The following is a 115343-nucleotide window of genomic DNA, read 5'->3' as shown; positions in this document are numbered from 1 at the left end:
CGCGCCGATCGGTGCCAGGCGCATGACCATGTTGACGATCCTGAACATGCCCTGCATCAGGCTGTCCAGGGTATCGACGAACGGTTTGGCGCGCGGGCCGACGTGAGCCAGCGCCACGCCCAGCAGAATCGAGAACAGCAGGATCTGCAGGATGTTGCCCTTGGCGAACGCATCCACGATGGTGTCGGGGATGATCCCCATCAGGAAGTCCATGAAGGACGCGTGTTTGGCCGCGTTGGTGTAGGTTCCCAGGCTCGACGAGTCCAGGGTCGCGACATCGATGTTCATGCCGGCACCGGGCTTGAACACATCCACGACGACCAGGCCGATGATCAGCGCCAGCGTCGAGACCACTTCGAAATAGATCAGCGCACGAAAGCCGACACGGCCCAGTTCCTTCATGTTCTCCATGCGCGCGATGCCGGTAACGACGGTGAGAAAGATCACCGGTGCCAGCAGCATCTTGATCAGCTTGATGAAGGCGTCGCCGATGGGCTTGAGCGCCGCGCCGGTTTCCGGCACCGCGACACCTACGATGGCGCCGAGAATGACCGCCAGTAAAACCTGTACATACAACTTGCCTAGAATGCGTTTCATGATCGGGTCCTGAATTTTTATTGTTGTCAGGAGAGCCCCGGAGCCGGCGCGTGACCGGGCTACGGGGCGTTGTACCGCGATAGTGCGTCGGTCAGGCCCGACTCAGCGCTTGATCAGCTTGAGCACCGCGTCGGTGATCTGCCGGGTGGTGGCCGTGCCGCCCAGGTCCGGTGTGTGCAGGCCGCTTTCGGTGACTGCTTCGATGGCCGACATCAGGGTCCTGGCCGCAGCCGGTTCACCCAGATGGTCGAGCATCATCGCGGCGGTCCAGAACGTCGCCACGGGGTTGGCGATGCCTTTGCCGGTGATGTCGAACGCCGAACCGTGGATCGGCTCGAACATCGATGGAAACTGGCGGCTCGGGTTGAGGTTGGCGGTAGGGGCGATGCCCAGGCTGCCGGACAACGCGGCCGCCAGGTCGGACAAGATGTCGGCGTGCAGGTTGGTCGCCACGATCACGTCCAGCGTCGACGGCTTGAGCACCATGCGCGTGGTCACGGCGTCCACCAGCTCTTTGTCGATCTTCACGTCCGGGAAATCCTTGGCGACCTCATAGAAGATCTCGTCCCACAGCACCATGCCGTGGCGCTGGGCATTGGACTTGGTGACCAGCGTCAGGTGCTTGCGCGGCCGGCTGCGCGCCAGCTCGAAGGCGAAGCGGTGGATGCGTTCGACGCCGGTCCGGGTGAAGATCGACACCTCGGTGGCAACCTCTTCGGGCAGCCCGCGGTGTACGCGTCCACCATTGCCGGAATACTCGCCTTCGGAGTTCTCGCGCACCACCACCCAGTCGATTTCATGGCCGTTGTGCAGCGGGCTTTTCACGCCGGGCAACACTCGCGCAGGGCGCACGTTGGCGTATTGGTCGAAGCCCTGGCAGATCGGCAGGCGCAGGCCCCACAGGGAAATATGATCGGCAACATTCAGCGCGCCCACCGCGCCGAAGAAAATCGCATCGAAGGTCTTGAGTTCGGCCAGGCCGCCTTCGGGAATGTAGTGGCCGTGCTTGAGGTAGTTGTCCGAGTTCCAGTCGAAATGTTTGAAGTCCAGGCCGAAGCCGGACTGGGCCGACAGCGCCTGGAGAATTTCCACGCCAGCGGCGATCACTTCGACACCGATGCCGTCACCAGGTACTGCTGCGATTTTGTAGGTAGTCATGATTCACTCCGTGCATTGCTTTTTGTTGTGCCTGCGAACCGGGCTGTTCGACAGGATGTGTCCGGAGTATATGTAGTGACTTGAAGTGAATAAGTGATTCGAAAGAACTACATCATTAACTCAAGGTTACGAATGAATAAGACCCAGGATCTTGTGTTTTTTCATCTGCTGGCCAAGCACGGCAGCCTGACTGCTGCGGCGCGGGAGCTGGGGGTCACGCCACCGGCGGTGAGCAAGCGGCTGAGTCAACTGGAGGCGCGGCTCGGGACGCGGCTGGTCCACCGCACCACCCGGTCGATGAGCCTGACCGCCGAAGGCGAGTTGTACTTCAGCCATGCGGCGCGAATCATCACCCAGATCGATGAAGTGGAGCAGTTGATCAACAGCACCAGCGCCAACCCCAAAGGGCTGATCAGGGTCAACGCTTCGCTGGGCTTCGGACGGCGCCATATCGGCCCGGCGCTGGCAGCGTTCTTTGCCCGTTACCCCGAAGTCCAGATCCAGCTGGAGATCAGCGATCACCCGCTGGATCTGGCGGCCCATGGCTTTGACCTGGGCATTCGCTTCGGCACGCTTCCGGACGCCGCTTTTCACGCTCGCAAGATCGCCTCCAATCGGCGCCTGCTGTGCGCATCGCCGCTGTACCTGGAAAAGTTCGGCACCCCGGAACGGCTGGCCGATCTGCCGCAGCACAACTGCATTTTCCTGCGCCAGAACGAAACGCCTTATGGCGTCTGGAGCTTTACCCACGGCGAGCGCACGCAGAATGTGAAGGTTCATGGCGCTCTGGGCTGCAACGACGGCGAAGTGGCGCTCAACTGGGCACTGGAGGGCTACGGAATACTGCTGCGGGCCGAGTGGGACATCGCCCGCTATGTGCGCAGCGGTCGCCTGCGCCTGGTGCTCGAGGATCAGACACCCACCCGCGCCGATGTCTACGCGGTCTATCCCCAGCAGTTGCATCTGTCGGCGCGGGTCCGCTGCCTGATCGATTTTCTGGTGGAACGGTTTGCCCATCTGGATCAGGTCGCCGCGCCGACAAACTGAACTGCGACTGAACAATGCGCGCCTGCGGCGGAAAACCGTTGGGATACCTGAACTTATCGGGGTTTTGTGCCTCTCATGCCGGTAGCCATTGATCGCGGCAGCCTGATAAGCTCGCGGCTTTACTCGTTTGCCCTATTGGCGCATGAACAAGGAATTAGCATGAAACAGCATCGGTTGGCAGCGGCGATTGCCCTGGTCGGTCTGGTACTCGCAGGTTGTGACAAGCAAGCCAGCACCGTTGAGCTGAAGAGTCCTGCACAGAAAGCCTCCTACGGCATCGGCCTGAACATGGGCAAGAGCCTGGCACAGGAAGGCATGGACGACCTCGACTCCAAGGCCGTGGCCCTGGGTATCGAAGATGCCGTCGGCAAGAAAGAGCAGAAGCTCAAGGATGAAGAACTGGTCGAGGCCTTCGCCGCGCTGCAGAAGCGTGCCGAAGAGCGCATGGCCAAGCTGAGCGAAGAGTCGGCAGCGGCCGGCAAGAAATTCCTCGAAGAGAACGGCAAGAAGGAGGGTGTGGTCACCACCGCTTCCGGTCTGCAGTATCAAATCGTCAAGAAGGCCGACGGCGCTCAGCCCAAGGCGACCGATGTGGTGACCGTTCACTACGAAGGCAAACTGACCGACGGCAAGGTGTTCGACAGCTCCGTCGAGCGCGGCAGCCCGATCGATCTGCCGGTTGGCGGCGTGATTCCGGGTTGGGTCGAGGGCCTGCAACTGATGCACGTCGGCGAGAAGATCAAGCTGTTCATTCCAGCTGATCTGGCCTACGGCGCGCAGAGCCCAAGCCCGATGATTCCTGCCAACTCGGTTCTGGTCTTTGACCTGGAACTGCTGGGCATCAAGGATCCAGCCGCGGCTCCAGCTCCGGAAGCTGAAGAATCGGCACCCGCCAAGCAGTAACTGTCGCCTGGCTGCATCGACGCCCTGTCCTGGACAGGGCGTTTTTGTATCCGCAGGATTTGGCGAACGCTTGGCATGATGCATAGTCAACCTATAGGCACAGCCATCAGGCTGCTTGCCTCGGGCGCCGCCAAGGTGCGGATTGTCGGACAGTCCGGCCGGATGCGCGGATTAGGGCTAAAACGCCGCTAAGTCAACGATTTCGTAGGATTTTTTATGTGAGTAAAAAACGCCCGATTTGACATCGAGCCCCGTAAAACGGGCGGTTCAGAGGCAAAAGCGGGTGCTGTTCACAAGGTTATCCACAATTAATGTGGATAACCTTGGCGTAAGCCGACACGGCCTGACAGGGCCATGATCCGGCCTGGAACCAACTTACTGGATGGGAGTGAACATGAAAGCACCATGGAATCTTATTCGTTACCTTCCGGGCGCCAGGCGTGTGCTGGCTGCGGGCCGACTGCCCGCACTGCTGTTCGCCGTGGCCCGCAAGGGAGCCAGCGAAGGCAGCCGTCTGGGGCGCATCAAGGATGATTTGCGGCTGTTGCAGGCCTTGTGCCTGGCGTACTGGCGCGGCGAGTATCGGGACATCAGCGCCAAGTCGCTGCTGTCGATTGTGGCGGGCCTGATGTACTTCCTCAGCCCGCTGGACGCCATACCCGACTGGATTCCGGGCCTGGGCATGTTCGATGACATCGCAGTGCTGGCCTGGATCATGAAACACCTGACCGATGAACTCGATGCGTTCCGCGCCTGGCGTGAGCGCCAGCCGCCGGAGAAACTGGTGGTGGTCGAACGGCTGCCCGATAATCCGGCACTTCTGGAGCAGGAAAAAGGCCGGCATTGAGCCCGTGTGTCAAAAGGGCGCGGGGCGCTGCAAGCTGGTTGTGCCCCCTGCGACGTCGATCCACTGTTAAGATGCCAGCATCTGGAGCAGACCTATCTGGAACAAGCTAGTGACCAGCAAGGGGGAGTGTATGGATCTACAAGTGATCTCGCGTGATGGAGAGCCGGAATACGCTGTGCTGCCATGGGCTCACTATCAGGCGCTCTTGCGGGCCGCGGGTCAGGGCGAACCGGCGTCGTCCGGCCCCACCGCAACGGCTCGTCCGTCGGACGAAGCACCAAGGCCCGGATTGGACCAACTCAGCGCACTGCGCACTGCCAAAGGGCTGGAACTGGCCCAACTGGCGCGCACCGTGGGGATCAGCCCGTCGTATCTTGAACTGATCGAAAACGGCACCCGTGACCCGGACGCTGCGATCAAGCGCAGCCTGGCCTGGGAATTGGGTGTTCCCGGCTGGCGAGGTGAGGCATGAGCGTGCGTATCAGTCGCCAGCACTGGGACGGATTGCTCGCCGAGTTGGATCATGCACGCCGTCAGCGCCATCTGGTGACGTACCGGGCCTTGCTGGAACGCCTGCAGTTGCCGTCACCCGCCATGCAGACGCTCACCGCCGCCCTGGAACACCTGGCAGCCATCGACGCGCGTGCCGAGCAGCCGCTGCGCAGTTCGTTGGTCATCAGCCAGGGCGCCAGCCGCCTGCCGCGCACCGGCTTTTTCGAATGTGTTGAACGTCTGGGTCGGTTCTCCGGGCCGTCGGATGGCATCGCCGCTGCCTCCTGGCATGCCTCGGAAGTGGTGCGGGTGTTCGAGTACAGCTATCCGGAAGCCGCAGACCAGCAAGGGTCCGCCACGCCACCTGAGGAGTAAGCGCGTCAGGCGCCGACCAGCAGGTCCAGTCGCCCGGCGTCGATCATATGAATGCTGGCGCCGGGCACGTCCTTGGCAAAATGCTTGGCCTGCGAGGCCAGGTCCGCCAACTGCCCGGCATCGACCTGCTTGCAGCTGTGCTGTTGCAGGTGCACCACACCAATCGACAGCGACAGCAGCGGGAATTCCTGACGCTGGCCCTGGCGGTTAAGGGCGGTGAAGCAGCCTGATTCCAGATGCTCTGCGCGATAGAAGCGCCGGCATTGATTCTGGAAGTCCTCCAGCAAGTGATGCAGGCGTTTCTCCCAGTCTTCGAAGCCAAGCACCATCAGAAAATCATCGCCGCCGATATGCCCGACGAAGTCGCGGCTCGGATCGATGCGGTCGCTCAGGCACTGCGCCAGACACAACAGCACTTCGTCGCCGCGAGCGTAGCCGTAGATGTCATTGAAAGGCTTGAAGCTGTCGATGTCCACGTAACAGATCATCGACTCGCGCTCCTGTTGCAACAGACGTGTCAGGCACTGCTGGATGGGCACATTGCCGGGCAGCAGGGTGAGCGGGTTGGCGTAGCGGGCCTGCTGGATCTTGAGCTCGGTGATCAGCTTCAACACATCGATGACCCGACCCAGACCCAGATACGCGCCGCCCTGGGTAATGATGAAGTCTTCTTCGATCCGCTGCCGCGCACGGCTGGTCAGCAGGCGGCTGACCTGCTGCAGCGACTGGCTCAATTCAACGGCCAGGAAATCCTCGCTCATCAGTCGGCTGATCGGTTTACGGGCAAACAGCTCGGTGCCGAATGGCTTGAGCAACGCTTCGGACAGGGAATGGCGGTGCACGATGCCGCAGGGCCGGTCGTCTTCGCCCAGCACGGCCAGGGAATTGAGGTTGGCCTGCTTGCGAAATGCCTCCAACACCTGGGCGGTGGGTGTGTTCCGGCTTACCGAAGGCTGGGGGTTGAGCAGGGCGCCTAAGTCCGCCGCTTCCTCGTTCAGCGGGGCACTGGCCACTTCGATCTTGGGCAGAATGGCATTTGCCTCGCGGGGCGGCCGCTCCTGGGGTCTGGCAAGCAGGTAGCCCTGCACCAGATCGACGCCCATTTCAGTCAGCACCGCCAGTTCTTCCGCCAGCTCGATGCCTTCGGCGATCACGGTGGCTCGCGAGGCCCTGGCCATTTGCAGCATGGAACCGACGAACTCGCGCTTGACCGCGTCCTGATGGATACCGTCGATGAAGTGCCGGTCGATCTTCACATAGTCCGGACGCAGCTCCGACCACAAGCGCAGGCTGGAATAGCCGGCTCCCAGATCATCCAGCGCGATGGAAAACCCCATGTCGCGATAGTGGTGCAAGGCGTTGTAGAGCAGCTCGACGTCGTCGGTCGGCATCTGTTCGGTCAGTTCGATGACCACGTTCTTTGGCGCAATGCCGTAGCGGCGCAGCATCTCCAGGGTGCGCCCCGGCGGGTGAGCGATTTCCAGCAGCGATTCAGGAGAGACGTTGAGAAACAGTTTGCCGGGCAGTTTCTGCTGGCTGAAACGCCGGCAGGCACTTTCCCGGCAGGTCAGTTCCAGTTCGCTCAGACGGCCGGCCTGGCGGGCGGCGGCGAACAGGTTGAGGGGCGAATGCAACGGGCTGTTGGATGGGCCGCGCGTCAGTGCTTCATAGCCCAGGATGCGTCGCTCCGAGATCGACACAATCGGTTGGAACAGGCTGTGCAAATCACTGCGGACCAGGATAGAACTCAGTGTGCTCAACTGCTCAGTCAGGGGCATGGTGATCTCGATGCGTAAAAAAAAGGGCTGCGCGCCTGGCGCCAGCCCCTCTATTTCACGACAGATTCATGACTGTTTAATGACGTTTGCCATTAATTAGCCATTAGTCTTGCTGCCTTACTTCTTTGCTACCGAAGCGCTCAGGCCCAGATAGTCGATCAGAATGCGCCCGGTCTCGGCCAGGTAGGCGTCGTCCTCGGGCTTGGTCTTTTCGTCTTCCACCGGCAGGGCGTCTTCGTCTTCTTTCTTCAGTTCCTTGAGCGGCTCTTCACCCTTGGCCTTGCGGCGAGTGTTTTCCAGCGCCAGCTGCTTGCCTTCGATGGAAGCGTGCTCGGCACGGCGATCCGCTTCGTTGAGGCTGACCGTCTTCTCGTTCATCAACTGCTTGGCCAGCGCCAGACGATCTTCGATGAACACGAACTCGGCGTTCTTGGCCGTGCGCGTGTCATGGCGGGTTTGCAGCTGGGCCAGGAACGGCTTGAACGGGTCGACCGCTGGACGGATCGCCGGGCGGATGCTGTCCCACGGCATGGCTTCGGGCAAGGCGCTTTCACCGATCTCCTTGGTGTCGATCAACGACGGATAAGTGATATCCGGCACCACGCCCTGATGCTGGGTGCTCTGGCCGGAAACCCGGTAGAACTTGGCCAGGGTCAGCTTCAGTTCGCCGTGGTTGAGCGGCTGGATGGTCTGCACCGTGCCCTTGCCGAAGGTCTGGCCACCGATGACCAGCGCGCGATGGTAGTCCTGCATGGCGCCGGCGAAAATCTCCGACGCCGAGGCGGACAGGCGGTTGACCAGCAACGCCATCGGCCCCTTGTAGAACGCGCCCTGGGCTTCATCCTCGAGTACGTCGACCTTGCCGTCCGCATTGCGCACCAGCACGGTCGGGCCTTTGTCGATGAACAGGCTGGTCAGCTCGGTGGCTTCCTGCAGCGAGCCGCCACCGTTGTTGCGCAGATCCAGCACCACGCCGTCGACCTTCTCGGCCTGCAGCTCGGTCAGCAGTTTCTTCACGTCACGGGTCGTGCTCTTGTACTCCGGATCACCGGCGCGATAGGCCTTGAAGTCCAGATAGAAGGCCGGGATATCGATGACCCCCAGCTTGTAGTCGCGCCCGTCCTGATTGATATGCAGGATGGATTTCTTGGCCGCCTGCTCTTCGAGCTTGACCGCTTCGCGAGTGATCGCCACCACTTTGGTGGTCTGATCATTCGGCGCATTGCTGGCCGGGATGATTTCCAGGCGTACCACCGAGCCTTTCGGGCCGCGGATCAGCTTGACCACTTCGTCCAGGCGCCAGCCGATGACATCGACCATTTCCTTGTCGCCCTGGGCGACGGCGACGATCTTGTCGGCCGGGGCGACCTGCTTGGTCTTGGCCGCGGGACCTGCCGGCACCAGCCGGACGATCTTCACGTTGTCGTTATCGCTCTGCAACACCGCGCCAATGCCTTCCAGCGACAGGCTCATGTTGATGTCGAAGTTCTCCGCACTGTCCGGGGACAGGTAATTGGTGTGCGGATCGTAGGACATGGCGAACGTGTTGATATACGCCTGGAAGATATCTTCGGCGCGGGTCTGGTTCAGACGCGCCATCTGATTCTTGTAGCGCTTGGTCAGGGTTTCCTGGATCTTGGCCGGATCTTTGCCGGCAATCTTCAGGCGCAGGACTTCATCCTTGACGCGCTTGCGCCACAGGTCGTCCAGTTCGGCGGTGCTCTTGGCCCAGGCAGCGTCCTTGCGATCCACCAGCAAGGTTTCCTTGGCAGTGAAATCGAGCTTGTCGACACCTTTGTTCAATTCGGCCAGGGCGAAATCCAGACGCGCCTTGATGCGGTCCAGGTAACGCTTGTAGATGGTGAAGCCCGGGTTCAGGTCGCCGCTCTTGAGGAAGTCGTCGAACTGGGTCTGCCACTTGTCGAACTCGGCGATGTCGCTGGCCAGGAAGTAGCTGCGCGCCGGGTCCAGCAGCTTGAGGTAGCTCTGGTAGATGATGGCCGAGCGTTTGTCGTCCAGCGGGGGCTTGCTGTAGTGATGGCGCTTGAGCAGCTCGACCACATTGAGGCTGGCGACCACTTCGTCGCGGTCAGGCTGAAGCTTGTCCCAGCTGTTGGCGGCAAAGGTGCTCGACGACATCGGCAGCAGGCCGAGGCCGACGACCAGCGCAAGGGCGGTACTTGGGATCAGGTGCTTCATACTGGTTCGACGCGGTGCTGATTGAAAACGCATATTAGGCCGTCTTTGAAGTCGCCGGTTCCATCGGTCCCGGCCGCATAATGCAAAAGCCCGGGCAAACAGCCACGGGCTCGGTCTTTCCTCACTATGGAGGCACCTCGCAGGCATTGCAAGGCGTGGAAGGCGATGTGCGAGGCCTGAAAGCGTCAGGTCTGACGCATGACCCGGATCGGGTTCAGTTTCCAGATAGCGGCGACGCGATGCTACCGGCGATCCGGCGCGGCGTGCCGAGGTGTGGCGGTCGTCCTCGGCATCGCCGCCAGTTGAGGTTGATTCAGCCGGCATTCAGCTTGACAGGGCCTTGGCGCTGTCTCAGGCGGCGCCCTTGCGGCTCAGGCGACCTGGCTTTGAGAAGCGCCACACACTGCGTGACCTGCCCTCTCTGTTTTTACCCGGACCCGCCACCGCTACAGGGCTGCTACCGTGCATTTTCACCGCTGCCTGGGGTTTCGCCGAGCTGGACGTCCCAGGCTTTCCAGCTGAGATTGTCCAGCAGTACGTCAGTGGAGTTCCTGGCCAACTCGAACCGGCAGGCAACGCAAGGTTGGTCGAGATCGTAATTCCCCTCACTCGTATGATCGGCGCTGGACTGGAGGCTTGCGGTCCTGATCACCGCGCCTGAGGCGTTGAGGAACGTCAGGTGATTGCTGTCCGAACCCGCCATGGCGTAGATGAAGGACAGGTGCCTGACAGGCTCACTGAAAGTGAGTGTCATGGTCGCGTTGCCTGAAACCTCAAGCGTGCGTTCGTAGAAGTAGGCGTATTTTTCGCTGACATCCACGATCGAAGCCTGGCCTGCCTTGACTTCAAGCGTCATGCCGTTCGCGCACGGCACAGGCGTGTCAAACGGTAATGACTGAAGGGAAAACGTCTCCCAGTCTTCTCTGCCGGTTACCGGATACGAGAATGTGACCGTCAGTTCGCGGATCGGGAATGCGGTCCGGCTCAGCCCGTCATCGAACGACACTTCCATGATCACCTTGAGGGATGAGCCTTCCTTGAGTTTTTGCAGCTCGGTCAGTGCCACATAGGTGCGCTGACCGGCATCGGTGGTGATGGCGAAATCCTGCCAGTGCGCGTGATACCAGTTATTGGCTGTGCCGTCGGCCCGGGTTCCTTCGAAGCGCAGCCAGACTCGCTGACCTGCCGTGATGAACGGCCATGCCGCGACGGTGAGGTCGGCATCATCGCTCAGGCTGGCTACATGCAGGACATTGTCGTCCAGGGCCTGTTCGATTCGCGGGACCGGCAAGGAAGAGGAAGGCAGGGCCAGGACCTCAAGCTCCAGCGCCTGCGATTCCATCGAGGCGCCGTTTCGCGTGAGCACATACCGGACTTCCAGGCCGTGGCCCAGAACGGGGGCGATTGCATCGGGATTCACGGTGAAGTCGACACTTCCCGTCGTGTTTCCGGGCTGCGAAAGGGGAATGGTCACATCCTCGCGCCCGTTCCAGCGCACGTGGATCTCATCGGTCTGGCGCATGTCGGGATACGCCACCACGATGGTTGCACCTGCCAAGGCCTGCAAAGGGTTGAGTACGCCGTCGGGCGCTTCAGTGACGGTTGCAGCGTTTAGCGTCGGGATGTTCGCCTGAGTGAACGCGGCAAGCGAATACCGCGACCAGTTGTTCACCCGGTCGCGGATGTCGTAATTGACGGTCAGGCTCTTGGCGCTGCCCGCAGCCTGCTGCAGTGCAGCCGTCACGATGACCGTTTGCGGTTTGCCTTCCTGGCCCGGCGGCAGCGGTGGATTCTCGGCGACGAAATCACTGCTGCTCCAGAGCAACCGCACTACATCGCCCTCCTGCATGTTGGGCCAGGGGGAAACGGTCAATGGCAGGTCCGCCGCCATCTCGATGTTCGGCGGCAGGTTTTGCACCGCTGCAAGGTTTTCATTTATGAAGGGGGTGTAGTGGTCCGGATCAGGGCCGCCGGGCACGCTGCGTTTGATTCGTACCTGGCGAATGGGCGAGTCGTCAGGTGGGCTGCCGTCCGCCGGCGTGATTCGGTAGAAGACCTCGGCAATGTCCGGTTCATCGAGGATGTCCTGAGGCAGCACTGAAAAATCAATGGAAGGGCGATCAGGATCGGCGAGTAATTTCTGTATCGGCTGACCGTTGCAGAACAACTCGACGTAATCGCCTGCAACCGTGCCGGTCGGCGTGACCGCGAACATCGCCACGCCTTTAAGCGGGTCCTTGAGGTCTTCCCACCCCAGCCCGCCGTTGCCGGTGAGGTCGATGGCGGGGATGTGTATGGCAGTCAATTGCCTGCTGTTCATGAATGGCTCCTTGCTCTGTCATGACTTCCTTGTAAGCGGGGTGCAGCGTGGAGACTTCCTTTGCGCTGCGACAAAGTATTTAACGGGTGAATCACATTGTCACTGTCGGAAATGACAGCAGACAGTCTGCGGCCCTCATACAGGAAGACGCAGACCGTGTGCTAACGGACTAAGCGTGTTCCCAGACCAGCGCGTCGATTAGAGTGTTGGCATTGTTGGCGATGAACGTCACATCGAGATAAGTGCAGAAAGGATCAATCTCCACAAGCGTGATCCTGGTCGGTTGTTCCGGTGACTCCAGCGAGACACTTTTGACGAGGTTGTCCTGAGTGTCGTAAAACCGGAACAAGTTGTGATGCGGGCTCGCACCACTGTGCAGGATGTAGCATTTGTTGATGCTACCGCCGAAATCGAATCTCAGACGACAGTTCTCTGCGGGCTTGAGCGCATGATCTTCGGACTCAGGCACGCCATTACGCGTGATGCTCGCTCCTTCCCCGGTGATAAGCAGCTTCATGCCATAACCGCAATCAATGTCTTGGTCTACAGGCAGCGGGCCGAACGGGAAGGTGTCCCACTGCACGATGCCGACGACCGGTTCTGCCTGATTCCCGGTGATTGTCAGTGCCCACGGAGTGGACGCCAGTGTCCCATCCACGTTCCGAGCCGTGAATGCATGTTTACCTGAGGCGATTGCGTCGAGCTTGAGTGTCCAGCATCCGTCGGCGTTCACCGGCACCCGCGGTGCAAGCGATACGTCCCCATCGCACAGGCTGACGGTCGAGAGTGCTTTTGCCGTGCCCTCGAATGTCAAGCCACTGGACGGCGTAGAACCGTTGTATGGAACCAGATTGTCTTCATTGTCTTTGACGCTGTCGATGACGGGTTCAGTTGAATGAGTGTTCATGATGGTATCGGCTTCCGTGCTGAGATCAATTTATGACGTTGGAAGAGCATGAGTGGCGTAGTTGTCTCTTGCCTTATGCAGAGAGGGGGAATTATCCGCCTGCTGGAAAAACTCCGACACTGTCATAAATGACAGCCGGCTTAGTGTCATGAAATGAGGTTTGTGGCGATCAGGAGAAGAAGCTGGAAGTCCGGCAACCCGGAGACGCTTCGAGTCAGCGTGTGCAGGCCCGAGTGGAGCGGGTCGTGTGACCCGCAAGATAGGTAGCACAACGCTTCACCGAGCTGTTGCAGCGTGAAGCCGGCCCTGTGCTCGACCGGAAAAACGAGGTGAATGATGACTCACCGCCAGTTGTGCACCGGCCATCCCGCCTTTTGCGCATGCTCGAGCAACACCGGATCAGGATTGACCACGTGCGGGTGGTCAACCTTGAGCAGCAGCGCCAGGTCATTGCGTGAATCCGAGTAGAAGCTGGCGCCTTCGAGGTTTTCGCCTTCGGCATCCAGCCAGTCCAGCAGCCGGGTGACTTTGCCTTCGCGGTAGGTCAGCACGCCACGCGTGGCACCGCTGTACACGCCGTGCTGGATATCCAGATCGATGGCCAGTACTTCATCGACGCCGACCCGCTCGGCAATGGGCTTGACCAGATGCACGCCCGACGCAGAGATGATCAGAATGCGGTCGCCGCGGGCGCGGTGCTCAGCGATGCATTTGCAGGCGTCGCTGTAGATGATCGGCTCGATGACGTCCTCGACCCACGGCCCGACCAGATGCTCGATTTCCTCCGGCGTGCGGCCGGCCATGGGTTCCAGACTGAACGCCATGTAGTCTTCCATCGCCAGTGTCCCGGCGTTGTAGGCGGCCATCAGTTCCGCATCGCGGCGCATGAACCATTCAGGATCGACCCAGCCCAGCCGTGCCATCTGCTCGTTCCAGAGGCTGGCGCAGTCGCCGCCGATCAGGGTTTCGTCCAGGTCGAAAATTGCCAGGGGCATGCACGCCTCCTTGAGTCATGGTGATCAGATAAATGGATGTGCAGCTCGCGCTCAACCCACCTCCCGCAGCGCCGAGTCTTCGATACTCAACGTCACTCGGCGGCCGTCGGGGTGCAGATCATCCGCTGAGCGATTCAGTACGTCGACCACCAATTCCACGCCGCGAGCCTGGACCCGGTAGCGAATCACGTTGCCCAGCAGGCTGTGGCTCAGCACTTGTGCGTCGAGGGCGCCGGTCAGGCTCAGGCCGATGGCTTCCGGGCGGATCGCGATGCGGCTGTCGAACGGGCGCTGCATCAGCCGTGAGGCGGTTTCGGGGTCCAGCAGGTTGTAGTTGCCGATGAAGCCGGCGGCAAAGGCATCCACTGGCGCGGTATACAGGGTTTCGGCATCGCCGCTCTGTACGATCCGACCCTGGTTCATCAGGAAAATGCGATCGGACATGGTCAGCGCTTCTTCCTGATCGTGGGTGACGAAGATCGTGGTCAGGTTCAGTTCGCGCTGGATCGCCCGGATCTGCTCGCGCAGGTGCTTGCGAATGCGGGCGTCCAGTGCCGACAGCGGTTCGTCGAGCAGCAACAGGCGCGGCCGGGTGACCAGCGAGCGGGCCAATGCGACGCGCTGGCACTGGCCGCCGGACATCTGGTGCGGATAACGGCTGGCGAACTCATGCAGCTCGACCAGTTTGAGAATCTCTTCGACCCGCTGACGGCTCTGGTCAGCGCTGACTTTCTGCATGCGCAGGCCGAAAGCCACGTTCTGCGCGACGGTCATGTTGGGAAACAGCGCGTAGCTCTGGAACACCATGCCAATGTCGCGTTTTTGCGGGGTCAGCGGCACCAGGTCCTGGCCGTCCAGCAGAATGCGCCCGCTGTTGACCGGCGTGAGGCCCGCGATGCAGCGCAGCAGGGTGGATTTGCCGCAGCCGGACGGGCCGAGCAGGGTAACGAACTCGCCTTTTTCCACGCGGCAGTTGATGTCGCTGAACACGGCCGTGCTGGCATAGCTTTTCTGCAGGTTCTTGATACTGACGAAACTCATCTCAGTTCTTGTCCTTGTTCAGTCGGTTGGCGGCCCAGGTCAGCACCAGCACGAAGAAGAAATAGGAGATCACCAGCGCACTGTTGAAGTGGCCGCTGCTGTTGCGCATGTTGTTGAGGTAGACCTGCAGCGTCTCGTAGCGGGTGCCCACCAGCAGGTTGGCGAACACGAACTCGCCGAACAGAAACGAGAAGGACAGCAGCAGCGCGACCATCAAGCCTTTGCGCAGATTGGGCAGCACCACCAGAAACGCCGCCTGCCAGGTACTGGCGCCGAGCAACTGGGCGGCGTCCATCAGGTCGGTGAGGTTGATGGCCTGCAAGTTATTGGTGATGGCCCGGTACATGAAGGGCAGGGCAACGGTGAAATAACAGCCGATCAGAATCCACGGCGTGCCGACCATCGCCAGCGGCCCCGAGCCGTAGAGCTGCAGTAGCCCGACGGACGACACCACCGGCGGCACCGCGAACGGCAGCAGGATCAGGATGTTCATCAGGCCGTCCAGGCGCGGGAAGTGGTAATGCACCACGAACAGCAGCGGCAGGATCAGCACCACCGACAACACCAGCGCGGCAACGCAAACCAGCAGCGACTGCCCGAATGCGGCCAGGAAACGCGGGTCGCTCCACAGCGCCACATACCACTTGAAGGTCAGGCCGCTGGGCAGGATGGTCGCCGACCAACTGCTGGAAATCGAATACAGCAGGGTGCCCAGCAACGGCAGCAGCAGGATCAGGAACACCGTGTACACCACCAGCCGGTGGTAGAGGCTCGAAGGCCGTCGTTCAGCGCGTGACATGGTAGCTCCTGCGCAGCAGCCATTGATGGATCACCGTCACCAGGGTCATCAGCCCGACCAGAATCATCGCCAGGGCGCTGGCCATGTTCGGGTCCAGGGTGATATCCCCGGCCACCAGCGCCGCAATGCGAATCGGCAGCACGTTGAAATTGCCGGTAGTCAGCGCGTAGACCGTGGCATACGCACCCAGGGCATTGGCCAACAGGATCACGAAAGTGCCGAGCAGCGCAGGGGTCAGGACCGGCAGGCCGATGTGCCGCCAGAACGCAAAGCTGCTGGCGCCGAGCAAGGCGGCCGACTCGCGCCAGTCCTCGCGCACGGCGTCGAACGCCGGGTACAGCAGCAGGATGCCGAGCGGGATCTGGAAGTAGGTGTAGAGGATGATCAGGCCGGTCTTGGAGTACAGGTTGAAGTCGTCGATGATCCCCGATTGCTTGAGGATCAGCGTCACCGCGCCGTTGAAGCCCAGCAGGATGATGAAGGCAAAGGCCAGTGGCACGCCGGAGAAATTGCTGGTCATATTGGCGAACGAATTGACGAAATCCCGCAGCCGCGAGTCCACCTGACGCAACGAGTAAGCGGCGAGGATCGCGATCAGAATCCCGAACAGGCTCGACCAGAAGCTGATCTCCAGGCTGAACTGCATCGCCTGGCGATAGAACCGCGAGTTGAACGCCTTGGCGAAATTTTCCCAGCCCCAACCAGTGTCGCTTTGCAGGCTGTGAATGGCGACCCAGGCCAGCGGTGCGATCTGGAACATGATAAAAAACAGTGCGAACGGCACCAGGCACAACAGGCCCAGCCATTTGCCGCGGGTCAGGGAATTCACGTGTGTATCTCCCGGGGGACGGGCGTTGGCAGTCCGCCACGGGCGAGGTGTGCTCGCCCGTGGGGTATGACATTGACCGCAAGACTCAAGGCGATCAGTTCATCTCGATGATGACTTGCTCGTTCCACTTCTGCGGCAGGGCTTTGGAGGTCTTCTCCCAGGCATCAGGGTTCTTGATCGGCGTGACGTTCTTGTACTGCTCGTTGGGCAGCAGCTTGGCCTGCACTTCCTCAGGCAGCTTGATGTGCTCGGCGCGGATTGGCCGTGCATTGCCCTTGGCCAGGTTGATCTGGCCGGCATCGCTGAAGATGTACTCGCGGGTCAGCTTGGCAGCGTTGGGGTGTCTGGCGTATTTGTTGATGATGGTGGTGTAGCCGGAGATCACCGAGCCGTCGGACGGAATGAGCACCACGTAATCGTCAGGCTTGGCCATCTTGGCCTTGTAGCTCAGACCGTTGAAATCCCAGACCACACCGACTTCGACTTCTCCTTTCTCGATGGTCTGGATGGTCGGGTTGGCCAGCGACAGGCGTTTCTGCTGGGCCAGTTCGGTGAACAGCTGCAAGCCCGGCTCGATATTGGTTTCATCGCCCTTCATGGCGAAGGCGGCGGCCAGGACACCGTTGGCGGCCTGGGCTGCGGTGCTCACGTCACCGATGGAAACCTTGTACTTGCCGGTTTTCAGGTCCGCCCAGCTTTTCGGAATGTCCGAACCGTGCAGCAGGTTCTTGTTGACGATAAAGGCGATGGTGCCGGTATAGGCCAGCGCCCAATGGCCTTCAGTGTCCTTGGCCCAGGTCGGGATCTGTTCCCAGGTGCTTGGCTTGTAGGCCTGGGTCACGCCCTTGGCCGCCGCGATCGGGCCGAAGGCGGCGCCGACGTCACCGATGTCGGCGCTGGCGTTGTCTTTTTCCGCTTCGAACTTGGCCACTTCCTGGGCCGAACTCATGTCCGTGTCCATGTGCTTGAGGCCGTATTTGGCTTGCAGATCGGTCCAGGTGCCTTTCCAGTTCGCCCAGTCATCCGGCATGCCGACACTGTTGACCGCGCCTTCGGTCCGGGCTGCGGCTTCCAGTGTCTTGAGGTCTGTTTCCGCAGCCATGGCCGCCGAGCTCACGGCGATGGCTGAACCGAGGAGAGATGCCAACAAAAGATGTTTCATTCAAAGCTCCTTGTGCACTTCGATCAACGAATGGTCGTTGCGGATGAATTGGTCTAGGTCAGCAATACCTGAGCCAAGTTAGGCGTGTTCAATGACACTTTAATGTCCGCGTGTCTTGCCCCTGGGTGTTCGGCCTGGCGTGGGCCAGGCCGTGCAGCAAGCGTAGACCATCGCTAAACAGCTGATCTGCAAGGCGTTGCGCGGCGCAGGCATGATGGCTGGCACGAAATGTGGAAGCCCATGTCACGCGACAGTCATCTGCGCTGCCTAGGCTGTGCAGCAGACGAACCTGTGCACCTTGGGCGATCCGTGCACGAAAATGGTACTGGTCTAGTCCAGATAGGTAACCCGATGCGCAAAGAAGTGCCACGTGCAGTGACGATCATCTGCAAGGCGTTGCAGGAACAGATCGAGCATGGCTTGTTGCTGCCGGGGGCAAAGCTGCCCGCCGAGCGCAGGCTCAGCGAGGTGTTCGGCACCACGCGGATCACCCTGCGCGAAGCCTTGGTGCAGCTGGAAGCCCAGGGCCTGATCTATCGCGAAGAGCGGCGCGGCTGGTTCATTTCGCCGCCGCGCCTGGCCTACGACCTGATGCGCCGCAGTCATTTCCATGCCATGGTCCAGACCCAGGGGCGGCGGGCGCAGACTCAGGTCATCAGCGCACGGTTGCAACCGGCCTCGGCGAAAATCTGCGAAAAGCTGGAGCTGCCGGCGCTCTCCAGCGTGATCCAGATCTGCCGGGCGCGGCGCATCGATGGGCGCCTGGTGCTGTACGTCGAGCATTACCTGAACCCGGCATACTTCCCTGGCATTCTCGATGGCGACCTCGATCAGTCGCTGACGGAGCTGTACGCCAGTCGTTATGGATTACGTTATGGAAAGGTGCATTTCGAGATGCTGCCTACGGCCCTGCACGCTGATGCCTGCGCTGCGCTGAAAGTTTCACTCGGCAGTCCCGGCCTGTGTATCTCCAGAGTCAACTACGACCAACGCGGACGCCTGATCGATTGCGATCTTGAATATTGGCGACATGACGCCATTCGGGTCAGCGCAATAACGGGTGATCCATAAGAATAACAACCCGCCTGCAGAGCAACTCCGATCTGCAGACGAGTCATTACATTCACAGGACGTTGATCACCAGGTGTCAGCTCTGAAGTTTACAACTTGCCGTTCAAGCCACGACATCAACCGTCACCGCCTCCGACTCGCCGACATTCTTGATGTAATACCAGACCTTTAATTTTTTCCACTTATCGTGCACGTCCAGAGACGGAATGAGATAAGTCCTGGGCTCGATATCGCTGGTGACGGTGTGGATCGCCGCGAAGCCGATTTCAGGATGGGCAGGGGTTCCTTCCCACGGTACCGTCACCTGGTCGCCAGCTTTCATGCCCGGGTAAACGGGGATCGTCACTTCCACACCCCCGCGAATGCTGGCAATGCTCAGCGTGCCGTCTTCATTCAATTGAGGCAAGGATGGCGCCGGGAAAACCAGTGGTTGGATTTTTTCTTGCATGGTTGATCTCCTTATTCATCAACTGTTCATCCGTTCAACATCAAGTTCCGGTTGTCGAACCCACAGCCGCGTACTTCAACCTCAAAAGGTTGTCAGGCAAGCAGTGGATATCCGAAGCGGATTTGATACTTGATGTTGGAAACGAGCGAACACGATGTTTAAAGACGTGTCAACACTGTTTGGAGAAGTTTAAAAAAGCGAGCTTGAGGTAGCATCGCGCCGTGTAGAGACACGGCGCGATGCAGTGGGTGTGATTACGGCAACTCGTGGCTGGCGTAGAACGCGCCTAGCACTTTCACCAGATGCGCCAGGTCATGGCTGCCGGCCAGCTCGCGGATCGAGTGCATGGCGAAGGTCGGCAGGCCGATGTCTACGGTGCGAATCCCCAGATGGCTGGCCGTGATCGGACCGATGGTCGAGCCGCAAGCCATGTCGCTGCGCACCACGAAGCTTTGCACCGGTACTTCTTCGGCCATGCACAGATGGCGGAAGAAGCCTGCGGTTTCGCTGTTGGTGGCGTAGCGCTGGTTGTTGTTGACCTTGATGACCGGTCCGGCGTTGAGCTTGGGGCCGTGGTTGGCATCATGTTTGTCGGCGTAGTTGGGGTGCACGCCATGGGCGTTGTCGGCCGAGATCAGCAACGACTTCTGGATAGTGCGCACGTAGTCTTCGCTACTCGGCAGCAGGCGCTGGACGATCTGTTCCAGCATCGGGCCGTCGGCACCGCAGGCCGACGATGAACCCACTTCCTCATGGTCGGTGCAGACCAGCAGCGCGGTTTCATCGGTATCGCTGTTGAGCAATGCTTGCAGGCCGGCGTAGCAGGACAGCAGGTTGTCGAGGCGGGCGCCGGCGATGAAGTCGCCATTGAGACCGACCACCGCCGCGCTCTGGGTGTCGTAGAAGCTCAGCTCGTAATCGAGCACCACGTCGGCGTTCAGGTCGTGCTCGCGGGCCAGTTGATCGGTGAGCAGCGCTCGGAAGTCGGCGCGCTCGTCACCGGCCACCTGGGCCAGGATCGGCGGCAATTCGAGCTGCGGGTTGATCGGCCAGCCTTCGTTGGCAGTGCGGTTGAGGTGGATGGCCAGGTTGGGAATGATGGCTATCGGCAGCTTGAAATCGATCAGTTGGCTTTCGACCTTGCCGTCGCGGCGGAAAGTGACACGCCCGGCCAGGGACAGGTCGCGGTCGAACCACGGGGCGAGCAGGGCGCCGCCATACACTTCCACACCCAGTTGCCAGAAACCCTGACGTTGCAGCTCAGGCTGCGGCTTGACCCGCAGGCACGGGCTGTCGGTGTGGGCGCCGACCATGCGGATGCCGCCGGTCAACGGCGACTGCCGCCCCATGCGGAACGCGACGATGGAAGAGTCGTTGCGGGTGACGTAATAGCGCCCGCCGGTTTCGACGGCCCAGGTGTCACGCTCATCCAGACGCTGGAAACCAGCGGCTTCCAGATGCTGGACGAGGGTTGCAGTGGCATGGAAAGGGGTTGGAGAAGCCTTGAGAAAGTCGATCAGGCCTTGGTTCAGCTCTTCGCGCATAGATAACTCCAGACAGCAATGGCGCCAGTCTACAGGATCGCGGCGTACCTGGGACCGTAGGAGCGGACTTGTCCGCGAAGGGGCCAGTGCATCCGCAGCCTTCCCCACCGGATCTGCGCAAAACCTGTGGGAGGGAGCTTGCTTGGAACGAGGCTGGTACGAACACAGAGAGGTATTGACCGGTCCAAAGGCGTCGCCAGCAAGACGGATCGCCGCCCGCTGCCTCCCAAAGAGTCAGCGTTGTCCGCCCAGGCAGAATTCAAAACGGCGCAGGGCACTCGAACTTCAACCGCTCGCCGCTCACCGGGTGGGTGAAGCTCAGCATGCTGGCGTGCAGGCACAGGCGCGGATAGGCAGCCAGCGCCTCGGGATGAGCGTACAAGCCGTCGCCCAGCAACGGATGACCGATGGACAACATGTGCACACGCAACTGATGGGAACGCCCGGTGATCGGCGTCAGCTCGACACGGCAATGGGTGTCGTAGCGCTCCAGCACCTTCCAGAACGTCAGCGCATGCTTGCCCGCTTCGTGGTCCACCACGTGGCGAGGCTTGGTGGGCGGGTCGTAGCGCAACGGCAGGTCAATGCTGCCGCTGTCCAGCGTCGGCTGGCCCCAGCACAAGGCGGTGTAGGCTTTTTCGGTTTCGCGGTCATGAAACTGGCGCGACAGTTCGCGGTGGGTGTCCGGATCGCGGGCCAACAGGATGATCCCCGACGTTTCCCAGTCCAGGCGATGGACAATCCGGGCCTCGGGAAAACCGTTTTCCTGCAATCGGGTAATCAGGCAATCCTTGTTGTCCTCAGCGCGGCCGGGAACGGAAAGCAGCAGGGTAGGCTTATCGATCACCAGGATGGCGGCGTCCTGATGAATGATGCGGATGTTCGACAACGGCATGCAACGGCCTCGAAACGCTGAAAACGACCACGGCGGTATCAGTGACACTCTGCAAGAGTGCCACCGATACCGCCGCGAGCGACTGCCGGATCAGCGATCAGGCAGGGTGATATTGAGTTCCAGGATCGAACAGCTGCCCTGATTCTCCAGGGCGACCTGTACCTGGTCGGACTCGATGTTGACGTACTTGCGGATCACTTCGACCAGTTCTTTCTGCAAGGCAGGAAGATAGTCCGGAGTGCTGCGCTGACCGCGTTCGTGCGCCACGATGATCTGTAGACGCTCTTTCGCGACCGAAGCCGTGCTTTCTTTTTTGCGGTCTCGAAAGAAGTCAAAAATGTTCATTAATTACCCCCGAACAGGCGTTCAAAGAATCCTTTCTTTTGCACATCCAGGAACCGATGTTCCCGGTCTTTGCCCAGCAGGCGGTCAACGGCGTCGCTGTAGGCCTGGCCGGCATCGCTCTGGTCGTCAAGGATCACCGGGACGCCCTGATTGGAAGCCTTGAGGACCGCCTGGGACTCCGGAATCACGCCCAGCAGGGTCACCGCGAGGATCTCCTTGACGTCTTCGACGCCCAGCATCTCGCCCTTGCTGACGCGCTCAGGGTTGTAGCGGGTCAGCAGCAGGTGTTCCTTGATCGGATCCTCGCCGTTTTCGGCGCGACGCGATTTGCTGGCCAGCAGGCCCAGCATGCGGTCCGAGTCACGGACCGAGGACACTTCCGGGTTGGTCACGACGATGGCTTCGTCGGCGAAGTACATCGCCAGATGAGCACCGGTTTCGATACCCGCCGGCGAATCGCAGACGATGTATTCGAACGTTTCCTTGAGTTCCATGAGGACTTTTTCGACGCCCTCCTTGGTCAGCGCTTCCTTGTCACGCGTCTGGCTGGCCGCCAGCACGTACAGGCCTTCGATCTTCTTGTCCTTGATCAGCGCTTGCTGCAGGTTGGCTTCGCCGTTGACGACGTTGACGAAGTCGTAAACGACGCGGCGCTCGCAACCCATGATCAGGTCCAGGTTACGCAGGCCGACGTCGAAGTCGACGATGACTGTCCTGTGCCCGCGCAATGCGAGGCCGGTACCGATGGCGGCGCTGGTGGTGGTTTTACCCACACCACCCTTGCCGGATGTAACCACGAGAATCTTGGCCAAGGTGAATCACCCCTAGAGAAAAGGACATTGAGTCCCTGAAGAGCATCCTTGACGCGGCGTTCAGCGAAGAGTGAAGGAAATCGAAAGCTCGACCGGAATATAAAGCCCTTGGCTTCTACTTTCGGTTGATGAATCAAAAGAGAAACAGTGTTTCTCGAATTTCCTGCAGCCAATACAACGTTTTCGCGACGAATCAGAGATGCTTTGAAAATTGCGGCAGTATCCGTTAAAGCCGGATGATGTTCAACACATCGCCGGACAGGCTGACTTGTACCGGCGAGCCCCACAGCGGGTCGCGGCGCAGGTCTTCCGACACCTTGTATTGCCCGGCGATGGAGATCAGTTCAGCGCTCAATTGCTGACAGAAGATCCGGGCCTTGGTGTCGCCCTTGATGCCGGCAAGTGCTCTGCCGCGCATCGGGCCGTAAACATGGATGTTTCCATCGGCCAGAAGTTCCGCGCCGGGGCTCACGGGCGCCACGACCACCAGATCGCCACCCTGGGCATAAATCTGCTGTCCGCCGCGCACCGGCGCGGTAATGACGCGGGTCGGCTTGACCGTCGGCTCAGGCGGCTTTTCCGGCACCGGCTTGGGCGCCGGCGCTTCGACCGGGTCCAGTACCCGCTCACGGGCGCCGGACGGCGGCAGTACCGGAAGGTCGACGGCAATGGCGGCGGCGATGTCTTCGATGCGGTTGGCGCGGATCGCCAGGGTCCGCAGGCCATGCTGGCGGCAGATGCGCACCAGGCCCGGCAGGTCCACCGAGCCTTCATGGGCGGCGAGCTTGTCCAGCGCCAGGATCAACGGCGTGTTGCTGAAGAAGTTGGGGGCCTGCGCCACTTTCGCCGCCAGTTGCCGGTCGAGCGCTTCCAGGTCGGAACGGGCCAGCTCCATCACGGTGATGGCGAGCATGCTGCCCTTGAGCTGAAATACGGGTTCCGGGTGTTGCGATTCGTTCTGGCTCATGGTCGGGATACACAACAGCTTGTCGCTAAAAGTGCCGAGACTTATAACGAGAACGCCCGCGCCCCGCAAGCCGGGTCGAACCGTTGTAGAATGCGCGGCCCTTGTTCTGACGGAAGCCCAAATGGATCGCCCGCGTTTTCAAGCCCGTTTTCTGCACCCCCGTTTCTGGCTGCTATGGCTGGGGCTGGGGCTGCTCTGGCTGATCGTCCAGCTGCCGTTTCGCGTTTTGCTGTTCATCGGTCGTGCATTGGGGCGGGTCATGTACTGGCTGGCCGCTGATCGAAAATATATTGCCGCGCGCAATCTGGAGCTGTGCTTCCCGCATCTGAGCCAGGCGCAGCGCACCGCACTGCTCAAGGAAAACTTCGCCTCAACCGGCATCGCGTTCTTCGAAATGGCCATGAGCTGGTGGTGGTCGCGACAGCGGCTGGCCCGGCTTGCGCACATCGAAGGGCTGGAGCATTTACAGAGCGCGCAGCACAAGGGCGAGGGCGTGATTCTGATGGCCATTCACTTCACCACGCTGGAGATCGGCGCCGCGTTGCTCGGCCAGCAGCACACCATCGATGGCATGTACCGGGAGCACCGCAACCCGCTGTTCGACTTCATCCAGCGCCGTGGTCGCGAGCGACATAACCTCGATTCGCTGGCCGTGGAACGTGAGGACGTGCGCGGCATGCTCAAGCTGCTGCGCGCCGGTCGGGCGATCTGGTACGCACCGGATCAGGACTACGGCGCCAAGCAGAGTATCTTCGTGCCGCTGTTCGGCATTCAGGCTGCCACCGTCACCGCCACCAGCAAGTTCGCCAGGCTGGGTCGGGCCAGGGTCGTACCGTTCACCCAGCAGCGGCTGGCGGACGGCAGCGGTTATCGGCTGGTCATTCACCCGGCGCTGGAAGATTTTCCGGGAGAAAGTGACGAAGTCGATTGCTTGCGGATCAACCAATGGGTAGAAAGAGCCATCACCGAATGCCCGTCGCAGTACCTGTGGGCGCACCGGCGTTTCAAGAGTCGTCCGCCCGGTGAACCCAAGCTGTACCGGAAGGCCTGAACGAGCACTGAGGTCCAGTTGTAGATGGCAGAACCCGCAGTAGTGACCAACCTCAGGCCCGGTGCGGAACCGGTCACCGGCCTGATCCTGTCCGGAGGCGGCGCCCGTGCCGCCTATCAGGTCGGCGTGCTGGCCGGCATCGCCGACCTGCTGGCGCCGGGTTCGCCCAATCCGTTTCCGGTCATCGTCGGCACCTCGGCCGGCGCCATCAATGCCGTCAAGCTCGCCAGCGGTGCGTTGCATTTTCGAATTGCGATTCACCAGCTGACCGAGTTCTGGCAAGGCTTTCGCAGCCATCAGGTGTTGCGCAGCGACTGGCCGGGCGTTATTCGTCAGGCGGCGCGTTTCTTCGGTCGCAGCCTGACCGGGCTGGGTCGGGACGTGCCGGTGGCCTTGCTCAACAGCTCGCCCTTGCGGGACCTGCTCACCGAGCGGCTGGATCTCTCCGGTATCGACGCCGCGATCCAGGCGCGTCATCTGCGTGCCGTGGCGGTGACTGCCTTTGGCTATGAGTCGGGCCAGGCGGTGACGTTCTATCAAGGCAAGGAAGCCATCGAACCCTGGCTACGCCACCGGCGCATCGGCAGGCCGACGCAGTTGTCGGTCGATCATCTGCTGGCCAGCTCAGCCATTCCGCTGCTATTCGCACCGGTGAAGCTGGAGCAAGAGTACTTCGGGGACGGCGCGGTTCGCCAGTCGGCACCGATCAGCCCGGCGTTGCACCTGGGCGCCAATCGGGTGCTGGTGATCGGCGTGAGCGGCAACCCGCGCGGGCCGCACAAGCAGGTGCAGCGCGCCACCACCGGTGTGCAACCGACATTGGCCCAGATCAGCGGGCACATGCTCAACAGCACCTTCATCGACAATCTGGAAAGCGATATCGAGCTGCTGGAACGCCTCAACTCGGTCGGCTCGCTGCTGCCCGATCAACAGGCCAGATGCCAGCCAGGCATGGCGCCGGTAGAGGTGCTGGTGATTTCGCCCAGCCAGCCGCTGGATGAAATCGCCGCCCGTCACCGCCGTGAACTTCCGCCGGCCTTGCGCACCTTCCTGCGCGGCCCGGGCGCCACCAAGACCAGCGGCGCCAGTGTGCTCAGCTATCTGCTGTTTGAGGCAGGCTACTGCAGCGAACTGATCGAACTGGGCCGTCACGACGCCAAGGCGCAGGGCGCCGAGTTGAAGCGGTTTTTGCAGGTGGTTTGAAACAGACCATGTGTGAGCGGACCGGGCGGTTGTGGTGCACCACGATCACTGTAGGAGCGACCTTGGTCGCGATCTGCCGCGCAGCGGCAGCAAAATCGGCACAACCACAGTAACGCCGCTGCATGCACACCGCCTTCGCCAGCAAGCTGGCTCCTACCAGAACTTGTGACGCCACGATCATTGTAGGAGCGACCTTGGTCGCGATCTGGCGCGCAGCGACAGCAAAATCGGAACGTCCACGATAACGCCGCATGCACACCGCCGTCGCCAGCAAGCAATCTCATACAGATGAATGATCGCCTCACGCCGTCAATCGATCATCCCGGAAATCGCGTAGCGCCTGCTCGATCTCTTCGCGGGTGTTCATCACGAACGGGCCGTATTGCACGATGGGCTCGCGCAGCGGCTTGCCGGCTATCAACAACACGCGGGCACCTGTAGCACTGCTGATCTGCAATTCACCCTCATCACCCAACCGCGCCAGACGGCTTGCGCTCACAGACTGCGGGCAGCCCTCGATCTCCAGAGAACCTTCGTACACATACAGCAGCGCGCGATGCCCTTCAGGCAATTGCGGGCTGACACGTGCGCCGGCCGGGATATGGAAGTCGAAATACTGTGGCTCGGTATCGGGGCGTTGTACGGCGCCTGCCTGACGGATCTGACCGTCATTGAACTCACCGGCAATCACCACCACGTCCACACCTTGGGCCGTCGTCAGGCGCGGAATGTTTTCCGGCTGAATATCCTGATAACTGGCATCGGCAAGCTTGTTCTTGCCCGGCAGGTTGAGCCACAGCTGGAAGCCGCGCATCACGCCTTCTTCCTGTTCCGGCATTTCGCTGTGAATGATGCCGCGTGCCGCGGTCATCCACTGCACGCCGCCGCCCTGCAGCAGACCGACATTGCCCATGTGGTCTTCATGACGCATACGGCCTTCGAGCATGTAGGTCACGGTCTCGAAGCCGCGGTGCGGATGGGGTGGAAAACCGGCGATATAGTCGTCGGGCTTGTCCGAACCGAATTCATCGAGCATCAGGAATGGATCGAACTGTTCAACGCCCGGCCCGCCGAAGACACGGGTCAGACGCACGCCGGCGCCGTCGGAAGTCGGCTGGCCGGCCTGGATCGACAGGACTTTACGAAGTGAGGTCATGAAAAGGGGCTCTCCTGGTCAGGTGGCAATGCCGCCATGATAGGCGCAAGCGTTCGAACGATGGGTTCGAAATCCTCAGGTAATTGATCAGATTTATGAATGTATCAATAGGGCGTCAGCGACACCGGTTTTCAAAGGCGCTGATCTGTAGGCGAGCTTGCTCGCGAAAAACGCTGGTCCGGCCGCAGCGGTTGCGTCGCGGGAAGCATCCAGGCAAGCGCCGCAACGCCTATAAAAAAAGGCCAGCCGTTTTACGGGCTGGCCTTCTTGTGCAGGCGATCAACCTATTCGGCAATCTGCAACTTGCGCGATTCGGTGTACACGTAACGCACTTTCTCGTACTCGAACGGCGAGTTCAGCTGGCCATAACGGAAGCTGGTCACGTAGCGGCGGTCGATGGCGCGCAGCAGGGTGATTTCCGGATGATCGTTGCTGACCTCGGCCACATTGAGGAAGTTGACCTGCTGTTCGGCGGCGTAGTCGAACAGCAGCCCGCCGGTGTCGCGCAGGTTCGAAGGGCCGAACAGCGGCAGCACCAGGTAAGGACCGGCCGGTACGCCGTAGAAGCCCAGGGTCTGGCCGAAGTCTTCGCTCTGGCGCGGCAGGCCCATCATGGTGGCCGGGTCCCATAGGCCGGCAACGCCGATGGTGGTGTTGAGCAGCAGGCGACCGGTGGTCTGCATCGAGCGCTGGCCCTTGAACTGGAACAGGCTGTTGAGCAGGTTCGGCACGTCGCCCAGGTTGCTGAAGAAGTTGCTCACGCCGCTGCGCACGAAACCGGGAGTGACGTAGCGATAGCCGTTGACAACTGGCAGGAACACCCACTCATCGAAACGATAGTTGAAGTGGTAGACCCGGCGGTTCCACGACTCCAGCGGATCGTAGACTTCCAGGGCGTTGATCGAGGCGCGCTCGAACTCGCGCTGGTCCAGCCCAGGGTTGAACTGCAGGGACTTGAGCGGCTGGGTGAAGCCGTCGGCATCGAGCTGACGGGTCACGGTTGCCGGATGTTCAGCCCGGTTGTCATTTTCGTCGGCCTGCACAGCGCCCGCGCAAAGCAGGGCAGCGAGAAGTAAAAGACGTTTAGCCACGGAAGAACTCCAGCATGGCGTCGCTGTTGACGCTGTAGTTGATGTTGCCGCAATGGCCGCCGTACGGATAAACGGTCAGGCGATCGCCGAAAGTCTTGCGCAGGAAGCCCAGGTCGCCGGAGCCCAGGATCACGTCGTCGGCGTTATGCATGACGGCGATCTTGCTGCTGCTGTGCAGGTAATCCTTGAGCGCATACAGGCTGACCTGATCCACCAGCTGCAACAGGCTGCCGCCGTCGGTGCGGGCGCGCCAGCTCGGAATGACCTGCTCGGTCAGGTAGCAGTCGAAGTCGCACTGCAATGCCCGCTTGAGAAACGGCGACAGGCTGGTGCCTTCGGTGATCGGGAATTTCGGCGGAGTAATCAGGCCGCGACGGTTGACCAGGTCGGAGGTGAATGCGATGTCCGCCGACGAGAATCGGAACGAGGTGCCGATCAGCATGGCCATCTGTTCGTTGGTCAAATGCTGCTTGGACTGCTGGAAGTCGTAGAGCAGAGCGTCGTTGAGGTCGATGTAGCCTTTCTGGCGGAAGTAACGGGTCAGCTTGGCCAGCACCAGTTCATAGAACGTGGTGGTGTTGTTGATGCCTTTGACGTTGGTCTGCACCAGCTTGTCGAGGTTGCTGATAGACGTGTAGAGGTTCACCGGCGGGTTGAGCAGCAGCACTTTCTTGAAGTTGAAGCTGCGGCGGGTTTCGTCCAGATGCGCGACGAAAGCTGCGTTCAACGCACCCAGGCTGTAGCCGGTCAGGTAGAACTCGGTAATCGGCAGGTCGGCCTGCTGGGCGCGAACCGCTTGCATGACCCGATACAGATCTTCGGCATCATCCTTGGAAATCCCCGGCGTCGCGTAACGCGAAGCGGAGCTCATGAAGTCGTAGCTGGTCGGCGAGGACAGTTGCACGACGTGGTAGCCGGCGCCGTAGTACAACTTCTTGAGGAATTCGTTGAGCGTGCTGTTGTACGGCGCGCCGGTGCCGGCGATCAGGAAGATCAAAGGCGCGGCATGATCCTGGCGTGCCAGGCGGTAGTGCAGTTTCTTGACTGCCCAGAAGTTGTCCGGCAGCGTGAACTCGCGCTCGGGGCGCAGGTTGAGCGAGTAGACTTCCTGGTCGATGTCGTCATCGGCCGGTACTTGCGGACGCAGGTCCGGCGGGGTTGTAGCAATGGTCGCTTCGAACGGATTAGTCAGCGGGTAGCCATAAGTGGCGGGGTCGACGTTGGTCGCCAGAGCGGACGCACTCAAACAGAGGCCACCTATCACGGTAGCGAAGCGCAGAAAACGGAGCATGACTAAATCCCTTGGGAAAGAAGTGCTGGTGAAGTACGCAGCCTATGACCATCGGTGTAGTGCCAAAGTGCCGCATGAACAGGCAAACCTTTGTAAACAGGCTGAGACGATACACGTTCTGGTGAATTTGCAATGCAGGTCTGTGCTTTTTTTGTGCGGGAAAGGGCTGGGACGCCGGGGCAGGGCGGGCGGGGCGGGAGAATCCGGATCGCCGGAAAGCACAAAGGAGAGCCTGGGCTCTCCTCCAATTGTGGTTTCACGTGCTCTTTTTATTCTTATAGGGCGGCCTGTTCTTGTTTTTGGCGGCACGCCCTTTACTGCGTTCTTGTGCGACCCCCATGCGGGGTCAAGAGCAAACGTATTTTTTTGAGCGCTGAGTCACTTCAATCACTAGTCTGCACAACATCATGATCCAGCCGGTCCGGGAGCTACCTGAAGGTAGTTTTATTGTTCTCTGTCCGGTTGCGGGCTTCTGTACCAGCACGCCCTGTAAAGCTATCCACTCCAAAAAAATCTGTTAGCTGCGCCTCTGTCCGTGTTGTTCTTGTTATGTCAGAGCCGTACGTCTTGTTCTTATTAGGTTGCTGCGCATTTATTGTTTTTGTTGTGCCAGAGAGATAGCAGAAGCTGTGCCAACTTTTGAAAATCGTTGTGAATCAAGGTGTTGGGGATTTGCGAGGTGGCCGGCAGCGGATCTGTGTAGTGAAAATGTTCCCGTGCTACCCGTTTGCGCGCTACGCCGGACAAACGCGGTAACACATGCCGTTCCCACCTTGGGTCAGGCGCCATTGCGGGGCGTCACCTGTCGCTTGATGCACGCCCTGACAGGCCTGTCGGCCTGGCTGCACTGCCGCGGCAGACTTCCGGCATGCAAGATTCGGACGGACGTGCCCCGATTTTTTCGGCCCAATGTCGTTGATGGCGACGTGATGTCGTTTCCCACTGCCTCAATGTCGCAGTCAGAGCATGCCGCATTGCGGCCCAGGTTGATGATCGAAGCGCTGCGGGTCTGCCCCGCAGTGCAGGCTGCAACGATCGAAACGTGAAGGCCGCCGGTTGCCCCAAAGCCGGGCATTGCGGGCGTCCTTGAGAACAACGTTAACCAGCCCCGACTTTCGTCGGCGCACGACTTGTGGGGAAGTGATGATGAAGATGCGAAATATTCTGGGGGCGGGTGCCGCTCTGATCCTGGCCGCCAGTTCCACGCTGGCCATTGCTCAAACCAAGACCGTAACCATTGGCTATGTCGAAGGCTGGTCCGACAGTGTCGCCACCACCTTTGTCGCCTCTGAAGTGCTCAAGCAGAAGCTTGGCTATGACGTGAAGTTGCAGTCGGTTGCGGCGGGGATCATGTGGCAGGCGGTAGCCACCGACAAGCTGGATATGATCCTGTCGGCCTGGCTGCCGGTCACCCATGGCGAGTACTACACCAAATACAAGGATCAAGTGGTCAATTACGGCCCCAACTTCAAGGATGCCAAGATCGGCCTGATCGTGCCGGAGTACGTCAAGGCCAAGTCCATCGAAGACCTCAAGACCGATGAGTCCTTCAAGAGCAAGATCACCGGCATCGATGCCGGCTCGGGGGTGATGATCAAGACCGACCAGGCCATCAAGGACTATGGTCTGACCGGCTACAAGCTGCAGGCCAGTTCGGGCGCGGGGATGATTGCCGAGCTGACTCGTGCCGAGAAGCGCAACGAATCCATCGCGGTGACCGGCTGGGTGCCGCACTGGATGTTCGCCAAATGGAAGCTGCGCTTTCTGGAAGACCCAAAAGGCGTGTACGGCGCGGCGGAAACCGTCGATAACGTGGCCAGCCTGAATCTGGAGAAAAAGGCGCCGGAAGTGGTCGCATTCCTGAAAAAATTCCAGTGGGAGTCCAAGGATGAGATCGGCGAAGTGATGCTGGCCATTCAGGATGGCGCCAAACCGGAAGCTGCCGCCAAGGACTGGGTGGCCAGGCATCCTGAACGTGTGGCCGCCTGGACCGCCCGGTGAACCGTTGAAGCACTCAGCCTGAGTTCAGGTTGATACCTTTACAGGACCGTCCGGTGTTACCGCCGGACGGTCTTTTTTGTCTATTCGATACCGCTTTTCTCACTGTCGATGTAACCGGATTGCCTGGGTGCACAATCCGTCGCGCAGGATTAATGTCGTTCTAATACTAAGGTCGTCTGGAGTGCGCTCCGGAGCCGACTAAAGTGGATTGCGTGACATCTCATCTGTGCTGCGAGGACAAAAACAATGAACGACAGCATTTACCTCTCGATTCAAAACAGCCCGCGCTTCAAGGAGCTGGTCTCAAAAAGAGAGCGCTTCGCCTGGATTCTCTCGGCGATCATGCTCGGCCTGTATGCGGCCTTTATCCTTTTGATCGCTTATGGCCCTCATATTCTGGGAGCCAAGCTCAGCCCCGAATCCACCATCACCTGGGGCATGCCCATTGGTGTCGGCTTGATTCTGTCCGCCTTCGTGCTGACGGCCATTTACGTTCGTCGTGCAAACGGCGAATTCGATGACCTGAACAACGCCATCCTGAAGGAGGCACAGCAATGATCCGCCGCCTATCAGCAGCCGTCGGCCTGGCAGCCTTCGCACCCACCCTCTGGGCGGCAGATGCGTTGACCGGAGCCGTGCAGAAACAGCCCCTGAACATTTCAGCGATCGTCATGTTCGTGGCATTTGTAGCCTTTACGCTGTACATCACCTACTGGGCCTCGAAAAAGAACAAGACCGCATCGGACTACTATTCGGCGGGTGGTAAGATCACCGGTTTTCAGAACGGCCTGGCTATCGCCGGCGACTACATGTCGGCGGCGTCATTCCTGGGTATTTCCGCGCTGGTGTACACCTCAGGCTACGACGGCCTGATCTACTCCATCGGCTTCCTGGTGGGCTGGCCGATCATTCTGTTCCTGATCGCCGAGCGTCTGCGTAACCTGGGCAAGTACACTTTTGCCGACGTGGCGTCCTATCGCCTCAAGCAAAAGGAAATTCGCACACTGTCTGCCTGCGGTTCGCTGGTGGTAGTGGCGTTCTATCTGATTGCCCAGATGGTCGGCGCCGGCAAGCTGATCCAGCTGCTGTTCGGCCTGGACTACACCGTGGCAGTCATTCTGGTCGGCATCCTGATGTGCCTGTACGTACTGTTCGGCGGCATGCTCGCGACGACCTGGGTGCAGATCATCAAGGCGGTGATGTTGCTGTCCGGTGCATCGTTCATGGCGCTGATGGTCATGAAGCACGTCAACTTCGACTTCAACATGCTGTTCTCCGAGGCGGTCAAGGTTCACCCCAAAGGTGAAGCGATCATGAGCCCTGGCGGCCTGGTGAAAGATCCGATCTCGGCGTTCTCTCTGGGTCTGGCGCTGATGTTCGGTACTGCCGGCCTGCCGCACATCCTGATGCGCTTCTTCACCGTGAGCGACGCCAAGGAAGCCCGCAAGTCGGTGCTGTATGCCACCGGTTTCATCGGCTACTTCTACATCCTGACCTTCATCATCGGTTTCGGCGCGATCCTGCTGGTCAGCACCAACCCGGCGTTCAAGGACGCAGCCGGTGCGCTGTTGGGTGGTAACAACATGGCGGCGGTGCATCTGGCTGACGCGGTAGGCGGCAGTCTGTTCCTGGGCTTCATTTCGGCGGTAGCCTTCGCGACCATCCTGGCTGTGGTGGCCGGCTTGACGCTGGCCGGTGCTTCGGCGGTGTCCCACGACCTGTATGCCAGCGTCATCAAGGCAGGCAAAGCCAACGAGAAGGATGAGATTCGCATCTCGAAGATGACCACCATCGCCCTGGCGGTCGTGGCCATTCTTCTGGGCATCGCCTTCGAAAGCCAGAACATCGCGTTCATGGTCGGCCTGGCGTTCTCGGTTGCGGCCAGCTGCAACTTCCCGATCCTGCTGCTTTCCATGTACTGGAAGAACCTGACTACCCGCGGCGCCATGATCGGCGGCTGGATGGGCCTGGTCAGCGCGGTGGTGCTGATGGTGCTGGGTCCGACCATCTGGGTGCAGATCTTGCACAACCCTAAACCGATCTTCCCGTATGAATACCCGGCGCTGTTCTCGATCATCATCGCCTTCGTCGGCATCTGGATCTTCTCCATCACCGACAAGTCGAAAGCAGCGGAAGGCGAGCGCGCCTTGTTCTTCCCGCAGTTCGTCCGGTCGCAGACGGGGTTGGGTGCCAGTGGGGCGGTTTCGCACTAAGGATTCAACCAGGTTCCACACGTAATGAAAGAGCAGCCTTCGGGCTGCTTTTTCGTTGACAGGATACGCCGGGCAAAAAAAAGCCCCGCTGGTGAGCGGGGCTTTGCGTCAGCAGGTCATATCCTGCCGAGCAGTACCAGGATCAGCAGAATGATCAGGATGGTACCGATGATGCCCGACGGGCCGTAACCCCAGCTGCGCGAGTGCGGGAAGACCGGCAAACCGCCGATCAGCAGCAGGATGAGGACGATGATGAGAATTGTGCCGATACCCATGATGAGTTCCTTCTTTTGAGTTCTATTAAGGGCAACTGCAAGTAAAGCCTTCACCGATTGGTATAAAGTTTTGCCTGCTTGAAACATCCGACTGCGACCGCTCGGCAAAGGTTCGAAGTGGAACGAATAATTTTTTACAAATTTAATATTAGTCTTTTATTTCAATGGGTTGAGCGACTTAGTGCGGCACTTTAGTGCACCGCCTACAGCAGTATTAAGGTTGTGAAAACGGTAAAAAGAAATGGAACCTGTAGAGTGCCGAAAAGTCTCCCGGGCATTCAGTACAGACCTCGGCTTTCAGGGGAATGACCAAGCATGCTTTATCGTCTGGCCGCGGATGCGGTGGTTATCCTTCACCTGCTTTTCATCCTCTTCGTCCTCTGCGGCGGCCTGTTGGTGCTGCTGCGGCTCTGGGTCGCGGCGCTGCACCTGCCGGCGATGGCATGGGGCGCGGCGGTGGAATTCTTTCACCTGTATTGCCCTCTGACGCCGCTGGAAAACAGCCTGCGCCTCAAGGCGGGCGAACAGGGTTATGCCGGCGGGTTCATCGAGCACTACGTGGTGGCGATCATTTATCCCGGCGGGCTGACGCCGCAGATCCAGCTGTGGCTCGGCGCCGTGGTGCTGGTGATCAATGCGCTGGTCTACGGCGTGCTGCTGGTCAGGCTCATGCGGCCCGCACGACATCGATGACCGGGCCACGCGCCGCGGTTTGCCCGAGGCATTCAGCGAGTTGATGGTGGCGTGCGTGGCAGGGTGCAGTGTTTACACTCCAGCCACCTACCGGCAAACCACAAGGCATTCGACATGCAAAATCGCATCATGATTACCGGCGCAGGCTCCGGTCTGGGCCGTGAAATCGCCCTGCGCTGGGCACGGGAAGGCTGGCGCCTGGCGTTGTCCGACGTCAACGATGCCGGTTTGCTGGAAACCCTCATGCTGGTGCGTCAGGCCGGCGGCGACGGCTTCACCCAACGCTGCGACGTGCGTGACTACAGCCAGCTCACCGCGCTGGCGCAGGCCTGCCAGGAACGGTTTGCCGGCATTGACGTCATCGTCAACAACGCAGGCGTAGCGTCGGGAGGCTTTTTCAGCGAATTGTCCCTGGAAGACTGGGACTGGCAAATCGCGATCAACCTGATGGGCGTGGTCAAGGGCTGCAAGGCGTTCCTGCCGCTGCTCGAAGCCAGCAAAGGCAGGATCATTAACGTCGCGTCCATGGCGGCCTTGATGCAAGGCCCGGCGATGAGCAACTACAACGTCGCCAAGGCCGGTGTGGTGGCCCTGTCGGAGAGCCTGCTGGTGGAACTGCGCGGGCAGCAGATCGATGTGCATGTGGTGTGCCCGTCGTTCTTTCGCACCAACCTGCTCGATTCCTTCCGCGGCCCGACCCCAGCCATGAAAGCCGAGGTAGGCAAGTTGCTGGAAGGCTCGCCGATCACTGCCAGCGAGATTGCCGAATACATCTACGAGCAGGTCGGCCTGGGCGAATTCATGATCCTGCCCCATGCCGACGGACGCCAGGCCTGGGAGCTCAAGCGCAAGCACCCGCAGGCGCTTTACGACGAAATGAGCACGCTGTGCGCGAAAATGCGGGCCAAGGCCAGGCGAAGCTCATCCAGCCTGTGACGGCAGCCGGAACCCGGCATTTCTGATAGGGTTGCGCGCATCTTTCGCCGTCTGACGAGGAGCGTCGTGCTCAATTACCTGTGGTTCTTTCTGGCGGCACTGTTCGAGATCTTCGGCTGCTACGCCTTCTGGCTGTGGTTGCGTCAAGGCCAGAGTGCGCTGTGGGTTATCCCGGCGCTGGTCAGCCTGACCCTGTTCGCCTTGCTGCTGACCCGTGTCGAAGCCGCCTACGCCGGTCGGGCCTACGCGGCTTACGGTGGCATCTATATCGTGGCGTCGATTGCCTGGCTGGGTCTGGTCGAACGGGTCAGGCCGCTCAATTCCGACTGGCTGGGCGTTGCCCTGTGTGTCGCCGGCGCGACGGTCATCCTGTTGGGGCCGCGTTGGTCAACGCCTTGAACAGGCGTTTTTCAGCTAGAAGTAGGATGTTTCTTTCAGGTCGCTCCGAGCGGCTTGAAGGGCATTACTGATTTGCCTGCGCCTCATTGAAGCCGCAGTCAGCGCCATGCAACCTGTGTTCTTTTGATAACAAGAGAGCAGGAAGATGCTGGTACTGACACGGGATGTGAGCGAGACATTTGCCATCGGTGAAGAAATCACCGTGCAGATTCTGGGGGTGAACGGCAACCAGGTACGGCTCGGCATCGACGCGCCCAAGAGCATCAAGATCCACCGTGCCGAAGTGTTCAAGCGCATCGCCAGCAAGCGGACGCCGCCACAACCCCGGCCTACCCTGCCGCCGGCCCAGGCTTGATCAGTCGAAATATTCCTTGGGCACGTCATGCTTGAGCATCAGCTGGCACTGCTGGCTTTCCAGGTCGAAGAAAATCACCGCCTGGCCTTTGGTCAAGGCATGACGTACACGCAACACCCGGGTTTGCAACGGGGTATCGTCGCCATTGTCCGTACCATCGCGCGTCACGAAATCTTCGATCAGGCGGGTGAGGGTGTCCGGTTCAAGTTGGTCGTAGGGAATCAGCATGGCAGCTCTCGGTTCGGTAGCGGGCGATGATAATCCAGTTCCGCAGGCGCCTCACATCTTCCTGCAGGAACACCCGCCATGTGGGAGCGGCCCGGCGGCGCTCCGCTTGTCCGCGAAGGACCGGGCGATGGCGTGGTGTCAGATCCATATTGCATCAGGTTCTGCTGCCGCTGCGCGCCAGATCGCGAGCAAGCTCGCTCCTACAGGGATCGCGGCAGACGCTGGAGCTGCGCAAACGAGGAACCTGATCCAGCTTGCACTCATGTTCTGCTGCCGCTGTGCGTCAAATCGCGAGCAAGCTCGCTCCTACAGGGATCAGGGATCGCGGCAGACGCTGGAGCTGCGGCAAACAATGAACCTGTGGGAGCCAGCTTGCTGGCGAAAGTGCTGATCCAGCTTGCACTCATGTTCTGCTGCCGCTGTGCGCCAGATCGCGTGCAAGCTCGCTCCTAAGCGGATCGCGCAGGCGGCGATCCGTGTCGTCCCTCAACTGTCTTCGCGATGCTGCCCGATCAGGCTGTCCACCGGCGGCACCCGTGTGTCGGATTCCATCTGCGCATCGTGCTCCAATTGATGGCTGAACCGCTCCAGCGAACTTTGCGCCGGTTTGGCATCGCTGGCAAAGACCGGCGGGCTGAGCATGTAGGCACCGAGCAGTTTGCTCAGGGCCGCGAGGCTGTCGATATGGGTGCGCTCATAACCATGCGTCGCATCGCAACCGAAGGCCAGCAAAGCGGTGCGGATATCGTGGCCTGACGTGACCGCCGAATGCGCATCGCTGTAGTAGTAACGGAACAGGTCCCGTCGTACCGGCAACTCGTTCTCCACGCCAAGGCGCAGCAAATGTCGCGACAGGTGATAGTCGTAAGGCCCGCCGGAATCCTGCATCGCCACGCTCACCGCATGCTCGCTGGAATGCTGGCCGGGCGCGACCGGTGCGATGTCGATGCCGACGAACTCACTCACATCCCAAGGCAACACCCCCGCCGCGCCGGTGCCGGTTTCTTCGGTGATGGTGAACAGCGGGTGGCAATCGATCAACGGCTCCGCGCCGCTGTCGACAATGGCCTTGAGCGCGGCCAGCAGGGCAGCGACCCCGGCCTTGTCGTCCAGGTGACGGGCGCTGATGTGGCCGCTTTCGGTGAATTCCGGAAGCGGGTCGAAGGCCACGAAGTCGCCAATGCCGATGCCCAGCGACTCGCAGTCGGCGCGGGTGGTGCAATACGCGTCCAGACGCAACTCAATGTGATCCCAGCTGATCGGCATCTCATCGACCGCAGTGTTGAACGCATGCCCCGAGGCCATCAACGGCAGCACGCTGCCGCGAATGATCCCGGTGTCGGTGAACACGCTGACGCGACTGCCTTCGGCGAAGCGGCTCGACCAGCAGCCCACGGCCGCCAGGGCCAGACGGCCGTTGTCCTTGACCTCGCGAACGCTGGCGCCAATGGTGTCCAGGTGCGCGGAAACCGCACGGTCCGGGCTGTTCTGCTTGCCCTTGAGCGTGGCGCGAATGGTGCCTCGCCGGGTCAGTTCGAACGGAATGCCGATTTCTTCCAGGCGCTCGGCAACGTAGCGCACGATGGTGTCGGTGAAGCCGGTAGGGCTGGGGATCGCGAGCATTTCCAACAGAACTTTCTGCAGGTAATTCAGATCCGGATCGGGGATTTTTGCAGTAGGCATGGAAGGCTCCTTACGAAGCAGCTACACGCTGGAAGCTCAAAGCTGCAAGCGGGATGACTCCCGGCTTGCGGCTTGAAGCTTTTGCGGCGTGAAAGCTGCGGTTAAATATGCACCGGCAAGCTGTGCGGAAACAGCAGATCGACGAAGCGTTCAGCGACAGGTTGTGGTTCGTGGTTGGCCAGGCCGACACGCTCGTTGGCTTCGATGAAGACATACTCGGGCTGATCGGCGGCGGGCACCATCAGGTCCAGGCCGACGACCGGAATATCCAGCGCGCGGGCGGCACGTACGGCAGCATCGTGCAGCACCGGATGCAGGATTGCGGTGACGTCCTCCAGACAGCCGCCGGTGTGCAGGTTGGCGGTGCGGCGCACGGCCAGGCGTTCGTCCAGTGGCAGCACCGTGGAGTAGTCGTAGCCGGCATCGCGTACCGTGCGTTCGGTCTCTTCATCCATGGGGATCTTGCTTTCGCCGTCCGTCGCCGCCGCGCGCCGACGGCTCTGGGCTTCGATCAACTGCTGGATAGTGTGACGGCCGTCACCGATGATTTCGGCCGGGCGGCGGATGGCCGCTGCGACCACTTCAAAACCGATGACCACAATGCGCAAATCCAGGCCTTCGTGGAAGCTTTCCAGGATGACTCGGGTATCGAATTGCCGGGCACGTTCGATGGCGCTCTGGACTTCTTCGATGGTGGTCAGGTTCACTGCCACGCCCTGGCCCTGTTCACCATCCAGCGGCTTGACCACCACCCGGCCGTGTTCGTCGAGGAACGCCAGGTTGTCGTCGGCGTTGCCGCTGCGCTGCTGGGCCGGAAGCTTCAAACCCGCCGCCTTGAGGGTGCGATGGGTCAGGCTCTTGTCCTGGCACAGGGTCATGCTCACTGCGCTGGTCAGGTCACTGAGCGACTCGCGGCAACGGATGCGCCGTCCGCCGTAGCTCAAGGTGAACATCCCGGCATCGGCGTCGTCGACGTGCACATCGATGCCACGCCGATGGGCTTCCTCGACGATGATTCGCGCATACGGATTGAATTCCGCCTGTGGGCCGGGACCGAGGAACAGCGCTTCGTTGATGCCGTTCTTGCGCTTGATGGCGAAGGTCGGCAGGTTGCGAAAGCCCAGCTTGGCATACAGCGCCTTGGCCTGGTGATTGTCGTGCAGCACCGACAGGTCCAGATAACTGAGGCCGCGACTCATGAAATGTTCGATCAGATGCCTGACCAGCACTTCGCCGACGCCCGGCCGGGTGCATTGCGGGTCCACCGCCAGACACCACAGGCTGCTGCCTTTCTCCGGGTCGTTGAAGGCTTTCTGGTGGTTGAGCCCCATGACGCTGCCGATCACCGCGTTGTCGCTTTCATCTTCGGCCAGCCAGTACACCGGACCGCCCTGATGGCGCGGAGTCAGCAAGGTGTGGTCGATGGGCAGCATGCCCCGCGCCAGATACAGGTTGTTGATCGCCTGCCAGTCTGCCTCGCTCTGCGCACGGCGGATACGAAAGCCACGGAACACGCGATGGGCCTGGCGATAGTCGCTGAACCACAGGCGCAGCGTGTCCGAAGGGTCGAGGAACAACTGTTGCGGCGCTTGCGCCAGCACCTGCTGGGGTGCCGCGACGTAGAGCGCGATGTCACGCTCGCCGGGCTTTTCATTGAGCAGTTCTTCGGCCAGGGCCGCAGGGTCGGGATAGGTATGGCCGACCAGCAGCCGGCCCCAGCCGCAGTGCAGGGCCAGCGGAACGGCATCGGGCTGGCAACCGTCTTCGGCGAAGCGCGCCTGCAACCGCTCGTAAGAGGGCGACTGGCCCCGCAGCAAGCGCTGATTGTAGTTGGTCGCGTTCTGTTTCATTGATCAGAGTCCTTGTTCGCTGAGCCAGAGGTTCAGCGCTGCCAATTGCCACAGCTTGGAGCCGCGTAACGGCGTGAGTTGGCCCTGAGGGTTGGTGAGCAGTTTGTCGATCATGGTCGGGTTGAACAGGCCGCGATCCTGGCTCGGGTCGACGAGCAGGTCGCGTACCCAGTTCAGGGTTTCACCCTCCAGGTGCTTGAGGCCGGGCACCGGGAAATAGCCTTTCTTGCGGTCGATGACTTCCGACGGGATGACCATGCGCGCCGCTTCCTTGAGCACATGCTTGCCACCGTCCGGCAGCTTGAATTTGCCCGGAATCCGCGCCGACAGTTCGACCAGACGGTAATCGAGAAACGGCGTGCGCGCTTCCAGGCCCCAGGCCATGGTCATGTTGTCCACGCGTTTGACCGGGTCGTCCACCAGCATCACGGTGCTGTCCAGACGCAGCGCCTTGTCGACGGCGGCGTCTGCGCCGGGCTGGGCGAAATGGTCACGCACGAAGTCACCGGCCGCGTCGTTGGCCGTCAGCCATTTCGGCTGCACGGTGTCGGCATATTCGGCGTAGCTGCGGTCCACGAAGGCATCACGATAAGCTGCGACCGGGTCGGCAGCACCGTCGACCTGCGGATACCAGTGATAACCGGCGAACAATTCATCGGCGCCCTGGCCGCTCTGCACCACTTTGCAATGCTTGGCGACTTCACGGGACAGCAGGTAGAACGCGATGCAGTCGTGGCTGACCATCGGCTCGCTCATGGCGCGGAACGCCGCCGGCAGCTGCTCGATGATTTCGCTTTCCTGAATCCGCAACTGATGATGACGGGTGCCGTAGTGGCGGGCGATCAGGTCCGAATACTGGAACTCGTCGCCCCGTTCGCCACCGGCGTCCTGAAAACCGATGGAGAAGGTCGACAGGTCTTCGACGCCGACTTCTCGTAACAGGCCGACCAACATGCTCGAATCGACACCGCCGGAGAGCAGCACGCCGACATCCACTGCCGCACGCTGCCGAATCGCCACCGCTTCGCGAGTGCTGTCCAGCACCCGGTCGCGCCAGTCTTCAAGGGTAAGATTCTTCTCGTCTTCGTGTGGGCCGTAAGGCAGCGTCCACCAGACTTTCTGCTCGGTCTTGCCATTGGCGTCGATGCGCATCCAGCTGGCCGGCGGCAGTTTCTCCACACCGGCCAGCAAGGTGCGCGGCGCCGGTACCACGGCATGGAAGTTCAGGTAGTGGTTCAGGGCAACCGGGTCCAGCATGCCGCTGATGTCGCCGCCCTTGAGCAGCGCCGGCAGCGAGGACGCAAAGCGCAGCCGCTTGTCGGTCCTGGACAGGTACAGCGGCTTGACGCCCAGACGGTCGCGGGCGATGAACAGCTGACGGCTGTCGCGTTCCCAGATGGCGAACGCGAACATGCCGTTGAGCTTGGGCAGCATGTCGGCGCCCCAGGCGTGATAGCCCTTGAGCAACACTTCGGTGTCGCCACCGGAATGGAAGGCGTAGCCCAGGCTTTCCAGCTCGGCACGCAGTTCCGGGAAGTTGTAGATCGCACCGTTGAACGCCAGGGACAGGCCCAAGTGGCTGTCGATCATCGGCTGCGCCGAACCGTCGGACAGGTCCATGATTTTCAGACGGCGATGGCCCAGGGCAACCGGCCCTTGGCTATGAAAACCCCACGCATCCGGGCCGCGAGGCGCCAGCTCATGGGTAATGCGTTCAACAGCGGCGAGGTCCGCTGGTTGATGGTCGAAACGTAGTTCACCTGCTAATCCGCACATAAGTCCTTACCGGGTTTCCGTTGGGGAGGTAACTGGCAGAAAGCACAGTCACCCAGAAACTGACCCGCACGAAACTCAGGAGTTTTAGAACAACTGGTTATAAGCGAGCCTGTTCGATAAGGCGGTACACCTGGCCGGTCGTCGTTCCTAGCAACTTTGACAGTAGTTCGCGCCGGTCGCCGGGCGCAGCTTTTTCCTGACAGGGATGCACCTTGCACCCTGATGGCAAGGCAGGAGACGCTATGAGCACTCAAACCGAATGGATCTCGGTGGGCCGGATCAGCTCGGACCGCGGCCTGGCCCCTGGCGAGCAGCTCCAGATTGTGTTGCTTGCGCCAGACGGCAGCGTCGTCGAATGGATAAGCTTCGCGCCGCTCCCCGAGGATCTGACTCAGTATCGTTGGCCCTTCGCGCTGGCAAGCCATGTCAATGCCAAGGCCAGACAGCTACGCGCCGGGATCAAGCAAGCCGATGGCTCGTTCAAGCCCGAGTTCAGTGGTTACCTGAATAAAATCTGGACAACAGACGCTACCCGGACGGTACTGAACACTGCATCTGACCTGAGTCAATGGGCGGATCTGGGCGCGCTTGATTCAACCGGCTCTCTACCTGGTGGCTCGTCCATCACCTGCCAACTGCTGGATCCTGGCAAGGGGCATCTCTATCAGACGGTCGATTTTCCGGTGCCCGATGGCAAGGGCGGCCGTTTTACCTGGCCTGCCTATCTGAGCCGATTCATCAATGAGAGGGGCGGCTTGCTGCGTGGCGGCGAAAAGGACGACGTGAGCAAAACCTTCGTGCCCATCAGCAGTGCCTATCGCAATCATTTGTGGGCACCTGTCGGGATGCCTCTGATCGTTGAAAGGCGGGTCACGATTTCTGCCAGTGCTCGCGCGAACGCACAGCTGTCATACGAGGCGTTGTGCGCGCAGGTTGTCAAAACGCCTCCGCCGGTCGAGACCATTGACGCCTGGCTGACCGGCTTCGAGGGCGGTCGCTTCAAGGACCTGACTTATCCTGCGGCGGGCGTCCCGGTGACCGACGTTACTGCGCTGACCGCCCACCTGGACCGCACTGCGAAAATCGCCAGCTACCTCTACAAACAAACCGTCCCGGACCCCGACGTCTATCTGCTCAAGGCCGCCGAAGCGCTGAATTTCTATGCTTCACAGGATTATCCCGTCAACTGGTGGTACAGAAGTATCGGCCTGGCCAAGGCTGCGGGAATCGCCGGCTTGTTGTTGGCCCGGCATTTGAGTCCGCAAGCACTGATGGCCGTCTACATCCCCTACGCGATGCGGGTCACCACGACCTTCGCCCACACTCAGACCGGCGCCAATCTGGCTGACTTTGCTTCGATTCAGGTGCTCTGGAGTCTCTGCGCCTGGAAGAATTCCAAGGACGACAACTACCTGTTGTTCCTGCGAGGCGCTGCGGATGTGCTGTCCGAATTGTGCCTGCCGGTGGCGCGCAGCGGCAAAGAGAATGGAGAGGGGATCAGCGTCGATTACTCGATCAGTCAGCACAATTCACTTTTCGACGGCCGCCGTTACAACCAACTGTATTCGGGCTCTTATGGCGTCGAATTACTGGGCAGAATCTTCGAAAGCCTCACAGCCCTGAAAGGGGAGTTCGCGTTATTGCCCGGCTCTCGGCACCACCTCGGCAGGGTGTTGTTGGAGGGCATGGGTTGGATGGGGTACGCACAGCATATGGACTTTCATGTGTACGGCCGAGGGATCAGTCGCGGTTCGATGCGCACCACAGTGTTCGGCAGATGGGCCGCGATTTTGCTGCCTGAGGCCGACGATGCCACCCGTCCCGTATTGGAGGAACTGATTCGGCGCACAGATGGCGATGAAACGAGCAATCAGTATTACAAGGGCGCCCGCGTGTTCTGGGTCAACGAGTACATGGCCTACGTGGGGGCCAGGTTTTGCCTGTGGGCCAGGGTGGTCTCTACTCGCACCATCGGCACGGAGAGTTCCGGCGGCGAGAACCCCAAGGCGTTGTACATGGGCGCAGGCACTTACCTGCTGAGTCGGCACGGTCTGGAATACGAAAACATCCAGCCGGTCTGGAACTGGCAGCGGTTGCCCGGCTCGACGGTTGAGCAGGTTCCCGACTTCGTCTGGCCGGATATCTATGGAGGACGCAATACCTGGGGCAGCCATGACTTCGCGGGCGGAACCTGCCGAGGCAACAGAGGGATTCTGTCCATGGAGCTGTCTCGACAGAATGTGACCCACGCATACAAGACCGTGATGGCCATCGATGACAGGATCCTGTGCGTCGGCACCAGCATCGACAGTCCCGGAGTCGTTCACCCCGTGGTGACCACCGTCAACCAGTGCATTGCGCGCGGGCCGGTTCGCTATCGGGATTTCCAGGGTAACGAGTTCGATTTGGCCCTCGGGCAGTCCGTCACTTCATCGAACATTCGTGAGGTCTATCACGACGGGTTCGTCTACACCTTTGGCGTCCTGTGGGCTCATCCCAATGTCACCGTCGAGCTCAAGACCCAGACCGGCGCATGGTCGGATATCAACGTCGGTGGCTCTCCCGCCATCGTCGAGCACCCGGTCTTTACGTTGTGGGTCAATCATCTGCAACGCGAAGGTGCCGGTTACTTCTATGAAATGAAACCCGCTGACGGTTTTCTGCCAACCGCCTCGGTGCTCAGGGCGGATCACATCACCACCGATACGCACCTCTGGAGCGACGGCGCCACATTCGCCATGGGCACGGTGTTCAAGGCATCGCCGGCTGTGCGACAGAACCAGTCCCCGATCTGGCCCGAACAACCCTGCACATTCATCTATGAACTGGACGACAACCAGTTCCGCCTGACTTGCGCCGATCCGATCCAGATCCGTGAATCACTGTCGTTCATCGTGAGCACGGACGAGCAAGCTGCATCGCCACGCAGAATTACCGTAGCGCTGCCCCAGGGTGACGAACGAGGGCGGACGGTCAGTGGGACTTACCCCCTGAAGAGTGATTGAGCGTGAGACGGGATCAATACCCGGTCATCTCCAGATAGCCCACTCCGCCCTGACTGCCGCTCAGGTTCACCGGGCCTTCCCAGTAGGGAATATTCACGCCCATCCAGGCGTTGGGGTTGAGGGCGTCGACGGTGATGGCCAGGTGCTTGTCGGGAATCTTCACTGACCAGCGGGTGGGGATTTTCCGCCCGGCGACTTCGGTTTCGTTCAGCGGGGCGAGCTGGATGTCGTCGGCGTTCAGCAAACGGGTGCGGCCATCGGCGCCGATCCAGGTGCCGGTCAGGTACGGCGCGCCGGTGCGGTGGCGCATACGGTAAAGCATGACGTGCTCGCCATCGGCCAGGTGCAGCGAGAACCAGTCCCAGCCGGTCTGGTTGGCGGTCAGTGGCTGACTGCTCCATTCCCGGTCCAGCCAGGCATGGCCTTTGACTTTATGCAGTTTGCCGTTGATCTGCACCTGACCCTGGGCTTCGAAAAATGGCTGGCTGTAATAGTACGAGGCCTGGCCGACTTCGGATTTCTGGCTGAAACCCTGCTCGCCCTGCAACACCAGTGGCTTGTCGGATGTGAGGTGCAAGTCGTAGCTGAATCCCTCGCCACTGGCCTTGAGCTGCATCTGCGCCAGCGGATCGTGGGCGGCGCCGGTGCTGGCGAACGACCAGTCATCGATCCATGCGTCGAATGGCCCAAGCCGCACGCCGGCCTGTTCGACGCCGCCACGGCCGTAGCGCTGGGCAACCTTGTGCTCGGTGGCCGAGGTCGCGGCCGCGTGCCCCATCCAGATCGTGCCGTCGTTCCAGCCGCTGTCCGGTTGCGGGGCGGGACGCAAGGCGCTGCGAAACAACGTCCACTGCACACCGAAGCGCTGGCCCTGTTGGTCTTCCAGCGTCGCCGTGACGTACCACCATTCGATGCGAAACCCCGGATGCTGGCCGTGGTCTTCGGGAAAACTGAACACCCGGCCCGCTGTCACGCGGGTGTAGTCGTCTGCCTGACCACCCAGGCCGGCAAAGCCGGCATCCGGCTGCGCGGGCTGATCGCAGGCGCTGAGCAGCAGGGCGGTGGCCAAGGTCGCCAGCCATTTAGTTTTCATTGGCGAACGTCCTGATCAGATCGGCGGGGCGAGTGCGGGACAGCTTCAGCAACGGCCAGGCCGAAGCCAGCAGCGTGGCAAGCATCGCCAGCCCCAGTAATTGCAGCAGCTGCAGCGGGAAGATCTGCAACGGCAGGCGCCAGCCGAACGCCTGCACATTGATGACCACGTTCAGACACCAGGCCAGCAACACCCCCAGCGGCAGGGCGAACACCAGCGTCAGCAGCGCCAGCAGCCAGGTCTGGCCGAGATTGAGCAGCATCAACTGGCGTCGGGTCACGCCCAGTGCCCAAAGCGGCGCCAGTTGCCCGAGCCGGCTTTGACTCTGGGTCAGCAGGCTGATGAACAGCGCCACGCCCGCGACCCCAAGGGTCAGGCTGTTGAGCGCCGCCGTGGCCGCAAAGGTGCGTTCGAAGACCTGATTGGACCAGCGCTTGAGCCGGCTCTGGTCGATGATGTGGTTGTCGTCCAGCCCGAAGCGGGTGCGCAATTGCGGCACCACTTGGTCGATCGCGTCACGCTCGATGCGCAGATTGAAGCGATTCGGCGTCAGTTGCGGCCAGTGGGCGAGCAGGCGCGTGGCGTTGACCAGCAAATGGCCCTTGGGGTTGCCGTAGTCGGCGTAGATGCCCACCACACGGGTTGCCCATCGGCCGCTCGGCACCGGAATCTCCAGACGGTCGCCCAGCCCGGCTTTCAGGCGCCGGGCCAATTGTTCGCTGAGCATCACGGCATCATCGCCCGCCAGTTGCGACCACGGGTCTGCGCCGCTGGATTCCAGCAACTGCCAATGCTGGCGGTAGTGCGGGTGATCGATCACCCCGAACAGGTCGGCAGGCCAACCCTGCAATTGCACCGGCACCTGCCAATTGGGCAGCACGGCGCGGATCTGCGGTTGCCCGTCCAGCCAGGTGTGCAGCTCGCGTGCCTGCTGTGGATCGAGCGGGCTGACGTACAGCTCGGCGCTCAAGCGTTGTTCCAGCCAGCTGCCGAAGGTTTCGCGGAAGCCGGAGGTCATGGTTCCGGCGCCGATATTGGCCGCCATGGCCAACAGCAGCGCCATCAAGGCCAGGCTCAATGCGGGTAACTGTTGTCGGCAATCGGCGACGAACCACTGGCCCAGCACCGAATGACTGCGCGTTCCGGCACCGGCCAGCAGCGCGTCCAGCAGGGCCGGAAGGCCCAGGGCGGCGCAGAGTAGCAGCGCGGAAATCAGCACGAAGCCCATCACCAGAGTGTCGCCCAGCAGCCAGGCGGCGGCCGCCACCAGCGCACATATCCCGGAGATCAAAGCCTGGCGGCGCAACCAGCGCGCGTGGGCCTGCTGCCAGGCTTGCGCGTCGGCCAGCGCCAGCAACGGCAGCCGCGCCGCCCGCAACAGGCTGTTGGCTCCGGCCAGCAAAGCGCCGAGTAAACTCAGGCCGATGCCGCTGAGCCACCAGCCCAGGTTCAGATTCAACTGCCCGGCGACCTCGGCGCCATACAGCCCGCGCAGGCTGGCGGCGACATCCGGCAGCAGCAGGCCGGCCAGCAGGTAGCCGCTGACTACGCCGAACAGACCACCGATCAATGCCAGTGCGCCCAGTTCCAGCGCCAGTGCCCCGATCAGGCCGCGTGCGCTGACGCCGGATGCCCGCAGGTTGCGCAACAGCCCGCGCCGTTGTTCCAGGGCCAGACCGATGGCGGCATGCACGATGAACAGCCCGACGATGAACGACAACACGCCCAGGGCACTGAGATTCAGGTGGAAGCTTTCCGTCAGCCGTTCCAGGTTGTTCTCTTCGCCGCTTTCACGGATCACCAGCCGACCATTCAATTGCGCCGGCAGCACCGGTTTGCTCGCAGCGAATGCCTTGGGCAGCAGCAGGCTCGACAACTGGCCTGGCAGGGCTAGCAGGGGCTGGGCGAAGCCGATGTCCATCAGCAATACGCCGGGCGCCATGTCCGGTTGCACGCGCAGCGGCGGCAGGGCGCGGCCGTCTGCGCTTTGCGGCTGTTCGCCTTCGCGATAGCCGAGCGATTCCAGAGTCTGCGGCGCGATCCAGGTGACGCCCGGCGGGGTCAGAAACTCGACGATCTGCTCCGAATCAAGAGTTTGCCCGGCAACGGCAGAACCGGGCGGCAGCGTCACCGGCTCAATGCCGATCAGTTGTACCCGTTGCGATTCCCGGCCCTTGAGCAGGATGCGGCCTTGCAGCGTGGGCGAAACCGGCCAGCCCGCGCGGCGTAACTGAATGTACAGCGCCTGGGGAAACACGGCGCCGTCCGCCGAGGCCAGCCGGGACTGTGGTTCGCCGCCGATCATCTGGCTGGCGCGCTGATAGCTTTCCCGCGCCTGACTGTTGAGGGCCTGCACACCGGTCAACAGGCTGGTTGCCAGCCACAGGCCGGTCAGGATGCTGAAGAACTGCACCGGGTGCCGCCGCCAGTGGCTGAGGAGGGTAAGCAGCGTCCAGTAGAACACCCGCATCTCAGGACGCGCCTTGCGGGGCGAGTCGACCGAAATGCAGCACGACTTTGCGCGACAGGCGTTCTGCAACCCGCGCACTGTGAGTCACCATCAACAAGCTGGTGGGGCTGTCGTCGAGCAAGTCCAGCAGTAGCTGTAAAACTTCGTCACTGGTGTTTTCGTCGAGGTTGCCGGTGGGCTCGTCGGCCAGCAACAGGCCGGGACGCGAGGCCAGGGCGCGGCCGATGGCGACCCGCTGCTGTTGGCCGCCGGAAAGTTGCTCGGGGTAACGCTTGAGTAAATCGCCAAGGCCCAGGCGTTCGGTCAACTGCGCCTGCCAGACCGGATCGTAGCGCCCGGCCAGGCGTGCCTGGAACGCCAGATTGTCTTCGACCTTGAGGCTGCCGATCAGGTTGAACTGCTGGAATACCAGGCCGATTTCGGTGCGCCGCCAGTTGGCCAGCTGGCTTTCGCTCATCCGGTCCAGACGCTGACCGTTGACGTCGATACGGCCGTCATCGACCTTGTCCAGACCGGCCACCAGATGCAGCAAGGTGCTTTTGCCGCTGCCCGATTCCCCCATCAGCGCCAGGCTCTCGCCCTGCGCCAGCTGCAGATCGACCCCACGCAAGACCGCCAGCGGGCCTTGCGCGGTGGTGTAGCTCTTGAACACGTTTTGCACCTGCAGCATGAGGACTCAACCGGATAGATGTGAGCGACAAGCATAGCCGGTGCAGGCAGTGCCTATGTGTCGTCTGGGAATCAGTCTTCGCGAACAAGCGGAGCGCGGCCCGGTTCGCACCTACGGCTTGTTACCCGATTGCCGCTTTACCCCGTATCAACCCCCGCAAGGCAAACCGGTTCGGCAGGCAGGCTTCGGCGACGCTTCTTGGCAGCGGCAGGGGTTCTTCGTCCAGCCAGGCGGCAATCAGCTCGCCAGACAGCGGAGCGGTGATCAGGCCGCGGGAGCCATGGCCGCTGTTGATGTACAGGCCATCCAGCCACGGGCAAGGAATAGCCGGCACCTGTCGCGCATCCTTGGCCAGCGCAGCGTAGGCCTCGACGAACGCAGCCTGATCGGCCAGCGGCCCGACAATCGGCAGGTAATCCGGGCTGGTACAGCGAAACGCGGCCCGGCCTTGCAACTGTTCGGCCGGGAGCGAATCGGCGTCGAGGCGTTGCGCCAGATCGGCGGAGATCTCACGCAGCAGCTCAAGGTTGCCCAGATGATCCGCCGCATTGGGTGTCAGGTCTTCGCTATGAAAGTCAAAACTGGCCCCTAGCGTGTGTTCGCCCAATCGCGCCGGCGCCACATAGCCTTCGGCGCAGACCACCGTTCCCAGTACCCGGCTGGCCTCGGTCTGCGGCAAACGGGTGATCTGCCCGCGAATGCGCTTGAGCGGCAGCCCGGCACTCTGCGCAAACCCCTTGATATCCGCCGCACCGGCCAGCACGACAATCGGCGCGCTGTCGATGACCTCGCCGTGATCCAGCGCCTGCCACTGACCGTCAACACGGCGCAGTTCCAGGGCTTGGCGATGGGCGATCAGGCGAATGTCCGGATGCGCCAGCTGTGCGTTGCACAAGGCGGGCGGATGCACCCAGCCACCTTCGGGGAAAAACAGCCCGCCGGATTTGAGCGCCACGCCACTGCGTGCCTCGGCGCCCGGATGGTCCAGCAGGTGCAGCAGATCGTCGGGAAATGCCTGGGCCAGTTGCGCCTGACGCCTGGCTTCCTTGTCGTCGAAAGCCAGCTGCAGCACCCCGCAGTTATCCCAGTCGACACCCCGTTGCAGCCGCTGCAGCGCACGCCGCGTGTGGCCGAAACCGCTGAGGATCAACTGCGACAGCGCAGTGCCGTGGGCGGACAATTTCAGATACAGCACGCCTTGCGGATTTCCCGACGCTTCCTGGGCCGCTTGCCCGTGGCGCTCCAGCACGCTGACCTGCCAGCCGCGCCGGGCCAGACTGTGTGCCGTGGCGCAGCCGGCCAGCCCGGCGCCGATCACCAAAGCCTTGCGCTCGCCCTGAACCGCAGCGGGGCGGGCGAACCACGGCGCGGCCCGCGGCGGCGCCGGCACCTCCTGCGGCCAGGCGATGAAGGTGCCGCGCAGCACCTCCCACTTGTGGCCGATGCCCGGCACGCGCTTCATCTTGAAACCTGCCGCATTCAGGGCGCGACGCACCCAGCCGGTGCTGGTAAAGGTGCCGATGCTCGTTGCCGGGGTGGACAGCCGCGCCAATTCGGCGAACAGCTCCGGCGTCCACATCTCCGGGTTTTTGGCCGGCGCGAAGCCATCGAGAAACCACGCGTCGATCTTGCCGTCCAGCTGCGGCAGCATGTCCAGTGCATCGCCGATCAACAGCGTCAGCGTGACCCGGCCATCGTCGAACACCAGTCGCTGGAAGCCTTCATGAATGGCGACGTACTGATCGAGCAGTTGCCCGGCAAACACCGACAGCTCGGGCCACAAGGCCAGCGCGCGTTGCAGGTCGGCGCGATCGAGCGGGAATTTCTCGACGCTGACGAAATGCAGGCGCGCTCCGGCAGGCGCGCAGGCGTCGAACAGCTGCCAGGCGCAGAGAAAATTGAGACCGGTGCCGAAACCGGTCTCGCCGATCACCAGCCGGCCGCCTGCCGACAAGGCTGAGAAGCGGTTGCGCAGGTCGTTCTGCACCAGAAACACGTGGCGCGTCTCGGCCAGCCCCGACTCGGTGGAAAAATACACATCGGAAAAAACGCGGGAACGAGGGTTGCCCTGTTCGTCCCAGTCGATTTGAGCGTGGGCGATCTGGGCATGGCGGGTCGTGGTCATGGTGGGCTCAGCGGTGGCAGTGGCGGCATTTTAGACCGCTGCGACAAGAAAAGCGGCACTGCGGGAAGATCCAATTGACCCATGACAAGGAATGACGGTCTGAAACTCCATGTTGCGATCACATCGGGTAGGCTCACCCGCTCGGAAAAGGGAGTTGTTCATGTTCGAATCCGCTGAAATCGGTCATGCCATCGACGATGACACCTACGAGGCCCAGGTTCCCGCTTTACGCGAGGCGTTGCTGGAAGCTCAGTACGACCTGCATGAACAGGCCGGGCGGCAGATCATCGTGCTGATCAACGGCATAGAAGGGGCGGGCAAGGGCGAGACCGTCAAACTGCTCAACGAGTGGATGGACCCGCGCCTGATCGAAGTGCGCACTTTCGACCAGCAGACCGACGAAGAACTGGCGCATCCACCGGCCTGGCGCTACTGGCGGCAACTGCCGGCCAAGGGCCGCATGGGAATTTTCTTCGGCAACTGGTACAGCCAGATGATTCAGGATCGTGTCCACGGCCGCTTCAAGGATGCCGTGCTGGACCAGGCCATCGGCGGCGCGGAACGTCTGGAAAAGATGCTCTGCGACGAAGGCGCGCTGATCTTCAAGTTCTGGTTTCACCTGTCACGCAAGCAGATGAAGCGTCGCCTCAAGTCCCTCAAGGACGACCCGCTGCACAGTTGGCGCATCAGCCCGCTGGACTGGCAGCAGTCGCGCACCTACGACAAATTCGTGCGCTTCGGCGAGCGGGTGCTGCGCCGCACCAGCCGCGAGTACGCGCCCTGGCACGTGATCGAAGGTGCTGATGCCAATTACCGCAGCCTGACGGTCGGTCGCCTGTTGCTCGAAGGCATGCAGGCGGCGTTGAGCAATGGCAAGACCCGACCTCAAGCCTTGAGCATCGGCCCGTTGGGCACCAGTCAGGATGAGCTGACCCTGCTTGACAGTCTCGACCTGAGCCAGCGGCTGGAGAAGGACGACTACGAGCAGGCGCTGATCGCTGAACAGGCGCGGCTGTCGGGCAACATGCGCGACAAGCGGATGAAGCGGCATGCGCTGGTGGCGGTATTCGAGGGCAACGACGCGGCCGGCAAGGGCGGGGCGATTCGCCGGGTCGCGGCGGCGCTGGACCCGCGCCACTACAATATCGTGCCGATTGCCGCGCCCACTCAGGACGAGCGCGCCCAGCCGTACCTGTGGCGTTTCTGGCGGCAGATTCCACCGCGTGGCAAATTCACCATCTTCGACCGTTCCTGGTACGGCCGGGTGCTGGTCGAGCGGGTCGAGGGCTTTTGCAGTGAATCCGACTGGCTGCGGGCCTATGGTGAGATCAACGATTTCGAGGAACAGCTCACTGACGCCGGCATCGTGCTGGTGAAGTTCTGGCTGGCCATCGATGAGCAGACTCAATTGCAGCGCTTCGAAGAACGCCAGGAAATCCCGTTCAAGCGCTACAAGATCACCGACGACGACTGGCGCAACCGCGACAAGTGGCCGCTTTACCGCCAGGCCGTGGGCGATATGGTCGACCGCACCAGCTCGCAGATCGCCCCTTGGACGCTGGTGGAGGCCAATGACAAACGCTGGGCCAGGGTCAAGGTCTTGCGGACATTGAACGAGGCACTGGAAGCGGCTTTCGCCAGGGACAAGAAAAAGTAACGCGGCATTCATTTGGGTTGGTCCTGAGACTGCTGCGCAGGACCGATCCCAATCCTTCGCCTGAAATTTCCGAGAGCCGCTTGGCGCCTTGCGTCCAGGGGTTCGGCTCAATACTCTGCGCCGCATCGCCCGTTGCCACCTCCGGCAGGGCGATGCCCATTGGAGTTCCATCGGAGATGACTCGCATGCCCAACCAGCCCATCGCTTCAACCAGCCTGTTTTCAATCAACGACACCGTTGGCCCGCAGGACGCGCTCAACCACGCTTCGGACCTGCTGCGTTGCATCATCGCGACGGCGGAAGAGTCCACTGAATCCAACCACGGCGCGAGCCGCGATCTGAACCTGTCGGTCGTGCACCTGGCGCAGATGGCCAAGGCCATGGTCGACCGCTCGCTGGACTGCATGGCCGCCCATTGATCGCATCACCCGGCTCAGCCTGTCAGCCAGCCGACCCCTGCACTGGCGGCGACCACTTGCCAGGGCGCACGCTTTGCGTAAGTCAGGGCGAGAAAAGCCAGAAGCGTCCACAAGACGTCCTGCCAGGTATGGACAGCGCTGCTCCACACTGGCTGAAAGAACGCCGCGAGCAATAGCCCGACCACCGTTGCATTGACCCCGACCAGGGCGGCCTGCATGCGGGGCATTTGTCGGAGCCCGGCCCAGAACGGCAAGACACCGGCGAGCAGCAGGAAGGACGGTGCGAAGATGGCCAGCAGGCAGAGCAGCGCAGCGGCCCAGCCGCCAGCCCCACCCTGCAGTGCCGCACCGATAAAGGCTGCGAACGTGAACAAAGGCCCGGGCATCGCCTGGGCTGCGCCATACCCGGCGACGAACGTTTCGGGTGCGATCCAGCCGCTGCTCACGACTTCGCTCTGCAACAACGGCAAGACCACGTGGCCGCCGCCGAACACCAGGGCGCCGACGCGGTAAAAAGCTTCCACCAGTGCCAGCGCCGGGCTGGCATACAGGGCATTGAGGATCGGCAGGCCAGACAGCAGCAACAGGAAAGCTGCCAACCACAGCGCACCTGCACTGCGGCCCAACGGGACCGGCCACGCATCTGCGCGCTGGGGCGTGGCGGGCCTGAACAGCGAAGCGCCGACCAGTGCCGCCGCCGTGATGACCAGCAACTGTGTCCAGGCATAAGGCATCAGCAGGGCCGCAACGCAGCCCAGGCCCATGAAGCACGCCCGCAGCGGGCTTGCACAATGCTGGCGCGCCATTGCGCAGACCGCCTGGGCCACCACCGCCACCGCCGCGATCTTCAGGCCGCGCAGCACGCCGTCCGCGATCGGGCTTTCGGCCTGGACCAGGCTCAGCCCCAGCCATGTCATGAGCAGCGCCGACGGTAAGGTGAAACCCGCCCAGGCCGCCAGCGCGCCGCGATAACCGGCCCGCGACAGGCCCAGCGCCATGCCCACCTGACTGCTGGCCGGGCCTGGCAGAAACTGGCACAGCGCAACCAGCTCCAGATAACTGCGCTCGCTCAGCCAGCGCCGGCGCGTGACGAACTCGGCGTGGAAAAATGCCAGGTGCGCCACCGGACCGCCGAAGCTGGTGAGCCCCAGGCGCAGGAAAATCAGGAAAATGGTGCCGCAATGACGCGTTTCGGTGGGCAGCATGGTGATGTCTTGGCAGGCCGAGCGGGCAGAGTAGAAGCTGTCACGCGGATCGGCAAGGCACGCTCGCCCGCTTCAACGTTCGCGCAAGGCTTCTGCCCTGGCCTTGAGCACCGGTTTGAGCAGGTAATCCATCACGCTTTTCTCGCCGGTAATGATATCGACCGTGGCGACCATGCCGGGAATGATCTGCAGCGGCCTGGCGTCGTTGCCCAGGTGATTCTTCTCGGTGCGCACCTGGATCAGATAGAAGCTTTCGCCCTTGTCGTCGCTGACCGTATCGGCGCCGATCAACTCCAGGCGCGCCGTCAGTCCGCCATACAGCGTGTAGTCATAGGCACTGAACTTGACCATGGCTTTCTGGCCGGGATGCAGGAAAGCCACGTCCTGAGGCCGCACCCTGGCTTCGATCAGCAGATTGTCTTCCAGCGGCACGATTTCCAGCAGGTCGCTGCCCGGCTGTACCACGCCGCCGATGGTATTGACCTTGAGCGTCTTGATGATGCCGCGCACCGGGGACACCACGGTAGTGCGGCTCATCCGGTCATCGATGGCGATCCGCGTGGCGCTGAGCCTGGCCAGTTCACTGCGCTTTTCGTTGAGTTCACGAGACGCCTCGGCGCGAAAACCGTCCTGGGCTTCCTGCGCCCGGCTGCGGATTTCATTGATGGCCGCTTCGGCGCGAGGGATCGCCAGGGTGTTGGCCTGCATGGAACCGCGAGTCTCCACGGCGCTGCGTTTGAGGCGCAGGATTTCTACCGGCGACACGGCGCCCGAGCCCACCAGCGGCGCGGACATGTCCAGTTCCTGCTGGACCAGCGCCAGGCTGTTGCGAAACTGGTCCTGCTTGGCGCGATATTCCGCCAGCTCCTGGGTCTTCTGACGCAATTGTTCGTTAAGAGTACGTTGCTCGCTGCTCAGGCGGCGCTGTCGTGAGTCGTACAACGCCAGTTCATCGGCGGCCACCTGCGGCGCATTCTGGGTGACTTCGTCGGGCAGCAGCAACGGACGGCCTTCGGCTTCGGCCGCCAGGCGTTCCACCTGCGCGCTGAGGGTCAGGCGGTCCACTTCGCTTTCGCCGCGATTGGACAGAAAACGTGTGTCGTCCAGGCGCAGCAGCGTATCGCCCTTGTTCACCGTCTGGCCTTCCCGGACGAAGATTTCGGTGACGATCCCGCCTTCCAGGTTCTGGATCACCTGTACCTTGCTCGACGGAATGGCCTTGCCTTCTCCGGTGGTCACTTCCTGGAGGATCGCCAGGCTGGCCCACGCCAGCGCGCTCGACAGCAGCGCGGCGGCCAGCCACACCGTCACGCGCAACCCGCGCGGCGATTCATGGCTCATGGCGCCGGCGCGGTACGGCATGAACTCGCCGTCGTCGCGCAGGCGAGGGTTGAAACGTCGACGCAGACCGCGAGTCGCTGACATGGCTGTGCTCCTTGATTAGCGATAGCCCGCTGCGGGGCGCTCGACGGGAAATGGCCCGGCCTGGCCCTTGCGCAATGCGTCGATCACCGCGTCCTTGGGGCCGTCGGCAACCAGGCGACCGTCGTCCAGGACCAGCAGCCGATCGACCAGCGACAGCATCGACAGCCGGTGGGTGATCAACAGCAACGTCTTGCCCGGCACCAGGCGATGCAGGTGGTGACGCAGGGTGTCCTCACTGGCGTTGTCCATGTGGCTGGTCGGCTCGTCCAGCAACAGGATCGGCGGGGCGAGCAACAGCGCCCGGGCCAGCAGCACTGCCTGACGCTGGCCGCCGGACAGCAACTGGCCGCGCTCGCCCACCGGCCGGTCGAAGCCGCGCGGATGACGCAACGCCAGCTCGTCGACCCCGGTGATGCGCGCCACTTCCAGCATTCGCGAATCACTGACCTGCCGCGCGCCCAGCGTGAGGTTGTCGCGCAGGCTGCCGGCCAGCAGCGGCAGGTCATGGGCGACATAACCCAGCTGGCGGCGCACTTCGGCCAGTTCCAGTTGGCGCTGGTCGAGGCCGTCGAACAGCAACTGGCCCTCATCGGGGCTGTGAAACCCCATCAACAGTCGTGCGAGGGTGCTCTTGCCCGAGCCGCTGCGGCCGATGATCCCCACCCGTTCCCCGGGTTCGAGGCTGAAACTCAGGCTGTCGAGTGCCGCTGCGCCCTTGGGCTCGTAGCGGAAACTCACGCCGCTGACACTGATGGCCCCGGCCAGCGGCGCCGCCTGCAGGGGACGTTGTTCGGTGTCTCGTTCCTGGGGCAAGGCCATCAGCGCGTCGGTGCCGGTCATGGTCAGGCGCGCCTGCTGATAGCGGGTGATCAGCCCGACGATTTGCCCCAGCGGCGCCAGCACCCGGCTGCCGAGCATATAAGTGGCGACCAGCGCGCCAACGCTCAGGTGACCGGCGATGATGGCGTAGACACCGGCGACCAGGGTCACCATGCCGCACAGTTGCTGGATGAACAGCGTGCCGTTGCCGGCCAGCGCCGCCAGACGACGGGCGTGATTGTCCAGGCGTGTCACCGCGCCGTGGGTGCTTTCCCATTGATGCTGGCGCTCGCCCTCGGCGTTGCACGCCTTGAGGGTTTCCAGCCCGCCCAGGGTTTCGATCAGCAGCGCCTGGCGTGCCGCGCCCAGGCTCAGGCTCTTGTGCACCGTGTCGCGCAGGCGAGTCTGGATCAGCCAGGCAAACAGCACTGTGATCGGGAACGCCAGCAGTGGAATCAACACCAGCCAGCCGCCCAGCAGGCCGATCACTGCCAGCATCAATACGGCGAACGGCAGGTCGATCAGGCTGGTCAGGGTTACGGAGGTCAGGAATTCGCGCAGACCCTGGAAATCATGAATGCTTTGCGCAAAACCGCCCACGGTGGCCGGGCGCGACTTGAGCTGCATGCCGAGGATGCGTTCGAACAGTGTCGCCGACAGGATCAGGTCGGTCTTGCTGCCCGCTTGATCCAGCAGGCGGGCGCGGATCAGGCGTAGCGCAAGCTCGAACAGCGTGCCGATCAACAACCCGACCGCCAGCACCCACAAGGTAGACGTCGCCTGATTGGGCACCACCCGGTCGTAGGTCTGCATGACGAACAGCGGCACCATCAGGCCCAGCAGGTTGATCAGCAGGCTGGCGAGAATCGCGTCGCCGTACAGCCCGCGGGAGCGTTGCACGGTATCGCGAAACCATGCCTTGACGCGTGGCATCAGCGGCGTGATCGCCTGTTCCAGTTCATGAAGCGGGCGGGCGTACAGGGCCTGGCCGGTGTAGCGACCAGACAGCTCTTCGCGGCCGACCCATTGTTCGCCGCCCTGGCTTTCCGAAGGCAGGATCAGCGCCCGGCCATCATCGCCCCAGCGCGCCAATACCGCGCAGCCTCCATCGTTCAGCGCCAGCAATACCGGCAGCTTCAGGGCGTCGATGTCGCTCAGGTCTCGGCGCAGCCAGCGCGCCTGCAACCCGGCCCGCGCCGCTGCCCTGGGCAGCAGCGCTGCGCTCAGGCGCTGGTCGGCAAGCGGCAGGCCGGCGATCAGGCTGGCGCGGCTGGGCGTGCGGCCGTGAAGGGTGCAGAGCATCATCAGCCCATCCAGCAGCGGATCGTCGACACCGGTTGCGGGGTCGAGGGCATCGGTCAGTTTCAGACTGTTCATGGCGATCCTCCCTGAACGGAGTTATTTCAGGGCGGGCAGACGGGCTTCGTTCTCGACTTCGCTCAACGCCACCGCTTCGGCCGGCAACACCACGCGCTGTTTGCGCAGCAGTTCACCTTCACTGGCCAGCACGCGGTACATCGCCAGCTCTTCGGTGTAGCGCACCTCGGTGTAGCGGCGCCCGGCGTTGTACAGCTCGTTCTCGCTGTCCAGCAGATCCAGCAGCGTGCGCTGGCCCAACCCGAACTGGTCCTGATACGCCGCGCGCACTCGGGTGGTGGTTTCCATGTATTCGCGGGCCACCGGCGTCTGCTGGCGGGCGTTGGCCATGGCGTTCCAGGCCAGCGACAGGTTTTCGTTGAGCATGCGCAGTGCGTTGTTGCGAATGTCCAGCGCCTGGCCGGTCTTGTAGGCGTTGGAGCGCATGCGCGACTTGTCGCGGTTGCCGTTGAACAGGTTGTAGTTCATCACCACCGCGGCCCGCCATTGGTTGTCGTGGCCTTCTTCGCCTTGAATGTTGTCGTTGGCGCCCACCGCCAGCTCGGCATCGAAACGCGGGTAGAAGGGCGCCTTGGCGATCTCGTACTGCCGCTCGGCGGCCTGGACATCGGCCTGGGCGGACTTCAGATACGGGTTGTTGAGCAACATGCTCTGCTGCGCGTCGCTCAAGGTGAGCGGCACCTCGCCCTTGATCGACGGTGGGGTTTCCAGTTCGTCCGGCAGGCGACCGACCGCGCTGGCAAAGTTGGCCTCGGCATCGGCCAGGTTCACCTGCGCGGTCTGGAAGTTGTTCTGCGCCAGCGCCCGGCGTGCGAGGGACTGGTCGCGGTCGGCAGTGCTACCCACGCCGCGCTCACTGCGCAGGCCGATCTGATCGTTGATGCGCATATGCGCCTGCAGGTTGTTGCGCGCCAGGGTCAGCAGCTCGCGGCACTTGAGCACTTCCAGATAGACCTCGATGGCGCGCAACGCCAGGCTCTGGGACGTGCCCTGCACGTAGTAGGCGCGCGAGTTGACCACCGCGCTGGTGCGCCCGACTTCATTGGGCGTGTTGAAACCGTCGAACAGCAACTGGCGCAGGCGCAGTTCGGACTGGGTGTAATTCAGGGTTCTGTTCTCGTGGCCGTAGAGGGCGCGGGTGCTGGGGTTGTCCGACCGTTGCCGGCCGTAAGCGGCCACCAGATCCACGGCTGGCAGGTAGCCGCCCTTGGCGATATTGAGTTCTTCACCGGCGGACAGACGCTGGTTCTTGTCGGCCTGCAACTCGGGGTGGTGGTCGATGGTGTGCTGGATCGCCTCGGTCAACGATATGGCCTGCGCCTGGGCACAAGCGACAGCCAGCACCACAGCACTGTAAAGCGGAGTCAGATCGCGCATAAGTACTTTTCCTGAAGTGTGTTCTAGGTCGCCAAAAAATCGACTTTTTTACACTGCTGGCCGTTTCAGGCTCGTAACAACACAGCTAAGAACAACTTTTGAGAAAGCTCAGACGTTTTTTTCATATGCCTTATGCCGAAAAAAACTTATGCGCTTTTCCGAATTCGGGCGATGTTGGGTACAGGATGTTCACGTTAAATCAACGCTTTAGACGCCCTGTATAGCTGGTGGCGGATTTATGACTCGTCCAGGTGTAACGCCGGTCAGCGCTGTTTTGCATGTAAAAACAATGAATTGATTCGCTGTCGATATTTTGTCGCTGTCAGGTTTTTGCAAATTGTCGTCGCGACCATGAAACGGCTATCGACCGTTTCGAGAGACGTGGAGGACAACGATGGCTAAGGTGATCGGCACGGTTCGACAGGTGGCAGGCGATGTATTTGCAGTGTCTGCGAACGGGGAGCAGCGGCTGTTGCAGGCTGGGGATCGGTTATACGCCGGCCAGTACCTGCAAACCGGCACGGCCGGCGCGATTGCCGTGCGCCTGGCAAACGGCGGCGAGCTGACCCTTGGCCGTTACAGCCGGGTGTTGCTGGACGACTCGATCCTCTCGGGCCACGCCGCCCATGTGGAAACCCTCGATCCCGTGACACCGACCCTCAGTCTGACCCAGGCTCAGGAGCCGGTTCCGGAGCCGGCGCGCAACGAGCCGGCCGCCCTCAGTGAGGGCGGCGGCGGGCACAGCGTGGTCATGCTCACTGAAACCGGCGGCGAGGTCACACCGGTCATCGGCTTTCCTACCGAAGGGCTGACCATGAACCCGATCTTCCCTGAAGGACCCGACGCGTTTTTCGAGGGACGGCCCGACGCAACGCCGCCGGTGGTGGTGATCCCGCCAGTGCCGCCTGAGGTTGAACCCCCGGTGGTCGAACCGCCCGTCATCACCCCCGAGCCGCCGGTGATCGAGCCACCGGTCATCGATCCGCCTGTCATCGAGCCACCTGAGCCGGAACCGCCCTGTGAACCGCCGTGCGAGCCGCCGGTGGACCATGGCGTCACCGTCTCCGGGTCGGGGCTGACGCTGAATGAGGCAAACCTGCCGGGCGGGACGGCTCCCGACTCCGCCCGGCTGACTCAGCACGGCACCTTCACCGTTGACGCCCCGGATGGCCTGCAAAGCCTGACCGTGGGCGGTATCGAAGTGATCAGAAACGGCGTGCTCGCGGACTTTCCGCAGAGCATTTCCACGCCTTTGGGTAACAGCCTGAGCGTGACCGGCTTCGATCCGGTCACCGGCCAGGTCAGTTACAGCTACACCCTGCGCGAGCCGCTGACCCATCCGGCGGGTGAGGGGGCCAACAGCCTGGGCGAGCAGATCGAAGTGGTCGCCGTGGATCGGCAGGGTGACAGCGACTCGGCCCAGCTGGAGATCGTGATCGTCGATGACGTGCCGCTGGCCGGCGATATCGATACCGGCGTACCGTCGGTGCCGGCCAACACCAATCTGCTGCTGATCATCGACAACTCCGAAAGCATGAAATTGCCATCGGGGGTCGATGGCCTGTCCCGCCTGGACCTGGCCAAGCAGGCGCTCAATCGGTTATTGAGCCAGTACGAGGCGATGGGTGACGTACGGGTGCAGATTGTCACGTTCAATGTCCAGGCCGCGATCATGACCCCGGTCTGGGTTGATGTCGCCACCGCCAGAAGCATTATCGATGCCTTGGGTGCAGGCAACGGCACCGATTACGACGCTGCGCTGGCTGCCGCCCGGCAAGCGTTCGAACAGGACGGCCGGCTGACTGACGGGCAGAATCTTGCGTACTTCCTGTCCGACGGTAATCCGACGCTGTCTCCGGAGCATTCCGACCCCAACCCGCAACCTGATCCTGCCCAGGGCGATGGCATCGATCCAGCCGAAGAAGCGGTGTGGAAAGCCTTTCTCGACAGCCACGGCATCAAATCCATCGCGGTCGGGCTGGGCGGCGATGTCGATTCCCTGTACCTGAACCCGATTGCCTATGACGGTGCGCAAGGGCGCGATACCCAGGCGTTGATCGTCACCGACCTGGGCGAGCTGAAAGCCGTGCTCAGCGGCACCGTGCAAGGCGCCATCAGCGGCAGCCTGCTGGCAGGCGGCGCCTTCGGGGCGGATGGCGGCTTCGTCCAGTCCATCAGCGTGGACGGAGTGACTTACCGCTACGATCCCGAAGCCGGTCAGCCCATCAGCGGAGGAAACGGCAGCGAGCGCTACGACAGCGCCAGCCACACACTGACCCTGAGCACCGTCCAGGGCGGCACGCTGGTGGTCAACCTCAGCACAGGCGCGTTCAGCTACACGCCGGGCAGGGTGGATACGGCGCTGACCGAGCGCATCGGTTTCGTGCTCAGCGACAACGACGGCGACCGGGCCGGCGCCACGCTGACGATCGACGTGCCGCCGAACGTCACGGTGCCGGAGCCGACGCCGGAACCCACGCCCGAGCCGTGCGTCAGCGCCGGTGACGATCACATCATCACCAACGTGCTGGCGCCGCTGATCGAGCTGCCGGCTGCCGCATTGCTGGCCAATGATCACACCACCGACAGCACCGCATTGACGGCGACACCCACGCGCTTCGAGACCGGCTGGACGGATGCGGGCCGGGATTTCGTCGCGCCTGCCGTGTGCCCGATAGCGTTCAATGGACACCGCGACACTGCCGCCAATCAGTTCAAGGATCTGCAGCGCGCCGACTTCCACATCAGCGGCGCGGCGACCGCCATGCTGGTGATCAACGGCTACCTGGGCGCCTGGCATGGCGACACCTATAACCATCAGGATCTGTACAGCGTCGAGCTCAAGGCCGGCGAGACCTTGAAGATCGACACCAGCCAGCTGTCGGATCAGGTCGGCTTGGCCTGGCAGATGAACGACGGCGAGTTTCATGCGCTGGGCGCTGATGCCGCCTTCACCGCGACCGAAGACAACGTTTACCGCTTGCTGCTGGTTCACCAGCCGGATCCGGACGTGGTGAACAAAGGTCTGGATTACCGGATCGGTCTGAGCATCGACTACAGCGCGGTCGACAGCACACCGACCGTTGAAGCGTCCTACACGGCGCAGGACGCCCACGGCGTGAGTGACACCGCTCAGGTCACCATTGATTATCGACATGGCCCGACTTTGCTTGGCAGTGAAGGCGATGACGTGCTGCTGGGCGGGAACGGCACCGACTGTCTGTATGGCAATGGCGGCAATGACGTCCTGATCGGCGGTCAGGGCAACGACACACTAACCGGCGGCGAAGGCCATGACCGGTTCATGTGGCTGGCGGGTGACACCGGGCATGACCGGATCACTGATTTTGCAGTGGGCGTCGACACGCTGGACCTTTCACAGTTGCTGCAGGACACCGGCGGCGAGACGCTGGATGATGTGCTGCGCTTCCGGGTCTGCGGCACGGGCGAGGCAGTCGTCTCGACCATTGCCGTCGGCCATGACGCAGGGCAGACCATCGACCTGGCTGGCGTCGACCTCGCCGCCCGGTTTCACGTCACCCCCGGCGCCAACGGCTGGATCGCCGGCGGCACCGACACCGCCACCATCATCAACGGCATGCTCGGGGATCACTCGCTCAAGACGGATGTGGTGTGAGGCCCTGTATGTTTCGCGGATGTAATGCCCTTTTCGCGGGCAAGCGTGCTCCTACCGGCGTCGGTAAGTTTTTTGCCTGAGGATATAAAGCGTCACCAGCACCGCGCAGATCAGCATGAGCGCCCGTGCCCACGCGATCGGCACCAGATAGCAGGACAGGCTGATGCTGGCCCACATCAGGCCGATGGCGTAGACCTTGGCCTTGACCGGCATGCCGTTGCCTTGCAGATAATCGCCGATCCATGGGCCGAGCCGTTTGTTGTTGACCAGCCAGTTGTAGAAGCGCGGAGAGCTGCGGGCAAAGCAGGCGGCGGCCAGCAGCAGGAAAGGCGTGGTGGGCAGGATCGGCAGGAAGATTCCGATCACGCCCAGCGCCACGCTCAACCAGCCGATGCCCAGCAGGATATAGCGCACCGATCGATGACGACTGGTGCGCGGCAAGTCGTGCGCCATAGGCGCCGACTCAGTGGTGGCGGGGCTTGAGGATGGCCGGCTTTTCGTCCGGAGCCTGGCACAGCAGGTACAGCGCGGTCAGCGCTTCGGGGATCTGTACGATCATGTCGTCCATCAGGTTGGCATCCTGGGCGATGTCGGCGAACTCGGGCTGCTCGTCGAACAGACCCGAGCCGACCATGATCGGCAGCAGCATTTCGCTGACTTCTTCCTCGGCGCTCTCGAACCAGGCGTTTTCGCGCAGGAACACCCCTTCCATGAAGCCGATGCACCAGCCGCGCAGGTCCGAATCATCCGGATCGTCGCCCAGGTCCAGGTCGCACGGCAGCTCGAACTCTTCGTCCGAAGCCAGTTGACGGGCGATATGCGCCTGCAACAGCACCAGCGTGGTTTCGATCTCTTCGCGCTGGGCGTCGCTGGCGTAATGCGGCGGCTCGGAGAACAGGGCATCGATCCACTCGCGCTCCGGCACAGGCTCGGAGCAGATCGACAAGGCGGTCAGGTAGCCGTGGGCGGCCACGTAGTCCAGAGCTTCTTCGTGCAGTTCATCTGCATCGAGGAAGACTTGCAGGCGGGTAAGTTGCTCAGCGAAGGACATGGACGGACTACCTTGGACAATAAACGATGCTGAATTCTAGGCGCTGAGCGACCGGGGCGCCAGCGTGGATGCCGATTGCGCTAAATTTCGACCGCTCGTGTCGCCGCTGTCCATCGGCTTTGACGGCTCGGGTATACTGCCGCGCTTTGCAGTGCAGCAGGGCAGTGCAGCAGGACAATCTGGGGTTTCTATGCTCGAACAGGCACAACGCGTACTTAAAGACATCTTCGGCTACGACAGTTTCCGTGGTCGCCAGGGTGCCATTATTGAGCGTGTGGCCAACGGCGGCGATGCACTGGTGCTGATGCCGACCGGCGGCGGCAAATCGCTGTGTTTCCAGGTCCCCGGCCTGTTGCGCGACGGCCTGTGCGTGGTGGTTTCGCCGTTGATCGCCCTGATGGACGATCAGGTCGCGACCCTCGACGAACTGGGCGTCGCAGCGGCAGCGCTGAATTCCACGCTCAGCGCCGAGCAGCAGCGCGATCTGGCCAACCGCATCCGGCAGGGCGAGATCAAGATGCTGTACCTGGCGCCAGAACGCCTGGTGCAGCCGCGCATGCTGGCATTCCTGCAGAATCTCAAGATCGCCCTGTTCGCCATCGATGAAGCCCACTGCGTCTCGCAGTGGGGCCATGACTTCCGTCCCGAGTACCTGCAACTGGGGCAACTGGCGGAGATGTTTCCCGATGTGCCGCGCATTGCCCTGACCGCCACCGCCGACAAGCGGACCAGGGAAGAAATCGTCACGCGCCTGCATCTGCAGAATGCCGAACGCTTTCTGTCCAGTTTCGACCGTCCCAACATCTTCTATCGCATCGTGCCCAAGGAACAGCCGCGCAAACAGCTGCTGGCATTCCTGTCCGAGCGGCGCAGTGACGCCGGCATCGTGTACTGCCTGTCACGCAAGAAAGTCGACGAAGTGGCGGTATTTCTCAGCGAAAACGGCTACCCGGCGCTGCCGTACCACGCCGGGCTGCCCTCCGAAACCCGCGCTGCCAACCAGAAACGCTTTCTCAATGAAGAAGGCCTGATCATGGTGGCCACCATCGCGTTCGGCATGGGTATCGACAAGCCCAACGTGCGTTTCGTCGCCCACATGGACCTGCCCAAATCCCTGGAAGCGTATTACCAGGAAACCGGCCGGGCAGGACGCGACGGCCTGCCCGCCGATGCCTGGATGGCCTACGGTCTGCAGGACGTGCTGATGCTCAAGCAGATGCTGCAGAACTCCGAAGGCGACGAGCGGCACAAGCGCCTGGAACACCACAAACTCGATGCCATGCTGGCGCTGTGCGAAGAGACCCGCTGCCGCCGCCAGACGCTGCTGGCCTATTTCGATGAAGACATGCCCCAACCCTGCGGCCATTGCGACAACTGTGTCGACGGCGTGCAGACCTGGGATGCCACCGAGCCTGCGCGCCAGGCATTGTCGGCCATTTACCGCACCGGCCAGCGCTATGGCGTCGGCCATCTGGTAGACGTGTTGTTGGGCAAATCCAACGACAAGGTGGAAAGCTTCGGTCACCAGCACCTGTCGGTGTTCGGTGTCGGCAAGGGGCGCTCGGAAGGTGAGTGGCGCTCGCTGTTTCGCCAACTGGTGGCGCGCGGTCTGGCCGATATCGACCTGGAGGGCTACGGCGGCCTGCGCCTGAGCGACACTTGCCGGCCATTGCTGCGCGGCGAAGTCACGCTGGAACTGCGCCGCGACCTCAAACCCCAGACCACGGCGAAAAGCAGTTCCGGCAGCCCGGCCAGCCAGCTGGTGCGTGGCGAAGAACGCGAACAGTGGGAAGCCCTGCGCGCCCTGCGGCGCAAGCTGGCCGAAGAGCATGCCGTTCCGCCTTATGTCATCTTCCCGGACTCCACGCTGCTGGAAATGCTGCGCAGCAAGCCCGGTTCCATGGCCGAAATGGGCCGGGTCAGTGGCGTCGGCGCGCGCAAGCTGGAGCGTTACGGCGAGGCGTTCCTCGAAGTGCTCAGCGGCAAGGCCGAAGCGCCGCGGGTGGTCGCCGATGTGCGCCATGAATTGATCAGTCTGGCGCGGGCGGGCATGACGCCTGCGCAGATCGCCGGCCAGTTACAGTGCTCCGAGAAGAACGTCTACACCCTGCTGGCCGAAGCCATCGGCAAGCAGCAGCTGTCGGTGGAGCAGGCGCTGGATCTGCCCGAAGACCTGTTGGGTGAAATCCAGGACGCGTTCCTCGACGGCGAAGGCGAGCTGCCGTCGGTGGCCGCAATTGCCGAGCAGTTCACCGGCCGCGTTCCCGAAGGCGTGCTGTATTGCGTGCGCGCCGCGTTGCAGTCCGAGTTCGAAGTCTAGTGGCGACACGTGACGAATCGTCACGTTGTCGACCTTGCCTGAAAGCAGGGAGCATGCTTAGCTCGCTAACTATCAGATTCAACTCATGAGTTTCCTATGCCATTGACCGATGAACATCGTTTCGGTATGCAGCTTGCGCATATCTCCCGAGGCTGGAGAGCCGAACTGGATCGGCGCCTGGCTGACCTTGGCCTGTCCCAGGCGCGCTGGCTGGTGTTGCTGCATCTGGCACGTTTCGAAGAGGCGCCCACCCAGCGCGAGCTGGCACAGAGCGTCGGCGTGGAAGGCCCGACGCTGGCTCGCCTGCTCGACAGCCTGGAAAGCCAGGGGCTGGTCCAGCGTCAGGCTGTGCTGGAAGATCGCCGGGCCAAGAAAATCCTGCTTGGCGATACCGCGCTGCCTTTGATCGAAAAGATCGAGACCATCGCCAATGCGCTGCGCACCGAGTTGTTCGAAGGGGTGGATGAAGCTGAGTTGAAGGTCTGCATGCGGGTCCATGCCCGGATCCTGGCCAATCTGGAAAGATCCTGAGACGGCCCGACGCGTTCTCGCCCATACTCCTGAAACCGACTTCAACTTGATTACGTGAGAAGCCTGCTGTGGTTTCCATAAGGGTTCGCATGCTGAACAGTTCCCAGGCCGCTTTCCAGCGCAGCGCTCTCCGGGCGCGCAGTGCCAGTCACCGTTTTTGCACACGCCTGTTTGCGGCCTCGCTGGCCGTATCCGCCCTGGCCTGGTCAAGCTGGGCGTCGGCCCTGGGACTGGGCGAGATCACCCTGCATTCAGCCCTGAACCAGCCGCTGAATGCCGAGATCCAGCTGGTGGAAACCGCAGGCCTTGATGCCGACGACATCGTCGTGCGGCTGGCGTCTGCCGAGGCTTTCACCAAGGCCGGTATCGAACGCGGATTTTTCCTCAATGACCTGCGCTTCACCGCCGAGGTGCGTGGCAACCGGGGCCTGGTGCGCGTGGTGTCGAGCAAGGCCGTCACCGAACCCTATCTGAATTTTCTCGTGCAGCTGACGCAACCCAACGGCGACCAGTTTCACGAATACACCCTGTTGCTTGACCCGCCGACCTCGCCCGAAGGCCTGGCCGCGACCCGCAGCAGGCAGCAGCCAAGCGCGTCCGACGCCCAGTCGCGCATGCCGGTCGCACCGCCGCCTGCCGTGCAGGGCAAGCGTTATACCGTCGCCGGCGGCGACACGCTCAATGGCATTGCCCGGCGGGTACTGGGTCGCGGCAGCGATCAGTCGACCAGCCAGATGGCGGACGCTATCCGCGCGCTCAACCCGCAGGCGTTTCCCGGTGGTGCGGCGGTCGGGTTGAAGGCCGGTCAGGGTCTGTTGCTCCCTGACACGGCGGTGGTCCCGACTCAGGCGGCACCTGCCGCGGCAGCGGCGGCGACCGGCGAAGCGGATGAAATGCGCAAAGCTTCGGAACAACTGGCGGCCTCGACTCTGGAGAGCCAGCAGCTGGCCAGGGCGGTCGAAGAACTGACGGCCCGTGCCCAGGCCCTTCAGGAGGAGATGGCAAGCAAGGACAAGGAAATCACCAGCCTGCGCGCCGACCTTGCGCAGGCGCAGGCGCCCGCACCTGCGCCGGTTCCGGCAGCGCCGCCGGCAGCGGCTCCCGTCGCCGCAGCGCCTGCGGTCCAGAGCCAGCCGGACTCGTTCCTGAGTCTGCCATTGCTGTTGGGTATCCTGGCGCTGCTCCTGCTGCTGGTGGCTTACGCGCTCAGCAAACGCCGTCAACAGCGCCAGGCCGGTACGGCGCCGGTCGTGTCCCAGGACGATCTGCTGATCAAGCCTGCGCAGACGTCGGTGATGCCTGTCCATGAAGTGCCGGCGGTGGCCCCGCAGCCTCTGGCGACCGCAGCCCCCGCGCAGGCCCCGGTCAAGCCTGCCGCCACGCCACGCCACGCCGGTGGCGCGCCGGACGCGCTGGATGGCGTGAGCATCTATATCGCTTACGGGCGTTTCAGCGAAGCCATGGGTATTCTGCGCAATGCGCTGGAGACTCAGCCGGAGCGCGAGGACATCCGCATCCGCATTCTTGAACTGCTGGCCGAGCAGGGGGATGTGACCGGGTTCCTTCGCGAGGAGCAGAGCGCGCTGGAGCAAGGTGTCGAGCAACACAAGATCGACGAGATCCGCGCACGTTACCCGCAACTCAAAGCCAGCCAGCCGCCAGCGCCTGCGGTCGCGCCAATGCCGCTGCCGGTGCCGGTGCCTGTCGCGCCTACGCCGGTCGTGCCGGAGATGGATCTGCAGCTGGACGAAACCACCGCCGCCGCGCTCAACCCTGAACCGATCGATGAATTCCAGCTGAACCTGGATGATCTGTCGATGGATGCCGACTGGGACCTGGTCGACCCATTCGACGCACCGCCGGTTCGCCCTCGACCGCCCGCCGCGCAACCCAGTCCGGAAGTGGATCCGGGTTTCTCGTCGAATCTGACCGAATTGCCGGAAGTGTTCGAGCTGTCCGACGAGCAGTTTCTGAGCGACTTCGAAGAGCCTGAACCGATCCTGGTCGAGGATGACAACCTGGACGCTTCGGTGCCCGCCGGTGGCGACGCGCTGAGCGATGAGTTCCTCGACAGTTTCATGGGCGATGATTCGGAATTCGACCTGCTGGACCTCGATGAAGCACCGCTGACCCAGATCAATCAGGCGCAGATGCTGATCGACGATGGCGACTTCGACGCAGCGCGGGACATCCTGCATCGGGTGATCGAGGAGTCCGACGAGCAGCATCGGCAGATGGCGCGGGAAATGTTGGCGGGGATCAGTTAAGAATCAACTCCTGGGCACGGACGGCCTTTGTGGGGAGGAGGCTTGCCCGTGACCTGGCTGGTCCAGACGCGACATTTGTGACATCTGTAAAGATGTCGTCGCGAGCAAGCTCTCTCCCACAGGTCCGGCGCCGATCCGGTGGGCGCGAAGCAGGTATCAGTGCTTGCTACCCTGTGCCGCCATCGCCAACAGCTGCTTTTCCTGGTGCCAGTCGAACGGTTCGTCGTTCTGTTCGGCCTCGTAGCGACGTTCTTCCAGCGCCTGGTACAGCTCGATTTCATCATCGGGCATGAAGTGCAGGCAATCGCCGGCGAAGAACCACAGCAGGTCGCGCGGCACCAGATGGGCGATCTGCGGGTAGCGCTGGATGATCTGGCAAATGATGTCCTGGCCCAGGTACTGGCTTTCAATCGGGTCCTGCGGCAATTGCTCCATCAGCTCGTCGAACCGCTCCATGAACAGGGCATGGCTTTGCTCGGGAACCTGGTCGGCCTCGCCCAGCGCGACCAGAATGCTGCGCAGGTGCGCCAGCAGGCTGAGATGGTGGTCGAGAGTGGCGTCGGCCATGGTGTGATCCTCAAATACGAAAACAGGCGCGAGAGTATAAAGCTCTGCGCGCCTGCTGTGGGGACGAGCTGACGGTTATCGGATCTTGCCGGGCACTGCGATCAGCTCCTGCGGATCGAAGTCATCCACGTCGATGACCTTGCGTCGCGCCCCTTCAGCGGCCTCCAGCGCCTGTGCCTCGCCCGGCTGCAATATACCCTCGCGCAACGCGGCCTCGATCGCCGGCTCAGCGGCAGACGGTTTCAACTGGCCGCTCTTGAGCGCTGCGGACAGCTTCTTGCGGATCGGCAGCGACGCAGTCAGCAGGTCGCTGGCATGTTGCAGCGCGCCCACGGCATCGTCTGGCGACTGCGGGCGGTAGCAACCGCTCAACAACTCTTCCAGCGCCGGATCGCCCTTGGCGCGCCCCAGTACTTGCGCCACTTGCGCGTCAAGCTTGTCCGACGGCCCTTTGTGGCGTCGGCCGAGGGGAAACACGATGACCCGCAGCAGTGCGCCCAGCACCCGATTGGGGAAGTTGGTCAGCAACTCGTCCAGTGCCCGTTCGGATTCGCCAAGACTTTCTTCCATTGCCCACTGGAACAGCGGGCGCACGTGCTCCGGCTGGTCCAGGTCGTGATAGCGCTTGAGCGCCGCCGACGCCAGGTACAAATGACTGAGCACATCGCCCAGGCGTGCCGACAATCGCTCGCGCCGCTTCAGTTCGCCGCCCAGCAACATCATGCTCAGGTCAGCCAGCATGGCGAACGCCGCCGCCTGACGGTCCAGCGCCCGGAAGTAACCCTGGCTCAGGGCATCGCCCGGTGCGCGTTCGAAGTGACCCAGGCCCAGGTTGAGAACTAGCGTACTCGCCGCATTGCTGACCGCAAAACCAATGTGCTTGAGCAGCAAGGTGTCGAATTCGGCCAGGGCGTTGTCCTGATCCTCACGCCCGGCCAAGGCCATTTCCCGCAAGACGAACGGATGGCAGCGAATCGCGCCCTGGCCGAAGATCATCAGGTTGCGCGACAGGATGTTCGCGCCTTCCACCGTGATGAAGATCGGCGCGCCCTGCCAGTTGCGGGCCAGGTAGTTATTCGGCCCCATGATGATGCCCTTGCCGCCATGCACGTCCATGGCGTGGCCGATACATTCGCGGCCACGCTCGGTGAGGTGGTACTTGAGGATTGCCGACAGCACCGAGGGCTTCTCGCCCAGGTCCACGGCGTTGGCGGTCAGCATGCGCGCGCTGTCCATCAGCCAGGCATTGCCGCCGATCCGCGCCAGGGCTTCCTGAATGCCTTCGAAGGCCGACAGCGGCACGTTGAACTGCTCACGAACCTGCGCGTACTGGCCGGTCACCAGGCTGGTGTACTTCGCAGCGCCGGTGCCCACCGCCGGCAGGGAAATCGAACGGCCCACCGACAGGCAATTCATCAGCATCATCCAGCCTTTGCCGAGCATGTCCTGGCCGCCGATCAGGTAGCTCAGGGGAATGAACACATCCTTGCCGGAGTTGGGACCATTCATGAACGCTGCACCCAGCGGCAAGTGGCGGCGACCGATGTTCACGCCCGGCGTGTCGGTCGGGATCAACGCCAGGCTGATGCCCAGGTCTTGTTCGTCACCCAGCAGATGCTCAGGGTCATAGGCCTTGAACGCCAGCCCCAGCAAGGTCGCCACCGGGCCTAAGGTGATGTAGCGTTTTTCCCAGTTCAGGCGCAGGCCGATGACTTCCTCGCCTTGCCACTGGCCTTTGCAGATGATGCCGGTGTCGGGCATCGCACCGGCGTCCGACCCGGCCAGCGGACCGGTCAGGGCAAAACAGGGAATGTCTTCGCCGCGGGCCAGCCGCGGCAGATAGTGGTGGCGTTGCTCTTCGGTGCCGTAGTGCAGCAACAGTTCGGCCGGCCCGAGGGAGTTGGGAACCATCACGGTGGACGCCAGGTCGCCGCTGCGGGTCGCCAGCTTCATGGCCACCTGTGAGTGAGCGAAGGCAGAGAAACCTTTACCGCCAAATTCCTTGGGGATGATGAGGGCGAAAAAGCCATGCGTTTTCATGTGCGCCCAGGCTTGCGGTGGCAGGTCCATGGCCTGGCCGATCTCCCAGTCGCTGACCATGGCGCAGAGTTCTTCGGTCGGCCCGTCGATGAAAGCCTGTTCCTCGGCCGTCAGCTGAACCTTCGGATAGGCCAGCAGCTTGTCCCAGTCCGGACGCCCGCTGAACAGTTCGCCGTCCCACCAGACCGTGCCCGCATCGATGGCATCGCGCTCGGTCTCGGACATCGGCGGCAGGACTTTCTTGAACCAGGTGAACATCGGTGCGGTGAAATGCTTGCGGCGCAGGTCCGGCAGTGCCAGCGGCAGCAGCACGGCCAGCCACAGCACCCAGAAAATCGTCAGCAGCCAGCCCGGCGCATGGCTGAACACGCCCATCGCCAGCAGATAGACCGCGACGATTCCCAGTGCGGGCAACGGGTCGGTGCGCCGATGAGCCAGCCAGGCAATGCCGATGACCAGCACCACAATCCACAACAACAGCATAAGCAATCCTCCGTGATGAACGCGGGACGGGCCGCGCTGAAACCCCATGGAGGGTGACTGGACGCAGCGACTTGATAGTGACCCTGCGTGACCGAGGAAGTTGCGAACGTATCGGAGTAGACTGTGCAGCGAATAATCTTCACGACCACTGCGAGGGGAACGCAATGCTCAGAATCTGGGGCCGCAAGAATTCCAGCAACGTGCGCAAGGCGCTATGGATAGCCGAGGAAGTCGGAGTGCCTTATGAAACGCGGGACGCCGGCGGCGCGTTCGGGCTGATCGACGAACCGGAGTACCGGGCGAAAAATCCCAATGGCCGGATTCCGATGATTGAAGACGGCGACCTGGTGCTGTGGGAATCCAACGCCATCGTCCGTTACCTGGCTGCGCAGTATGCCGCCGGTACCGAGCTGTATCCGGCGGATGCCAGGGTTCGGGCCCAGGCCGACAAGTGGATGGACTGGACCACCTCGACCATCGCCGCGCCGTTCATCCCGGTTTTCTGGGGCGTGCTGCGCACTCCGGCCGCCGAGCAGGACTGGACCGCGATCAACGAAGGCGTAGTGAAACTGCACGGGCTGCTGGCGGTGGCCGATGAGGCACTGTCGCGTCAGCCGTGGCTGTCCGGCGAGGCATTCGGCATGGGCGATATCCCGTTGGGGTGTTTTGCCTACGCCTGGTTCGAAATGCCGATTGAACGTCCGCCGCTGCCTCACCTCCAAGCCTGGTACGAACGTCTCAAGGCGCGCCCGGCTTATCGCAAGGTGGTCATGACGACCCTGAGCTGAGCCGGTCGCCGGTCACGTGTCGACCTTTCGTCCCGACGCTTGATAATTACTATTAATAGATGTGTCTGTACTTGGGCGGGCAGGGCTTGCACCATTGTGGTCCTGACCGTTCATGCAAGTCGCCGCGGGCGGCTCGATCGATCTTCCTTTCTCCTGATGGGTACTTTTTCCGATATGTCTTCTGCTCTGTCCATCCGGCAGCTCACCAAAACCTACGGCAACGGTTTCCAGGCCCTCAACGGCATTGATCTGGACGTCGCCGAAGGTGACTTCTTCGCCTTGCTCGGGCCTAACGGCGCCGGTAAATCCACCACCATCGGCATCATCTCGACCCTGGTCAACAAGACCAGCGGCACGGTGAACATCTTTGGCCACGACCTGGACCGCGAGCCGGCGGCGCTCAAGCGCTGCATCGGTGTCGTGCCCCAGGAATTCAACTTCAACCAGTTCGAGAAAACCTTCGATATCGTCGTGACTCAGGCCGGCTATTACGGCATTCCGATGAAGGTCGCCAAGGAACGCGCCGAAAAATACCTGACCCAGCTGGGCTTGTGGGACAAGCGCGATGTGCCTTCCCGTTCGCTGTCGGGCGGCATGAAGCGTCGCCTGATGATTGCCCGAGCGTTGATTCACGAGCCGCGTCTGTTGATCCTCGACGAGCCGACTGCGGGCGTGGATATCGAACTGCGTCGCTCGATGTGGACCTTTCTCACCGAGCTGAACCAGAAAGGCATCACCATCATTCTGACCACTCACTATCTGGAAGAGGCCGAACAGCTGTGCCGTAACATCGGCATCATCGACCACGGCCAGATCGTGCAAAACATGGGCATGAAGCAGCTGCTCAACACGCTGACGGTCGAGACCTTCGTGCTGGACCTGAAAAATTCCCATCAGACGGCGCCGAACCTGATCGGCTACCCGTGCAAACTGCTGGACGGTCATACCCTGGAAGTCCAGGTCGACAAGAGTGTCGGCATCACCGCGCTGTTTACCCAGCTGGCACTGCAGAACATCGAAGTGCTGAGCCTGCGCAATAAATCCAATCGCCTCGAGGAGTTGTTCGTGTCCCTGGTGGAAAAAAACCTGGCAAAGGTGGCGCTATGAATGCCCATGACGGCGAGCTGCGCCCCAACCTGATTGCCCTGAACACTATCGTTTACCGTGAAGTACGCCGTTTCATGCGCATCTGGCCGCAGACGCTGCTGCCGCCGGCCATCACCATGGTTCTGTACTTCGTGATCTTCGGCAACCTGATCGGCCGGCAGATCGGCGACATGGGCGGCTTCACCTACATGCAGTACATCGTGCCGGGACTGATCATGATGTCGGTGATCACCAACTCCTACGGCAACGTGGTGTCGAGCTTTTTCGGCGCCAAGTTCCAGCATTCCATCGAAGAGCTGATGGTCTCGCCGGTCTCGCCGCACACCATTCTGGTCGGCTACACCCTGGGCGGCGTCTTGCGCGGGCTGATGGTGGGTTTCATCGTGACCCTGCTGTCGATGTTCTTCACCGACCTGCAAGTGCATCACCTGGGCGTGACCATCGTGGTCGTGGTGCTGACCGCCACCATCTTTTCGTTGCTGGGCTTCATCAATGCGGTGTTCGCTCGTAACTTCGATGACATCTCGATCATCCCGACCTTCGTGCTGACGCCGTTGACCTACCTGGGCGGGGTGTTCTACTCGATCAACCTGCTGCCGCCGTTCTGGCAGACCGTCTCGCTGGCCAACCCGGTCCTGCACATGGTCAATGCCTTCCGCTTCGGCATCCTGGGTGTGTCCGACATCCGCATCAGCATCGCCATGGGCTTCATGGTCATTGCGACCATCGCGCTGTACATCGGCTGCGCCAGGCTGTTGGTGAGCGGGCGGGGGATGCGGCAGTAATCAGCGCCACCTGATCCCGAATCGGAGTCAGGCCGTTGCGGGCTCCAGTGCAATCCGTACCGGCCTGTACACTCCCTGAAACACACCATCCCGCGCCATTTCATCCCTTGCGCTAATTCTTAAAGCTTTGCGCTTCAAAGGATTGATCATGCGCACAGGGATGATTGCGCTTGCCTTGGGTTTGCTGACGCTGCGTCTGTTGCCTGCGCTGCCGCCTGGCTGGCTGTTGCTGGTTTTGCCGGTTCTGGCCTTGATGCTGCTGCCGTTTCGCACCTATCCGCTGGCGCTTTTTCTGCTGGGTTTCACCTGGGCCTGTTTCTCGGCACAGCGAGCGCTGGATGACCGGCTGCCGCCGCGCCTGGATGGTGAAACGCTGTGGGTCACCGGGCTTGTCGTCGGCTTGCCCAGCCAACTTGACGGCGCAGTACGATTCGAACTGGCCAAGGCCACTTCCCGGCGGGCGAAGCTGCCTTCGCTGATACGAGTGTCCTGGTACGACGGCCCGCAGGTGCGCAGCGGCGAACGCTGGCGCCTGGCGATCAAGTTGAAACGGCCTGCCGGATTGCTCAACCCGGATGCGTTTGACTATCAGGCGTGGCTGCTGGGCCAGCGCATCGGCGCCAGCGGCAGCGTGGCGGATGGCCAGCGACTGGCAACGGCTTCCATGGCCTGGCGCGACAGCATTCGCCAGCGGCTATTGGCGGTGGACGCGCAAGGGCGCCAAGGCGCTCTGGCAGCGCTGGTACTGGGCGATGGCTCCGGCCTTGCGCGTGCCGACTGGCAGGTCCTGCAGGACACGGGCACCGTGCACCTGCTGGTGATTTCCGGCCAGCACATCGGCTTGCTGGCGGGGGTGGTCTATGGATTGATTGCCGGGCTTGCGCGTCGGGGCTGGTGGCCGCGTGCCCTGCCGTGGCTGCCGTGGGCCTGTGGTCTGGCCCTGGCGGCGGCGTTGGGCTACGGGCTGCTGGCCGGGTTCGACGTGCCGGTGCGGCGCGCTTGCGTGATGGTCGCCGTGGTGCTGTTGTGGCGGCTGCGCTTTCGGCATTCGGGTGTGCTGTGGCCGTTTCTGTTGTCACTCGATGCGGTGCTGATCTTCGAACCACTGGTCAGCTTGCAGCCTGGCTTCTGGCTGTCGTTCACGGCGGTGGCGATCCTCATGCTGATCTTCGGCGCTCGCCTGGGAGCATGGCGCTGGTGGCAGAGCTGGAACCGAGCCCAGTGGCTGATTGCAGTCGGCTTGCTGCCGGTATTGCTGGCCCTGAACCTGCCGGTCAGCATCAGCGGCCCGATCGCCAACCTGCTGGCGGTGCCTTGGGTCAGTCTGGTTGTCTTGCCGCTGGCGCTGTCGGGCACTTTGCTGCTGCCGGTTCCGCTGCTGGGGCCGGGTTTGCTGTGGCTGGCCGGCGGGGCGCTGCAGGGTCTGTTCGTGTTTCTGGGGTGGGTGGCCGCAGGGGCGCCTGCCTGGCTGTCGAGCGCTGTGCCCGGCTGGGCCTGGGTGCTCAGTCTGCTGGGCGCCCTGGTACTGTTGTTGCCGACCGGCTTGCCGATCCGCCCGTTGGGCTGGCCGCTGTTGCTGCTGTGCGTGTTTCCGCCTCTCAAGCCGGTTCCAGCCGGGCAGGTCGAGGTGATGCAACTGGATGTCGGCCAGGGCCTGGCGATCCTGTTGCGTACCCGGCATCACACGCTTTTATATGACGCCGGTCCGCGCTTCGGCGAATTCGACATCGGCGAGCGAGTCGTGGTGCCGGCCCTGCGCAAGGCCGCTGTACGCCGCCTGGACCTGATGCTGCTCAGTCACGCCGACGCCGATCACGCGGGCGGGGCGGCGGCGGTGCATCGGGCATTCCCGGTCGGCCGGGTGCTCAGCGGTGAACCGCATGAGCTGCCTGTGCAACTCGATGCCCGCGCCTGCAACAATCATGAGTCCTGGCAGTGGGATGGCGTGCGGTTCACTACATGGCGCTGGGAACAGGCGCCTGCGGGCAATCCATCGTCCTGCCTGTTGAGCGTCGAAGCCAACGGCGAGCGCTTGCTGCTGACCGGCGATATAGACGCGAACGTCGAGCGCGCGGCCATGGCCAGCGGCTTCGACCTGCGCGCCGATTGGTTGCAGGCGCCGCACCATGGCAGCCGCTCTTCCTCGTCACAGATGTTTCTGCGCGCCGTGGCGCCGAGGGGCGTTTTGATCTCCCGCGGGCGCAACAATTCGTTCGGCCATCCGCACCCGCTGGTCATGTCCCGTTATCGCTGGTTGAAAATCGCCAGCTATGACAGCGCGGAACTGGGGGCCATTCACCTGAGCCTGGGAACCTTCAGCCGGCCGCGTGCGCAGCAGGCCGAACGACGCTTCTGGCGAGACTGAAGGAGGCGGCAGCGGACAATACTGGCGACTGGCCCAGGAAAAGCACTTTTCTCGCCTTCAGGCATGGATGTTGATCTCGGGCTTCGGACAGTCGCCGACCCTATGCTAGAGTGGCGCCAATTTTTTGCGGGAGGCGTCACTGTGTGGGAGCTGGTCAAATCGGGCGGCTGGATGATGCTGCCGATCATTTTGAGTTCCATCGCCGCTGCCGGCATCATCATCGAACGGCTCTGGACGCTACGCGCCAGCCGCATCACGCCGCCGCACTTGCTGGGGCAGGTCTGGCAGTGGATTCAGGACAACAAGCTGGACAGCGAAAAGCTCAAGGAGCTGCGCGCCGACTCGCCGCTGGGTGAAATCCTGGCAGCCGGGCTGGCGAACTCCAAGCATGGTCGCGAGATCATGAAAGAGTGCATCGAAGAAGCCGCTGCCCGGGTCATCCACGAGCTGGAGCGTTACCTGAGCGCGCTGGGCTCCATCGCCGCCATGGCACCGCTGCTCGGTTTGCTGGGTACGGTACTGGGCATGATCGACATCTTCGGCTCGTTCAACAGCACCGGCGCGACTGCCAATGCGGGCGCGCTGGCCAGCGGCATTTCCAAGGCGCTGATCTGCACGGCTTCGGGGCTGATCGTGGCGATTCCGGCGATCTTCTTCCACCGGTTCCTGCAGGGCCGGGTCGACGAACTGGTGGTCGGCATGGAGCAACAGGCCATTCGTCTGGTCGAGGTGGTGCAGGGCGACCGTGAAGTCGACCTGCTCAATCCCAAGGTCGATCTCAAGGCTCTGGCCCGCAGCGGGGGCAAGAAGAAGTGAAGTTTCGTCGTCGCAGACCGCGGGAGATCATCGACGTCAACCTCGTGTCGTTGATCGACGTGGTGTTCATCCTGCTGCTGTTCTTCATCGTCACCACCACCTTCACCCGCGAGACTCAGCTGCGGGTGGACCTGCCCCAGGCGGTGACCGGAGCGTCGGCCGACGACGCGAACGCCAAGCACCTGGACATCGCGATCAACGCCGATGGCGTGTTTTCGTTGAATAACCAGCTGCTGCCGAAAAACGACCTGGACACCCTGATCGAAGCCCTGCAGCGTGAGTCGGCGGGCGACACCAGCCTGCCACTGTCCATCAGCGCCGACGGCAAGACCCCGCACCAGTCGGTCATCACGGCCATGGACGCCGCCGGCAAGCTGGGCTTCAGCCACCTGCGCATGACCACAGTCGAGGCCTCACAGGCTAATTGATGGCACTGACCGACCGTTTACTCGACGCCTGGTACGCCGGCCACCCGGCGCTCGGGCTGCTGCGTCCCCTTGAATCCCTTTACCGACGTGTGGTCAACGGCAAGCGTCAACGCTTTCTGGCGGGCGAGGGCGATATCTATCGTGCGCCGGTGCCGGTCGTGGTGGTGGGCAACATTACCGTGGGCGGCACCGGCAAGACGCCGTTGATCCTGTGGATGATCGAACACTGCCGCCGCAAGGGCTTGCGGGTCGGTGTGGTCAGCCGCGGCTATGGCGCCAGGCCGCCGAGCCTGCCGTGGCGGGTTCAGCCGGATCAGGACGCCGCGCACGCCGGCGATGAGCCGCTGTTGATCGTGCAACGCAGCGGTGTGCCGCTGATGATCGACCCTGACCGCAGTCGCGCCGTGCAGGCGTTGCTCGCTGCCGAAGCGCTGGACCTTATCCTGTCCGATGACGGCCTGCAGCATTACCGGCTGGCGCGGGACCTGGAACTGGTGCTGATCGACGCCGCCCGCGGGCTGGGCAATCGCCGCTGTCTGCCGGCCGGTCCTTTGCGCGAGCCGGTCGAGCGCCTGGACAGTGTCGACGCCTTGCTCTACAACGGCGCCACCGCTGACCGCGATGACGGCTATGCCTTTACCCTCAAGCCTTCGGCGCTGGTCCATCTGCGCAGCGGCGAGCGCCGCCCGGTGGATCACTTCCCGGCCGGCCAGGCGCTGCACGCGGTGGCGGGCATCGGCAATCCTCAGCGTTTCTTCAAGACCCTCGAAGGATTACACTGGCAACCCATTGCCCATGCTTTCGCCGACCATGCGTCTTTCAGTGCCCAAGCCCTGGCGTTCACGCCTGCATTACCGCTGGTCATGACCGAGAAGGACGCGGTGAAATGCCGGGCCTTCGCGGCAGATGACTGGTGGTATCTGGCAGTGGATGCGGTTCCTTCCGACGCTTTCATCCGCTGGTTCGATGAACAGCTGCTCCGTTTCTCTCCTTGATTGCTTCAGGATCTCCTATGGACACCAAATTACTCGACATCCTCGCCTGTCCGATCAGCAAAGGGCCGTTGAAGCTCAGTGCCGACAAGACTGAACTGATCAGCAAGGGCGCAGGCCTGGCCTACCCGATCCGCGACGGCATCCCGGTGATGCTGGAAAGCGAGGCGCGCACCCTGTCCGCCGAGGAGCGTCTGGAAAAATGACTGCTGCCTTCGTCGTTGTCATTCCGGCGCGCTACGGCTCCAGCCGCTTTCCGGGCAAACCCTTGGCGCAGATCGCCGGCAAGCCGATGATTCAGCATGTCTGGGAACAGGCGCGTAAAAGCAGCGCCCAGCGTGTGGTGGTGGCGACCGATGATGCGCGCATCGTCCAGGCCTGCGAAGCGTTCGGCGCCGACGTGGTGCTGACCCGCGAGGATCACAATTCCGGCACCGATCGCCTGGCCGAAGTGGCCGAGCAACTGGGCCTGGCGGCGGACGCCATCGTGGTCAACGTCCAGGGCGATGAGCCGATGATTCCACCGGCGGTGATCGATCAGGTCGCGGCCAACCTTGCGGCGCACCCGCAAGCGAGTATTTCGACCCTGGCAGAGCCCATCGAGGATGTAGCAGCGCTGTTCAATCCCAACGTGGTCAAGGTCAGCAGCGACGTCAACGGCCTGGCCCTGACGTTCAGCCGCGCACCATTGCCCTGGGCCCGGGACGCGCTGGCCAAGACCCGTGATGAACTGCCGGCAGGCGTTCCTTACCGTCGGCATATCGGCATATATGCCTATCGGGTCGGGTTTCTGCATGACTTCGTCAGCTGGGGACCGTGCTGGCTGGAAAACACCGAAAACCTCGAGCAGCTGCGTGCCTTGTGGAACGGCGTTCGCATTCATGTGGCCGACGCCCTCCAGGCACCTCCCGCTGGCGTCGATACGCCCGAAGACCTGGAGCGCGTCAAGCGCTTGCTGGAGATCTGACGTGGCGACATGCCCATGAGCCTGACCATCCAGTCGGCAGTTTCCCTCAAGCCTTTCAACACCTTCGGCGTGGACGTCGTGGCGTCGCAGTTCGCCGAGGCGCACAGCGATCAGGACGTGCTCGATGCGCTGGTCTACAGCCGGGAGCACGACCTGCCCTTGCTGGTGATCGGCGGCGGCAGCAACCTGCTGCTGACCCAGGACATCCAGGCGCTGGTGCTGCGCATGGCCAGCCGGGGTATACGCATCTTGCGTGAGGATTGCTCCGACGCCATCGTCGAAGCGGAGGCGGGTGAGCCTTGGCATCCGTTCGTGCAATCGTGCCTGGAACTGGGTTTGGCAGGGTTGGAAAACCTCAGTCTGATCCCCGGCACCGTCGGCGCCGCACCCATGCAAAACATCGGTGCCTACGGGGTCGAGATCAAGGATGTGTTCCACAGTCTCGTCGCACTGGATCGACAGAGCGGCGAAGTGCGGGAATTCGGTCTTGAAGACTGTGCATTCGGCTACCGCGACAGTGTCTTCAAGCAGCAGGTTGGGCGCTGGTTGATCCTGCGGGTGCGCTTCTCGCTCAGCCGCGTGGCCCGCTTGCACCTGGAGTACGGGCCGGTTCGCCAGCGCCTCGACGAGATGGGCATCAAGGAGCCGTCCCCGCTGCACGTCAGTCGGGCAATCAGCGCGATCCGCAGCGAAAAGCTGCCGGACCCTGCAGTGCTGGGTAACGCCGGCAGCTTCTTCAAGAACCCTGTCGTCAGCGGCGAGCGCTTCGCCGTGATCAAGGGCGCTCATCCTGGTGTGGTGGGCTATCCCCAGGCTGACGGCGGTGTAAAGCTGGCGGCAGGCTGGTTGATCGAGACGGCGGGCTGGAAAGGCTTACGCGAGGGTGATGCCGGCGTACATGCGCTGCAATCGCTGGTGCTGGTCAATTACGGTCAGGCCAGCGGCACTCAGCTGCTGAATCTGGCACGGCGCATCCAGCAAGACATTGGCGAACGTTTCGGCGTGGAGCTGGAGATGGAGCCGAACCTTTACTAGCAGCAGGCCAATCTGCCTGTATCTCTGTGACTGACCCATCGCTGCCGCAGCAAGCCGCCCGTAGGAGCGGACTTGTCCGCGAAGAGGTCGATACAGCCAACACATCCGCGTCGTCTGGAAGTCAGTCTTCGCGGACAAGCGGAGCGCCGCCCGGTCCGCTCCCACTGCGCGCCTGATCCAGAGCATAAAAAAAGCCCTACCTGCTTACACAGGTAGGGCTTTTTCATGGGCGGGGATCAGACGAGAGGTTTGGTCTCGGTCTCTTCCTCGGCCTTGGGCTCGACAGCTGCCCCTTGTTGCGCTTCCGCCAGGCGGCGAGCTTCTTCTTCACGCTTGCGACGGCGCACTTCACGAGGATCGTTCGGTGCGCGGCCGGTGCTGCTGACTGGCAACGCAGGCGCTTCAGTCGGGACAGGCGCGGCTTCGACCTTAGGCGCTTCCTCTGGGGCTGCTTCTGCAACCGCCTGAGGGGCAGCGTAAGGCGCAGGTGCTTCCTGCACGACGACCGGCTCGGAAACCGGCAATTCAGCGGACTCGGAAGCCGGAGCTTCTTCAGCCTTGGCCGGCTCGACTTCAACCTCGACCGGCGCTTGCGGCGCAGGGGTTGGAGTGAAAGGCACCACGCGCTCGGCGTGAGGCGCGTCGGCCTGCTCGGTCGCGGCCGCCAGAACCGGCGCTTCCACCTGTGTCGGCTCGACTTCGACTTCCGGAGCGGCGTCGGCTTTCGGCGCTGCATCGGCAATCGGTGCTTCGACGGCCGGAGCTTCCACCACGGCTGGCGTTTCTACCGAAGAGGCCTCGACGTGCGGAGCCTCGAAGGCTGGTGCTTCAACAGCCGAAGTGTCCGCTACCGCAGCTTCGACGATTTCAACGGCCTTCACTTCCCCGGCCTTGGCCGGTTCTTCGGCGGCAACCGGTGGTTCGACAGCCTGGTTGGCACGTTCTGCCTGCTGGTGCGCATCGGCCTCGGCTTCTGCGCTGATCACGCCGCCGGCAACGGCTGCGGTCACGGCTACACCGGCAGCCAGTTCGGCACCGTTGTCATCGCTGCCGTTCTCGTCGGAGCCTTCGATCACATCACCGTTGGCATCACGCTGACGCTCACGACGGTTGCTGCGACGACGCTGGCCGCGGGAGCGACGGCGAGGGCGGTCGCCTTCGCTGCCTTCCTGACCATCGTCCTGCGCCTGCTCTTCGTTGAGCAGCAGTTCTTCCTCTTCACCGGCTGCGGCGACAGCCTGCTCGGCGCGTGGCTGACGCTCTTCACGAGGCTCGCGGACTTCACGCGGTGCGCGTGGCTGACGCTCTTCACGCGGGGCACGTTCAGGACGCTCTTCACGGGGAGCGGTGTCGGCGGCCGGTGCGGCATCCAGCGGTTCACGCAGCTCGCGGACCGGACGGTCCTCGCGGGACTTGCGGTCGCCACGTGGCGAGCGGGCCGGACGTTCTTCGCGCGGAGCACGCTCTTCACGAGGCGCACGTTCTTCACGCGGAGCACGTTCCTCGCGAGGGGCACGTTCTTCGCGCGGCTCACGCGGTGCACGTTCGGCACGCTCTTCGCGCGGTGCACGTTCTTCACGTGGCTTGCGCTCTTCGTCGCGACGGTTGTTGCGGCCACGGCTCTGTTGACGACCGTTGCGGCGTTCTTCGTTGCGGGCAGGGCGTTCGGCGGCCGGCTTCTCGACCACAACCGGCGCGGCCGGCTCTTCCTTGGTCGCGAACAGGCTGACCAGGGATTTCACCAGACCTTTGAACAGGCTCGGTTCGTGGGCGACAGGCGCGGCAGCGACAGGCTGCTCGGCGACCGGAGCCGGCACCGGAGCGCTGGCGCGTGGCGGAGCGGTCTTGACCGCGGCTTCCTGGCGAACCAGGGTGCGGGTCGCGGCGGCCTGAGGGGCCATTTCTTCCACTTCGGCGGCAGCCGCAGCGATTTCGTAGCTGGTCTGGGCGTTGTTGGCTTCCGGGCTGTCATCACGCAGACGCTGCACTTCGAAGTGCGGCGTTTCAAGATGATCGTTCGGCAGGATCACGATGCGGGCGCGGGTGCGCAGTTCGATCTTGGTGATCGAGTTGCGCTTTTCGTTGAGCAGGAACGCGGCAACCGGGATCGGCACCTGGGCGCGCACTTCGGCAGTGCGGTCTTTCAGGGCTTCTTCTTCGATCAGGCGCAGGATCGCCAGCGACAGCGATTCGACGTCACGGATGATGCCGGTGCCGTTGCAACGCGGGCAGACGATGCCGCTGCTTTCGCCCAGGGATGGACGCAGACGCTGACGGGACATTTCCAGCAGGCCGAAGCGCGAGATGCGACCCACTTGAACGCGGGCGCGGTCGGCTTCCAGGCTTTCGCGGACTTTCTCTTCCACGGCGCGCTGGTTCTTGGCCGGCGTCATGTCGATGAAGTCGATGACGATCAGGCCGCCGATGTCGCGCAGACGCAGTTGACGGGCGATTTCCTCAGCCGCTTCCAGGTTGGTCTGCAGGGCGGTTTCTTCGATGTCGCTGCCTTTGGTGGCGCGTGCCGAGTTGATGTCGATGGACACCAGGGCTTCGGTCGGATCGATGACGATGGAGCCGCCGGAAGGCAGTTCGACGACGCGCTGGAAAGCGGTCTCGATCTGGCTTTCGATCTGGAAACGGTTGAACAGCGGAACGCTGTCTTCGTACAGCTTGATCTTGCTGGCGTACTGCGGCATCACCTGGCGGATGAAGGTCAGGGCTTCTTCCTGGGCTTCGATGCTGTCGATCAGCACTTCGCCGATGTCCTGGCGCAGGTAGTCGCGGATGGCGCGGATGATGACGTTGCTTTCCTGGTAGATCAGGAACGGAGCCGAGCGATCGAGGGAAGCTTCCTTGATCGCGGTCCAGAGCTGCAGCAGGTAGTCGAGGTCCCACTGCATTTCTTCGCTGCTGCGGCCAAGGCCGGCGGTGCGAACGATCAGGCCCATGTCGGCTGGGGCGATCAGGCCGTTGAGGGCTTCGCGCAGTTCGTTGCGCTCTTCGCCTTCGATACGACGCGAAATGCCACCGGCACGCGGGTTGTTGGGCATCAGGACCAGATAGCGGCCTGCAAGGCTGATGAACGTGGTCAGGGCTGCGCCCTTGTTGCCGCGTTCTTCTTTCTCGACCTGAACGATGACTTCCTGGCCTTCGCTCAGGACGTCCTTGATGTTGACGCGACCTTCAGGGGCTTTCTTGAAGTATTCGCGGGAGATTTCCTTGAGGGGCAGGAAGCCGTGGCGCTCGGAGCCGAAATCGACAAAGGCAGCCTCAAGGCTGGGTTCGATGCGAGTGATGCGGCCTTTATAGATGTTGGCCTTCTTCTGCTCGCGTGCACCGGACTCGATGTCCAGATCGTAAAGGCGCTGGCCGTCTACCAGAGCAACACGCAACTCTTCGGGTTGAGTTGCGTTAATCAGCATTCTTTTCATGTAGTACCGTCGGTTTCCGGGCTGCCGGAAACGGCGTTCGGCACACACGACTTCTCACGGTCGGTGTCAGGGCGCGTCAGGAGTGGTTGGACACTCCAGTGTCTAGCGAGGTTCTCGACCAGAGGGGTCAAAGATTCGCGACGACGTTTCCTGCTTGCTGTGGTGACATATGACACCCTGTCAGCAAAAGCTTTGTCAGGAGGAGGAATCGACCATCGGTAGCGGACGAGATGAAGCGTCTAAAACAAGCCTTGTGCTACACAGTCCGATGGTTGTGCGTCTCCACCCTACACGTATCCCTGATAATTCGGGTGCTGCCGCGCGCAGAATCCGCAGCGGGTTGGCATTTACCGCAACCTTCGATTGGGAAGGTCGCGCATCATGGCTTGAGGCGTTGTTCCCGAAACATTCGCTCGTAGCTTCTGGAAACGACTGCACTTTGTGAACTGGCCATGGGTTGTGCGCACTGAAGGCGAGTGATTCACTCTGCGATCTGGCGTGTTTCCGGCCTCATGTCACCTGCGCTCGTTACGTTTCCAGCGCGCTCCGTTGTCACCGAAAGCCCCGTAGGACGGCCTCCCGTCCTTGTGAATTGCGTTGGGCAGGGCCGGTTGTCAACCGTTTGTCCGCTGTCCGGCCGCTTTTGGCGGCGTTCGCGACTATAGCAGCAATCATTAAGTGCTTCAAATCCATAAAAAATTGTTATTATCCGCCGCATGACGAATATTGCCCCTCCAACCCCCGGCGTCCAGCTGGTAGAGGTTGCGCCGGAACTTGCCGGTCAACGCATCGATAATTTTCTGATCACTTATCTCAAGGGTGTTCCCAAGACCTTGGTCTACCGCATCGTGCGCAAGGGCGAAGTGCGGGTGAACAAGGGCCGGATCAAGCCTGAGTACAAGTTGCAGGCCGGCGACATCGTGCGCATTCCGCCGGTGCGCGTGCCCGAGCGCGATGAGCCGGTGCCGGTTGCCCAAGGGCTGCTGCAGCGCCTGGAAGCTGCCATTGTCTACGAAGACAAGGCGCTGATCGTGCTCAACAAGCCTACCGGGATTGCCGTGCACGGCGGCAGCGGTCTGAGCTTCGGTGTCATCGAAGCCTTTCGCCAGTTGCGGCCGGATGCCAAGGAACTGGAGCTGGTGCATCGCCTGGACCGCGACACGTCCGGCCTGCTGATGATCGCCAAGAAACGCAGCATGCTGCGTCATCTTCATGAAGCCCTGCGCGGTGACGGCGTCGACAAGCGCTACATGGCGCTGGTGCGCGGCAACTGGGCCACCGCCCAGAAACAGGTCCGCGCGCCGCTGCTCAAGAGCAACCTGCGTTCCGGCGAGCGGATGGTCGAGGTCAACGACGAAGGCAAGGAAGCGCTGACCCTGTTCAAAGTGCTGCGTCGCTTCGGCGATTTCGCCACGCTGGTCGAAGCCAGGCCGGTCACCGGCCGTACCCACCAGATCCGTGTGCACACGTTGCATGCCGGGCACGCGATTGCCGGCGACACCAAATACGGCGATGAAGATTTCAGCCGGGAAATTCGAGACCTGGGCGGCAAGCGCCTGTTCCTGCATGCCTACCTGCTGACCGTGCCGATGCCTGATGGCAGCAAGCTGCAAGTGCAGGCGCCGGTCGACGAGATGTGGGCCAAGACCGTGGAGCGTTTGAGTGCGCCGTGATTATGATCTGCTGATTTTCGACTGGGACGGCACGCTGGCCGATTCCATCGGTCGTATCGTCGAGGCCATGCGCGTGGCGGCGGTGCAGAGCGACATGGAGGTTCGTGACGACCTGGCGATCAAGGGCATCATCGGTCTGGGGCTGCCCGAGGCGATTCGTACGCTTTATCCGCATATCACCGGCAACGAATTGGTCGATTTCCGGCAGCGCTACGCCGACAGTTATATGGCGATGGATAACGTACCGTCGCCGTTGTTCGACGGTGTGCTGGAGTCGATGCAGGTGTTTCGCGACCAGGGTTATCACCTGGCGGTCGCCACCGGCAAGGCGCGGCGCGGGCTGGATCGGGTGCTCAAGGCCAATGGCTGGCTCGACTGGTTCGACATTACCCGGGCGGCCGACGAGACGGCGAGCAAGCCGGACCCGCTGATGTTGCACGAGATCATGGCGCATTGCGATGTGCCGCCGCAGCGCTCGCTGATGATCGGCGATTCGTCGTTCGATCTGCAGATGGCCCGCAATGCGGGAATGGATTCGGTGGCGGTCGGCTATGGCGCCCAGTCCCTGGACTCGTTGCGCGCCTATGAGCCGCGCCTGGCTATCGAGGGTTTTTCCGAGCTGCGCACCTGGCTGGGCGAGCGCGGTATCTAGTTTTCAGGTTGGAGTGACACTGCTATGTCTGACGAATGGAAGGCACCGACTTCGCCAAGCGCGAACGAGGCTCATGACGGCAAGGAAGACGCCAGGAGCTGGAAGCTGCTGGAGAAAACGCTGCTGGCCGGCATTCAGGAGCAGCGTCGCTCGCGCCGCTGGGGCATCTTCTTCAAGATCCTGACCTTTACCTATCTGTTTGGCGCGTTGCTGCTGTTCACGCCGTTGATGGATTTCGACAAGAGCGCTTCGACCTCCGGCAGCCATACGGCGCTGGTCGAGATCGAAGGCATGATCGCCGCCAAGGAGCCGGCCAGTGCCGACAATATCGTCACCAGTCTGCGCAAGGCGTTCGAGGATACCAACACCAAAGGCGTAATCCTGCGTATCAACAGCCCGGGCGGCAGTCCGGTGCAGTCGGGCTATGTCTACGACGAAATCCGCCGTCTGCGCGCTGAGAAGCCGAACATCAAGGTGTATGCCGTGATCACCGATCTGGGCGCGTCCGGTGCTTACTATATTGCCAGTGCCGCCGACCAGATCTACGCCGACAAGGCCAGCCTGGTTGGCTCCATCGGCGTGACCGCTGCCGGGTTCGGGTTCGTCGGGACCATGGAGAAGCTGGGCGTGGATCGGCGTACCTACACGTCCGGCGAGCACAAGTCGTTCCTTGATCCGTTCCAGCCGCAGAAAGCGGAAGAAACGCAGTTCTGGCAAGGTGTGCTCGATACCACGCACCGGCAGTTCATCGCCAGCGTCAAGCAGGGGCGTGGTGACCGGCTCAAGGATAAAGAGCATCCCGAGCTGTTCTCGGGGCTGGTGTGGACCGGCGAGCAGGCGGTCGCCCTGGGGCTGGTGGACGCGCTGGGCAGTTCCAGTCATGTGGCGCGTGAGGTGATCGGCGAAAAGAACATTGTCGACTACACCGTTCAGGAATCGCCGTTCGATCGTTTTTCCAAGAAGCTGGGCGCCAGCGTCGCCGAGCGTATCGCAATGTGGGCCGGCTTCACCGGGCCGACGCTGCGCTGATCGATCCTTTGGCAGAAAACCCGGCCGCTGGTCGGGTTTTTTGTGGTGCCGGGTTCAGGGAATGCTCACGCCTTCTTTGCTCAGCATGGCTACCAGGCGGATCAGCGGCAGGCCGATCAGGCTGGTCGCGTCGCTGCCTTCGGTGCTGCGGAACAGGCTGACACCCAGTCCCTCGGCCTTGAAGCTGCCGGCGCAGTCAAAAGGCTGTTCGGCATGCAGATAACGTTCGATGCCGGCGCGATCCAGTTCGCGCATGTGCACCGTGAACGGCACGCAGTCGACCTGGCAGGTGCCGGTATCGCTGTTGAGCAGGGCCAGGCCGGTAAGAAAGGTTACGCTGTTGCCGCTGGCTGCCGACAATTGGGCCAGCGCCCGCTCGAAAGTGTGGGGTTTGCCCAGTACCTGCCCGTCGAGTACCGCCACCTGGTCGGAGCCGATGATCAGGTGGCCGGGATGAGCGGCGGCGAGCGCCTGGGCTTTTTCCCGCGCCAGGCGCTGTACCAGGTCGATGGCGGCTTCGTCGCAGTGGCGGCTCTCGTCGATATCCGGCGACTGACAGGTGAAAGAAACGCGCAGGCGAGCGAGCAGTTCGCGGCGATAAGGGGAGCTGGAAGCGAGGAGCAGGGAAGGCATGCGGTTCTCCGTAGGCTGAGCGCCGATTCTAATCAGTGGTCTGCATAGCGAACAGGCCTGAATTTCCTTTGACATGCCAAGGGGGCATCCCTAGAATGCTGCGCCTATGTTGAATGACCCGATTCCATCTCACGTTGACCCGCGCAAATTGGCTGATCGTGGCACTACCCTTGAAGGTGAAGTGCTGCTGGCCCATTTGGAGAGACTCTGCGACCCGCTTTCCGACAATGTCGGTACGGTGCAGGCTAAATTCGTTTTTGAGCGTGACGAACGCCGTTCGGTGGTTATCCACAGTTCGATAGACGTCCCGGTCAAGATGGTTTGCCAGCGTTGTCTTGAGCTGGTAACCCTGCCGATCCACAGCGAATGCAGTTACGCGGTGGTGAAGGAGGGTGCGAATACCCAGTCGTTACCGAAAGGTTATGACGTGCTGGAACTGGGCGAAGATCCATTGGATCTGCTGGCATTGATCGAGGAAGAGCTTCTGCTCGCCTTGCCGATTGTGCCTGCTCATCATCCGGAAGAATGCCAGCAACCGGCGGGTCTCGATGAGCCCGAACCGAGCGTGGACGAGGTAACGCGGTCCAACCCGTTCAGTGTATTGGCGCAGTTAAAGCGTGACCCAAACGTTTAGGAGTTAATCAAATATGGCTGTTCAGCAGAACAAAAAATCCCGCTCTGCCCGTGACATGCGTCGTTCGCACGACGCTCTTGAGGCAAGCACTCTGTCGGTAGAAAAGACCACTGGTGAAGTTCACCTGCGTCACCACGTATCGCCAGAAGGCGTATACCGTGGTCGTAAAGTGATCGACAAGGGCGCTGACGAGTAATTTCTTGTCCGCTCCGATCATTGCGATCGACGCAATGGGCGGGGACTTCGGTCCCCGCAACATTGTTCAGGCCAGTCTCGCGTGCCTTACCGCAACACCCTCGCTGCACCTGGCCCTCGTCGGCCAAACCTCCCTCATTGAAGATCTGATCGCCCTCCATTCCGGTGTGGATCGTTCGCGCCTGCACGTTGTACAGGCCGGCGAAATCATCACCATGGACGAGCGTCCGTCCCAGGCGCTGCGTGGCAAGCCTGATTCGTCGATGCGTGTCGCGTTGAGGCTGGTGGCGGACGGGCAGGCCCAGGCGTGTGTGAGTGCGGGCAACACCGGGGCGCTGATGGCGCTGTCGCGCTTCATGCTCAAGACGCTGCCCGGCATCGACCGACCGGCGATGGTCGCGGCGATTCCGACGCGCAGCGGCTATTGTCAGTTGCTGGACCTTGGGGCGAACGTCGATTGCAGTGCCGAGGCGCTCTATCAGTTCGCGGTCATGGGTTCGGTGGCTGCCGAGACGCTGGGCGTGCCGAAGCCGCGTGTGGCCCTGTTGAATGTGGGTACCGAGGACATCAAGGGCAATCAGCAGGTCAAGCAGGCCGCTGCCTTGCTGCAGCAGGCGGGCGGTCTCAACTACATCGGCTTCATCGAAGGCGATGGGTTGTACCGGGGCGAAGCGGATGTCGTGGTGTGCGACGGTTTCGTGGGCAATGTGCTGCTCAAGTCCAGCGAAGGGCTGGCGACCATGATCGCGGCCCGGATCGAGGCGTTGTTCAGTCGCAATCTGCTGACCCGCGTGGCGGGAGTGGTGGCCATGCCGGTGCTCAGGCGCCTGCAGGCCGACATGGCCCCTGCGCGGCATAACGGCGCCAGCTTGCTGGGTTTGCAGGGCATCGTGGTCAAGAGTCATGGCTCGGCCGGCGTCCAGGCATTCCAGAGCGCCATACAGCGCGCCGTGATCGAGACGCGGGAAAACCTGCCGCAACGCCTGAACGGGCGGCTGGAAGCCTTGTTGCAGGGCGGTAATCGGTGAAGATGTGACGCATCCGACTACCCGGTCATCCAAACCGGCAGTCACGTAATTTTTGAATTCCTGCGTTCGGCCTGTTCCGAACGCCCATTTGGCGACAACAATTCAGGGGCTTGTTAAATGTCTGCATCCCTCGCATTCGTCTTTCCGGGTCAAGGATCGCAATCGCTCGGCATGCTCGCCGAGCAGGGCGCACAGCATCCTTTGATCCTCGATACATTCGAGCAAGCGTCCGACGCGCTGGGCTATGACCTCTGGGCGCTGACCCAGCAAGGCCCGGCCGAGCTGCTCAACCAGACCGACAAGACTCAACCGGCGATCCTGACTGCATCGGTCGCGCTGTGGCATGTCTGGCTGGCCGAAGGCGGCGCGGTTCCCGCGTTCGTCGCCGGTCACAGCCTGGGCGAATACAGTGCGCTGGTTGCCGCGCAGAGCCTGAGCCTGGCCGACGCGGTCAAGCTGGTGGAGCGTCGTGGTCAGCTGATGCAGGAAGCGGTGCCGGCCGGTCAGGGCGGCATGGCGGCGATCCTGGGTCTCGAAGACGCTGTCGTCATCGCAGCCTGCGCCGAAGCGGCGCAGGGCGAAGTGGTCAGCGCGGTGAACTTCAACTCGCCGGGCCAGGTGGTTATCGCGGGCGCTGCTGAAGCCGTGAAACGCGCAATGGAGATCTGCAAGGCTCGCGGCGCCAAGCGCGCCTTGCCGTTGCCGGTGAGCGTGCCATCGCACTGTGAACTGATGCGCCCGGCCGCCGAGCGTTTCGCCGAGTCCATCGAAGCCATCGACTGGCAGGCCCCGGAAATCGCCCTGGTGCAGAACGTCAGCGCCGCAGCGGTCAGCGACGTCGCGACCCTCAAGCGTGACCTGCTCGAACAGCTGTACAAGCCGGTTCGCTGGGTCGAATCCATTCAGTGCCTGGCCGGTCGCGGTGCTACCCAGCTGGTGGAGTGCGGTCCCGGCAAGGTATTGGCCGGTCTGAACAAGCGTTGCGCCGAAGGCGTGACTACTTACAATCTGGATACCCCAGACGCCTTTGCCGCCGCCCGTGCGGCACTGGCCTGATTAGGAGAAGCCTGCATGAGCCTGCAAGGTAAAGTTGCACTGGTCACCGGCGCCAGCCGTGGTATCGGCCAAGCCATCGCCCTGGAACTGGGTCGCAATGGTGCCGTGGTCGTCGGTACGGCGACGTCCGAATCCGGTGCCGAGCGAATCAGCGCTGCGTTCAAGGAAGCGGGCATCGAGGGCTTCGGCCTGATGCTGGACGTGTGCAGTGCCGAATCGGTGGATTCGGTGCTGTCGACCATTCAGGCACGCGTCGGCGCGCCGCTGATTCTGGTCAATAACGCCGGTATCACCCGCGATAACCTGATGATGCGCATGAAAGATGACGAATGGTATGACGTGGTCAATACCAATCTGAACAGCCTGTTCCGCCTGTCCAAGGGCGTTTTGCGCGGCATGACCAAGGCTCGTTGGGGCCGGATTATCAGTATCGGGTCGGTTGTCGGTGCAATGGGCAACGCCGGTCAAGTAAACTATGCTTCCGCGAAGGCAGGGCTGGAAGGTTTCAGTCGTGCTCTTGCTCGTGAGGTGGGTTCGCGTGCAGTGACTGTGAACGCAGTCGCGCCAGGCTTCATCGATACCGATATGACGCGTGAACTGCCTGAGGCTCAACGTGAGTCCTTGCTGACCCAGATTCCTCTGGGTCGTCTTGGGCAGGCACAGGAAATCGCACACGTAGTCGCGTTTCTCGCGTCCGAAGGCGCAGGTTACGTGACCGGGGCTACAATCCCGGTCAACGGCGGCATGTACATGAGCTGATGTGACTCGTCACATCGTAAAAATGTCATACCAGCTGTCTAAAAATCCGTTATAAAGCTGCAATCTATCCACGGGCATGGGGCTGATGGACGTAAGGGAAGAGCGTTTAGCTTGAAATTCGCAAAACCTCTTCTATACACTTACCCACCGGCCAGATGCCTGACTATTTCCATTAGGAGTTAAAACTAGGTATGAGCACCATCGAAGAGCGCGTCAAGAAAATCGTTGCTGAGCAACTTGGCGTCAAAGAAGAAGAAGTCACCAATGAAGCTTCTTTTGTTGAAGACCTGGGTGCTGACTCCCTGGACACCGTTGAGCTGGTAATGGCTCTGGAAGAGGAATTCGAGACCGAAATCCCTGACGAAGAAGCGGAAAAGATCACCACCGTTCAGCTGGCTATCAACTACGTTACCAGCCATCAGGCGTAATGTTTTGTAATCGCTGTTAGCTGTCATGGGAAAACCGCACTGCCTTCTGGCGTGCGGTTTTTTCTTTGAAACGATGTGATGTTTTCGTCAACAAGAGAGAAGGAGAGTCCTGTGTCGCGTAGACGCGTCGTGGTCACCGGGATGGGCATGCTTTCGCCACTGGGAAATGATGTGCCGAGCAGCTGGCAAGGCATTCTGGAAAGCCGCAGTGGCATTGGCCTTATCGAGCACACGGACCTTTCGGCCTACACCACCCGTTTTGGCGGTTCGGTAAAGGGTTTCAACGTCGAGGAGTACCTCGCGCCCAAGGAAGCCCGTCGGCTAGATCTCTTTATTCAGTACGGTCTGGCGGCCAGTTTTCAAGCCGTGCGGAATGCCGGCCTTGAAGTGACCGATGCCAACCGCGAGCGGATTGGCGTTGCCATGGGTTCGGGTATCGGTGGCCTCACCAATATCGAAAACAGCAGTCGCCTGCTGCACGAGCAAGGGCCGGGGCGGATTTCTCCATTCTTCGTGCCAGGCTCGATCATCAACATGATTTCCGGTTTCCTGTCCATCCATCTGGGTGCCCAGGGGCCTAACTATGCCATCGCCACGGCCTGCACCACGGCCACGCATTGTATCGGCATGGCGGCGCGCAACATCGCCTATGACGAAGCCGACGTGATGATCGCCGGCGGCGCGGAAATGGCCGCGTGCGGCCTGGGGCTTGGCGGTTTCGGCGCGGCCCGCGCCCTGTCGACCCGCAACGACGATCCGGCCCGCGCCAGTCGTCCGTGGGATCAGGGCCGCGACGGTTTCGTGCTGTCCGACGGCGCCGGGGCCATGGTCCTGGAAGAGCTGGAACACGCCAAGGCCCGTGGCGCGACCATTTATGCCGAGCTGGTCGGTTTCGGCATGAGCGGCGATGCGTACCACATGACCTCGCCGCCCGATGACGGCGCCGGTGCGGCCCGCTGCATCACCAATGCACTGCGCGATGCGAAGCTCACGCCTGAACAGGTGCAATACATCAACGCTCATGGCACCTCGACCATGGCCGGTGACCTGGCGGAAGCCTCGGCGATCAAGTCGGTGTTCGGCGATCACGCCTACAAGCTGGCAGTCAGCTCCACCAAATCGATGACCGGTCACCTGCTGGGCGCCGCCGGGGCGGTCGAGGCGATTTTCAGCGTGCTGTCGATCCTCGATCAGGTCGCGCCGCCGACCATCAACCTCGACGAGCCGAGCGAAGGTTGCGACCTGGATTTCGTGCCTCACGAAGCACGCCAGACGCCGATCGACGTGGTTATCTCCAACTCGTTCGGCTTTGGTGGTACCAACGGCTCGCTGGTGTTCCGCCGGTTCAGCGAGTGATGTTCAGCTGGGTCGACGGCTGCCTCGCCGAGGCGCTGCCGCTCAAGGATCGGGGCCTGGCCTACGGCGATGGGGTGTTCGAAACCATCGCCGTGAAGGCCGGTGCACCGCTGCTGTTCGACCGACACCTGCAACGCCTGGAAACATCTTGCCGGCGCCTGGCGATTCCGCTGGACATGGCTTTGGCCCGTGCCGAAATGACCCGCTTCGCCATGCAGCTGGGCGACGGAATCATGAAGCTGATCGTCACCCGTGGCGACAGTCAACGCGGCTATGGTCCGGCTCCGGATACGCAATCGCGCCGCATCCTGCAGGCAGGTCCCGCGCCGTCCTATCCGGCGGTGCATGCCGAGCAGGGCGTCCGGCTGTTTGCCTGCCGCACCCGGCTGGCCGAACAGCCTTTGCTGGCCGGGATCAAGCACCTCAATCGCCTCGAACAGGTCCTGGCTCGCTCCGAGTGGCAAGACAACAAGCATGCCGAGGGCTTGATGTGCGATGTCTCCGGCCGTGTGATCGAAGGGGTCTACAGCAATCTCTTTCTGGTTCGCGAAGGGCGTCTGCTGACCGCTGACCTCAGCCGTTGCGGCGTCGCCGGCGTGATGCGCGCCGAGTTGCTGGATCAGGCCCGCAGGCTTGGAGTGGCGGTGGACATTCGCGACCTGAGCCTGTCCGACCTGGAGCAGGCCGATGAAGTCTTTGTCTGCAACAGCGTTTACGGGGTATGGCCCGTGCGCGGCTTCGAGCGGCTGAACTGGTCGATTGGTCCGCTCACCCGTAAACTGCAGGGCATTGCCCACGCGCTTCTGGATATCTGATACGTGATCCGAAAATTTTTGGTGTTGCTGGAGACCGCCGTGGTCCTGGCCGTCCTGCTGCTGGGCTTCGTGGTCTGGAAACAGCACTCGGCGTTGAACCAGCCCCTGAACGTCACTCAGGAACAAATGCTCGACGTGCCGGCCGGCTCGACACCTTCCGGGGTGCTCAATCGTCTACAGAACGATGGCGTGATCCGCGATGCGTTCTGGCTGCGTCTTTACTGGCGCTTCAACCTGGCCGAGCAGCCCTTGCACAGCGGTGAGTACCGGATGACGCCGGGCATGGATATCGAAGCACTGTTCGGGGTGTGGAAGCGCAAGGAAGTGGTGCAGTACAACCTGACCCTGGTTGAAGGCTGGAATTTCCGCCAGGTGCGAGCGGCCCTCGCAGCCCAGCCCAAGCTGGGTCAGACCCTGGCCGGGTTGAGCGACAGCGAGCTGATGAACAGGATCGGCCATCCCGACGTATTCCCCGAAGGGCGCTTCTTTCCCGACACGTACCGTTATGTGCGTGGCATGACCGACGCCGAAGTGCTCAAGCAAGCCTACAAGCGCCTTGAAGACGTACTCGACGATGAATGGAATCAGCGTGCGCCGAGCGCGCCATACGCCGATCCTTACCAGGCGCTGATCATGGCTTCGCTGGTGGAGAAGGAAACCGGCGTACCTTATGAGCGCGGCCAGATTGCCGGCGTGTTTGTGCGTCGCTTGCAGCTGGGCATGATGTTGCAGACCGACCCGACGGTCATCTATGGCATGGGCGAGCGATACAACGGCAAGCTGACCCGCGCCAACCTGCGCGAGCCGACGCCTTACAACACCTACATGATCATCGGCCTGCCGCCCACGCCGATCTCGCTGGTGGGGCGCGAGGCGATTCACGCGGCGCTGAATCCGGTGATGGGCAACAGCCTGTACTTCGTGGCCAAGGGCGACGGCAGTCATGTGTTCTCCACTGATCTGGACGCCCATAACGCCGCGGTGCGCGAGTATCAGCTCAAGCGCCGCGCCGACTATCGCTCCAGCCCGACGCCTGCGTCCGGCGCTCAGGTGCAACCGGACACCCTTTCCCCGGAACCCGAACCCGCTGCCGCGCCCAACGCGTCGCCAGAGGTCCCGGTTTCGCAATGACAACGACTAAGGACTGCCTGTGACCGGCTTGTTTATTACCCTGGAAGGCCCGGAAGGCGCGGGCAAGAGCACCAACCGTGATTATCTGGCCGCGCAGCTGCGTGCCCGGGGCGTCGAGGTTCTGCTGACCCGCGAACCGGGCGGCACGCCGCTGGCCGAACGCATTCGCGACATGCTGCTGGCACCCAGCGATGAAAACATGTGCACCGATACCGAGCTGCTGCTGGTGTTCGCCGCCCGCGCCCAGCACCTTGCCGAGGTGATTCGTCCCGCCCTGGCCCGCGGTGAAGTGGTGCTGTGCGATCGTTTCACGGACGCGACTTACGCATATCAGGGCGGCGGCCGCGGTCTGTCCCATGATCGCATCGCCGTGCTGGAAAGCTTCGTGCAGGGTGACCTGCGTCCGGACCTGACGCTGGTGTTCGATCTGCCGGTGGAAATCGGCCTGGCCCGGGCCGCTGCCCGAGGCCGTCTGGATCGCTTCGAGCAGGAAGGCCGGGCGTTTTTCGATGCAGTGCGCAGTACGTACCTGGCACGTGCCGAGGCTGAGCCGGCCCGTTACCGGCTGATCGACGCGTCCCAGTCGCTGGCGGACGTGCAGCGCTCCCTCGACGCCTGGCTGCCGCAACTGCTGGAGCGTTACCGTGGCTGAGGCCTATCCATGGCAGGAAGCGCTCTGGCAGCAGTTGGCCGGGCGTCCCCAGCACGCTCACGCTTACCTGCTGCACGGGCCGATCGGCATCGGCAAGCGAGCGCTGGCCGAGCGGCTGATGGCCAGCCTGCTGTGCCAGAACCTCAACGGGCTTGAATCGTGCGGGCAGTGCAAGTCGTGTCTGCTGCTGGTCGCCGGCAGTCATCCGGACAACTACATTCTCGAGCCTGAAGAAGCGGACAAGCCGATCAAGGTCGATCAGGTGCGCGATCTGGTCAGCTTCGTGGTGCAAACCTCGCAAATGGGCGGGCGCAAGGTGGTGTTGATCGAGCCGGTGGAGTCGATGAACATCAACGCGGCCAACGCCCTGCTCAAAAGCCTTGAGGAGCCGTCCGGCAACACGGTATTGCTGTTGGTCAGCCATCAGCCGAGCCGTTTGCTGCCGACGGTGAAGAGTCGTTGCGTGCAGCAGGCCTGTCCGCTGCCCGGTCAGCGGTTGAGCCTGGACTGGCTGGGCAACGCCTTGCCGGATTGCTCCGAGCAAGAGCGGCTCGAATTGCTGACCCTGGCCGCAGGCTCGCCCCTGGCTGCGGTCAGGCTGCATGGCCAGGGCGTGCGCGAACAGCGAGCGCTGGTGGTGGATGGGGTCAAGAAACTGCTCAAGCAACAGCAGTCGCCGACCCAATTGGCAGAAGGCTGGAAGGACGTTGCGCTGTTGCAATTGTTTGACTGGTTCTGCGACTGGTCCCAGCTGATCCTGCGCTATCAGCTCACCGAAGACGAAGACGGTCTGGGGTTGGCCGATATGCGCAAGGTGGTGCAGTACCTGGCGCAGAAGTCGGCACGCGGCAAAGTGCTGGACCTGCAGGACTGGATCCTGGCCCAGCGTCAGAAAGTCATGTCCAAGGCCAACCTCAATCGGGTGCTGCTGCTCGAAGCGCTGCTCGTGCAGTGGGCAGGCTTGCCCGGACAGGCGTAGACTCTGCCATTCGGAACCCGCGAGGAGTTGCAATGAGCTTGCCGCTTAACACCGGTCCACGTAACGGCATCCTGTCCTTGACCATCAAGGACAAGTCCGTGTTGTATGCCGCCTACATGCCGTTCATCAAGAACGGCGGTCTGTTCATCCCGACCAGCAAGAGCTATCGGCTGGGCGACGAAGTGTTCATGTTATTGAGCCTCATGGATGAACCCGAGAAAGTCCCGGTAGCGGGCAAGGTGACCTGGGTGACGCCCAAAGGTGCCCAGGGCAACCGCGCCGCCGGCGTTGGCGTGCAGTTCAATGATGGCGACAACACTGCCCGGAACCTGATCGAAACCTATCTGGTCGGCGCGCTGAAGTCCGACCGTCCTACCCATACGATGTAGTTGCCCCATTGCCCATGCTTGTAGATTCCCATTGTCACCTCGATCGTCTCGACCTCACCCAGCACGATGGCTCTCTGGACGCTGCGCTTGACGCCGCACGGGGCAGGGGTGTCGGGCATTTTCTGTGCATCGGCGTCAGTGCCGACAACGCCGGAGCCGTGAAGGCGCTGGCCGAGCGCTACGACGACGTCGACTGTTCGGTCGGTGTCCATCCGCTGGACCTCAAGCCCGGCGAAGCGCCTGCGCTGGACTGGCTGTTGGGAGAGCTGGATCATCCGCGAGTGGTGGCGATCGGCGAAACCGGCCTGGACTACCATTACGAACCGGAAGCCGCCGAGCTGCAGCAGGCGTCATTTCGTCTGCACCTGCAGGCCGCGCAGAGTACCGGCAAACCGGTGATCGTCCATACGCGCGGTGCGCGTGCCGATACGTTGCAGCTGCTGCGCGACGCGGCGCTGCCTCAGGCCGGCGTTCTGCATTGCTTTACCGAAGACTGGGAAATGGCCAAGGCGGCTCTGGACCTGGGATTCTATATCTCGCTGTCGGGTATCGTGACCTTTCGCAACGCCGAGGCGTTGCGCGACGTGGCCCGTCAGGTACCGTCCGATCGTCTGCTGGTGGAAACCGACTCGCCGTATCTGGCGCCCATCCCACATCGCGGCAAGCCGAACCTTCCGCAGTACGTGCGTGATGTGGCCGAATTCCTGGCAATGCTGCGCGGCGAGCCTTACGAGCAGTTCGCCCGGCAGACCACGGAGAACTTCCGCCGTCTGTTCCCGCTGGCCCACGTTCGGACCTGACACGCCGAATCCCGGGCAAAAAAAACCCGGATTCTGGGGGGTGAAGCCGGGTTAAGACCATTAGGAGTAAAACAAAGGCACGCGGTCCATTGGCGCCTTTACTGGCGCACCACTTGGGGGAGATGGCTCGCCAACGATTCAAGTATTGATCAGGATCGTCTCGCGTCCAGTGCTTGTTGTTCATTTTTTAAACAGTTTTGGAATACTAAACCGGCTGGTCAGCGCTCGTTGGCCCTTTCTTGCCTCAAGCGGCTTGCAGATGGACGACGCAATCGCTGCAAGGACCGGCGGTCACTGTGTGGGGGTGACATCCGCAGGTACAAGGTCGTCCGCTCTGAAGACAGAGCACCACGCACAGCCATCGCCGTTGGCCGTTTTTTCCGCCAGATACCTCGAGATGGTCGGATGATCCGTGCAATCTGACGCAACTTGGGCATAATACGCGGCTTCGATTTTGATCCCTACAAGACCTTCTCATGCAGAAAGAACCTCGTAAAGTCCGCGAGTTTCGCCGTCGCGAACAAGAAATTCTCGATACCGCACTCAAGCTGTTCCTTGAGCAGGGCGAAGACAGTGTTACCGTCGAGATGATCGCGGACGCCGTGGGCATAGGCAAAGGCACCATCTACAAGCACTTCAAGTCCAAGGCCGAAATCTACTTGCGGCTGATGCTCGATTACGAGCGGGACCTGAACGAGTTGCTGCACTCGGCCGATGTCGACAAGGACAAGGAAGCGCTGTCGCGCGCCTACTTCGAATTCCGCATGCGCGACCCGCAGCGCTATCGCCTGTTCGACCGGCTGGAAGAGAAGGTGGTCAAGGGTAATCAGGTGCCGGAACTGGTGGAGGAACTGCACAAGATCCGCGCCTCGAACTTCGAGCACCTGACGCTGCTGATCAAGGGCCGCATCACCGAAGGCAAGCTCGAAGACGTGCCGCCGTACTACCACTACTGCGCCGCCTGGGCGCTGGTGCACGGCGCGGTCGCGTTATATCACTCGCCGTTCTGGAGCAACGTGCTGGAGGACCAGGAAGGCTTCTTCAATTTCCTGATGGATATTGGCGTGCGCATGGGCAACAAACGCAAGCGCGATGGCGACGCGACGTCCCACGGCTTGCCTCAGCCCCGGCCGGAAACCGGGTCGGAGCCGGCCTAGGGCTGACGGCTGCGGGCATTGCCGACCAGGCTTTCTTTCTGATCGTGCCAGAGCTGGCGCGGAAGCTGCATCCGACGACCATTCGCCGGTTTTCCGTCACCGGCCTCTGGAGGGGAAGATGCGTAGCCTGGTTCTACTGCTGGCGCTGGTAGCGTTGAGCGGTTGCATGAAAGTCAGTGACATGGGCGAAGGTGTTCGCGAGCAGTTCAGCGACGCAGGGCTGCTGGATCACAGCGATACCCGTCGTATCTCGAACTGGCGCGTCCAGCCGGACTCTTTCATCTACATCGCCCAAGGCGCCTTCGTGCCGCCTGGCAAGGCGTATCCGCGGCCTAATGTGGTGGCCGAGGAAGCGTTCAAAGGCTTTGTCGAATATTTTCCCATGGTTCGCCGCGCTCCAGCCCCGTTGGGCCTGGATGAAGCGATGATCGAGGCCCGCAGCGCCGGTGCGCATTATCTGCTCTATACCCGCTTTGCCAAGGCGGATGATCGCATCAGCAATGGCGACCAGTGGGCGGATCAGGAAGAAGTCGACCGTCTGGGCGTCGACAGCGGTGTGATCCAGCTGATGCTCATCGAAACCAACACCCGTTACCTGATCGACAGCGCCCGCATTCGCAGTCGTGGCGGTTTGCTGACGCTTTACGACAAGCGCCCGGAAGATTTGCTCGGTCCACCCCTTGAGGACTACGCTCGTATGCTCTTGGGTGTACCGCGTTAGGAGTAAGGCATGACCGATTCAGGCAAGGCCGGCGATCTGTTCGCGCAGATCCCCCAGAGTAAAGGCTTGCCACCTGTTCATTTGTGGAATCCGGCATTCTGCGGTGATATCGATATGCGTATCGCCCGGGACGGCACCTGGTTCTACCAAGGCACGCCCATCGGCCGCAAACCGATGGTGCGGCTGTTCTCCACCATCCTGCGTCGCGATGGCGATGACTATTTTCTTGTCACTCCGGTGGAGAAGGTCGGCATCCAGGTCGATGATGCGCCGTTCGTGGCCGTTCAGCTGGAGGTGCAGGGCGAAGGTGAAGCGCAAATCCTGCGTTTTATCACCAACGTCGACGACCAGGCCGAAGCGGGCGCCGAGCACCCCTTGCGGGTATCGATCGATCCCCGGACTCAGGAGCCGTCACCCTACGTGCATGTGCGGACCAATCTGGAAGCGCTGATTCACCGTAATGTGTTCTACCAGATGGTCGAGCTGGCAGTCAGTCGTGAACTGGACGGGCAGCGCTGGCTGGGGGTCTGGAGCCATGGCGTGTTTTTCCCCATTGGCCTTGAGCCTTGAGCGGCGCTCGTCGCCAGGCGCAATTGCTTGCTGGCAGTACGGCAGTTAAAGTGCCGGTCTTTGATTTTGCTGAGGTTTTTGCATGAGCCAGTCCTTCGATATCGCCGTGGTCGGCGCCACCGGTACGGTCGGCGAAACCATCGTCCAGATTCTCGAAGAGCGCGAGTTTCCCGTGGCCGGCCTGCATGTGTTGGCAAGCATCGAATCCGCAGGGCAGTCGGTGCCGTTTCGAGGCAAGAATGTCCGGGTCCGGGAAGTCGACGAGTTCGATTTCAGCAAGGTCCGCCTGGCGTTCTTCGCCGCCGGTCCGGCCATTACCCGCAGCTTTGCGGCCCGCGCGACGGCGGCGGGCTGCTCGGTCATCGATCTGTCAGGTGCGTTGACGGTCGCCCAGGCGCCGTTGGTCGTCCCGGAAATCAATGCCGAGGTACTGACCGCCGATTCGGCGACCCACCTGATTTCCTGCCCGAGCGCTTCAGCCACGGCAGTGGCCATGGTCCTCGCGCCGCTGCGCGGTCTGCTCGATATCCGCCATGTCAGCGTTACCGCCTGCCTTGCGGTGTCGGCGCAGGGCCGTGAAGGCGTGTCCGAGCTGGCGCGCCAGACCACCGAACTGCTCAACGTGCGCCCGCTGGAAACCCGCTTCTTCGACCGCCAGATGGCGTTCAATCTGCTCGCCCAGGTCGGCGCGCCGGACGACGCCGGGCATGTGCCGCTGGAACGTCGATTGGTCACCGAGTTGCGTGAACTGCTGGGCATGGCGTCGTTGAAAGTCGCCGCCAGCTGCATCCAGGTGCCGGTGTTCTTCGGCGACAGCTTTACCGTTTCGGTCCAGGCAGGCGCCAGGGTGGACCTCGACGCGGTGAACGCGGCGCTCGACGCGGCGCCGGGCGTGGAATGGGTAGAGGCGGGTGACTATCCGACGCCGGTGGGCGACGCGGTAGGGCAGGATGCCGTCTACGTCGGGCGTGTCCGTCTGGGAATAGACGATCCCGAGCAACTGAATCTCTGGGTTACCTGCGACAACGTTCGCAAAGGCGCGGCCCTCAACGCTGTGCAGGTTGCCGAATTGTTGATAAAAGATTATGTGTAAAAGATACTTGCAACAGATTTGATACGTATTTTATAGCGGCGATATGCCTTACACCCAAATGCAGGACTACCTCCTCGGCCACCGGGGAATCTTTAAACAAGGGATGGGCTATGGTTCAGGTTCGTAAACTGGTATTAGCTATCGCCGCGGCTTCCGCGTTGTCATCAGGAATGGCGCACGCGTTGGGGCTCGGGGAGTTGTCGGTCAAGTCGACCCTGAATCAGCCGCTGGTAGCCGAGATCGAGTTGACCGACGCGCAAGGGCTCAATGCTGCGCAAGTGGTCCCGAGCCTGGCCACCACCGCCGACTTCGCCCAGGCGGGCGTCACCCGGCAGGCCTTTCTCAATGACCTGAGCTTCACTCCGGTCATCAACGCCAACGGCCGCAGTGTCCTGCGCATCACTTCCAGCAAACCGGTCCTTGAACCGTACGTGAAATTCCTGGTTCAGGTGCTGTGGCCCAATGGCCGTCTGCTGCGTGAATACAGCCTGCTGCTCGATCCTCCCAAGTTTTCGCCGGAAGCTGCCGCTGCGGCCTCTGCTGCGGCCGTAGCCCCGGCAGCGCCTGCCGCACCCGCGCAGCTGCCGTCCACCGCGCCGACGCCGGAAGCTTCCGCACCGGCTGCCCCTGCGCCTGCGCCAGGGGCCGCTGCGCCGACACCTGCCGCGCAACCCGCCGCCGAGGCCCCCGCTCAGTACGTCACCGCCAATAACGACACGCTGTGGGAAATTGCCGAGCGGGTCCGTAACGGCGGAACCGTGCAGCAGACCATGCTGGCGATCCAGGCGCTGAACCCCAATGCCTTTATCGGCGGCAATATCAACCGGTTGAAAAAGGGCGAAACGCTGCGTCTGCCGACGCCTCAGCAATCCACTGCCCTGCCTCAGGCCCAGGCGCTTGCCGAGGTTTCCCAGCAGTACCGTGCCTGGCGTGAAGGCCGCCGCCTGCCGGCGGGGCCACGCCAGATTGACGCCACTCGTCGTGATCGTGCCGGGGCCGCGCCCTCGCAGGTGGAAGCCGGCGATAACCTGAGTCTGGTCTCGGCGGCCGGGCAGTCGGGCGCCAAGGGTGCTGCGGGCGATGGCGATCTGGGCAACAAGCTGGCCATGACTCAAGAGGCGCTGGATACCTCGCGTCGCGACAATGCCGAGCTGAAGAGTCGGATGAACGACCTGCAAAGCCAGCTCGACAAGCTGCAGCGCATCATCGAACTCAAAAACAACCAACTGGCCACGATGCAGGCCGGTGGTGCGCCAGCGGCTGCGCCCGCAGCGCCCGCTGCCGCCAATCCGGCGTTGCCGGCCACCGTGGTCGATGCCAGTGGCGCGCCGGTCAAACCGGCCGGGGAAATCGCCCCGGAAGACGCGTTGCCTCCCGGCGCCGCCCAAGTCACCACACCGTCGGCCGAGCAGCCTCTGGCCGTCGAGCCGGTGACAGCGCAAGAGCCTGAAGATCCACTGCAAAGCGTGCTCAACAACCCGATCCTGCTGGGCCTGATCGGCGGCGGGGTGGTCCTGCTGCTGGCCTTGCTGCTGCTGTTCCTCGCACGCCGTCGCAATGCCCGCGCCGAAGCCGAGAAGCACAAGCGCATGGCTCGTGCGCTGGCCGAGGAATCCCAGTTCGTCTCCGACATGGACATGAACACGCCGCCGGCCAGCTTCGACGGCCTCGACGTCTCCCCGCCGAATGTACGCATGGGTGCGGGCGCTGCTGCGGCAGGTGTAACTGCTGCGCGGGAACACCCGGCCGATCCGCTGGTGCAGGCCGAGATCCATATCGCCTACGGTCGCTTGAACCAGGCGGTCGAGTTGCTGGAAGACGCTATCAAGCAAGAGCCGGGTCGTGATGACGTTCGGCTCAAACTGATGGAAATCTATGCCGAGCAAGGCAATACCAAGGCCTACGCCGCTCATGAACGGAAACTGGTGGCTGCGGGAAAGCGTGAAGCTGAGGTCGAGCAGCTAAAAGATCAAAACCCGACCACGGACACGCCGGCACCGGCAGCTGAACCCGTAGCGCCGGCAGCCGCCGCAGCCACCACGGCAGCGGCTGCGGCGACAGCTGCTGCCCTGGCCGCCGAGCTGGATGCCAAGTACGTTGAAGAACTGCTCGCCGACGAAGATGAGCCTGCGCCTGAGGCAACGCCTGAACCGCTTGCCCAAGAGCCGCAAGCCGTGCAGGAGCCGGAGGACGAGTTCGATCTGAGCCTGGATGAATTCGAACAGGACGCTTCTACGCCGGTCACCACGGTCGACAACCTCGATGACCTGCTGCTGGATGAGCCTGTGCCGGCCGCCGAGCCCGACGCGACCCCAAGCTTCGAGTCGATCCTGCAGGAACAGACGGCCAATACCGTCGCCGAGCCTGACGACCTGGCCGATTTCGATCTCGATCTGTCGGAAGAAGACCCGGCCCTCAAGACCGAGGACGACTTCCTGCTGAGCCTGGGTGAGGATCCGCTGGATCTGGGCAGCACCGAACCTGAGCCGGTTGGCGAGGATCTGGAGCTGCCCGATGATTTCGATCTCTCCCTGGCCGACGAAATGGAAAGCGATCAGGCGTCCGAAGCGTTTGCTTCTGAAATCGAAGACGTCAACGCGGAGCTGGAGCGTCTTTCCCAGAATCTGGAGCAGCCGGCGTTGAGCGAACCAAGCTTTACCGCCGAAGACGCTGCCTTGCTGGATGACGAGCCTGAGTTCGATTTCCTGGCCGGCGCCGATGAAGCGGCGACCAAGCTGGATCTGGCCCGGGCCTATATCGACATGGGTGACGCCGAAGGCGCCCGGGACATTCTCGACGAGGTGGTCAACGAGGGTGATGACGGGCAGAAGAGTGAAGCGCGGGAGATGCTTTCACGGCTGGCCTGATCCACGCTCGAACGTTGTGACAAACGGCCGCTTTTGCGGCCGTTTGCATTTGGGCGACGGGTCGGCTGGCGTCTTTTTTCGGCAGCCGTATAATGGCCGACTTTTCGCAAACCGACAGGCTGTAACCCTTGGCGAACATAGACAACCCGGCCGCCGAGATGGCTGCCGAGGGCTTTTCCCGTATCGCGCTGGGCGTGGAATACAAAGGCTCGCGCTACTGCGGCTGGCAGCGGCAGGCGTCCGGTGTGCTGACGGTCCAGGAAACCCTCGAAGACGCACTGTCCAAAGTCGCGGCCTCTCCGGTGTCGCTGATGTGCGCCGGGCGCACTGACGCTGGCGTGCACGCCTGCGGTCAGGTGGTGCATTTCGACACCCGCGCCGAGCGCAGCCTGAAAGCCTGGGTCATGGGCGCCAACATCAACCTGCCCCATGATGTCAGTGTCACCTGGGCCCGGGTCATGCCTGCCGATTTCCATGCCCGCTTCAAGGCCATTGCCCGTCGCTACCGCTACGTGATCTATAACGATCAGATCCGCCCGGCGCACCTGAATCAGGAAATCACCTGGAACCACCGTCCGCTGGACGTCGAGCGCATGGCCCAGGCCGCACAGTATCTGGTCGGCACCCATGACTTCAGTGCGTTCCGCGCCGGCCAGTGCCAGGCCAAATCGCCGGTCAAGCAGTTGCATCACCTGCGGGTGAGCCGCCACGGCAAGATGATCGTCATCGACGTCCGCGCCAACGCTTTCCTGCACCACATGGTGCGCAATATCGCAGGCGTGCTGATGACGATCGGTGCCGGCGAGCGCCCGGTGGAGTGGGCGCGGGACGTGCTGGAAAGCCGGGTGCGACGCACTGGCGGAGTGACAGCCCATCCATACGGGTTGTATCTGGTCCAGGTCGAGTATCGCGACGAGTTTCCGCTGCCGGAGCGCTACATCGGTCCGCATTTTCTGACAGGTTTCAGCGAACTTGACGGCTGACGGCCAGACAACCATTTGCTAACATCCGGGACTTTCCGAAAGGTCTGAGGTTTAACTACATGTCAGCCGTTCGCAGCAAGATCTGCGGGATTACCCGCATAGAAGACGCCCTGGCGGCAGTCGAGGCGGGCGCCGATGCCATTGGCCTGGTGTTCTACGCCAGGAGTCCCCGCTACGTGAATGTCCAGCAGGCCCGGGCGATCATCGCCGCGCTGCCGCCTTTCATCACCACCGTCGGGTTGTTCGTCAACGCCAGTCGTTGCGAAATCAACGAAACGCTGGATGCCGTGCCGCTGGATCTGCTGCAGTTTCATGGTGATGAAACGCCGGAGCAGTGCGACGGCTATCATCGTCCGTACATCAAGGCACTGCGGGTGAAGGCGGGCGACCAGATCGCCGAGGCCTGCCGTACCTATCGCAACGCGCGCGGCATCCTGCTCGATACCTATGTGGAAGGTGTTCCCGGCGGTACCGGTGAAACCTTCGACTGGGCCTTGATTCCCAACGAGCTGGAAAAACCGATCATCCTGGCCGGCGGCCTGACCTCCGCCAATGTGGCACAGGCCATCGCGCAGGTCCGGCCGTATGCGGTGGACGTCAGCGGTGGCGTCGAGAAGAGCAAGGGCATCAAGGATCGCGAGAAGATTCTCGCCTTCATGAGTGCGCTGCAGGCCGGGTGATGTGACGGCGGCGGTTCTGCCGCCGTCCATAAGCCTGTTCCTGCCTTATAGTCATGCAGGTCGAATTAATGCAGATCTGATTGAGCGGGCTGCAATGGCAATGTCCGCAGTCAGACTGTTTGAACATGGAATGCAAGGTACGCAGGTCCGGTCAGGTGCCGACCGCTGCCTTCATTATCGCTACATACACCCATTGAGTCAGGGCATGCGTCTGGCGTGCAAGCGCCATGCGTTCGAGCCGAACCGGTACTGGAGAAAGAAAGCATGAGCAACTGGTTGGTAGACAAACTGATCCCTTCGATCATGCGTTCCGAGGTGAAAAAGAGCTCGGTCCCCGAGGGCCTTTGGCATAAATGCCCGTCCTGCGAAGCGGTGCTGTATCGCCCTGAACTGGAAAAGACCCTCGACGTCTGCCCCAAGTGCAATCACCACATGCGCATCGACGCACGCGCTCGCCTGAACATCTTCCTCGATGAAGAAGGGCGTGCCGAGCTGGGTGCCGACCTGGAGCCGGTCGACCGACTGAAATTCCGCGACGGCAAGAAATACAAGGATCGCCTGACCGCGGCCCAGAAGCAGACCGGTGAGAAAGACGCACTGATTTCCATGAGCGGTACCTTGCTGGGCATGCCGGTCGTGGCATCGGCATTCGAATTTTCCTTCATGGGCGGGTCGATGGGCGCCATCGTCGGCGAGCGTTTCGTTCGCGCCGCCAATTACGCGCTGGAAAATCGCTGCCCGATGATCTGCTTCGCGGCCTCCGGTGGCGCCCGCATGCAGGAAGCCTTGATTTCCCTGATGCAGATGGCCAAGACGTCCGCCGTCCTGGCGCGTCTGCGTGAAGAAGGCCTGCCGTTCATCTCCGTGCTGACCGATCCAGTCTATGGCGGCGTATCGGCCAGTCTGGCGATGCTGGGCGACGTCATCGTGGCCGAGCCCAAGGCGCTGATCGGTTTCGCCGGTCCGCGGGTCATCGAACAGACCGTACGGGAAAAATTGCCGGAAGGCTTCCAGCGCAGCGAGTTCCTGCTCAGTCACGGCGCCATCGACATGATCGTTTCGCGCAGCGAGCTGCGTCCGCGCCTGGGCAACCTGCTGGCGCAGATGATGAACCTGCCGACGCCGACCTTCGTAGCGCCCGTGATCGAACCTGTCATCGTTCCCCCGGCACCGGCTACCGTATGACCCCCTCAACCCTGGGCGACTGGCTCGCCTATCTGGAGCAGCTGCATCCTTCGGCCATCGACATGGGGCTGGATCGCTCGCGACAGGTATCCCGGCAACTGGGGCTTACCCGCCCCGCGCCCCGGGTCATCACTGTAACCGGCACCAACGGCAAGGGCTCGACCTGCGCCTTTGTCGCCGCCTTGTTGCAGGCCCAGGGTCTGAAAGTGGGCGTCTACAGTTCGCCGCACCTGCTGCGCTATAACGAGCGGGTGAAGGTGCAAGGTGTCGAGGCGACCGACCTCGAGTTGTGCGACGCGTTCGCCGCGGTCGAGGCAGCCCGTGGTGAAGTCAGCCTGACCTACTTCGAAATGGGCACTCTCGCGGCGTTCTGGCTGTTCGAACAGGCGCAGCTGGACGCCGTGGTCCTGGAAGTTGGGCTTGGCGGGCGGTTGGACGCGGTCAATCTGGTCGATGCCGATCTGGCGCTTGTAACCAGCATTGGCGTGGATCACGCCGACTGGCTGGGAGATACCCGCGAGTCGGTGGCGTTCGAGAAGGCCGGTATCTTGCGTGCGGGTCGCCCGGCCCTGTGCGGTGATCTGGACCCGCCCGAGCCGCTGCTGGCCAAGGCCCGCGAGCTGGGCTGTCCGTTGTTGCTGCGCGGCGAGGACTTCGATCTGTCCATCAATCAGCACAGCTGGGACTGGCGTGGTATCGCCCGTGGCGAGCAGGTCGAGTTGCGTGGGCTGCCGTTGCTGGACTTGCCGATGCAGAACGCCGCGTTGGCCCTTCAGGCGTTCGCGCTGCTGGGTTACCCGTTGCAACCGGAGGTGATCGCTCGCGCATTGCAGCTGACCCGGCTCGCCGGTCGGCTGGACCGTCGAACCGTCCACTGGCAGGGAAAGACGCTCAACCTGCTGCTGGATGTCGGCCATAATCCTCATGCAGCGCATTTTCTGGTGCAGTGCCTGGCGCGTCGGCCGGTCGTCGGCAAGCGTCGTGCGGTTTTCGGTCTGTTGGCGGACAAGGACCTGGAGGGCGTAGTCGCCCACCTGGTACCGGTCATCGACGACTGGGCAGTGGCGCCGTTGCCGACGTCACGCAGTCGGCCCGCGGAACAATTGCAGTCGGTGCTGCAGAACCTTGGTGCGCACGTGACGTCCTACCAGAGTGTTGCGTTGGCGCTCGAGGCGCAATGCGCGCACGCCACGGCCGATGACGAAATTCTGCTGTTCGGATCTTTTTATTGTGTAGCCCAGGCCCTGGAATGGCTGGCCCGGCGCACCGATGAGGAAGCTGCAAATGGCTTTGCTGGATAACGTATTCAAACAGCGGATGGTCGGCGCACTGGTGCTGATCGCCGTGGCAGTCATTTTTCTGCCCATGCTGTTCACCCGCCAGGACGAGGCGCGTCAGGTGCAGGTCGATGCCCCGGCCGCACCGCAGGCGCCGGCGGCTCCTCAAGTGCAGGTCGAGCCTGTTCCTGTGCCCGAGCCGCAGTCGTTGCCCGACGAGCCGATCATCGAGGAACAACCCACGTCGTCGGCTGATCAGCCACCTTCGATGCCCATCGCTCCAGCTCCGGTTGCTCCCTCGACACCTGCGGCCCCGCCGGTCGCAAGCGCGCCTGCAACACCTGTGGCCCCCAAGCCGGCCGCCAAGCCTGCGCCGGCACCCGCCGCGCCGACGACAGCCAAGCCAGCCGCGCCTGCGGGTGTCGATGCCAACGGGCTTTCGGTCAGCTGGTCGGTGCAACTGGCGAGCATGTCCAACCGCGCCAACGCCGACAACCTGCAGAAAACCCTGCGGGCACAAGGTTATAACGCCTATATTCGTACCGCCGGGGGCGTGAACCGGGTGTTCGTCGGTCCATTGATCGAGCGCGCCGAGGCAGATCGTCTGCGTGACCAGCTGGACAAGCAGCAGAAGCTCAAAGGTATCGTCGTGCGCTTCCAGCCGGAGCGCGGCTGATTGTCGCAGGGCGGGCGCGTTTCCATGGAAATTGCGCCGCGCCGATAATCGCTGCTTACCCGCAGGCGGGCGCTCTGCTAAAATGCGCCGCCTCAACGGTCCGTAGGCTGCAACGTGGCATTTTCTCCGGTTGACTGGGCGATTCTCGGAATCGTCGTCATTTCCGCTTTGATCAGTCTGAAACGTGGCTTCGTCAAGGAAGCCCTGTCGTTGATGACCTGGATCATTGCAGGTGTCGTTGCCTGGATGTTCGGTGCGGGCCTGTCACTGTATCTGGTCGATTACATCCAGACCCCCTCGGCGCGGGTCATCGCCAGCTGCACTATTCTGTTTGTCGCCACCCTGCTGGTCGGCGCCATGGTCAACTTTCTCCTGGGCGAACTGATTCGCGTCACCGGGCTGTCCGGAACCGATCGTTTTCTCGGGATGGTCTTCGGCGCGGCGCGCGGCGGCCTGCTGGTCGTCATCGCGGTCGGGCTGTTGAGCCTGGGGCCGGTGCAACAGGATCAATGGTGGCAGCAATCGAAGCTGCTACCCCAATTTCTCATGGTCGCTGACTGGTCGAAAAACCTGATTCTCGGGATGTCCAGTCAATGGCTCGCCAGCGGCATCAGCGTTCCCGCTGAACTGCCGTTCAAGGAGCAACTCCTGCCGTCTACATTGCCGCAGGAAGTGCTCGGTAAATCCAGTACCACTAAGTAGGGGTTGTGTCGCATGTGTGGCATCGTCGGTATCGTCGGCAAGTCGAACGTCAATCAGGCGCTGTATGACGCGCTCACCGTCCTCCAACACCGCGGCCAGGACGCTGCCGGTATTGTTACCAGCCACGATGGCCGGCTGTTTTTGCGCAAGGACAACGGGCTGGTGCGTGATGTATTCCATCAGCGCCACATGCAACGCCTGGTCGGGCACATGGGCATCGGCCATGTGCGTTATCCCACCGCAGGCAGCTCGACCTCGGCCGAGGCCCAGCCGTTCTACGTCAACTCGCCTTACGGCATTACCCTGGCGCACAACGGCAACCTGACCAACGTCGAGCAACTGGCCAAGGAGATTTACGAATCCGACCTGCGCCACGTCAACACCAATTCCGATTCGGAAGTGCTGCTCAACGTCTTCGCCCATGAGCTGGCCGTGCGTGGCAAGTTGCAGCCCACCGAGGAAGACATCTTCGCGGCCGTGACCGACGTCCACAAACGCTGCCGTGGCGGTTACGCCGTGGTCGCCATGATCACCGGCTACGGTATCGTCGGCTTCCGCGACCCGGACGCCATCCGCCCGATCGTGTTCGGCCAGCGTCATACCGACGAAGGCGTCGAGTATATGATCGCTTCCGAAAGCGTTTCCCTGGACGTGCTGGGTTTCACCCTGATTCGCGACCTGGCGCCGGGCGAAGCGGTGTACATCACCGAAGACGGCAAGCTGCACACCCGCCAGTGCGCCCCGAACCCCAAATACGCGCCGTGCATTTTCGAACACGTCTACCTGGCGCGTCCGGATTCGATCATCGACGGCATCTCGGTCTACAAGGCGCGCCTGCGCATGGGCGAGAAGCTGGCCGACAAGATCCTGCGCGAGCGTCCGGATCACGACATCGACGTGGTGATCCCGATTCCCGACACCAGCCGCACCGCTGCGCTGGAACTGGCCAATCGCCTGGGCGTCAAGTTTCGCGAAGGCTTCGTCAAGAACCGCTACATCGGCCGTACCTTCATCATGCCCGGCCAGGCCGCGCGCAAGAAATCGGTACGCCAGAAACTCAACGCCATCGAACTGGAATTCCGCGGCAAGAACGTCATGCTGGTGGACGACTCCATCGTGCGCGGCACCACCTGCAAGCAGATCATCCAGATGGCGCGCGAAGCCGGCGCCAAGAACGTGTATTTCTGTTCGGCGGCACCCGCAGTACGCTTCCCCAACGTCTACGGCATCGACATGCCGAGTGCTCACGAGCTGATCGCCCATAACCGTACCACCCAGGACGTTGCCGACCTCATCGGCGCCGACTGGCTGGTCTATCAGGATTTGAATGACCTGATCGAAGCGGTGAGCGGCAGCAAGAAGATCAAGATCGACAACTTCGACTGCTCGGTCTTCGACGGCAAGTACGTGACCGGTGATATCGACGAGCACTACCTGAACAAGATCGAGCAGGCGCGCAACGATGCCTCGAAGGTCAAGACCCAGGCCGTGAGCGCTATCATCGATCTGTACAACAACTAATTGGACAAGGAGAGGGCGGCATGACTCAGGAATGGGATGCCGGTCGGCTGAACAGCGACCTCGAAGGTGTGGGTTTCGATACCCTCGCCGTACGTGCCGGACAGCACCGCACACCTGAAGGCGAGCATGGCGATCCCATGTTCTTTACCTCCAGCTACGTGTTCCGCACGGCCGCCGACGCGGCTGCGCGATTCGCGGGCGAAGTGCCAGGCAACGTGTATTCGCGTTATACCAACCCGACCGTGCGCTCGTTCGAAGAGCGTATCGCGGCCCTCGAAGGTGCCGAGCAGGCCGTGGCCACCGCCACCGGCATGGCGGCGATTCTGGCCGTGGTCATGAGCCTGTGCAGCGCCGGCGATCATGTGCTGGTGTCGCGCAGTGTATTTGGCTCGACCATCAGTCTGTTCGAGAAGTACTTCAAGCGTTTCGGCATTGAAGTGGACTACGTGCCGCTGGCCGAGCTGGACGGTTGGGACGCTGCAATCAAGCCCAATACCAAACTGCTGTTTGTCGAGTCGCCGTCCAATCCGCTGGCCGAACTGGTCGATATCGCGGCGCTGGCCGAGATCGCCCGCGCCAAGGGGGCGATGCTGGTCGTCGATAACTGCTTCTGCACGCCAGCCCTGCAACAGCCGTTGCTGTTAGGCGCGGATATCGTCGTGCACTCGGCCACCAAGTTCATCGACGGCCAGGGCCGTTGCATGGGTGGCGTGGTGGCCGGTCGCGGCGAGCAGATGAAGGAAGTGGTGGGTTTCCTGCGTACCGCCGGGCCGACCCTCAGCCCGTTCAACGCCTGGATTTTCCTCAAGGGCCTGGAAACCCTGAACCTGCGCATGCGTGCTCACTGCGCCAACGCCCAGGCCCTGGCCGAATGGCTGGAGCAACAGGACGGCATCGAGAAGGTTCATTACGCCGGCCTCAAGAGCCATCCGCAGCACGCCCTGGCCCAGCGCCAGCAGAAGGGCTTCGGTGCGGTCGTCAGCTTCGAGGTCAAGGGCGGCAAAGAGGGCGCCTGGCGATTTATCGACGCCACTCGACTGATCTCGATCACCGCCAACCTGGGCGACAGCAAAACGACCATCACTCATCCGAGCACCACTTCCCACGGCCGTCTGGCGCCGCAGGAGCGTGAAGCGGCCGGGATTCGCGACAGCCTGATCCGGGTTGCCGTGGGTCTGGAAGATGTGGCCGACCTTCAAGCCGATCTGGCGCGCGGTCTGGCGGCATTGTGAGCGATTGGGCGATGCAGTTCGCCAGCGCCCACAACGGTCGTGTCGCGCTGGTCACCGGCGCGGCCCGAGGGATCGGCCTGGGCATATCCGCCTGGCTGATCACCGAGGGCTGGCAGGTGGTGCTGACCGATCTGGACCGGATTCGCGGTGCGAAGGTAGCCGAGGCGTTGGGCGAGAACGCGGTGTTCATCGCCATGGACGTGTCGGTCGAAGAACAGGTTGTCGGTGCAGTGGCCGACGTATTGCGCCGCTTTGGTCGCATCGACGCGCTGGTATGCAATGCGGCGGTCGCCGATCCTCACAACACGACCCTGGAAAGCCTGGCCCTGTCGCACTGGAACAAAGTGCTGGGTGTGAACCTGGGTGGCCCCATGTTGCTGGCCAAACATTGCGCGCCTTACCTGCGTGCGCACTGCGGCAGCATCGTCAACCTTACCTCGACACGCGCCCGGCAATCGGAGCCCGATACTGAAGCCTATGCCGCCAGCAAGGGCGGGCTGCTGGCACTGACTCACGCACTGGCCATCAGTCTGGGGCCGGAGATCCGGGTCAACGCGGTGAGCCCCGGCTGGATCGACGCCCGCGACCCGTCGGTGCGTCGCGCTGAGCCTTTATCCGAAAGCGACCACGCTCAACATCCAGCGGGCAGGGTAGGCACGGTAGAGGATGTAGCCGCCATGGTGGCCTGGTTGTTGTCCAGGAATGCCAGCTTTGTTACAGGGCAGGAATTCGTGGTTGACGGTGGCATGACCAAGAAGATGGTCTACGTGGAATAACCGGCGGGTCCGGTCGGCTGCTTGGCAGGTGTCGGGCATGCCGGATCGGACCGGCATCGGCTCGTTGTAGAAAACTTCCTGATTTGACGAATTTTTAAAAAACTTCAATCAGGCTATTGACTTAGGTTCGTTAGGTGCGTAAATTTCGCGGCCTCAACGAAGCAAAGGGTGATTAGCTCAGCTGGGAGAGCAGCTGCCTTACAAGCAGCGGGTCGGCGGTTCGATCCCGTCATCACCCACCATCGTTGAGTTTGAAGGCTGAAACATGAGGGTCTTCAAAGTGTGTAACACCAGGACGAAAGTCCACAATGCGCAGCGGTAGTTCAGTCGGTTAGAATACCGGCCTGTCACGCCGGGGGTCGCGGGTTCGAGTCCCGTCCGCTGCGCCATATCTACACAGACTGGGTTCGCCGGGTCTGAGATCGGAAAGCCAAGGCTGACGGGTCAGGTTCACAGAGTTACACAAGCGATACGCAGCGGTAGTTCAGTCGGTTAGAATACCGGCCTGTCACGCCGGGGGTCGCGGGTTCGAGTCCCGTCCGCTGCGCCATACCTACACAGACTGGGTTCGCCGGGTCTGAGATCGGAAAGCCAAGGCTGACGGGTCAGGTTCACAGAGTTACACAAGCGATACGCAGCGGTAGTTCAGTCGGTTAGAATACCGGCCTGTCACGCCGGGGGTCGCGGGTTCGAGTCCCGTCCGCTGCGCC

At 62.1% G+C, this 115343-nt stretch carries 101 protein-coding genes and 4 tRNA genes (1 of these 105 running past the window's edge); 66 read left to right on the top strand and 39 right to left on the bottom strand.

The window, feature by feature from the left end:
- A protein-coding gene (locus tag EGJ27_RS08060; RefSeq protein ID WP_125830210.1) for a dicarboxylate/amino acid:cation symporter crosses the window boundary here: on the bottom strand, positions 1-597 show its 5' portion. Its footprint begins 714 nt before the window's first position; only the first 597 of its 1311 coding nucleotides appear in the window; the start codon lies at positions 595-597; the stop codon falls past the left edge of the window.
- 102 nt (positions 598-699) lie between these two features.
- Positions 700-1755: a tartrate dehydrogenase gene (locus EGJ27_RS08055; protein ID WP_125830209.1), complete on the bottom strand. Its 1056-nt coding sequence runs from the start codon at positions 1753-1755 to the stop codon at positions 700-702.
- A gap of 132 nt (positions 1756-1887) precedes the next feature.
- On the opposite strand from EGJ27_RS08055, the gene EGJ27_RS08050 reads away from it, so the two are divergent.
- The 5 genes from EGJ27_RS08050 to EGJ27_RS08030 all read left to right on the top strand — a co-directional run bounded on the left by EGJ27_RS08050 (position 1888) and on the right by EGJ27_RS08030 (position 5419).
- The gene (locus EGJ27_RS08050; RefSeq protein ID WP_125830208.1) at positions 1888-2802 is read left to right on the top strand and encodes a LysR family transcriptional regulator; all 915 of its coding nucleotides are present in this window, start codon (positions 1888-1890) and stop codon (positions 2800-2802) included.
- A 159-nt stretch (positions 2803-2961) separates the two neighbouring features.
- On the top strand, positions 2962-3705 hold the full coding sequence (locus EGJ27_RS08045) for an FKBP-type peptidyl-prolyl cis-trans isomerase (protein WP_125830207.1): 744 nt from the start codon (positions 2962-2964) through the stop codon (positions 3703-3705).
- 394 nt (positions 3706-4099) lie between these two features.
- Complete coding sequence (locus tag EGJ27_RS08040; protein ID WP_125830206.1) at positions 4100-4552, top strand: YkvA family protein; 453 nt, start codon at positions 4100-4102, stop codon at positions 4550-4552.
- A gap of 130 nt (positions 4553-4682) precedes the next feature.
- The gene (locus tag EGJ27_RS08035; RefSeq protein WP_125830205.1) at positions 4683-5024 is read left to right on the top strand and encodes a helix-turn-helix domain-containing protein; all 342 of its coding nucleotides are present in this window, start codon (positions 4683-4685) and stop codon (positions 5022-5024) included.
- Complete coding sequence (locus tag EGJ27_RS08030) at positions 5021-5419, top strand: hypothetical protein (protein ID WP_177522981.1); 399 nt, start codon at positions 5021-5023, stop codon at positions 5417-5419. Before EGJ27_RS08035 ends, EGJ27_RS08030 begins: the two co-directional genes overlap by 4 nt.
- A gap of 5 nt (positions 5420-5424) precedes the next feature.
- On the opposite strand, the gene EGJ27_RS08025 is transcribed toward EGJ27_RS08030, so the two are convergent.
- The 9 genes from EGJ27_RS08025 to EGJ27_RS07985 all read right to left on the bottom strand — a co-directional run bounded on the left by EGJ27_RS08025 (position 5425) and on the right by EGJ27_RS07985 (position 17449).
- Positions 5425-7197, bottom strand: a complete 1773-nt coding sequence (locus EGJ27_RS08025) for a bifunctional diguanylate cyclase/phosphodiesterase (protein ID WP_125830204.1) — start codon at positions 7195-7197, stop codon at positions 5425-5427.
- A 117-nt stretch (positions 7198-7314) separates the two neighbouring features.
- The gene (locus EGJ27_RS08020) at positions 7315-9396 is read right to left on the bottom strand and encodes a carboxy terminal-processing peptidase (protein WP_177522980.1); all 2082 of its coding nucleotides are present in this window, start codon (positions 9394-9396) and stop codon (positions 7315-7317) included.
- A gap of 457 nt (positions 9397-9853) precedes the next feature.
- The gene (locus EGJ27_RS08015) at positions 9854-11716 is read right to left on the bottom strand and encodes a hypothetical protein (protein ID WP_125830202.1); all 1863 of its coding nucleotides are present in this window, start codon (positions 11714-11716) and stop codon (positions 9854-9856) included.
- A gap of 169 nt (positions 11717-11885) precedes the next feature.
- Positions 11886-12623, bottom strand: coding sequence for an Ig-like domain-containing protein (locus tag EGJ27_RS08010; RefSeq protein ID WP_125830201.1), 738 nt, complete (start codon positions 12621-12623; stop codon positions 11886-11888).
- 341 nt (positions 12624-12964) lie between these two features.
- Positions 12965-13618, bottom strand: a complete 654-nt coding sequence (locus EGJ27_RS08005; RefSeq protein ID WP_125830200.1) for an HAD family phosphatase — start codon at positions 13616-13618, stop codon at positions 12965-12967.
- 51 nt (positions 13619-13669) lie between these two features.
- Positions 13670-14659, bottom strand: coding sequence for an ABC transporter ATP-binding protein (locus EGJ27_RS08000; protein WP_125830199.1), 990 nt, complete (start codon positions 14657-14659; stop codon positions 13670-13672).
- Between the two features lies 1 nt (position 14660).
- Positions 14661-15458 carry an ABC transporter permease gene (locus EGJ27_RS07995; protein WP_125830198.1) on the bottom strand — a complete coding sequence of 266 codons (798 nt, stop codon included), beginning with the start codon at positions 15456-15458 and terminating at the stop codon, positions 14661-14663.
- Positions 15445-16218, bottom strand: coding sequence for an ABC transporter permease subunit (locus tag EGJ27_RS07990; protein ID WP_256672752.1), 774 nt, complete (start codon positions 16216-16218; stop codon positions 15445-15447). The genes EGJ27_RS07995 and EGJ27_RS07990 overlap by 14 nt, the downstream gene beginning before the upstream one ends.
- Before the next feature lie 163 nt (positions 16219-16381).
- The gene (locus EGJ27_RS07985) at positions 16382-17449 is read right to left on the bottom strand and encodes an ABC transporter substrate-binding protein (protein WP_125830196.1); all 1068 of its coding nucleotides are present in this window, start codon (positions 17447-17449) and stop codon (positions 16382-16384) included.
- Between the two features lie 351 nt (positions 17450-17800).
- On the opposite strand from EGJ27_RS07985, the gene EGJ27_RS07980 reads away from it, so the two are divergent.
- On the top strand, positions 17801-18520 hold the full coding sequence (locus tag EGJ27_RS07980; RefSeq protein WP_125830195.1) for a UTRA domain-containing protein: 720 nt from the start codon (positions 17801-17803) through the stop codon (positions 18518-18520).
- Positions 18521-18623: 103 nt separating this feature from the next.
- On the opposite strand, the gene EGJ27_RS07975 is transcribed toward EGJ27_RS07980, so the two are convergent.
- From EGJ27_RS07975 to minC, 6 genes are all read right to left on the bottom strand, one after another.
- Positions 18624-18968 carry a hypothetical protein gene (locus tag EGJ27_RS07975; protein ID WP_125830194.1) on the bottom strand — a complete coding sequence of 115 codons (345 nt, stop codon included), beginning with the start codon at positions 18966-18968 and terminating at the stop codon, positions 18624-18626.
- 254 nt (positions 18969-19222) lie between these two features.
- The gene (locus EGJ27_RS07970) at positions 19223-20512 is read right to left on the bottom strand and encodes a M18 family aminopeptidase (RefSeq protein WP_125830193.1); all 1290 of its coding nucleotides are present in this window, start codon (positions 20510-20512) and stop codon (positions 19223-19225) included.
- A gap of 259 nt (positions 20513-20771) precedes the next feature.
- A complete protein-coding gene (locus tag EGJ27_RS07965; protein WP_125830192.1) occupies positions 20772-21407 on the bottom strand; it encodes an RluA family pseudouridine synthase in 636 nt (211 codons plus the stop codon).
- A 90-nt stretch (positions 21408-21497) separates the two neighbouring features.
- On the bottom strand, positions 21498-21752 hold the full coding sequence (gene minE / locus EGJ27_RS07960; protein ID WP_004879390.1) for a cell division topological specificity factor MinE: 255 nt from the start codon (positions 21750-21752) through the stop codon (positions 21498-21500).
- On the bottom strand, positions 21752-22564 hold the full coding sequence (minD, locus tag EGJ27_RS07955; protein ID WP_125830191.1) for a septum site-determining protein MinD: 813 nt from the start codon (positions 22562-22564) through the stop codon (positions 21752-21754). Before minD ends, minE begins: the two co-directional genes overlap by 1 nt.
- 226 nt (positions 22565-22790) lie before the next feature.
- Positions 22791-23531 (bottom strand): septum site-determining protein MinC, encoded by a 741-nt coding sequence (gene minC, locus EGJ27_RS07950; protein ID WP_125830190.1) that lies wholly within the window; start codon positions 23529-23531, stop codon positions 22791-22793.
- A 121-nt stretch (positions 23532-23652) separates the two neighbouring features.
- Between minC and EGJ27_RS07945 the strand changes: the two genes are divergently transcribed.
- On the top strand, positions 23653-24582 hold the full coding sequence (locus tag EGJ27_RS07945; RefSeq protein ID WP_125830189.1) for a lipid A biosynthesis lauroyl acyltransferase: 930 nt from the start codon (positions 23653-23655) through the stop codon (positions 24580-24582).
- A gap of 24 nt (positions 24583-24606) precedes the next feature.
- Entirely contained in the window at positions 24607-25785 is a 1179-nt protein-coding gene (locus EGJ27_RS07940) for a patatin-like phospholipase family protein (protein ID WP_125830188.1), read from the top strand.
- 301 nt (positions 25786-26086) lie between these two features.
- Here EGJ27_RS07940 and EGJ27_RS07935 read toward each other — a convergent pair whose 3' ends face one another.
- From EGJ27_RS07935 to EGJ27_RS07925, 3 genes are all read right to left on the bottom strand, one after another.
- Entirely contained in the window at positions 26087-26941 is an 855-nt protein-coding gene (locus tag EGJ27_RS07935) for a pirin family protein (RefSeq protein ID WP_125830187.1), read from the bottom strand.
- 284 nt (positions 26942-27225) lie between these two features.
- Positions 27226-28032: a VacJ family lipoprotein gene (locus EGJ27_RS07930; protein ID WP_125830186.1), complete on the bottom strand. Its 807-nt coding sequence runs from the start codon at positions 28030-28032 to the stop codon at positions 27226-27228.
- The gene (locus EGJ27_RS07925; protein ID WP_125830185.1) at positions 28025-29323 is read right to left on the bottom strand and encodes a serine/threonine protein kinase; all 1299 of its coding nucleotides are present in this window, start codon (positions 29321-29323) and stop codon (positions 28025-28027) included. The genes EGJ27_RS07930 and EGJ27_RS07925 overlap by 8 nt, the downstream gene beginning before the upstream one ends.
- Before the next feature lie 1146 nt (positions 29324-30469).
- Between EGJ27_RS07925 and EGJ27_RS07920 the strand changes: the two genes are divergently transcribed.
- From EGJ27_RS07920 to EGJ27_RS07910, 3 genes are all read left to right on the top strand, one after another.
- Positions 30470-31324: a glycine betaine ABC transporter substrate-binding protein gene (locus tag EGJ27_RS07920; protein ID WP_125830184.1), complete on the top strand. Its 855-nt coding sequence runs from the start codon at positions 30470-30472 to the stop codon at positions 31322-31324.
- 246 nt (positions 31325-31570) lie between these two features.
- Positions 31571-31882 (top strand): DUF485 domain-containing protein, encoded by a 312-nt coding sequence (locus EGJ27_RS07915; protein WP_125830183.1) that lies wholly within the window; start codon positions 31571-31573, stop codon positions 31880-31882.
- Entirely contained in the window at positions 31879-33537 is a 1659-nt protein-coding gene (locus EGJ27_RS07910; protein ID WP_125830182.1) for a cation acetate symporter, read from the top strand. The genes EGJ27_RS07915 and EGJ27_RS07910 overlap by 4 nt, the downstream gene beginning before the upstream one ends.
- 116 nt (positions 33538-33653) lie before the next feature.
- Here the strand turns inward: EGJ27_RS07910 and EGJ27_RS07905 are convergent, their stop codons facing one another.
- Entirely contained in the window at positions 33654-33812 is a 159-nt protein-coding gene (locus EGJ27_RS07905; RefSeq protein ID WP_125830181.1) for a DUF3309 family protein, read from the bottom strand.
- A 315-nt stretch (positions 33813-34127) separates the two neighbouring features.
- On the opposite strand from EGJ27_RS07905, the gene EGJ27_RS07900 reads away from it, so the two are divergent.
- The 4 genes from EGJ27_RS07900 to csrA all read left to right on the top strand — a co-directional run bounded on the left by EGJ27_RS07900 (position 34128) and on the right by csrA (position 36195).
- On the top strand, positions 34128-34505 hold the full coding sequence (locus EGJ27_RS07900; RefSeq protein WP_125830180.1) for a DUF2784 domain-containing protein: 378 nt from the start codon (positions 34128-34130) through the stop codon (positions 34503-34505).
- Between the two features lie 114 nt (positions 34506-34619).
- Complete coding sequence (locus tag EGJ27_RS07895) at positions 34620-35441, top strand: SDR family oxidoreductase (RefSeq protein WP_125830179.1); 822 nt, start codon at positions 34620-34622, stop codon at positions 35439-35441.
- Between the two features lie 66 nt (positions 35442-35507).
- Complete coding sequence (locus EGJ27_RS07890) at positions 35508-35840, top strand: YnfA family protein (protein ID WP_125830178.1); 333 nt, start codon at positions 35508-35510, stop codon at positions 35838-35840.
- Positions 35841-35985: 145 nt separating this feature from the next.
- The gene (gene csrA / locus EGJ27_RS07885) at positions 35986-36195 is read left to right on the top strand and encodes a carbon storage regulator CsrA (protein ID WP_125830177.1); all 210 of its coding nucleotides are present in this window, start codon (positions 35986-35988) and stop codon (positions 36193-36195) included.
- On the opposite strand, the gene EGJ27_RS07880 is transcribed toward csrA, so the two are convergent.
- The 4 genes from EGJ27_RS07880 to EGJ27_RS07865 form a co-directional block, all read right to left on the bottom strand.
- The gene (locus EGJ27_RS07880; RefSeq protein ID WP_125830176.1) at positions 36196-36423 is read right to left on the bottom strand and encodes a YheU family protein; all 228 of its coding nucleotides are present in this window, start codon (positions 36421-36423) and stop codon (positions 36196-36198) included.
- A 486-nt stretch (positions 36424-36909) separates the two neighbouring features.
- Positions 36910-38106, bottom strand: a complete 1197-nt coding sequence (locus EGJ27_RS07875; RefSeq protein WP_125830175.1) for an osmoprotectant NAGGN system M42 family peptidase — start codon at positions 38104-38106, stop codon at positions 36910-36912.
- Positions 38107-38207: 101 nt separating this feature from the next.
- Complete coding sequence (gene ngg / locus EGJ27_RS07870; protein ID WP_125830174.1) at positions 38208-39956, bottom strand: N-acetylglutaminylglutamine synthetase; 1749 nt, start codon at positions 39954-39956, stop codon at positions 38208-38210.
- Between the two features lie 3 nt (positions 39957-39959).
- A complete protein-coding gene (locus EGJ27_RS07865) occupies positions 39960-41732 on the bottom strand; it encodes an N-acetylglutaminylglutamine amidotransferase (protein WP_125830173.1) in 1773 nt (590 codons plus the stop codon).
- Positions 41733-41974: 242 nt separating this feature from the next.
- Between EGJ27_RS07865 and EGJ27_RS07860 the strand changes: the two genes are divergently transcribed.
- Entirely contained in the window at positions 41975-44737 is a 2763-nt protein-coding gene (locus EGJ27_RS07860) for a polysaccharide lyase family 8 super-sandwich domain-containing protein (RefSeq protein ID WP_158619338.1), read from the top strand.
- A gap of 13 nt (positions 44738-44750) precedes the next feature.
- Here the strand turns inward: EGJ27_RS07860 and EGJ27_RS07855 are convergent, their stop codons facing one another.
- From EGJ27_RS07855 to mnmC, 4 genes are all read right to left on the bottom strand, one after another.
- Positions 44751-45830, bottom strand: a complete 1080-nt coding sequence (locus tag EGJ27_RS07855; protein WP_125830172.1) for a lipocalin-like domain-containing protein — start codon at positions 45828-45830, stop codon at positions 44751-44753.
- Complete coding sequence (locus EGJ27_RS07850) at positions 45820-48300, bottom strand: FtsX-like permease family protein (protein ID WP_125830171.1); 2481 nt, start codon at positions 48298-48300, stop codon at positions 45820-45822. The genes EGJ27_RS07855 and EGJ27_RS07850 overlap by 11 nt, the downstream gene beginning before the upstream one ends.
- Before the next feature lies 1 nt (position 48301).
- Positions 48302-48970: an ABC transporter ATP-binding protein gene (locus EGJ27_RS07845; protein ID WP_125830170.1), complete on the bottom strand. Its 669-nt coding sequence runs from the start codon at positions 48968-48970 to the stop codon at positions 48302-48304.
- A gap of 121 nt (positions 48971-49091) precedes the next feature.
- Positions 49092-51095 (bottom strand): bifunctional tRNA (5-methylaminomethyl-2-thiouridine)(34)-methyltransferase MnmD/FAD-dependent 5-carboxymethylaminomethyl-2-thiouridine(34) oxidoreductase MnmC, encoded by a 2004-nt coding sequence (gene mnmC, locus EGJ27_RS07840; RefSeq protein WP_125830169.1) that lies wholly within the window; start codon positions 51093-51095, stop codon positions 49092-49094.
- Between the two features lie 160 nt (positions 51096-51255).
- Here mnmC and pap point away from each other — a divergent pair, with 160 nt between their 5' ends.
- Positions 51256-52752: a polyphosphate:AMP phosphotransferase gene (pap, locus tag EGJ27_RS07835; protein WP_125830168.1), complete on the top strand. Its 1497-nt coding sequence runs from the start codon at positions 51256-51258 to the stop codon at positions 52750-52752.
- Positions 52753-52937: 185 nt separating this feature from the next.
- Positions 52938-53171: a DUF6124 family protein gene (locus EGJ27_RS07830; RefSeq protein ID WP_125830167.1), complete on the top strand. Its 234-nt coding sequence runs from the start codon at positions 52938-52940 to the stop codon at positions 53169-53171.
- 14 nt (positions 53172-53185) lie between these two features.
- Here EGJ27_RS07830 and chrA read toward each other — a convergent pair whose 3' ends face one another.
- The 4 genes from chrA to EGJ27_RS07810 form a co-directional block, all read right to left on the bottom strand.
- Positions 53186-54382, bottom strand: coding sequence for a chromate efflux transporter (gene chrA / locus EGJ27_RS07825; RefSeq protein ID WP_371920845.1), 1197 nt, complete (start codon positions 54380-54382; stop codon positions 53186-53188).
- 66 nt (positions 54383-54448) lie between these two features.
- Positions 54449-55801: an HlyD family type I secretion periplasmic adaptor subunit gene (locus tag EGJ27_RS07820; protein ID WP_125830165.1), complete on the bottom strand. Its 1353-nt coding sequence runs from the start codon at positions 55799-55801 to the stop codon at positions 54449-54451.
- 15 nt (positions 55802-55816) lie between these two features.
- Positions 55817-57997, bottom strand: a complete 2181-nt coding sequence (locus EGJ27_RS07815; protein WP_125830164.1) for a type I secretion system permease/ATPase — start codon at positions 57995-57997, stop codon at positions 55817-55819.
- Positions 57998-58018: 21 nt separating this feature from the next.
- Positions 58019-59374 carry a TolC family outer membrane protein gene (locus tag EGJ27_RS07810; RefSeq protein WP_125830163.1) on the bottom strand — a complete coding sequence of 452 codons (1356 nt, stop codon included), beginning with the start codon at positions 59372-59374 and terminating at the stop codon, positions 58019-58021.
- A gap of 394 nt (positions 59375-59768) precedes the next feature.
- On the opposite strand from EGJ27_RS07810, the gene EGJ27_RS25175 reads away from it, so the two are divergent.
- Positions 59769-63011 (top strand): retention module-containing protein, encoded by a 3243-nt coding sequence (locus tag EGJ27_RS25175; RefSeq protein WP_125830162.1) that lies wholly within the window; start codon positions 59769-59771, stop codon positions 63009-63011.
- A gap of 51 nt (positions 63012-63062) precedes the next feature.
- Here EGJ27_RS25175 and EGJ27_RS07800 read toward each other — a convergent pair whose 3' ends face one another.
- Positions 63063-63464 (bottom strand): YbaN family protein, encoded by a 402-nt coding sequence (locus tag EGJ27_RS07800; RefSeq protein ID WP_125830161.1) that lies wholly within the window; start codon positions 63462-63464, stop codon positions 63063-63065.
- A gap of 10 nt (positions 63465-63474) precedes the next feature.
- Positions 63475-64062 carry a YecA family protein gene (locus EGJ27_RS07795; RefSeq protein WP_125830160.1) on the bottom strand — a complete coding sequence of 196 codons (588 nt, stop codon included), beginning with the start codon at positions 64060-64062 and terminating at the stop codon, positions 63475-63477.
- A 190-nt stretch (positions 64063-64252) separates the two neighbouring features.
- On the opposite strand from EGJ27_RS07795, the gene recQ reads away from it, so the two are divergent.
- The 3 genes from recQ (at position 64253) to EGJ27_RS07780 (ending at position 69180) form a co-directional block, all read left to right on the top strand.
- Complete coding sequence (recQ, locus tag EGJ27_RS07790) at positions 64253-66382, top strand: DNA helicase RecQ (RefSeq protein ID WP_125830159.1); 2130 nt, start codon at positions 64253-64255, stop codon at positions 66380-66382.
- Between the two features lie 96 nt (positions 66383-66478).
- Positions 66479-66913, top strand: a complete 435-nt coding sequence (locus EGJ27_RS07785) for a MarR family transcriptional regulator (protein ID WP_125830158.1) — start codon at positions 66479-66481, stop codon at positions 66911-66913.
- 89 nt (positions 66914-67002) lie between these two features.
- The gene (locus tag EGJ27_RS07780) at positions 67003-69180 is read left to right on the top strand and encodes a FimV/HubP family polar landmark protein (protein WP_125830157.1); all 2178 of its coding nucleotides are present in this window, start codon (positions 67003-67005) and stop codon (positions 69178-69180) included.
- A gap of 156 nt (positions 69181-69336) precedes the next feature.
- Here the strand turns inward: EGJ27_RS07780 and EGJ27_RS07775 are convergent, their stop codons facing one another.
- Together EGJ27_RS07775 and EGJ27_RS07770 are read right to left on the bottom strand one after the other, a co-directional pair.
- The gene (locus EGJ27_RS07775; RefSeq protein WP_125830156.1) at positions 69337-69747 is read right to left on the bottom strand and encodes a PA2817 family protein; all 411 of its coding nucleotides are present in this window, start codon (positions 69745-69747) and stop codon (positions 69337-69339) included.
- Between the two features lie 75 nt (positions 69748-69822).
- Entirely contained in the window at positions 69823-72270 is a 2448-nt protein-coding gene (locus EGJ27_RS07770) for an acyl-CoA dehydrogenase (protein ID WP_125830155.1), read from the bottom strand.
- 164 nt (positions 72271-72434) lie between these two features.
- Between EGJ27_RS07770 and EGJ27_RS07765 the strand changes: the two genes are divergently transcribed.
- The 10 genes from EGJ27_RS07765 (at position 72435) to murB (ending at position 81553) form a co-directional block, all read left to right on the top strand.
- Positions 72435-73058: a glutathione S-transferase family protein gene (locus EGJ27_RS07765; RefSeq protein ID WP_125830154.1), complete on the top strand. Its 624-nt coding sequence runs from the start codon at positions 72435-72437 to the stop codon at positions 73056-73058.
- A gap of 174 nt (positions 73059-73232) precedes the next feature.
- On the top strand, positions 73233-74165 hold the full coding sequence (locus tag EGJ27_RS07760) for an ABC transporter ATP-binding protein (RefSeq protein ID WP_125830153.1): 933 nt from the start codon (positions 73233-73235) through the stop codon (positions 74163-74165).
- Positions 74162-74950: an ABC transporter permease gene (locus EGJ27_RS07755; protein WP_125830152.1), complete on the top strand. Its 789-nt coding sequence runs from the start codon at positions 74162-74164 to the stop codon at positions 74948-74950. The genes EGJ27_RS07760 and EGJ27_RS07755 overlap by 4 nt, the downstream gene beginning before the upstream one ends.
- A 148-nt stretch (positions 74951-75098) precedes the next feature.
- Positions 75099-77315, top strand: coding sequence for a DNA internalization-related competence protein ComEC/Rec2 (locus EGJ27_RS07750; protein ID WP_125830151.1), 2217 nt, complete (start codon positions 75099-75101; stop codon positions 77313-77315).
- A gap of 141 nt (positions 77316-77456) precedes the next feature.
- Positions 77457-78131 (top strand): MotA/TolQ/ExbB proton channel family protein, encoded by a 675-nt coding sequence (locus tag EGJ27_RS07745; protein ID WP_177522979.1) that lies wholly within the window; start codon positions 77457-77459, stop codon positions 78129-78131.
- Positions 78128-78559: a biopolymer transporter ExbD gene (locus EGJ27_RS07740; RefSeq protein WP_125830149.1), complete on the top strand. Its 432-nt coding sequence runs from the start codon at positions 78128-78130 to the stop codon at positions 78557-78559. The genes EGJ27_RS07745 and EGJ27_RS07740 overlap by 4 nt, the downstream gene beginning before the upstream one ends.
- A complete protein-coding gene (gene lpxK / locus EGJ27_RS07735) occupies positions 78559-79554 on the top strand; it encodes a tetraacyldisaccharide 4'-kinase (RefSeq protein WP_125830148.1) in 996 nt (331 codons plus the stop codon). Before EGJ27_RS07740 ends, lpxK begins: the two co-directional genes overlap by 1 nt.
- Positions 79555-79571: 17 nt before the next feature.
- Positions 79572-79757, top strand: a complete 186-nt coding sequence (locus EGJ27_RS07730; RefSeq protein WP_125830147.1) for a Trm112 family protein — start codon at positions 79572-79574, stop codon at positions 79755-79757.
- Positions 79754-80518, top strand: a complete 765-nt coding sequence (gene kdsB / locus EGJ27_RS07725; RefSeq protein WP_125830146.1) for a 3-deoxy-manno-octulosonate cytidylyltransferase — start codon at positions 79754-79756, stop codon at positions 80516-80518. Before EGJ27_RS07730 ends, kdsB begins: the two co-directional genes overlap by 4 nt.
- A 15-nt stretch (positions 80519-80533) precedes the next feature.
- The gene (gene murB / locus EGJ27_RS07720) at positions 80534-81553 is read left to right on the top strand and encodes a UDP-N-acetylmuramate dehydrogenase (RefSeq protein ID WP_125830145.1); all 1020 of its coding nucleotides are present in this window, start codon (positions 80534-80536) and stop codon (positions 81551-81553) included.
- Between the two features lie 236 nt (positions 81554-81789).
- On the opposite strand, the gene rne is transcribed toward murB, so the two are convergent.
- Positions 81790-84975 carry a ribonuclease E gene (gene rne / locus EGJ27_RS07715; protein WP_218568049.1) on the bottom strand — a complete coding sequence of 1062 codons (3186 nt, stop codon included), beginning with the start codon at positions 84973-84975 and terminating at the stop codon, positions 81790-81792.
- A gap of 725 nt (positions 84976-85700) precedes the next feature.
- Here rne and rluC point away from each other — a divergent pair.
- The 3 genes from rluC to sppA are packed head-to-tail and all read left to right on the top strand — an operon-like array spanning position 85701 to position 88338.
- Positions 85701-86657: a 23S rRNA pseudouridine(955/2504/2580) synthase RluC gene (gene rluC, locus EGJ27_RS07710; RefSeq protein ID WP_125830143.1), complete on the top strand. Its 957-nt coding sequence runs from the start codon at positions 85701-85703 to the stop codon at positions 86655-86657.
- On the top strand, positions 86647-87309 hold the full coding sequence (locus EGJ27_RS07705; RefSeq protein WP_125830142.1) for an HAD-IA family hydrolase: 663 nt from the start codon (positions 86647-86649) through the stop codon (positions 87307-87309). Before rluC ends, EGJ27_RS07705 begins: the two co-directional genes overlap by 11 nt.
- Before the next feature lie 24 nt (positions 87310-87333).
- The gene (gene sppA, locus EGJ27_RS07700; RefSeq protein ID WP_125830141.1) at positions 87334-88338 is read left to right on the top strand and encodes a signal peptide peptidase SppA; all 1005 of its coding nucleotides are present in this window, start codon (positions 87334-87336) and stop codon (positions 88336-88338) included.
- A 54-nt stretch (positions 88339-88392) separates the two neighbouring features.
- On the opposite strand, the gene EGJ27_RS07695 is transcribed toward sppA, so the two are convergent.
- Positions 88393-88971, bottom strand: coding sequence for a nucleoside triphosphate pyrophosphatase (locus EGJ27_RS07695; RefSeq protein ID WP_177522978.1), 579 nt, complete (start codon positions 88969-88971; stop codon positions 88393-88395).
- 106 nt (positions 88972-89077) lie between these two features.
- Here EGJ27_RS07695 and EGJ27_RS07690 point away from each other — a divergent pair, with 106 nt between their 5' ends.
- From EGJ27_RS07690 to EGJ27_RS07540, 31 genes are all read left to right on the top strand, one after another.
- Entirely contained in the window at positions 89078-89605 is a 528-nt protein-coding gene (locus EGJ27_RS07690; protein ID WP_125830139.1) for a YceD family protein, read from the top strand.
- Positions 89606-89618: 13 nt separating this feature from the next.
- Positions 89619-89801: a 50S ribosomal protein L32 gene (gene rpmF, locus EGJ27_RS07685; protein WP_003179396.1), complete on the top strand. Its 183-nt coding sequence runs from the start codon at positions 89619-89621 to the stop codon at positions 89799-89801.
- 4 nt (positions 89802-89805) lie between these two features.
- Positions 89806-90828, top strand: coding sequence for a phosphate acyltransferase PlsX (gene plsX, locus EGJ27_RS07680; protein ID WP_125830138.1), 1023 nt, complete (start codon positions 89806-89808; stop codon positions 90826-90828).
- Positions 90829-90945: 117 nt separating this feature from the next.
- A complete protein-coding gene (gene fabD, locus EGJ27_RS07675) occupies positions 90946-91884 on the top strand; it encodes an ACP S-malonyltransferase (protein ID WP_125830137.1) in 939 nt (312 codons plus the stop codon).
- Between the two features lie 15 nt (positions 91885-91899).
- Complete coding sequence (gene fabG / locus EGJ27_RS07670) at positions 91900-92643, top strand: 3-oxoacyl-ACP reductase FabG (protein ID WP_125830136.1); 744 nt, start codon at positions 91900-91902, stop codon at positions 92641-92643.
- Between the two features lie 191 nt (positions 92644-92834).
- On the top strand, positions 92835-93071 hold the full coding sequence (gene acpP, locus EGJ27_RS07665; RefSeq protein WP_125830135.1) for an acyl carrier protein: 237 nt from the start codon (positions 92835-92837) through the stop codon (positions 93069-93071).
- A 111-nt stretch (positions 93072-93182) separates the two neighbouring features.
- Positions 93183-94427 (top strand): beta-ketoacyl-ACP synthase II, encoded by a 1245-nt coding sequence (gene fabF / locus EGJ27_RS07660; protein ID WP_125830134.1) that lies wholly within the window; start codon positions 93183-93185, stop codon positions 94425-94427.
- The gene (gene pabC, locus EGJ27_RS07655) at positions 94427-95242 is read left to right on the top strand and encodes an aminodeoxychorismate lyase (RefSeq protein WP_125830133.1); all 816 of its coding nucleotides are present in this window, start codon (positions 94427-94429) and stop codon (positions 95240-95242) included. Before fabF ends, pabC begins: the two co-directional genes overlap by 1 nt.
- Before the next feature lie 3 nt (positions 95243-95245).
- A complete protein-coding gene (gene mltG / locus EGJ27_RS07650) occupies positions 95246-96373 on the top strand; it encodes an endolytic transglycosylase MltG (protein WP_177522977.1) in 1128 nt (375 codons plus the stop codon).
- A 19-nt stretch (positions 96374-96392) separates the two neighbouring features.
- Positions 96393-97025 (top strand): dTMP kinase, encoded by a 633-nt coding sequence (tmk, locus tag EGJ27_RS07645; protein ID WP_125830132.1) that lies wholly within the window; start codon positions 96393-96395, stop codon positions 97023-97025.
- The gene (locus EGJ27_RS07640; RefSeq protein WP_125830131.1) at positions 97018-98004 is read left to right on the top strand and encodes a DNA polymerase III subunit delta'; all 987 of its coding nucleotides are present in this window, start codon (positions 97018-97020) and stop codon (positions 98002-98004) included. Before tmk ends, EGJ27_RS07640 begins: the two co-directional genes overlap by 8 nt.
- 32 nt (positions 98005-98036) lie before the next feature.
- Positions 98037-98393 (top strand): PilZ domain-containing protein, encoded by a 357-nt coding sequence (locus EGJ27_RS07635; RefSeq protein WP_125830130.1) that lies wholly within the window; start codon positions 98037-98039, stop codon positions 98391-98393.
- Between the two features lie 14 nt (positions 98394-98407).
- Positions 98408-99193 (top strand): TatD family hydrolase, encoded by a 786-nt coding sequence (locus EGJ27_RS07630; RefSeq protein WP_125830129.1) that lies wholly within the window; start codon positions 98408-98410, stop codon positions 99191-99193.
- 476 nt (positions 99194-99669) lie between these two features.
- Positions 99670-100350, top strand: a complete 681-nt coding sequence (locus EGJ27_RS07625) for a TetR/AcrR family transcriptional regulator (RefSeq protein ID WP_125830128.1) — start codon at positions 99670-99672, stop codon at positions 100348-100350.
- Positions 100351-100468: 118 nt separating this feature from the next.
- Positions 100469-101071 carry a DUF4823 domain-containing protein gene (locus tag EGJ27_RS07620; RefSeq protein WP_125830127.1) on the top strand — a complete coding sequence of 201 codons (603 nt, stop codon included), beginning with the start codon at positions 100469-100471 and terminating at the stop codon, positions 101069-101071.
- Positions 101072-101080: 9 nt separating this feature from the next.
- Complete coding sequence (locus tag EGJ27_RS07615) at positions 101081-101641, top strand: DUF1285 domain-containing protein (protein WP_125830126.1); 561 nt, start codon at positions 101081-101083, stop codon at positions 101639-101641.
- A gap of 82 nt (positions 101642-101723) precedes the next feature.
- Positions 101724-102734, top strand: a complete 1011-nt coding sequence (locus tag EGJ27_RS07610; protein ID WP_125830125.1) for an aspartate-semialdehyde dehydrogenase — start codon at positions 101724-101726, stop codon at positions 102732-102734.
- 110 nt (positions 102735-102844) lie between these two features.
- Complete coding sequence (locus EGJ27_RS07605) at positions 102845-105601, top strand: FimV/HubP family polar landmark protein (RefSeq protein ID WP_125830124.1); 2757 nt, start codon at positions 102845-102847, stop codon at positions 105599-105601.
- A gap of 158 nt (positions 105602-105759) precedes the next feature.
- Positions 105760-106584, top strand: a complete 825-nt coding sequence (gene truA, locus EGJ27_RS07600; protein WP_125830706.1) for a tRNA pseudouridine(38-40) synthase TruA — start codon at positions 105760-105762, stop codon at positions 106582-106584.
- Between the two features lie 59 nt (positions 106585-106643).
- A complete protein-coding gene (locus EGJ27_RS07595) occupies positions 106644-107264 on the top strand; it encodes a phosphoribosylanthranilate isomerase (protein ID WP_125830123.1) in 621 nt (206 codons plus the stop codon).
- Positions 107265-107528: 264 nt separating this feature from the next.
- Positions 107529-108449, top strand: coding sequence for an acetyl-CoA carboxylase, carboxyltransferase subunit beta (accD, locus tag EGJ27_RS07590; protein WP_125830122.1), 921 nt, complete (start codon positions 107529-107531; stop codon positions 108447-108449).
- A complete protein-coding gene (gene folC / locus EGJ27_RS07585; protein ID WP_125830121.1) occupies positions 108446-109750 on the top strand; it encodes a bifunctional tetrahydrofolate synthase/dihydrofolate synthase in 1305 nt (434 codons plus the stop codon). Before accD ends, folC begins: the two co-directional genes overlap by 4 nt.
- Positions 109734-110402, top strand: a complete 669-nt coding sequence (locus tag EGJ27_RS07580) for an SPOR domain-containing protein (protein WP_125830120.1) — start codon at positions 109734-109736, stop codon at positions 110400-110402. The genes folC and EGJ27_RS07580 overlap by 17 nt, the downstream gene beginning before the upstream one ends.
- 114 nt (positions 110403-110516) lie before the next feature.
- A complete protein-coding gene (locus EGJ27_RS07575; protein WP_125830119.1) occupies positions 110517-111104 on the top strand; it encodes a CvpA family protein in 588 nt (195 codons plus the stop codon).
- Between the two features lie 12 nt (positions 111105-111116).
- A complete protein-coding gene (gene purF, locus EGJ27_RS07570; protein ID WP_125830118.1) occupies positions 111117-112625 on the top strand; it encodes an amidophosphoribosyltransferase in 1509 nt (502 codons plus the stop codon).
- 20 nt (positions 112626-112645) lie between these two features.
- Positions 112646-113857: an O-succinylhomoserine sulfhydrylase gene (locus EGJ27_RS07565; RefSeq protein WP_125830117.1), complete on the top strand. Its 1212-nt coding sequence runs from the start codon at positions 112646-112648 to the stop codon at positions 113855-113857.
- An 11-nt stretch (positions 113858-113868) separates the two neighbouring features.
- Positions 113869-114633: an SDR family oxidoreductase gene (locus EGJ27_RS07560; RefSeq protein ID WP_125830705.1), complete on the top strand. Its 765-nt coding sequence runs from the start codon at positions 113869-113871 to the stop codon at positions 114631-114633.
- A gap of 166 nt (positions 114634-114799) precedes the next feature.
- Positions 114800-114875, top strand: a tRNA-Val gene (locus EGJ27_RS07555).
- Between the two features lie 70 nt (positions 114876-114945).
- A tRNA-Asp gene (locus EGJ27_RS07550) sits at positions 114946-115022 on the top strand.
- An 84-nt stretch (positions 115023-115106) separates the two neighbouring features.
- Positions 115107-115183, top strand: a tRNA-Asp gene (locus tag EGJ27_RS07545).
- Positions 115184-115267: 84 nt separating this feature from the next.
- Positions 115268-115341 (top strand) — tRNA-Asp (locus EGJ27_RS07540).
- Positions 115342-115343: the final 2 nt, after the last annotated feature.

Origin of the sequence: Pseudomonas sp. v388, assembly GCF_003935425.1 — a bacterium.
Lineage (GTDB): Bacteria > Pseudomonadota > Gammaproteobacteria > Pseudomonadales > Pseudomonadaceae > Aquipseudomonas.
This window is presented reverse-complemented; position numbering and strand designations above follow the sequence as displayed.

Bases quoted from the DNA above. Each gene is read 5' to 3' on its own strand.
- EGJ27_RS07985 (WP_125830196.1), bottom strand. From the start codon at position 17,449: ATGAAACATCTTTTGTTGGCATCTCTCCTCGGTTCAGCCATCGCCGTG.
- EGJ27_RS07595 (WP_125830123.1), top strand. From the start codon at position 106,644: ATGTCAGCCGTTCGCAGCAAGATCTGCGGGATTACCCGCATAGAAGAC.
- EGJ27_RS07990 (WP_256672752.1), bottom strand. From the start codon at position 16,218: ATGTTCCAGATCGCACCGCTGGCCTGGGTCGCCATTCACAGCCTGCAA.
- EGJ27_RS08000 (WP_125830199.1), bottom strand. From the start codon at position 14,659: ATGAGTTTCGTCAGTATCAAGAACCTGCAGAAAAGCTATGCCAGCACG.
- EGJ27_RS07945 (WP_125830189.1), top strand. From the start codon at position 23,653: ATGGATCGCCCGCGTTTTCAAGCCCGTTTTCTGCACCCCCGTTTCTGG.
- EGJ27_RS07800 (WP_125830161.1), bottom strand. From the start codon at position 63,464: ATGGCGCACGACTTGCCGCGCACCAGTCGTCATCGATCGGTGCGCTAT.
- fabG (WP_125830136.1), top strand. From the start codon at position 91,900: ATGAGCCTGCAAGGTAAAGTTGCACTGGTCACCGGCGCCAGCCGTGGT.
- rne (WP_218568049.1), bottom strand. From the start codon at position 84,975: ATGCTGATTAACGCAACTCAACCCGAAGAGTTGCGTGTTGCTCTGGTA.
- EGJ27_RS07695 (WP_177522978.1), bottom strand. From the start codon at position 88,971: ATGCCTTCCCTGCTCCTCGCTTCCAGCTCCCCTTATCGCCGCGAACTG.
- EGJ27_RS07795 (WP_125830160.1), bottom strand. From the start codon at position 64,062: ATGTCCTTCGCTGAGCAACTTACCCGCCTGCAAGTCTTCCTCGATGCA.
- EGJ27_RS07855 (WP_125830172.1), bottom strand. From the start codon at position 45,830: ATGAAAACTAAATGGCTGGCGACCTTGGCCACCGCCCTGCTGCTCAGC.
- EGJ27_RS07915 (WP_125830183.1), top strand. From the start codon at position 31,571: ATGAACGACAGCATTTACCTCTCGATTCAAAACAGCCCGCGCTTCAAG.
- sppA (WP_125830141.1), top strand. From the start codon at position 87,334: ATGTCTGACGAATGGAAGGCACCGACTTCGCCAAGCGCGAACGAGGCT.
- EGJ27_RS07730 (WP_125830147.1), top strand. From the start codon at position 79,572: ATGGACACCAAATTACTCGACATCCTCGCCTGTCCGATCAGCAAAGGG.
- EGJ27_RS07920 (WP_125830184.1), top strand. From the start codon at position 30,470: ATGAAGATGCGAAATATTCTGGGGGCGGGTGCCGCTCTGATCCTGGCC.
- EGJ27_RS08025 (WP_125830204.1), bottom strand. From the start codon at position 7,197: ATGCCCCTGACTGAGCAGTTGAGCACACTGAGTTCTATCCTGGTCCGC.
- purF (WP_125830118.1), top strand. From the start codon at position 111,117: ATGTGTGGCATCGTCGGTATCGTCGGCAAGTCGAACGTCAATCAGGCG.
- EGJ27_RS07565 (WP_125830117.1), top strand. From the start codon at position 112,646: ATGACTCAGGAATGGGATGCCGGTCGGCTGAACAGCGACCTCGAAGGT.
- EGJ27_RS07845 (WP_125830170.1), bottom strand. From the start codon at position 48,970: ATGCTGCAGGTGCAAAACGTGTTCAAGAGCTACACCACCGCGCAAGGC.
- EGJ27_RS07770 (WP_125830155.1), bottom strand. From the start codon at position 72,270: ATGCTGTTGTTGTGGATTGTGGTGCTGGTCATCGGCATTGCCTGGCTG.
- ngg (WP_125830174.1), bottom strand. From the start codon at position 39,956: ATGAAACAGAACGCGACCAACTACAATCAGCGCTTGCTGCGGGGCCAG.
- EGJ27_RS07995 (WP_125830198.1), bottom strand. From the start codon at position 15,458: ATGTCACGCGCTGAACGACGGCCTTCGAGCCTCTACCACCGGCTGGTG.
- pabC (WP_125830133.1), top strand. From the start codon at position 94,427: ATGTTCAGCTGGGTCGACGGCTGCCTCGCCGAGGCGCTGCCGCTCAAG.
- EGJ27_RS07625 (WP_125830128.1), top strand. From the start codon at position 99,670: ATGCAGAAAGAACCTCGTAAAGTCCGCGAGTTTCGCCGTCGCGAACAA.
- rpmF (WP_003179396.1), top strand. From the start codon at position 89,619: ATGGCTGTTCAGCAGAACAAAAAATCCCGCTCTGCCCGTGACATGCGT.
- rluC (WP_125830143.1), top strand. From the start codon at position 85,701: ATGACGAATATTGCCCCTCCAACCCCCGGCGTCCAGCTGGTAGAGGTT.
- EGJ27_RS08020 (WP_177522980.1), bottom strand. From the start codon at position 9,396: ATGAAGCACCTGATCCCAAGTACCGCCCTTGCGCTGGTCGTCGGCCTC.
- lpxK (WP_125830148.1), top strand. From the start codon at position 78,559: ATGGCACTGACCGACCGTTTACTCGACGCCTGGTACGCCGGCCACCCG.
- EGJ27_RS08005 (WP_125830200.1), bottom strand. From the start codon at position 13,618: ATGCCCCTGGCAATTTTCGACCTGGACGAAACCCTGATCGGCGGCGAC.
- EGJ27_RS07765 (WP_125830154.1), top strand. From the start codon at position 72,435: ATGCTCAGAATCTGGGGCCGCAAGAATTCCAGCAACGTGCGCAAGGCG.
- EGJ27_RS07940 (WP_125830188.1), top strand. From the start codon at position 24,607: ATGGCAGAACCCGCAGTAGTGACCAACCTCAGGCCCGGTGCGGAACCG.
- EGJ27_RS07880 (WP_125830176.1), bottom strand. From the start codon at position 36,423: ATGCTGATTCCCTACGACCAACTTGAACCGGACACCCTCACCCGCCTG.
- EGJ27_RS07820 (WP_125830165.1), bottom strand. From the start codon at position 55,801: ATGTCAGCGACTCGCGGTCTGCGTCGACGTTTCAACCCTCGCCTGCGC.
- truA (WP_125830706.1), top strand. From the start codon at position 105,760: ATGGCTGCCGAGGGCTTTTCCCGTATCGCGCTGGGCGTGGAATACAAA.
- EGJ27_RS07895 (WP_125830179.1), top strand. From the start codon at position 34,620: ATGCAAAATCGCATCATGATTACCGGCGCAGGCTCCGGTCTGGGCCGT.
- EGJ27_RS07975 (WP_125830194.1), bottom strand. From the start codon at position 18,968: ATGCAAGAAAAAATCCAACCACTGGTTTTCCCGGCGCCATCCTTGCCT.
- EGJ27_RS07965 (WP_125830192.1), bottom strand. From the start codon at position 21,407: ATGCCGTTGTCGAACATCCGCATCATTCATCAGGACGCCGCCATCCTG.
- fabD (WP_125830137.1), top strand. From the start codon at position 90,946: ATGTCTGCATCCCTCGCATTCGTCTTTCCGGGTCAAGGATCGCAATCG.
- EGJ27_RS07785 (WP_125830158.1), top strand. From the start codon at position 66,479: ATGCCATTGACCGATGAACATCGTTTCGGTATGCAGCTTGCGCATATC.
- EGJ27_RS07775 (WP_125830156.1), bottom strand. From the start codon at position 69,747: ATGGCCGACGCCACTCTCGACCACCATCTCAGCCTGCTGGCGCACCTG.
- EGJ27_RS07980 (WP_125830195.1), top strand. From the start codon at position 17,801: ATGCGCAAAGAAGTGCCACGTGCAGTGACGATCATCTGCAAGGCGTTG.
- EGJ27_RS07850 (WP_125830171.1), bottom strand. From the start codon at position 48,300: ATGCGGGTGTTCTACTGGACGCTGCTTACCCTCCTCAGCCACTGGCGG.
- minC (WP_125830190.1), bottom strand. From the start codon at position 23,531: ATGAGCCAGAACGAATCGCAACACCCGGAACCCGTATTTCAGCTCAAG.
- pap (WP_125830168.1), top strand. From the start codon at position 51,256: ATGTTCGAATCCGCTGAAATCGGTCATGCCATCGACGATGACACCTAC.
- EGJ27_RS07610 (WP_125830125.1), top strand. From the start codon at position 101,724: ATGAGCCAGTCCTTCGATATCGCCGTGGTCGGCGCCACCGGTACGGTC.
- EGJ27_RS07615 (WP_125830126.1), top strand. From the start codon at position 101,081: ATGACCGATTCAGGCAAGGCCGGCGATCTGTTCGCGCAGATCCCCCAG.
- EGJ27_RS07760 (WP_125830153.1), top strand. From the start codon at position 73,233: ATGTCTTCTGCTCTGTCCATCCGGCAGCTCACCAAAACCTACGGCAAC.
- EGJ27_RS08035 (WP_125830205.1), top strand. From the start codon at position 4,683: ATGGATCTACAAGTGATCTCGCGTGATGGAGAGCCGGAATACGCTGTG.
- EGJ27_RS07580 (WP_125830120.1), top strand. From the start codon at position 109,734: ATGGCTTTGCTGGATAACGTATTCAAACAGCGGATGGTCGGCGCACTG.
- EGJ27_RS07755 (WP_125830152.1), top strand. From the start codon at position 74,162: ATGAATGCCCATGACGGCGAGCTGCGCCCCAACCTGATTGCCCTGAAC.
- EGJ27_RS08045 (WP_125830207.1), top strand. From the start codon at position 2,962: ATGAAACAGCATCGGTTGGCAGCGGCGATTGCCCTGGTCGGTCTGGTA.
- EGJ27_RS07560 (WP_125830705.1), top strand. From the start codon at position 113,869: ATGCAGTTCGCCAGCGCCCACAACGGTCGTGTCGCGCTGGTCACCGGC.
- minE (WP_004879390.1), bottom strand. From the start codon at position 21,752: ATGAACATTTTTGACTTCTTTCGAGACCGCAAAAAAGAAAGCACGGCT.
- EGJ27_RS07905 (WP_125830181.1), bottom strand. From the start codon at position 33,812: ATGGGTATCGGCACAATTCTCATCATCGTCCTCATCCTGCTGCTGATC.
- EGJ27_RS07780 (WP_125830157.1), top strand. From the start codon at position 67,003: ATGCTGAACAGTTCCCAGGCCGCTTTCCAGCGCAGCGCTCTCCGGGCG.
- EGJ27_RS07690 (WP_125830139.1), top strand. From the start codon at position 89,078: ATGTTGAATGACCCGATTCCATCTCACGTTGACCCGCGCAAATTGGCT.
- EGJ27_RS08055 (WP_125830209.1), bottom strand. From the start codon at position 1,755: ATGACTACCTACAAAATCGCAGCAGTACCTGGTGACGGCATCGGTGTC.
- EGJ27_RS07605 (WP_125830124.1), top strand. From the start codon at position 102,845: ATGGTTCAGGTTCGTAAACTGGTATTAGCTATCGCCGCGGCTTCCGCG.
- EGJ27_RS07925 (WP_125830185.1), bottom strand. From the start codon at position 29,323: ATGCTCCGTTTTCTGCGCTTCGCTACCGTGATAGGTGGCCTCTGTTTG.
- EGJ27_RS07970 (WP_125830193.1), bottom strand. From the start codon at position 20,512: ATGCGCGAAGAGCTGAACCAAGGCCTGATCGACTTTCTCAAGGCTTCT.
- mnmC (WP_125830169.1), bottom strand. From the start codon at position 51,095: ATGACCACGACCCGCCATGCCCAGATCGCCCACGCTCAAATCGACTGG.
- recQ (WP_125830159.1), top strand. From the start codon at position 64,253: ATGCTCGAACAGGCACAACGCGTACTTAAAGACATCTTCGGCTACGAC.
- EGJ27_RS08030 (WP_177522981.1), top strand. From the start codon at position 5,021: ATGAGCGTGCGTATCAGTCGCCAGCACTGGGACGGATTGCTCGCCGAG.
- EGJ27_RS07830 (WP_125830167.1), top strand. From the start codon at position 52,938: ATGCCCAACCAGCCCATCGCTTCAACCAGCCTGTTTTCAATCAACGAC.
- EGJ27_RS08010 (WP_125830201.1), bottom strand. From the start codon at position 12,623: ATGAACACTCATTCAACTGAACCCGTCATCGACAGCGTCAAAGACAAT.
- EGJ27_RS08015 (WP_125830202.1), bottom strand. From the start codon at position 11,716: ATGAACAGCAGGCAATTGACTGCCATACACATCCCCGCCATCGACCTC.
- EGJ27_RS07910 (WP_125830182.1), top strand. From the start codon at position 31,879: ATGATCCGCCGCCTATCAGCAGCCGTCGGCCTGGCAGCCTTCGCACCC.
- csrA (WP_125830177.1), top strand. From the start codon at position 35,986: ATGCTGGTACTGACACGGGATGTGAGCGAGACATTTGCCATCGGTGAA.
- accD (WP_125830122.1), top strand. From the start codon at position 107,529: ATGAGCAACTGGTTGGTAGACAAACTGATCCCTTCGATCATGCGTTCC.
- EGJ27_RS07810 (WP_125830163.1), bottom strand. From the start codon at position 59,374: ATGCGCGATCTGACTCCGCTTTACAGTGCTGTGGTGCTGGCTGTCGCT.
- EGJ27_RS08040 (WP_125830206.1), top strand. From the start codon at position 4,100: ATGAAAGCACCATGGAATCTTATTCGTTACCTTCCGGGCGCCAGGCGT.
- EGJ27_RS07620 (WP_125830127.1), top strand. From the start codon at position 100,469: ATGCGTAGCCTGGTTCTACTGCTGGCGCTGGTAGCGTTGAGCGGTTGC.
- EGJ27_RS07635 (WP_125830130.1), top strand. From the start codon at position 98,037: ATGAGCTTGCCGCTTAACACCGGTCCACGTAACGGCATCCTGTCCTTG.
- EGJ27_RS08050 (WP_125830208.1), top strand. From the start codon at position 1,888: ATGAATAAGACCCAGGATCTTGTGTTTTTTCATCTGCTGGCCAAGCAC.
- EGJ27_RS07865 (WP_125830173.1), bottom strand. From the start codon at position 41,732: ATGTGCGGATTAGCAGGTGAACTACGTTTCGACCATCAACCAGCGGAC.
- EGJ27_RS07860 (WP_158619338.1), top strand. From the start codon at position 41,975: ATGAGCACTCAAACCGAATGGATCTCGGTGGGCCGGATCAGCTCGGAC.
- EGJ27_RS07750 (WP_125830151.1), top strand. From the start codon at position 75,099: ATGCGCACAGGGATGATTGCGCTTGCCTTGGGTTTGCTGACGCTGCGT.
- EGJ27_RS07815 (WP_125830164.1), bottom strand. From the start codon at position 57,997: ATGAACAGTCTGAAACTGACCGATGCCCTCGACCCCGCAACCGGTGTC.
- EGJ27_RS07935 (WP_125830187.1), bottom strand. From the start codon at position 26,941: ATGACCTCACTTCGTAAAGTCCTGTCGATCCAGGCCGGCCAGCCGACT.
- acpP (WP_125830135.1), top strand. From the start codon at position 92,835: ATGAGCACCATCGAAGAGCGCGTCAAGAAAATCGTTGCTGAGCAACTT.
- EGJ27_RS07900 (WP_125830180.1), top strand. From the start codon at position 34,128: ATGCTTTATCGTCTGGCCGCGGATGCGGTGGTTATCCTTCACCTGCTT.
- kdsB (WP_125830146.1), top strand. From the start codon at position 79,754: ATGACTGCTGCCTTCGTCGTTGTCATTCCGGCGCGCTACGGCTCCAGC.
- murB (WP_125830145.1), top strand. From the start codon at position 80,534: ATGAGCCTGACCATCCAGTCGGCAGTTTCCCTCAAGCCTTTCAACACC.
- folC (WP_125830121.1), top strand. From the start codon at position 108,446: ATGACCCCCTCAACCCTGGGCGACTGGCTCGCCTATCTGGAGCAGCTG.
- EGJ27_RS07630 (WP_125830129.1), top strand. From the start codon at position 98,408: ATGCTTGTAGATTCCCATTGTCACCTCGATCGTCTCGACCTCACCCAG.
- EGJ27_RS07875 (WP_125830175.1), bottom strand. From the start codon at position 38,106: ATGCCTACTGCAAAAATCCCCGATCCGGATCTGAATTACCTGCAGAAA.
- EGJ27_RS25175 (WP_125830162.1), top strand. From the start codon at position 59,769: ATGGCTAAGGTGATCGGCACGGTTCGACAGGTGGCAGGCGATGTATTT.